This is a genomic window from Paraburkholderia sp. BL23I1N1 (assembly GCF_003610295.1).
Lineage (GTDB): Bacteria > Pseudomonadota > Gammaproteobacteria > Burkholderiales > Burkholderiaceae > Paraburkholderia.
This window is the reverse complement of record NZ_RAPV01000001.1, coordinates 1,206,479-1,321,821: the sequence shown is the minus strand read 5'-3', so window position 1 is coordinate 1,321,821 and position 115,343 is coordinate 1,206,479. Positions and strand designations below refer to the sequence as shown.

Annotated in this window: 88 protein-coding genes, 2 tRNA genes, 9 pseudogenes and 1 riboswitch (2 of these 100 running past the window's edge); of the genes and pseudogenes, 45 read left to right on the top strand and 54 right to left on the bottom strand. The window is 62.3% G+C overall.

Features of this window, described 5'->3' with window-relative positions; genetic code table 11:
* Both B0G76_RS06170 and folD read left to right on the top strand, forming a co-directional pair.
* Positions 1 to 715, top strand: the 3' portion of a protein-coding gene (locus B0G76_RS06170; protein WP_120290922.1) for a DUF2950 domain-containing protein. Its footprint begins 227 nt before the window's first position; only the last 715 of its 942 coding nucleotides appear in the window; the start codon falls outside the window, past its left edge; it ends in the stop codon at positions 713 to 715.
* Positions 716 to 973: 258 nt separating this feature from the next.
* Positions 974 to 1,834 (top strand): bifunctional methylenetetrahydrofolate dehydrogenase/methenyltetrahydrofolate cyclohydrolase FolD, encoded by an 861-nt coding sequence (folD, locus tag B0G76_RS06165; protein ID WP_120290920.1) that lies wholly within the window; start codon positions 974 to 976, stop codon positions 1,832 to 1,834.
* An 85-nt stretch (positions 1,835 to 1,919) separates the two neighbouring features.
* Here folD and B0G76_RS06160 read toward each other — a convergent pair.
* Positions 1,920 to 3,036: pseudogene (locus tag B0G76_RS06160) on the bottom strand (acyltransferase family protein).
* 296 nt (positions 3,037 to 3,332) lie between these two features.
* Here B0G76_RS06160 and B0G76_RS06155 point away from each other — a divergent pair.
* Complete coding sequence (locus B0G76_RS06155; RefSeq protein ID WP_120290918.1) at positions 3,333 to 5,441, top strand: M3 family metallopeptidase; 2,109 nt, start codon at positions 3,333 to 3,335, stop codon at positions 5,439 to 5,441.
* 121 nt (positions 5,442 to 5,562) lie between these two features.
* Here B0G76_RS06155 and B0G76_RS06150 read toward each other — a convergent pair whose 3' ends face one another.
* Positions 5,563 to 6,855 (bottom strand): amidohydrolase family protein, encoded by a 1,293-nt coding sequence (locus tag B0G76_RS06150; RefSeq protein WP_120290916.1) that lies wholly within the window; start codon positions 6,853 to 6,855, stop codon positions 5,563 to 5,565.
* Positions 6,856 to 7,073: 218 nt separating this feature from the next.
* Between B0G76_RS06150 and B0G76_RS06145 the strand changes: the two genes are divergently transcribed.
* On the top strand, positions 7,074 to 7,772 hold the full coding sequence (locus B0G76_RS06145) for an aspartate/glutamate racemase family protein (protein WP_120290914.1): 699 nt from the start codon (positions 7,074 to 7,076) through the stop codon (positions 7,770 to 7,772).
* A 97-nt stretch (positions 7,773 to 7,869) separates the two neighbouring features.
* On the opposite strand, the gene B0G76_RS06140 is transcribed toward B0G76_RS06145, so the two are convergent.
* A tRNA-Met gene (locus B0G76_RS06140) sits at positions 7,870 to 7,946 on the bottom strand.
* A gap of 126 nt (positions 7,947 to 8,072) precedes the next feature.
* Entirely contained in the window at positions 8,073 to 8,360 is a 288-nt protein-coding gene (locus B0G76_RS06135) for a hypothetical protein (protein ID WP_120290912.1), read from the bottom strand.
* Positions 8,361 to 8,617: 257 nt separating this feature from the next.
* Here B0G76_RS06135 and xth point away from each other — a divergent pair, with 257 nt between their 5' ends.
* Complete coding sequence (gene xth / locus B0G76_RS06130; protein ID WP_120290910.1) at positions 8,618 to 9,394, top strand: exodeoxyribonuclease III; 777 nt, start codon at positions 8,618 to 8,620, stop codon at positions 9,392 to 9,394.
* Between the two features lie 76 nt (positions 9,395 to 9,470).
* Here xth and B0G76_RS06125 read toward each other — a convergent pair whose 3' ends face one another.
* The 4 genes from B0G76_RS06125 to glnA all read right to left on the bottom strand — a co-directional run bounded on the left by B0G76_RS06125 (position 9,471) and on the right by glnA (position 16,104).
* Positions 9,471 to 11,666 (bottom strand): prolyl oligopeptidase family protein, encoded by a 2,196-nt coding sequence (locus tag B0G76_RS06125; RefSeq protein WP_120290908.1) that lies wholly within the window; start codon positions 11,664 to 11,666, stop codon positions 9,471 to 9,473.
* A gap of 102 nt (positions 11,667 to 11,768) precedes the next feature.
* A complete protein-coding gene (gene ntrC, locus B0G76_RS06120) occupies positions 11,769 to 13,286 on the bottom strand; it encodes a nitrogen regulation protein NR(I) (RefSeq protein ID WP_120290906.1) in 1,518 nt (505 codons plus the stop codon).
* Between the two features lie 35 nt (positions 13,287 to 13,321).
* Positions 13,322 to 14,464, bottom strand: coding sequence for a nitrogen regulation protein NR(II) (gene glnL, locus B0G76_RS06115; RefSeq protein ID WP_120290904.1), 1,143 nt, complete (start codon positions 14,462 to 14,464; stop codon positions 13,322 to 13,324).
* A 224-nt stretch (positions 14,465 to 14,688) separates the two neighbouring features.
* Positions 14,689 to 16,104 carry a type I glutamate--ammonia ligase gene (glnA, locus tag B0G76_RS06110; RefSeq protein ID WP_120290903.1) on the bottom strand — a complete coding sequence of 472 codons (1,416 nt, stop codon included), beginning with the start codon at positions 16,102 to 16,104 and terminating at the stop codon, positions 14,689 to 14,691.
* 452 nt (positions 16,105 to 16,556) lie between these two features.
* Between glnA and B0G76_RS06105 the strand changes: the two genes are divergently transcribed.
* Positions 16,557 to 17,021 carry a rhodanese-like domain-containing protein gene (locus tag B0G76_RS06105; protein ID WP_120290901.1) on the top strand — a complete coding sequence of 155 codons (465 nt, stop codon included), beginning with the start codon at positions 16,557 to 16,559 and terminating at the stop codon, positions 17,019 to 17,021.
* Between the two features lie 371 nt (positions 17,022 to 17,392).
* Here the strand turns inward: B0G76_RS06105 and B0G76_RS06100 are convergent.
* The 4 genes and pseudogenes from B0G76_RS06100 to B0G76_RS06085 form a co-directional block, all read right to left on the bottom strand.
* A pseudogene (locus tag B0G76_RS06100) lies at positions 17,393 to 18,224 on the bottom strand (competence/damage-inducible protein A).
* A gap of 30 nt (positions 18,225 to 18,254) precedes the next feature.
* Complete coding sequence (locus tag B0G76_RS06095) at positions 18,255 to 19,085, bottom strand: EI24 domain-containing protein (RefSeq protein WP_120290899.1); 831 nt, start codon at positions 19,083 to 19,085, stop codon at positions 18,255 to 18,257.
* 147 nt (positions 19,086 to 19,232) lie between these two features.
* Entirely contained in the window at positions 19,233 to 20,231 is a 999-nt protein-coding gene (locus tag B0G76_RS06090) for a sterol desaturase family protein (RefSeq protein ID WP_120290897.1), read from the bottom strand.
* A gap of 80 nt (positions 20,232 to 20,311) precedes the next feature.
* Positions 20,312 to 21,331 (bottom strand): beta-propeller fold lactonase family protein, encoded by a 1,020-nt coding sequence (locus B0G76_RS06085; protein WP_120290895.1) that lies wholly within the window; start codon positions 21,329 to 21,331, stop codon positions 20,312 to 20,314.
* A 617-nt stretch (positions 21,332 to 21,948) separates the two neighbouring features.
* Between B0G76_RS06085 and B0G76_RS44520 the strand changes: the two genes are divergently transcribed.
* Together B0G76_RS44520 and B0G76_RS06075 are read left to right on the top strand one after the other, a co-directional pair.
* The gene (locus tag B0G76_RS44520) at positions 21,949 to 22,269 is read left to right on the top strand and encodes an ESPR domain-containing protein (protein WP_120290893.1); all 321 of its coding nucleotides are present in this window, start codon (positions 21,949 to 21,951) and stop codon (positions 22,267 to 22,269) included.
* A pseudogene (locus B0G76_RS06075) lies at positions 22,166 to 24,564 on the top strand (YadA family autotransporter adhesin). The gene B0G76_RS44520 and the pseudogene B0G76_RS06075 overlap by 104 nt, the downstream one beginning before the upstream one ends.
* A 213-nt stretch (positions 24,565 to 24,777) precedes the next feature.
* Here the strand turns inward: B0G76_RS06075 and hrpA are convergent.
* Positions 24,778 to 29,340: an ATP-dependent RNA helicase HrpA gene (hrpA, locus tag B0G76_RS06070; protein ID WP_120290891.1), complete on the bottom strand. Its 4,563-nt coding sequence runs from the start codon at positions 29,338 to 29,340 to the stop codon at positions 24,778 to 24,780.
* 23 nt (positions 29,341 to 29,363) lie between these two features.
* Between hrpA and argA the strand changes: the two are divergent.
* The 3 genes and pseudogenes from argA to proP all read left to right on the top strand — a co-directional run bounded on the left by argA (position 29,364) and on the right by proP (position 33,363).
* Positions 29,364 to 30,753 (top strand): annotated as a pseudogene (gene argA, locus B0G76_RS06065) (amino-acid N-acetyltransferase).
* Positions 30,754 to 30,808: 55 nt separating this feature from the next.
* Positions 30,809 to 31,084, top strand: a complete 276-nt coding sequence (locus tag B0G76_RS06060; protein WP_074282891.1) for an oxidative damage protection protein — start codon at positions 30,809 to 30,811, stop codon at positions 31,082 to 31,084.
* A gap of 776 nt (positions 31,085 to 31,860) precedes the next feature.
* Positions 31,861 to 33,363: a glycine betaine/L-proline transporter ProP gene (gene proP / locus B0G76_RS06055; RefSeq protein ID WP_259460517.1), complete on the top strand. Its 1,503-nt coding sequence runs from the start codon at positions 31,861 to 31,863 to the stop codon at positions 33,361 to 33,363.
* A 142-nt stretch (positions 33,364 to 33,505) separates the two neighbouring features.
* On the opposite strand, the gene B0G76_RS06050 is transcribed toward proP, so the two are convergent.
* The 10 genes and pseudogenes from B0G76_RS06050 to B0G76_RS06005 form a co-directional block, all read right to left on the bottom strand.
* A complete protein-coding gene (locus B0G76_RS06050; RefSeq protein WP_120290889.1) occupies positions 33,506 to 33,994 on the bottom strand; it encodes a metallophosphoesterase family protein in 489 nt (162 codons plus the stop codon).
* A 24-nt stretch (positions 33,995 to 34,018) separates the two neighbouring features.
* Positions 34,019 to 34,822, bottom strand: coding sequence for a hypothetical protein (locus B0G76_RS06045; protein ID WP_183082001.1), 804 nt, complete (start codon positions 34,820 to 34,822; stop codon positions 34,019 to 34,021).
* A gap of 2 nt (positions 34,823 to 34,824) precedes the next feature.
* A complete protein-coding gene (locus B0G76_RS06040; RefSeq protein WP_120290887.1) occupies positions 34,825 to 35,400 on the bottom strand; it encodes a TMEM175 family protein in 576 nt (191 codons plus the stop codon).
* Positions 35,401 to 35,571: 171 nt separating this feature from the next.
* Positions 35,572 to 35,958: a DUF488 domain-containing protein gene (locus B0G76_RS06035; protein WP_120290885.1), complete on the bottom strand. Its 387-nt coding sequence runs from the start codon at positions 35,956 to 35,958 to the stop codon at positions 35,572 to 35,574.
* Positions 35,959 to 36,044: 86 nt separating this feature from the next.
* Positions 36,045 to 36,371, bottom strand: a complete 327-nt coding sequence (locus B0G76_RS06030) for a hypothetical protein (protein WP_120290883.1) — start codon at positions 36,369 to 36,371, stop codon at positions 36,045 to 36,047.
* A 138-nt stretch (positions 36,372 to 36,509) separates the two neighbouring features.
* Complete coding sequence (locus B0G76_RS06025; protein WP_120296234.1) at positions 36,510 to 36,857, bottom strand: cupin domain-containing protein; 348 nt, start codon at positions 36,855 to 36,857, stop codon at positions 36,510 to 36,512.
* A gap of 108 nt (positions 36,858 to 36,965) precedes the next feature.
* Positions 36,966 to 38,366, bottom strand: a complete 1,401-nt coding sequence (locus tag B0G76_RS06020) for an FAD-containing oxidoreductase (RefSeq protein ID WP_120290881.1) — start codon at positions 38,364 to 38,366, stop codon at positions 36,966 to 36,968.
* 184 nt (positions 38,367 to 38,550) lie between these two features.
* Positions 38,551 to 38,751 carry a hypothetical protein gene (locus B0G76_RS06015; RefSeq protein ID WP_183082000.1) on the bottom strand — a complete coding sequence of 67 codons (201 nt, stop codon included), beginning with the start codon at positions 38,749 to 38,751 and terminating at the stop codon, positions 38,551 to 38,553.
* A gap of 240 nt (positions 38,752 to 38,991) precedes the next feature.
* A pseudogene (locus B0G76_RS06010) lies at positions 38,992 to 41,302 on the bottom strand (putative bifunctional diguanylate cyclase/phosphodiesterase).
* 259 nt (positions 41,303 to 41,561) lie between these two features.
* Positions 41,562 to 42,260, bottom strand: a complete 699-nt coding sequence (locus tag B0G76_RS06005; RefSeq protein WP_120290879.1) for an SH3 domain-containing protein — start codon at positions 42,258 to 42,260, stop codon at positions 41,562 to 41,564.
* A 170-nt stretch (positions 42,261 to 42,430) separates the two neighbouring features.
* Between B0G76_RS06005 and B0G76_RS06000 the strand changes: the two genes are divergently transcribed.
* Entirely contained in the window at positions 42,431 to 42,994 is a 564-nt protein-coding gene (locus B0G76_RS06000) for a lysozyme inhibitor LprI family protein (protein WP_120290877.1), read from the top strand.
* A 2-nt stretch (positions 42,995 to 42,996) separates the two neighbouring features.
* Here the strand turns inward: B0G76_RS06000 and B0G76_RS05995 are convergent, their stop codons facing one another.
* Together B0G76_RS05995 and B0G76_RS05990 are read right to left on the bottom strand one after the other, a co-directional pair.
* Positions 42,997 to 43,545, bottom strand: a complete 549-nt coding sequence (locus tag B0G76_RS05995; protein WP_120290875.1) for a nucleoside deaminase — start codon at positions 43,543 to 43,545, stop codon at positions 42,997 to 42,999.
* A 49-nt stretch (positions 43,546 to 43,594) separates the two neighbouring features.
* Positions 43,595 to 44,725, bottom strand: coding sequence for a BMP family ABC transporter substrate-binding protein (locus B0G76_RS05990; RefSeq protein WP_120290873.1), 1,131 nt, complete (start codon positions 44,723 to 44,725; stop codon positions 43,595 to 43,597).
* A 268-nt stretch (positions 44,726 to 44,993) separates the two neighbouring features.
* Between B0G76_RS05990 and B0G76_RS05985 the strand changes: the two genes are divergently transcribed.
* Positions 44,994 to 45,743: an SDR family oxidoreductase gene (locus B0G76_RS05985; RefSeq protein WP_120290871.1), complete on the top strand. Its 750-nt coding sequence runs from the start codon at positions 44,994 to 44,996 to the stop codon at positions 45,741 to 45,743.
* Between the two features lie 108 nt (positions 45,744 to 45,851).
* On the opposite strand, the gene B0G76_RS05980 is transcribed toward B0G76_RS05985, so the two are convergent.
* On the bottom strand, positions 45,852 to 46,160 hold the full coding sequence (locus B0G76_RS05980) for a helix-turn-helix domain-containing protein (protein WP_120290869.1): 309 nt from the start codon (positions 46,158 to 46,160) through the stop codon (positions 45,852 to 45,854).
* A gap of 59 nt (positions 46,161 to 46,219) precedes the next feature.
* On the bottom strand, positions 46,220 to 47,659 hold the full coding sequence (locus B0G76_RS05975) for a PLP-dependent aminotransferase family protein (protein WP_120290867.1): 1,440 nt from the start codon (positions 47,657 to 47,659) through the stop codon (positions 46,220 to 46,222).
* A gap of 179 nt (positions 47,660 to 47,838) precedes the next feature.
* Between B0G76_RS05975 and B0G76_RS05970 the strand changes: the two genes are divergently transcribed.
* Complete coding sequence (locus B0G76_RS05970) at positions 47,839 to 50,157, top strand: FdhF/YdeP family oxidoreductase (RefSeq protein WP_120290865.1); 2,319 nt, start codon at positions 47,839 to 47,841, stop codon at positions 50,155 to 50,157.
* Positions 50,158 to 50,214: 57 nt separating this feature from the next.
* Here the strand turns inward: B0G76_RS05970 and B0G76_RS05965 are convergent, their stop codons facing one another.
* Positions 50,215 to 50,718 carry a M48 family metallopeptidase gene (locus B0G76_RS05965; protein ID WP_120296233.1) on the bottom strand — a complete coding sequence of 168 codons (504 nt, stop codon included), beginning with the start codon at positions 50,716 to 50,718 and terminating at the stop codon, positions 50,215 to 50,217.
* Positions 50,719 to 50,943: 225 nt separating this feature from the next.
* Between B0G76_RS05965 and B0G76_RS05960 the strand changes: the two genes are divergently transcribed.
* Entirely contained in the window at positions 50,944 to 51,381 is a 438-nt protein-coding gene (locus B0G76_RS05960) for a MarR family winged helix-turn-helix transcriptional regulator (protein WP_120290863.1), read from the top strand.
* A gap of 159 nt (positions 51,382 to 51,540) precedes the next feature.
* On the opposite strand, the pseudogene B0G76_RS05955 reads toward B0G76_RS05960, so the two are convergent.
* A pseudogene (locus tag B0G76_RS05955) lies at positions 51,541 to 52,245 on the bottom strand (ATP-binding cassette domain-containing protein); the annotation flags it as partial.
* On the opposite strand from B0G76_RS05955, the gene B0G76_RS05950 reads away from it, so the two are divergent.
* The gene (locus B0G76_RS05950; RefSeq protein ID WP_147394008.1) at positions 52,243 to 54,006 is read left to right on the top strand and encodes a hypothetical protein; all 1,764 of its coding nucleotides are present in this window, start codon (positions 52,243 to 52,245) and stop codon (positions 54,004 to 54,006) included. The pseudogene B0G76_RS05955 and the gene B0G76_RS05950 overlap by 3 nt on opposite strands.
* Before the next feature lie 469 nt (positions 54,007 to 54,475).
* Here B0G76_RS05950 and B0G76_RS43510 read toward each other — a convergent pair whose 3' ends face one another.
* Complete coding sequence (locus B0G76_RS43510) at positions 54,476 to 54,628, bottom strand: hypothetical protein (RefSeq protein ID WP_259460516.1); 153 nt, start codon at positions 54,626 to 54,628, stop codon at positions 54,476 to 54,478.
* Here B0G76_RS43510 and B0G76_RS43505 point away from each other — a divergent pair.
* Positions 54,627 to 54,944, top strand: coding sequence for a YSC84-related protein (locus B0G76_RS43505; protein ID WP_259460515.1), 318 nt, complete (start codon positions 54,627 to 54,629; stop codon positions 54,942 to 54,944). The genes B0G76_RS43510 and B0G76_RS43505 overlap by 2 nt on opposite strands.
* A gap of 134 nt (positions 54,945 to 55,078) precedes the next feature.
* Here the strand turns inward: B0G76_RS43505 and B0G76_RS05940 are convergent.
* Positions 55,079 to 55,163: transfer RNA gene (locus B0G76_RS05940), tRNA-Leu, on the bottom strand.
* A 182-nt stretch (positions 55,164 to 55,345) separates the two neighbouring features.
* Here B0G76_RS05940 and B0G76_RS05935 point away from each other — a divergent pair.
* The 6 genes from B0G76_RS05935 to B0G76_RS05910 all read left to right on the top strand — a co-directional run bounded on the left by B0G76_RS05935 (position 55,346) and on the right by B0G76_RS05910 (position 61,244).
* Positions 55,346 to 56,416, top strand: coding sequence for a LacI family DNA-binding transcriptional regulator (locus B0G76_RS05935; RefSeq protein WP_120290859.1), 1,071 nt, complete (start codon positions 55,346 to 55,348; stop codon positions 56,414 to 56,416).
* A gap of 66 nt (positions 56,417 to 56,482) precedes the next feature.
* Complete coding sequence (locus tag B0G76_RS05930; RefSeq protein WP_120290857.1) at positions 56,483 to 57,562, top strand: ABC transporter substrate-binding protein; 1,080 nt, start codon at positions 56,483 to 56,485, stop codon at positions 57,560 to 57,562.
* A complete protein-coding gene (locus tag B0G76_RS05925; RefSeq protein WP_120290855.1) occupies positions 57,559 to 58,383 on the top strand; it encodes an ABC transporter permease in 825 nt (274 codons plus the stop codon). Before B0G76_RS05930 ends, B0G76_RS05925 begins: the two co-directional genes overlap by 4 nt.
* 32 nt (positions 58,384 to 58,415) lie before the next feature.
* Positions 58,416 to 59,330 (top strand): ABC transporter permease, encoded by a 915-nt coding sequence (locus B0G76_RS05920; RefSeq protein WP_120296232.1) that lies wholly within the window; start codon positions 58,416 to 58,418, stop codon positions 59,328 to 59,330.
* The gene (locus B0G76_RS05915; RefSeq protein WP_120290853.1) at positions 59,327 to 60,373 is read left to right on the top strand and encodes an ABC transporter ATP-binding protein; all 1,047 of its coding nucleotides are present in this window, start codon (positions 59,327 to 59,329) and stop codon (positions 60,371 to 60,373) included. The genes B0G76_RS05920 and B0G76_RS05915 overlap by 4 nt, the downstream gene beginning before the upstream one ends.
* A 46-nt stretch (positions 60,374 to 60,419) precedes the next feature.
* Positions 60,420 to 61,244 carry a phosphodiesterase gene (locus tag B0G76_RS05910; RefSeq protein ID WP_120290851.1) on the top strand — a complete coding sequence of 275 codons (825 nt, stop codon included), beginning with the start codon at positions 60,420 to 60,422 and terminating at the stop codon, positions 61,242 to 61,244.
* Positions 61,245 to 61,262: 18 nt separating this feature from the next.
* Here B0G76_RS05910 and B0G76_RS05905 read toward each other — a convergent pair whose 3' ends face one another.
* Entirely contained in the window at positions 61,263 to 61,748 is a 486-nt protein-coding gene (locus tag B0G76_RS05905; RefSeq protein ID WP_120296231.1) for a DUF2569 domain-containing protein, read from the bottom strand.
* A gap of 194 nt (positions 61,749 to 61,942) precedes the next feature.
* Here B0G76_RS05905 and B0G76_RS05900 point away from each other — a divergent pair, with 194 nt between their 5' ends.
* The 3 genes from B0G76_RS05900 to B0G76_RS05890 all read left to right on the top strand — a co-directional run bounded on the left by B0G76_RS05900 (position 61,943) and on the right by B0G76_RS05890 (position 66,387).
* Complete coding sequence (locus tag B0G76_RS05900) at positions 61,943 to 63,142, top strand: MFS transporter (protein ID WP_120290849.1); 1,200 nt, start codon at positions 61,943 to 61,945, stop codon at positions 63,140 to 63,142.
* A 113-nt stretch (positions 63,143 to 63,255) separates the two neighbouring features.
* A complete protein-coding gene (locus B0G76_RS05895; protein WP_120290847.1) occupies positions 63,256 to 64,068 on the top strand; it encodes an IS5 family transposase in 813 nt (270 codons plus the stop codon).
* Between the two features lie 255 nt (positions 64,069 to 64,323).
* The gene (locus tag B0G76_RS05890) at positions 64,324 to 66,387 is read left to right on the top strand and encodes an NADPH-dependent 2,4-dienoyl-CoA reductase (RefSeq protein WP_120290845.1); all 2,064 of its coding nucleotides are present in this window, start codon (positions 64,324 to 64,326) and stop codon (positions 66,385 to 66,387) included.
* A gap of 161 nt (positions 66,388 to 66,548) precedes the next feature.
* Here B0G76_RS05890 and B0G76_RS05885 read toward each other — a convergent pair whose 3' ends face one another.
* From B0G76_RS05885 to B0G76_RS05860, 6 genes are all read right to left on the bottom strand, one after another.
* Positions 66,549 to 67,478: an EamA family transporter gene (locus B0G76_RS05885; RefSeq protein ID WP_120290843.1), complete on the bottom strand. Its 930-nt coding sequence runs from the start codon at positions 67,476 to 67,478 to the stop codon at positions 66,549 to 66,551.
* A gap of 367 nt (positions 67,479 to 67,845) precedes the next feature.
* Positions 67,846 to 68,094: a pentapeptide MXKDX repeat protein gene (locus B0G76_RS05880; RefSeq protein WP_120290841.1), complete on the bottom strand. Its 249-nt coding sequence runs from the start codon at positions 68,092 to 68,094 to the stop codon at positions 67,846 to 67,848.
* Between the two features lie 121 nt (positions 68,095 to 68,215).
* Positions 68,216 to 68,965 carry a molybdopterin-dependent oxidoreductase gene (locus tag B0G76_RS05875; protein ID WP_120290839.1) on the bottom strand — a complete coding sequence of 250 codons (750 nt, stop codon included), beginning with the start codon at positions 68,963 to 68,965 and terminating at the stop codon, positions 68,216 to 68,218.
* Between the two features lie 108 nt (positions 68,966 to 69,073).
* Positions 69,074 to 69,712 carry a cytochrome b/b6 domain-containing protein gene (locus tag B0G76_RS05870; protein ID WP_120290837.1) on the bottom strand — a complete coding sequence of 213 codons (639 nt, stop codon included), beginning with the start codon at positions 69,710 to 69,712 and terminating at the stop codon, positions 69,074 to 69,076.
* Between the two features lie 45 nt (positions 69,713 to 69,757).
* Complete coding sequence (locus B0G76_RS05865; RefSeq protein WP_120296230.1) at positions 69,758 to 70,588, bottom strand: thioredoxin family protein; 831 nt, start codon at positions 70,586 to 70,588, stop codon at positions 69,758 to 69,760.
* Positions 70,589 to 70,789: 201 nt separating this feature from the next.
* Positions 70,790 to 71,254, bottom strand: coding sequence for a hypothetical protein (locus tag B0G76_RS05860; protein ID WP_120290835.1), 465 nt, complete (start codon positions 71,252 to 71,254; stop codon positions 70,790 to 70,792).
* Between the two features lie 539 nt (positions 71,255 to 71,793).
* On the opposite strand from B0G76_RS05860, the gene B0G76_RS05855 reads away from it, so the two are divergent.
* The 6 genes and pseudogenes from B0G76_RS05855 (at position 71,794) to B0G76_RS05830 (ending at position 78,945) form a co-directional block, all read left to right on the top strand.
* The gene (locus B0G76_RS05855; protein ID WP_120290833.1) at positions 71,794 to 72,204 is read left to right on the top strand and encodes a GreA/GreB family elongation factor; all 411 of its coding nucleotides are present in this window, start codon (positions 71,794 to 71,796) and stop codon (positions 72,202 to 72,204) included.
* A 154-nt stretch (positions 72,205 to 72,358) separates the two neighbouring features.
* Positions 72,359 to 72,477: riboswitch (TPP riboswitch) on the top strand.
* A gap of 90 nt (positions 72,478 to 72,567) precedes the next feature.
* A pseudogene (thiC, locus tag B0G76_RS05850) lies at positions 72,568 to 74,500 on the top strand (phosphomethylpyrimidine synthase ThiC).
* 282 nt (positions 74,501 to 74,782) lie between these two features.
* Positions 74,783 to 74,995 carry a glycine zipper 2TM domain-containing protein gene (locus tag B0G76_RS05845; protein ID WP_120290831.1) on the top strand — a complete coding sequence of 71 codons (213 nt, stop codon included), beginning with the start codon at positions 74,783 to 74,785 and terminating at the stop codon, positions 74,993 to 74,995.
* A 152-nt stretch (positions 74,996 to 75,147) separates the two neighbouring features.
* Positions 75,148 to 75,651, top strand: a complete 504-nt coding sequence (locus B0G76_RS05840) for a hypothetical protein (RefSeq protein ID WP_120290829.1) — start codon at positions 75,148 to 75,150, stop codon at positions 75,649 to 75,651.
* 386 nt (positions 75,652 to 76,037) lie between these two features.
* Positions 76,038 to 77,636: an L-lactate permease gene (locus B0G76_RS05835; RefSeq protein WP_120290827.1), complete on the top strand. Its 1,599-nt coding sequence runs from the start codon at positions 76,038 to 76,040 to the stop codon at positions 77,634 to 77,636.
* Positions 77,637 to 78,018: 382 nt separating this feature from the next.
* Positions 78,019 to 78,945 (top strand): DMT family transporter, encoded by a 927-nt coding sequence (locus B0G76_RS05830; RefSeq protein WP_120296229.1) that lies wholly within the window; start codon positions 78,019 to 78,021, stop codon positions 78,943 to 78,945.
* Between the two features lie 501 nt (positions 78,946 to 79,446).
* Here B0G76_RS05830 and B0G76_RS42765 read toward each other — a convergent pair.
* The gene (locus B0G76_RS42765) at positions 79,447 to 79,590 is read right to left on the bottom strand and encodes a hypothetical protein (RefSeq protein WP_183081999.1); all 144 of its coding nucleotides are present in this window, start codon (positions 79,588 to 79,590) and stop codon (positions 79,447 to 79,449) included.
* 183 nt (positions 79,591 to 79,773) lie between these two features.
* Complete coding sequence (gene bamC, locus B0G76_RS05820) at positions 79,774 to 81,039, bottom strand: outer membrane protein assembly factor BamC (protein ID WP_120290823.1); 1,266 nt, start codon at positions 81,037 to 81,039, stop codon at positions 79,774 to 79,776.
* A 467-nt stretch (positions 81,040 to 81,506) separates the two neighbouring features.
* On the opposite strand from bamC, the gene B0G76_RS05815 reads away from it, so the two are divergent.
* From B0G76_RS05815 to B0G76_RS05805, 3 genes and pseudogenes are all read left to right on the top strand, one after another.
* Positions 81,507 to 81,971 (top strand): DUF2844 domain-containing protein, encoded by a 465-nt coding sequence (locus B0G76_RS05815; protein ID WP_120290821.1) that lies wholly within the window; start codon positions 81,507 to 81,509, stop codon positions 81,969 to 81,971.
* 66 nt (positions 81,972 to 82,037) lie between these two features.
* Positions 82,038 to 83,312, top strand: a complete 1,275-nt coding sequence (locus B0G76_RS05810) for a DUF3443 domain-containing protein (protein ID WP_120290820.1) — start codon at positions 82,038 to 82,040, stop codon at positions 83,310 to 83,312.
* 276 nt (positions 83,313 to 83,588) lie between these two features.
* A pseudogene (locus tag B0G76_RS05805) lies at positions 83,589 to 85,462 on the top strand (glycosyl transferase family 1).
* 99 nt (positions 85,463 to 85,561) lie between these two features.
* On the opposite strand, the gene B0G76_RS05800 reads toward B0G76_RS05805, so the two are convergent.
* Complete coding sequence (locus B0G76_RS05800) at positions 85,562 to 86,134, bottom strand: hypothetical protein (RefSeq protein WP_120290818.1); 573 nt, start codon at positions 86,132 to 86,134, stop codon at positions 85,562 to 85,564.
* Between the two features lie 337 nt (positions 86,135 to 86,471).
* Here B0G76_RS05800 and B0G76_RS05795 point away from each other — a divergent pair, with 337 nt between their 5' ends.
* The 5 genes from B0G76_RS05795 to B0G76_RS05775 all read left to right on the top strand — a co-directional run bounded on the left by B0G76_RS05795 (position 86,472) and on the right by B0G76_RS05775 (position 93,141).
* Positions 86,472 to 87,107, top strand: a complete 636-nt coding sequence (locus B0G76_RS05795; RefSeq protein ID WP_120290816.1) for a cadmium resistance transporter — start codon at positions 86,472 to 86,474, stop codon at positions 87,105 to 87,107.
* Between the two features lie 193 nt (positions 87,108 to 87,300).
* A complete protein-coding gene (locus tag B0G76_RS05790; protein WP_120289662.1) occupies positions 87,301 to 88,623 on the top strand; it encodes an IS1182 family transposase in 1,323 nt (440 codons plus the stop codon).
* Positions 88,624 to 88,845: 222 nt separating this feature from the next.
* Positions 88,846 to 89,724: a class I SAM-dependent methyltransferase gene (locus B0G76_RS05785; RefSeq protein ID WP_120290814.1), complete on the top strand. Its 879-nt coding sequence runs from the start codon at positions 88,846 to 88,848 to the stop codon at positions 89,722 to 89,724.
* Between the two features lie 306 nt (positions 89,725 to 90,030).
* Positions 90,031 to 91,746 carry a 2-isopropylmalate synthase gene (gene leuA, locus B0G76_RS05780; protein WP_120296228.1) on the top strand — a complete coding sequence of 572 codons (1,716 nt, stop codon included), beginning with the start codon at positions 90,031 to 90,033 and terminating at the stop codon, positions 91,744 to 91,746.
* 156 nt (positions 91,747 to 91,902) lie between these two features.
* Entirely contained in the window at positions 91,903 to 93,141 is a 1,239-nt protein-coding gene (locus tag B0G76_RS05775) for an IS4 family transposase (RefSeq protein ID WP_310793959.1), read from the top strand.
* 354 nt (positions 93,142 to 93,495) lie between these two features.
* Here the strand turns inward: B0G76_RS05775 and B0G76_RS05770 are convergent, their stop codons facing one another.
* The 8 genes and pseudogenes from B0G76_RS05770 to B0G76_RS05735 form a co-directional block, all read right to left on the bottom strand.
* Positions 93,496 to 94,269, bottom strand: a complete 774-nt coding sequence (locus tag B0G76_RS05770) for an amino acid ABC transporter ATP-binding protein (RefSeq protein WP_120290809.1) — start codon at positions 94,267 to 94,269, stop codon at positions 93,496 to 93,498.
* Positions 94,269 to 94,947 (bottom strand): annotated as a pseudogene (locus B0G76_RS05765) (amino acid ABC transporter permease). Before B0G76_RS05765 ends, B0G76_RS05770 begins: the two are co-directional and overlap by 1 nt.
* A gap of 22 nt (positions 94,948 to 94,969) precedes the next feature.
* Complete coding sequence (locus tag B0G76_RS05760; RefSeq protein WP_120290807.1) at positions 94,970 to 95,752, bottom strand: amino acid ABC transporter substrate-binding protein; 783 nt, start codon at positions 95,750 to 95,752, stop codon at positions 94,970 to 94,972.
* A gap of 353 nt (positions 95,753 to 96,105) precedes the next feature.
* Entirely contained in the window at positions 96,106 to 97,557 is a 1,452-nt protein-coding gene (hydA, locus tag B0G76_RS05755) for a dihydropyrimidinase (RefSeq protein ID WP_120290805.1), read from the bottom strand.
* A gap of 63 nt (positions 97,558 to 97,620) precedes the next feature.
* Positions 97,621 to 99,132, bottom strand: coding sequence for an NCS1 family nucleobase:cation symporter-1 (locus tag B0G76_RS05750; protein WP_120290798.1), 1,512 nt, complete (start codon positions 99,130 to 99,132; stop codon positions 97,621 to 97,623).
* Between the two features lie 128 nt (positions 99,133 to 99,260).
* Entirely contained in the window at positions 99,261 to 100,589 is a 1,329-nt protein-coding gene (gene preA, locus B0G76_RS05745) for an NAD-dependent dihydropyrimidine dehydrogenase subunit PreA (RefSeq protein WP_120290796.1), read from the bottom strand.
* Positions 100,590 to 100,656: 67 nt separating this feature from the next.
* Positions 100,657 to 102,006, bottom strand: a complete 1,350-nt coding sequence (locus B0G76_RS05740) for an NAD(P)-dependent oxidoreductase (protein ID WP_120290794.1) — start codon at positions 102,004 to 102,006, stop codon at positions 100,657 to 100,659.
* A 97-nt stretch (positions 102,007 to 102,103) separates the two neighbouring features.
* Positions 102,104 to 103,384 (bottom strand): Zn-dependent hydrolase, encoded by a 1,281-nt coding sequence (locus B0G76_RS05735; protein ID WP_120290792.1) that lies wholly within the window; start codon positions 103,382 to 103,384, stop codon positions 102,104 to 102,106.
* Positions 103,385 to 103,686: 302 nt separating this feature from the next.
* On the opposite strand from B0G76_RS05735, the gene B0G76_RS05730 reads away from it, so the two are divergent.
* Positions 103,687 to 104,451: a TetR/AcrR family transcriptional regulator gene (locus B0G76_RS05730; RefSeq protein ID WP_183081998.1), complete on the top strand. Its 765-nt coding sequence runs from the start codon at positions 103,687 to 103,689 to the stop codon at positions 104,449 to 104,451.
* An 82-nt stretch (positions 104,452 to 104,533) separates the two neighbouring features.
* Here B0G76_RS05730 and boxA read toward each other — a convergent pair whose 3' ends face one another.
* From boxA to B0G76_RS05710, 4 genes are all read right to left on the bottom strand, one after another.
* Positions 104,534 to 105,772 carry a benzoyl-CoA 2,3-epoxidase subunit BoxA gene (boxA, locus tag B0G76_RS05725; RefSeq protein ID WP_120290790.1) on the bottom strand — a complete coding sequence of 413 codons (1,239 nt, stop codon included), beginning with the start codon at positions 105,770 to 105,772 and terminating at the stop codon, positions 104,534 to 104,536.
* A 65-nt stretch (positions 105,773 to 105,837) separates the two neighbouring features.
* The gene (gene boxB / locus B0G76_RS05720; protein ID WP_120290788.1) at positions 105,838 to 107,265 is read right to left on the bottom strand and encodes a benzoyl-CoA 2,3-epoxidase subunit BoxB; all 1,428 of its coding nucleotides are present in this window, start codon (positions 107,263 to 107,265) and stop codon (positions 105,838 to 105,840) included.
* A 99-nt stretch (positions 107,266 to 107,364) separates the two neighbouring features.
* On the bottom strand, positions 107,365 to 109,035 hold the full coding sequence (gene boxC / locus B0G76_RS05715; protein ID WP_120290786.1) for a 2,3-epoxybenzoyl-CoA dihydrolase: 1,671 nt from the start codon (positions 109,033 to 109,035) through the stop codon (positions 107,365 to 107,367).
* Positions 109,036 to 109,158: 123 nt separating this feature from the next.
* A complete protein-coding gene (locus B0G76_RS05710) occupies positions 109,159 to 110,166 on the bottom strand; it encodes a helix-turn-helix transcriptional regulator (protein ID WP_120290784.1) in 1,008 nt (335 codons plus the stop codon).
* 184 nt (positions 110,167 to 110,350) lie between these two features.
* Here B0G76_RS05710 and B0G76_RS05705 point away from each other — a divergent pair, with 184 nt between their 5' ends.
* From B0G76_RS05705 to B0G76_RS05690, 4 genes are all read left to right on the top strand, one after another.
* The gene (locus tag B0G76_RS05705; protein ID WP_120290782.1) at positions 110,351 to 110,830 is read left to right on the top strand and encodes a DUF4863 family protein; all 480 of its coding nucleotides are present in this window, start codon (positions 110,351 to 110,353) and stop codon (positions 110,828 to 110,830) included.
* 8 nt (positions 110,831 to 110,838) lie between these two features.
* Entirely contained in the window at positions 110,839 to 112,437 is a 1,599-nt protein-coding gene (locus tag B0G76_RS05700) for a 3,4-dehydroadipyl-CoA semialdehyde dehydrogenase (protein WP_120290780.1), read from the top strand.
* Between the two features lie 97 nt (positions 112,438 to 112,534).
* A complete protein-coding gene (locus B0G76_RS05695) occupies positions 112,535 to 114,127 on the top strand; it encodes a benzoate-CoA ligase family protein (RefSeq protein ID WP_120290778.1) in 1,593 nt (530 codons plus the stop codon).
* An 8-nt stretch (positions 114,128 to 114,135) separates the two neighbouring features.
* Entirely contained in the window at positions 114,136 to 114,966 is an 831-nt protein-coding gene (locus tag B0G76_RS05690) for an alpha/beta fold hydrolase (RefSeq protein ID WP_120290776.1), read from the top strand.
* A 147-nt stretch (positions 114,967 to 115,113) separates the two neighbouring features.
* On the opposite strand, the gene B0G76_RS05685 is transcribed toward B0G76_RS05690, so the two are convergent.
* Positions 115,114 to 115,343 carry the end of a gluconate:H+ symporter gene (locus tag B0G76_RS05685; protein ID WP_120290774.1) on the bottom strand. It continues 1,141 nt past the right edge of the window, so the window shows 230 of its 1,371 coding nt (coding positions 1,142–1,371); the start codon falls outside the window, past its right edge; the stop codon is at positions 115,114 to 115,116.

Genomic DNA, 115,343 nt, shown 5'->3' with positions numbered 1-115,343 from the left:
TCATCGCTTCATTCCTTCCGAGGGAATCGGCGAGGACGACATTTACCAGTTCCTCGGCGCATGGTCGAAAGGGCATCAGATCGTCGACGATCCCGTGAAAGGCAACGGGCGCGCCACCGCGCATCTGGCGGTCGGCGACAGTGGCTGGACGTTGCCGATTCCGCTCGTGCAGGCCGCGCATGGCTGGCGCTTCGATCCGCCCGCCGCGCAGGACGAGATGCTGACGCGCCGCATCGGCCGCAACGAACACGCTGCGATCCTGACCTCGCTTGCCTACCTCGACGCGCAAAACGACTATCGCAATCTGACCCAGCACTACGCACAGCGCTTCGTCAGTACGCAAGGCCAGCATGACGGCCTGTATTGGGCAACAGCGCCCGGCGAAACGGAAAGCCCGCTCGGACCGCTCGCCGCCACCATGCCCAACGGCACCTTGCCGAAAGAGGCCTATCACGGCTATCACTACCGGATCCTGACGGCGCAGGGGCCGCACGCGAAGGGCGGCGCGCAGAACTACGTCGAAAACGGCGTGCTGACCAAAGGCTTCGGTCTGATCGCCTCGCCTGCCGAGTACGGCAAGACCGGCGTGATGAGCTTTATCGTCAATCAGGACGGCCAGGTCTATCAGAAGAATCTCGGCCCGCAGACCTCGCGTGCCGCGGCCGCCGTTAAATCGTTCGACCCGGACGATAGCTGGCAGCCCGTGCAGCAGTAGAGATTGAAGGGTGCTCGATCGGCCGCGGCGGCGCGCATGCCCGTCCGCGGCCGATTTATTTTTGGGTCTACGCGAGTGGCGTGTCGCGCCATGCCGGGCCGGTATAATGTCGGACTTTGCAGCGCTGCTTATCCCTGATTCGCGCCGCGCGCTTTTCCTGTGCCGCCCCGTTTCTGGTGAAAAGCGCCATCGCACGTGCCGCACAACACGCGCGCTTGCGCCCTGCCCCGCTTTCCAAACTGCCCATCTCGACCGACCATGACTGCCAAACTGATCGACGGCCTAGCCCTTTCCAAGACCCTGCGCGCCGAAGTCGCCACGCGTGCCGCCGCCCTCACCGCTCGCGGCCATCAGCCGGGTCTCGCCGTGGTGCTGGTCGGCGACAATCCGGCCAGCGAGGTCTATGTGCGCAACAAGGTCAAGGCGTGCAACGACAACGGCCTCGGTTCGTCGTTCGACCGCTATCCGGCCGATCTGCCGGAAGCCGAACTGCTGGCGCGCGTCGACGAACTGAATCGCGATCCGCGCATCCACGGCATTCTGGTGCAACTGCCGCTGCCGCCGCATATCGACAGCCACAAGGTGATCGAGGCGATCGCCCCGGAAAAGGACGTGGACGGTTTTCACGTCGCCAATGCCGGCGCGCTGATGACCGGCCGGCCGCTGTTCCGTCCGTGTACGCCGTACGGGGTGATGAAGATGCTGGCGGCCTACGAGATTGCGCTGCAAGGCGCGAACGCGGTGGTGATCGGCCGCTCGAACATCGTCGGCAAGCCGATGGCGCTGCTGCTGCTTGAAGCCGGCGCAACCGTCACGATCTGCCATAGCAAGACGTGCGATCTGGCCGCCCACACGCGCAACGCCGACGTGGTGGTCGCTGCCACCGGCCTGCGCAACATTCTCACGGCGGACATGGTGAAACCGGGCGCAGCCGTGATCGACGTCGGCATGAATCGCGACGAAGCGGGCAAGCTGTGCGGCGATGTCGATTTCGCGGGTGTCAAGGAAGTGGCCGGCTACATCACGCCGGTGCCGGGCGGCGTCGGTCCGATGACCATTACCATGCTGCTCGTCAACACGATCGAAGCCGCCGAGCGCGAAGCGCCAGCAAACGCTTAACGATGCAAGCGCATGCCGGCGAAGCGGTTTCGCCGGCATGCAAGACTACGATGCTCGTTGGCACGCTCAGCGCCAACAAGCTCTCTCAGCGCACCGCCTGATCCCCAGTCGCCACACCCGCGCCAAGCGGCGTCGACCGACGCGCAAGGCGCCCCCGGCACCACATCAGCACGGGGCGCTCCACAACATGCCATGACAGCGCCGCGCACAGCAGAATAAACGGCGCGGCGACCAACACCGCCGTCACATGGCCCAACTGCGGCGCGATGTTCGCAACGCATTGCTGCACCATGAAGCCGTACAGATAAATCCCATACGAGTAATCGTGGCGCGGCACGAAGCGCCGCAAGAGCGGCGTCGTGCCCACCCACAGCACGCCGTAAACAAAAGCCACGTAGAACAACGGCTGAGCGCCGGCTGTGTCGCGGAACACCAGAAACACCATCACCAGCGCGAACGCCGTCAGGCCGTTGATATCGATCCGTTCGCGCCAGCCGTACAGCAGCATCCCCAGCATGAAAAAACGGTGCCGGCCAGAACGAAAAGCCGCCGGGCGTTTCGCTGAAATCACGCAACCCGATTTGCAGATGCGGCAGATGCACGCGCAGCATGAACGCGGCACACCCGAGCGCCGCCGCCAATGCCACGCCGCGCGCATTGGACAACAGCCCCACCATGCCGGTCACCATGACGATCAGATAGCAGCGCACTTCGAGCGGCAGCGTCCACAGCGACCCGCCGACGCCGCCCGGAATACGGTTGTGCTCGAATACGCCAGGCAGCGTCCAGCCGGCGTTGAGCACGATCGTGGAGAAGTTATCGAGGCCGGCCCGCGTCATTCCGGAGGCGAAATAGTCGCGCAGCGGCAGTGTCGTCGAAAACGGTCCGAGGACAAACACCGCCACCAGGGAAGCGCCCGCCACCGCCGGCCACAGCCGTGCGATACGCAACACGGCAAACCGAGGCACCGAGCGTTGCCGGTCGAAACTGGCGGTCACCAGCATGCCGCTCAACAGAAAAAATGCATAGACGGCGAGTGCGCCGAAACTGTCAAAGCCGAGCGCGTTCTGGACCCAATCCGCCGTGCCGTCAGGTGCTTGCAGCAGATACGAGTGGCCATATACGACGGCAATGGCGGCAAGCAGCCGCACAAGGTCGAAGTTATTGCCGTTGCGCGATAGAGCGTGCGAAAGCGGGTTCATTCCTACCTCTTGCAGAAAGCGCCGCCGACGCGTAGCGACACGCCAGAATGCGGCATGGCAGCAATTCCCACCGTTCGCTTTCGCACAGAGTCCAGCGGCGCATTCCCGCCGCCTGAACCGCGTGCGGCGTTCGCGCCCCGCGCACGGTCACGCGACATCTGATAATTTGTCTGCCGACGGATTGGAATCGGCGCGCCCTGCCCCAATAATGTCCTTATGGAGTGTCATTGGGGCGTTGCCGCGCGCGCCCGTCGATGCACCAATTACCCGTTCACCCGCGTCAGACAGGAAGCCTTATGTCCACTACCCCCTCGCATCAAGACAATCCGCTCCTCGATTTCTCCGACCTGCCGCGCTTTGGCGAAATCCGCCCCGAACACGTCACGCCCGCCCTCGATGTCCTGCTCGCCGACGCGGCTGCCGCCGTCGAGCGCGCCGCCCAGCCTATTACGCCCGCTTCGTGGGCCGACGTGGTCGAACCGGTCGAGCGCGCCACCGAGCCGCTGTCGCGTGCCTGGAGCGTAGTCGGCCATCTGAACGCCGTGGCCGATACGCCAGAACTGCGCGCCGTGTACGGCGAGAATCTGCCGCGCGTCACCGAATTCTGGTCGAGCGTCGGCCAGAATCTCGCGCTGTACGAGAAGTACAAGGCGATACACGCCAGCAGCGATTTCTCGTCGCTGACCGGCGAGCGCAAGAAGATTCTCGGCAATGCGCTGCGCGATTTCCGCCTGTCGGGCGCGGAATTGCCGGAAGACCAGAAGCCGCATTTCGCCGAATTGCAGGAAAAGCAGGCAGGGCTGTCGAAAGCGTTTTCGGACCACGTGCTCGATGCGACGAACGCGTACGCCTATATCGTCGAAGCCGGCGATGAGGCGCAACTGGCCGGCCTGCCGGAAGACGTGATCGAAGGCGCGAAGGAAGCGGCCGAACGCGAAGGCAAGACCGGCTACAAATTCTCGCTGCACTTCCCGTCGTATTTCCCGGTCATGCAGTACTCGGAAAACCGCGCGATGCGCGAAACGATGTACCGCGCGTATGTAACGCGCGCGTCCGAACTCGGTCCGCAGTATGGCAACGGCAAGGCGGAATGGGACAACACGGCAGTACTCGCCGATCAACTGAACCTGCGCGCGGAAGAAGCGCACATGCTGGGCTACAACAACTTCGCCGAAGTCTCGCTCGCGCCGAAGATGGCCGAGTCGCCGGCGCAAGTCATGGCCTTCCTCGAAGACCTCGCCACGCGCGCGCGGCCGCACGCTGAACAGGACTGGAAAGAACTGCGCGAATTTGCCGCGAGCGAACTCGGCATGGCCGAGCTGCAGCCGTGGGACATGACGTTCGCCGCCGAACGTCTGCGCCAGAAGCGCTATTCGTTCTCCGAGAACGAAGTCAAACAGTACTTCCCGGAAGACGTCGTATTCAAGGGCCTCTTCAAGGTCACCGAAACGTTGTTCGGTGTACGCATCCGCCGCGACGAAGCGGCCATCTGGCATCCGGACGTGCGCTTTTTCCGCGTCGAGAATCGGGACGGCGGCCTCGTCGCCCAGTTCTATCTCGATCTGTACGCACGCGAAGGCAAACGCGGCGGCGCATGGATGGACGATGCGCGTGGCCGTCACAAGCACACGCACGGCAGCGTGCAAACGCCGGTCGCGTATCTGACGTGCAACTTCTCGGCACCGGTCGGCGGCAAGCCCGCCTGCTTCACGCATGATGAAGTAATCACGCTGTTCCACGAGTTCGGCCACGGTCTGCATCACATGCTCACGCGTGTCGATGAACTCGGCGTGTCGGGCATCAACGGCGTCGAGTGGGATGCGGTCGAATTGCCGTCGCAATTCATGGAGAACTTCTGCTGGGAATGGGACGTGTTGAGCGACATGACCTCGCACGTCGACACCGCGAAGCCGCTGCCGCGCGATCTGTTCGACAAGATGCTCGCCGCGAAGAATTTCCAGAGCGGTCTTGGCACGTTGCGCCAGATTGTGTTTTCGATGTTCGATATGCAACTGCACACCGGTTTCGATGCGTCCGGCACGAAGAACGCGACCGAACTCGCGAGCGAGATCAACGAGCGTTTCCACGTGGTGCCGCAAGCGCCGTTCTCGCGTTGGCCGAATACGTTCAGCCATATTTTCGCGGGTGGTTACGCGGCGGGTTACTACAGCTACAAGTGGGCTGAAGTGCTGTCCGCCGATGCGTATGCCGCGTTCGAAGAAGCCGCGCAGGCCGCGAGCGGCAGCGTGCTCGATCAGGCAACCGGCCTGCGTTATCGCAAGGAGATTCTGGAAGTGGGCGGCAGCCGTCCCGCAATGGAATCGTTCAAGGCGTTCCGCGGCCGCGAGCCGAATATCGATGCCCTGTTGCGGCACAACGGCATGGCGCCTGCCGCCGCGCATTGAGCTTGCGTTGAGGCATTGGCCGGCGTTGTAGATCACGCCGGCATCGATAAAAAGCCGGTGGCTTGCGTGAGCAAGCACCGGCTTTTTTCATTCACGCGTCAGTACGCCGCGCGCGCGGCGGCTAACCGCGATGCAGCTTGAAATCCACCTGCGCGGGACGCCCTTCCAGCGACAAGGCCGCACTCGCAGCGGGCGCACGGCTCACCACCTTGCCGCGACTCACCACCGCGAGCCGCGCGGCGCGCAGACGGATCGCTTCGACCGGATCGCGCGCGTCGAGCAGCACGAGATTGGCGGCGCAACCCGGCGTGATGCCGTAGTCTTCCAGACCGAGAATGCGCGCGGCGTTCACCGTGACCGAGTCGAAGCACGCCTGCATGCCGTCGACGCCCGTCATCTGCGCAACATGCAAGCCCATGTGCGCGACTTCGAGCATGTCGCCCGAACCGAGGCTGTACCAAGGGTCCATCACGCAATCGTGGCCGAACGCGACGGTGATGCCCGCCGCCATCATCTCCGGCACGCGCGTCATGCCACGCCGTTTCGGATACGTGTCGCTGCGGCCTTGGAGCGTGATGTTGATCAACGGATTGGCAATCGCCGCGACGCCCGACTCGCGCATCAGCGGCAAGAGCTTGCTGACGTAGTAGTTGTCCATCGAATGCATCGAGGTCAGGTGCGAACCGGCGACGCGCCCATGCAAGCCGAGCCGGTGCGTTTCGGCCGCGAGCGTTTCGATATGGCGCGACATCGGATCGTCCGATTCGTCGCAATGCATGTCGACGCGCAAGCCCTGCTCCGCCGCGAACTCGCACAACATGCGCACGGACTGCGCGCCGTCGGCCATCGTGCGTTCGAAATGTGGAATGCCGCCGACCACGTCGACGCCCATCGCAATCGCCCGCTTGAGATTCTCGAATGCGCCGGCACTGCGCAAGACGCCGTCCTGCGGAAACGCGACGAGTTGCAGGTCGAGATACGGTGCGACGCGGCGCTTCACTTCAACCAGCGCCTCGACCGCGAGCAAGCGCGGATCGCATACGTCCACGTGACTGCGAATGGCCAGCAGACCGCGCGCGACCGCCCAATCGCAGTACTGCAGCGCGCGCTCGATCAGCGCCTCCTGCGTCAGATGCGGTTTCAGTTCACCCCACAGCGCGATGCCTTCCAGCAAGGTGCCCGACGCATTCACCCGCGGCAGACCGTACGACAGCGTCGCGTCCATGTGGAAATGCGGATCGACGAATGGCGGTGTAACGAGCGAACCGGCGGCGTCGATTTCTTCGCGAGCGGCCGCGGCAAGATTTGCTTCGACGGCGACGATGCGGCCTGCTTCGATGCCGATGTCAACCGGCTGCCCGTGCTGCGGCGCGACGCCCGGCGGCAGCATCGCGCGGCGGATAATCAGATCCATGGTTCGCTCCCTGTTGACCGGTCTTTGAGTGACTACGATTCTATCGGCGTCAGAAAGGGCGTGCCGGCGTTTTGTTTTAACAGGAAGCCGTACCGGCAGGCAGAGGAAAATCCGTACCGGCTGCGAGCCCGGGCGCCCGCCTATACTCGACGTTCCACACGTTCGATGCTTGGGCGTTCTGCGTTGGCGTTGGCATCATCCACTCACGGAGCAAGACCATGAAGACCATCGGCGTGATCGGCGGAATGAGTTGGGAGTCATCTACCGAGTACTACAAGCTCCTGAACCGTCACGCCAAGGCGCGCCTCGGCGGCCATCACAACGCGCGCAGCCTGATGCTGACGCTCGACTTCGCGCCGATCGAGGCCAACCAGCGCGCCGGCGACTGGACCGCGCTCGGCAAACAACTGGCCGATGCCGCACGCCATCTCGAACGAGGCGGCGCCGATCTCGTGATACTGGCTACCAACACGATGCATCGTGTGGTTGAATCGATCGAACAGGCGATCGACGTACCGTTCCTGCACATCGCCGATCCGACCGGCAGCGCACTGCGCGCGGCGGGAATCGAGCGGGTGGGCTTGCTGGGTACGCGCTATACGATGGAGCAGACTTTCTACACGGGGCGCTTACGCGAGCGCTACGACCTCGAGACACTGGTTCCCGATGAAGCCGAACGCGCGGAAGTGCATCGCATCATCTACGAGGAGCTGTGCCACGGCAACGTGAATGACGCCTCGCGTGCAGTGTATCAACGTGTGATCGAAGGACTCGCGGCGCGCGGTGCGCAGGCGGTGATTCTCGGCTGTACGGAAATCACCTTGCTGATCAAGCCGGAAGATTCGGTGTTACCTGTGTTCGACACAACCGCGTTGCATGCGCAAGCGGCGGTGGAATGGGCGATCGAGTCGGACTGAATGCAAGCGCGCGTGCCGCATGCGTGAGGAGACGGAAAGCAGGCGCCAGAAGTTAAAAAGCCCGCGTAGCTTGCGCTAGCGGGCTTTCAACAATACTTGGTTGCGGGGGTAGGATTTGAACCTACGACCTTCGGGTTATGAGCCCGACGAGCTGCCAGACTGCTCCACCCCGCGTCAGAGAAAAAGGATTGTATAGGGACGCTCGCAAGACGTCAAACTATCGGGTGAAATAGTTTCAGACGAGGCGCAGCGCAGGTCCGCATTCATGCAGCAAGCAAATGCCGTCAATGAGCGAGCAGCTCAGAGATCTTCGACCGTTGCGCCTTCCACTTTGCCGTCGATGATGTCCGCGCCGTACTGACTCGCTCTGCGTTTCGCGACGCCGAAATCGGAAAACGTGGCCGGCAGTTCGAGACGAAATACGCGGCTTGCCTTCGAGCCGCTGATGGCGCCCGGCCGGCAGACGCGTACCGCAACGTCGTAACCTTCGGCATGACGCTTGTGACCGTCGAACTTGTCGAACTCCCGCGAAAACACCAGCGGATGCACTTCGAAGTCCTTATAAAGGGCTGGATAAACTTGAGCCATGATGAATCCCCAATGCGCGTCAATGTGAACCCACTATACGCCGGGGCACGGCCGGATCGCGCTTTTATTTTTCGCCGCCGACAAGGCAATTTTCACCGTCGCTCGTCTCGCGCGATAAGATGCGGGACTATCGGAATCAAGCCGGTGCTGCCAAACCGAATCCGGGTCGCCAGATGGGTAGCCGCCGCGGCGGAACAAAGTAAAAACGCGGGGTCCGCACCCCACAAAGCCTTGCCCAGCAAGAATGTGAGAACGCCATGAAAATCGCCACCTGGAACGTCAACTCCCTGAAAGTCCGTCTGCAGCACGTCATCGACTGGCTCGACACCAGCCACGCGGATGTGCTGTGCCTGCAGGAACTGAAGCTGACCGACGACAAATTCCCCCGCGCCGAACTCGAAGCGAAAGGCTACCGGAGCTGGTTCGCGGGCCAGAAGACCTATAACGGCGTCGGCATCCTGGTGCGCGAAGGCCTGAACGTCGACGAAAGCAGCGTCGTGCGCAATATCCCCGGTTTTGAAGACCCGCAGCAACGCGTGGTCGCCGCGACTGTCGAGGACGTACGCATCATCTCCGCGTACTTCCCGAACGGCCAGGCGCCGGGCACCGACAAATTCGCCTACAAGCTGCGCTGGCTCGCCGCACTGCACGACTGGATCGCGAGCGAAATGGCGCTGTATCCGAAGCTCGCGCTGCTCGGCGATTACAACATCGCGCCGGAAGATCGCGACGTGCACGATCCGAAAGCATGGGAGGGCCAGAATCTGGTGTCGCCCGAAGAGCGCGCCGAATTCGTGAGGCTGATCGAACTCGGTCTCCTCGATGCGTTCCGCCAGTTCGAGCAGCCCGAGAAGATCTACTCGTGGTGGGACTACCGGATGATGGCGTTCCGCCGCAATGCGGGGATGCGCATCGACCACATTCTGCTGTCGAAAGCGCTCGCCGAACTTTGCTCGTCGTGCGATATCGACAGGGTGCCGCGCAAATGGGATCAGCCGTCGGACCACACACCGGTGGTCGCGCAGATCGGCTGAACAGCAGCGCACGCGTGGCCTCAGGCGAGGCCTCAGCAAGGCCCGGGCGGAGCGGCGGCCGACCTGTTTCAATAGCCTACGCCGGCCCGTTCAAACAGCGCCACAAGAACTCGAACACCATTGCATCATGCTCGGCCTGCTCCAGCTCATCGGAGCCGCCGTGGCCCCCTTCCGTGTTCTCTCGATACCAGACCCTGTCCGCGCCCAGCGCCTGCATGCGCGCGGCCATCTTGCGCGCGTGTCCGGGATGCACGCGGTCGTCCGCAGTCGATGTGGTGAATAGCACGGGAGGATAGGCCACATCCGCACTCACTCGGTGATAAGGCGAGTAAGCCGCCAGCATGCGTGCTTCGTCGGGCTCGTCGGGGTCGCCGTATTCATCGATCCATGACGCGCCCGCGTGCAGCAAGTGATAGCGGCTCATGTCGAGCAACGGCACCTCGCACACCACGGCGCCGAATAGCTCGGGCCGCTGCACCATGCACGCCGCGACCAGCAGGCCGCCATTGCTGCCACCCTGAATGCCGAGTTGCGCGGCACTGGTTACGCCTGTGCGAATGAGCGCCTCGGCCACCGCGATGAAGTCGTCGAACGCGCGCTGCCGGTGCTCGCCCTGCGCCGCCATATGCCACGCTGTGCCGAACTCGCCGCCGCCGCGAATATGCGCCACAACGTACACGCCGCCCCGCGCCAGCCAGCCGATGCCCTGCCCGGTCAGATAACCCGGCAGCAGCGGAATCGCGAAGCCGCCGTAACCGTTGAGCAGGCAGGGGCGCGCCGGCTCGTGGGCTAGCTCGGGCGTATGCGTATGCGCGTGCTCATGCGTCTGCTTGCACCCTTGACCGCGCGTCTGCTGCACCGTCTGCCCTTGCTCCATCTGTTGCACAACCCGCGGTCCGATCACGGTGTACGGCACCCGCGTGCCGTCCGTGGACACTGCGTGCCCACGCGTCACCGCGAACGGCGCCGCGTCGAACTGAGTCGGCCAACGGTCGAGCAGCGCCCAATCGCTCAGGTTGTTCTGGGCAAGATCGGTGAGCCAGTACGCAGGCGGCTGCAAATAATCGTCGGTGTCGACGAACACTTCGTCGTTCAGCGTCGGTTCGACGGGCGAAACGTCGGCTTGCACGTCGTCACGCGATGGAAAGAGGCGTTGATGCCAGTGCCAGGTCTGATCGTCCGCCTGCGACGGTATCCACAGCGAGGTCCTGCTCTGCACGTTCTCCAGATACGACACGATCAGGACATTGCGCGTATGCGTCCACTCGCAAGCGGAGGTTTGCGAGGTCGGCATGAAAAGCGGCGTCACGTCGTGCTCGCCACGCAAGAACGCGCCTTCGCGGATCGCCAGCAGCGCGCCGCCCGGATAGCACACACCGTTGCAGTCCCAATCGAGGCGCGGTTCGAGCAGCAGCCAGCCCTGCCAACCGCCGACCGCGACGTGCGACGGCACGTCGTACTGCTGCCAGGCATCGGCACTGTCTGCGGTGCCCGCGACACCATCGAGGTAATACGTATGCGAATCGAAGAAATCGACGCTGCTCACCATCGTGTGGCGCTGTTCAACCGGATCGTAATGCGCCTCCACGCCGATGTCGCCGAATGCACCTTTGAAAACCACCGGCGCATCGGCCAGCGCACTGCCCCGCGTCCAGCGTCGCACTTCGCGCGGATAGCCGGAGCGCGTCAGCGTCTTGCGGCCGTTGTCCCAGCCGACGTAAAGCGTATTCCGGTCGATCCACGAAGCCGTGTGCTTGCCGGCCTTCGCAATCACGAAACCGTCGTCGACAAAACGTTGCGCGTCGATGTCGAACTCGCGCACAACCAGCGCATCCGAACCGCCCGGCGACAGCGTGATCAGCGCGCGATCGCCGTCCGGATAGAGAATGTCGAGTTCGGCGCAGACCCACGGCGTGCCTTCGGCCGCACCGAGCGCGTCGAAGTCGAGCAGGTTCTGCCAGACGGGCGCGCCGCTGCGCCAGGCCGCCCATGTCGTGCGTCGCCAGATGCCTTTGGGATTGCGTTCGTCCTGCCACAGATCGTAGGCCCAATCTTTCCAGCGATCGGGAATGACCGGACGCTCGCGCGGCAGATAAGCGTCGGCAAGCCGCCGTTGGAGCGACTCGAATTCCGCGCCGCGGCACCATGCGGTGCGCGTGCGGGCGTTCTGCGTTTCGACCCACGCGAGCGCGCCGGGGTCGTCGAGCGCCTCGAGCGACAGAAAGGGATCGGGGGAAAGCGGCCAGGAGAAAGAGGCGGGAGGAGCGGGCATCGTCGGCTGTCGAATGAAAACAGCGTCGATTATGCCTTGCGTGAGCGCGGGAGCCTTTGTGAGGCTTGATGCCGGGACGGCTGGCACGCCGCCCCAGCTATCTCAGGGTTCGAGATTGAGTTCCTGAATCTTGCGCGTGATCGTATTGCGGCCAATGCCCAAGCGCTCCGCGGCCTCCACCTTGCGTCCGCGCGTGAAATCCAGCGCCTCGCGAATCACCGCCGCTTCGAAACGGCGTGCGAGTTCGTCCATGACGTCGGCCGCATTCTCGCGCAACATCCGCGCGACTTCGGTGCGCAAGCCGCCTTCCCAGGCGCTCACGGTGGTCGCTGCCGGCATGCCGGCAGCAGAAGCCGGATGCGTGGCCGCGCCGATGCCATTGATCGGCGCGCCGCCGGCGAGGCCTGATTCACCCGCGCCGATCACGCCGCTGCCACCGCCCGCGAGATCGGTTACGCCTGCTTGCGCGGGCCCCAGATCGGGCGGCAAGTCCTTGATCTCGATGGTCTGCGCCGGCGCCATCACCGTGAGCCAGTTGGCGAGATTCTCCAGTTGACGCACATTGCCCGGAAACGGCAGCGAGGCCAGATAAGCAAGCGCATCTTCTGACACGCGCTTCGGCTCCACGCCCAGATCGCGCGCACTCTTTTGCAGGAAGTGACGAGTGAGCAGCGGAATGTCTTCGCTGCGCTCGCGCAACGCCGGCAAGCGCAAGCGGATCACATTGAGCCGGTGATACAAGTCCTCGCGGAACAGGCCCTGACGCACGCGCGATTCGAGGTTCTGGTGCGTCGCCGCAATCACGCGCACGTTGGCGCGCAACGGATTGTGACCACCGACGCGATAGAACTGCCCGTCCGAGAGCACACGCAACAGGCGTGTCTGCAAATCGAACGGCATGTCGCCGATTTCGTCGAGAAACAGCGTGCCGTTCTCGGCCTGCTCGAAGCGCCCCTGGCGCATGGCCTGCGCACCGGTGAACGCACCGCGCTCGTGACCAAACAGTTCGGACTCCAGCAGATCCTTCGGAATTGCCGCCGTATTCAGCGCGATGAAGGGACCGTTCGCGCGTGGGCTATGTCGGTGCAACGCGCGCGCGACCAGTTCCTTTCCGGTGCCTGATTCGCCGGTAATGAGCACGGTGGCCGCGGAATGCGACAGCCGGCCGATCGCGCGAAACATGTCCTGCATCGCCGGCGCCTGCCCGAGCATCTCCGGTGCTTCGGCGACGCGGTCATCCCACGTCTGTTCGCCGCGCATGCTTTCGTCGACCGCGCGGCGGATCAACTCGACCGCCTTGTCGACGTCGAACGGTTTGGCGAGGTATTCGAAAGCACCGCCCTGGAATGCGGCGACCGCGCTATCCAGGTCCGAGAACGCCGTCATGATGATGACGGGCAGGCCCGGCACCTTGTCACGGACGGTTTGCAGCAATTCGAGGCCGGAGCCGCCAGGCATCCGAATGTCGGACACCAGCACCTGGGGGCTGTCGTGATCGAGCGCCGCCGAAGCCTCGCGCACGTTCGCGAAGCTACGTGTCGCGAAGTTTTCGCGAGCGAGCGCTTTTTCGAGCACCCAGCGAATCGATTGATCGTCGTCTACTATCCAGATCGGCTTCATATAGGTCGGTCAGAAGTCTTCAGTTACTTTCGGTGTTAGCAGTCGAGCGGCAGCAGAATCTGAAACTCGGTATGGCCCGGCCGGCTGTCCACTTCGATCAGCCCGTCGTGTTGCTGCACGAAGGTCTGCGCGAGCGTCAGGCCGAGACCGCTACCGTCCTCGCGCCCCGACACGAGCGGATAGAAAATGCGGTCACGGATTTCCTCGGGAATGCCTGGGCCGTTGTCAGTGATATGCAAGTCCAGTGCCAGCTTACATAAGCGTTTCGACACGGTGATCTTGCGCGCAATGCGCGTGCGCAATTCGATGCGCGCGTCGCCTTGCGAGATGCGTTCACGCAACGCTTCGGCAGCATTACGCACGATGTTCAGAAGCGCCTGGATCAGTTGCTCCTTGTCGCCGCGCAGGTCCGGCACGCTCACATCGTAATCGCGCTCGATCGTCAGTCCGCGCGGAAACTCCGCGAGAATCACCTGGCGCACGCGCTCACATACCTCGTGAATATTCACGTCGCCGACGATATGCGGATGACGGTGCGGCTCCAGCAAGCGATCGACCAGCGTTTGCAACCGGTCCGATTCCTTGATGATGACCTGCGTGTACTCGCGCAACTCGTCGCGCTGACGCTCGCCGAGTTCAAACTCGAGCAGTTGCGCCGCGCCGCGAATCCCCCCGAGCGGGTTCTTGATCTCATGCGCGAGATTGCGGATCAGTTGTTTGTTGACGGCCGTGAGGTCATTGATGCGCTCCTCGCGGTCCGAGCGCAAATGCCGCTCGTTCTCGAATAGTTCGAGCAGCACGTAGTCTTGCGCGCTCTCCAGAAAGCCGACGATCGCATGTACATGCAGCGGCTCGTGGCCCGGGCGCTCGAGTACGGCGTCGAGATGCGTCGCGTGAAAACGGTGAGCAGCGATCGCGGAGATGGTTGCGACCAGTTCGTCGGCATTCGAGAAAATGTCCTGCCATGCCATCTGCGTCAATTGCTTGCGCGAAAGCTCAAGCATCGATTCCGCCGACGGGTTCGCAAACACCACACGCAGCGCGCGCTTGTCGAGCACCAGCACAACCGTCGGCAATGCCTCGAAGCCCGGCAGCAAACCGGAACTCACCAGCTGAGCGTCATTCGACAGCGTCTGCTCGTGTCCTTTCCTTGCCTTCATCAGATTCTTCAGAACCATCTTGCAGTCTGGCCGATAGGAGATGGTGATAAATCAGGTGTACAGCTTATTGTCCTGCTCATTGCCCTGCCTACTGCCCTGCTTCCTTGCCCATACACCGCACAGCTTGCGAGTGGACGCATTCGGGCCTAACAGAAAAGGGACGGCGCCGCCGTCCCTTCGTGACCGATCGCGAGCGTCGGGCAAGGCGCTTCGCCGTTTGAAGGGCGAAGCGCCATGGCCGCTTACAGCGAGTAGTACATTTCGAATTCGATCGGGTGCACCGACTGACGATAGCGTTGCAGCTCGCCCGTCTTCAGTTCGATGTACGCGTCGAGCATCGAATCCGTGAACACGCCACCGCGCGTCAGGAACTCGCGGTCCGCGTCGAGTGCGTCCAGCGCCTGGTCGAGGCCAGCACACACGGTCGGGATCTTTGCATCCTCTTCCGGCGGCAGGTCGTACAGGTTCTTGTCGGCCGCTTCGCCCGGGTGAATCTTGTTCTGCACGCCGTCCAGACCCGCCATCATCAGCGCGGAGAAGCACAGGTACGGATTCGCCATCGGATCCGGGAAACGCGTTTCGATACGGCGGCCCTTCGGGTTCGACACGTGCGGAATGCGGATCGATGCCGAGCGGTTACGAGCCGAGTAAGCCAGCTTCACCGGTGCTTCGAAGTGCGGCACGAGGCGCTTGTACGAGTTCGTCGACGGGTTCGTGATCGCGTTCAGCGCGCGAGCATGCTTGATGATGCCGCCGATGTAGAACAGCGCGAATTCCGACAGACCTGCGTAACCGTTGCCCGCGAACAGGTTCGCGCCGTCTTTCCAGATCGACTGGTGAACGTGCATGCCCGAACCGTTATCGCCAACCACCGGCTTCGGCATGAACGTCGCCGTCTTGCCGTACGTGTGCGCGACGTTGTGGATGATGTACTTCATTTGCTGCAGCCAGTCGGCGCGTTGCACCAGCGTCGAGAACTTCGTGCCGATTTCGTTCTGGCCCTGGCCCGCGACTTCGTGGTGATGCACTTCGACCGGGATGCCGATCTGTTCGAGCAGCAGGCACATTTCCGAACGGATGTCCTGGAACGTGTCGACCGGAGCGACCGGGAAGTAGCCGCCCTTCGTGCCCGGACGGTGGCCGGTGTTGCCGCCTTCGAAGTCCATCGCTGACGACCACGGTGCTTCTTCCGAACCGATCTTGACGAACGTGCCCGACTGGTCCGTGCCCCACTTGACCGAATCGAAAATGAAGAATTCCGGTTCCGGACCGAAGAAGGCCGTGTCGCCGAGGCCCGTGCTCTTCAGGTAGGCTTCAGCGCGCTTGGCGAGCGAACGCGGGTCGCGCTCGTAGCCCTTGCCGTCAGCCGGTTCGACGACGTCGCAGGTCAAGACGAGGGTGGATTCTTCGTAGAACGGGTCGATGAAAGCAGTGTTCGCGTCCGGGATCAGCAACATGTCCGATGCTTCGATGCCCTTCCAGCCGGCAATCGACGAACCGTCAAACGCATGGCCGCTTTCGAACTTGTCTTCATCGAATGCCGACACCGGCACCGAAACGTGTTGCTCTTTGCCGCGCGTGTCGGTGAAACGGAAGTCGACAAACTTGACGTCTTCGTCTTTGACGAGTTGAACGACGTCGGCCACGGATTTACTCATAACCTATCTCCTGATTAACGAATTCGGCGGATTCAGCCGCCGCCCAATCTAGCTGACCCGTCCCGGCGCGTCCACCCCTCTATCGTTGAGGACGAACATAAAAGCCTGCTGGAACAAATCGATCGGCACCAATAAAGCAGCTTCTGTGCCACGTATGCGCCAACCCGGCGCAAAGCCACACTGCGCGCGCGTTTGCGGGGAATGAGCGCACCGAACCGCATGCAGCCCCGAAAACTTTGCGCCCCATCACGCACCGACTCGGTGCATTCACAAAATCAGCAACGACGGGCATCTCTATTTTGGTGCATGCGTGAAAATATGCACCATCGTCGAGCGCGCGCTCTCCTGCTTTTTCCTGCGCTCTCCTGTCTCGCGTTCACGGGACGCCACCGCTGAACCGCATTCGCGCCGCGCGCTAGAATGGTCATTTGGTCCGAAGGAGGTTTGCGCTCATGAGCACGCTCGAACAGTTGTACGCCCAGGCGGACAAGCGCCGCACCGAAAACCAGTTGCCCTATGCGGGCGCGGTATCGCCCGCCGAAGCGTTCGAACTGCTGCAACTCGATCCGCGCACGCGCCTCGTCGACGTGCGCACCCGTGCCGAACTCGATTGGGTCGGCCGGCCGGTTATCGGCGACGGGCAATACGTGCATGTGGAATGGACGCGCTACCCGGGCGCCGTGCCGAACCAGGAATTCCTTCAGCAACTGAGCCAGGCTGCCTCGCCCGATACGCCGGTGCTGTTTTTGTGTCGCAGCGCCGCGCGCTCGAAGCTGGCTGCGATCGCCGCCACCCAGGCGGGCTACTCCAAGGCGTACGACCTGCTGGAAGGCTTCGAAGGCGATAAGGATGGCCAAGGGCATCGGAAGACTGTGACGGGCTGGTGCTTTCGCGGGTTGCCGTGGATCGGCGCCTGATTGCTGGCCGGTTGCCGAGTTGGCCATCTTGTTGGCCGCTCGATCGGCAGCCTGATTGGCTGCCTGGTCGCTGCTGGCCGCATCAGCGGCGCTTGCGTCACGGGACCCGCACGGTGCGACAAGTGGCCGCTTGCCAGCCGCGCGTGCAAGCCGATGCGAACCACTTGATGGTGCTTCCGCAGGTTAGACGGGACAATTAGACGCATCGTCGGCGCTGCATGTGACAGGCCGATGATGCGTTGATTCTTAAGTCAGTTGGTTAAGTCAGGCATAGGCGCGAACGCGCCCGAACAACGTTTGACGTGTGCGGCGGCCGAACCGCGGCCCCGCCAAAGCTCACAATCAAGGCTCAAGCAAGATTCAATCAAGGTTCAACTGCGCGGCTTAGCCGCAGCCGCCTCAGGCTCGACAATATCGCCGCCTAACAGATGCACCCCTTCGCGCAGCTTCACAAACGCCGCCGCGACGGCTTCCGGTTCGCCCTTCACGCCGAGATCGATGTGATGCCGCGCATACACGCCGCCGCGCTCCGCATCCCCCACGCTCGGCAGGCTGAACACCCTCACGCCCGGAAAATCGCGTTCGATTTTTTCCATCAACGGCGTCACGCGCGACTCCGGCAGCTCGAACACCAGCAATGACTTTTCCGCATGCGGCATCGCGTGATGCAAAATGCGCGTACTGCGTATCCAGCACCCACTCGATCATCGGCCACGCCATCACCGGGAAGCCCGGTACGAAGTGATGCTGATTGATTGAGAAGCCCGGAATCTTGTTGTAGCCGTTGGGAATGATCGACGCGCCCTGCGGGTACGTGCCCATATTCAGACGATGCCGGTTCTCGGGCGAGTCCAGATCGAGCGGCGCAGCCAAGTTCGCCGGATACATATCGCGGATCCGCTCCTGAATCAGCTTCGCGGCCTCGGGATGCAGTTCGAGCGGCACACCGAGCGCGGCCGCCGCGCACTGACGGGTGTGGTCATCCGGCGTGGCGCCGATGCCGCCCGTGGAAAACACAATGTCGCCCGACGCGAACGTGCGTCGAAGCGTTGCCGTGATCCGCGCCGGTTCGTCGCCGATATATTCCGCCCAACCGAGCGACAGCCCACGCGCGCCCAGCAATTCGATGACCTTCGGCAGATGCTTGTCGACGCGTCTGCCCGACAGGATTTCGTCGCCGATGATGATGACGCCAAATGCCATTGCCGCCTCTTTCGCTTAGTCAATAATTCATCAGTAAGGAACCGGTGCCGCGTGCCGCGGACCGTGCTCTTCCGCGCGCATGCGTTGCAGCGCGCGCAGACAGTAGTAGCCGAACCACAGCGCCGAAAACACAAGGATGAACGCGTAGATCCAGATGGTCACCGCGGTGATCACCGGGAACAGCACGATCAGCCAGACCGACGACGCCCACAACAGCGTAGGCAGCGACCCCAGCAGTCCGCTCGCGATGCCGATCAGCAGCAGCGGCAACCGGAAGCGCTTCACCAGCGCGCGCCGCTCGTCACGCGTGGCATGCAGCGCGAGCGCGTCGTAGCTCATCACGCGATACGTCAGCCAGCCCCACAGGAGCGGCGGAATCAGCGCGAAGAACGGCGGCACGAGCCATAGGGGCAAGGTGACGATCAGCAACACGAGACAGACCAGCGTGGTCCACAACGCCTGACCGAGGCTACCGTACCACGTTCCGCCGTGACGCATTTCGAGGCCGGGAAATTGCCGCGCCGACAAGAAACGGATCACTGCCGGCATCGACAGCGTGGCGATCAGCAGCAATACCGTGACGACAATCAAGGGAATCGCCATCGCAATCACGATGAACGGCGCGATCGCCGTGTGCAGCGCCGAAAAGCCAAGCCAGTCGAACAGACGATACAGCGTGACCGTGAACGACCAGCTTTCGAGCCACGTGCGGGTGGCGCCGATCAGCGTCTGCCAGGAAAACCAGAGAATCACGCCCCACCCGACCGTTGCCGCCAGAAACGGCAGGAAGGTCAGCCAGAGCATGCGCGGGTGGAGCGCGCTTGCGAGCGCGCGCCCAAACGAGCGCAACAGATCATTCATGCGAGCCAGTGCCGGTGAACGAAACGATGGAAAAAGGCGGATGGCGCAACGCACCGGCCATGAGGCCAAGGTTGTACGCGCAAACGTGAACAGGATAAACCACGTGACACGCCGCCGGGAAAACCGGCGGCGTGAGAGGAAGAATGCTCAAACCGGAGCGGCGTCGCGGCCCTCGGTACGACGCTTCGGCGAAAGGCGCCCGGCGATGCGCACGAAGGCGAGCCAGTGCTGCGCCCAGAAACCGTCCCCGTAACGCCGGCTTTCGAGCTGGTCGCGGATACCAGTCGGCTCCATTTCGCGGTTCCACGACACACTGCGAAACAGCATGTCCCACCACGGGAACAGTACGCCGAAATTGCAACCGTACTTCAGGCCTTCGTGGCCGTAGCCGATCGCATGGTGACGGCGGTGGAAAGTCGGACTGACCAGCAGGCGCTCGCCGAACCAGCCGAAGTACAGACGGATGTTCGCGTGCTGCACGCTCTGCGCGAGGTTCGTGATTGCCACCAGCACGACGAACTGCGACGGCGGCACGCCGATCACCAGCGCGATCACCGCGAAGAACGACGCCTGCAACAGATTGTCGAGCAGATGGTTACGGTCGTCGGTCCACAGCGACATCTGCTGCTGACTATGATGCACCGCGTGCAATTCCCACCAGACGCCGATCCGATGCTCCCAGCGGTGGTACCAGTAACCGGCGAAATCGAGCACGAGCAGATACATCACGAACGTGACGAGCGGCTGCGTGGTGACACCCGGCCACAAATTGTCGAAATCGATATTCGCGATGTTGTGCAAGCGCAGCCAGGCCTGCACGGTGTCGAAGAACGGCTGCAGCGCGAAAAAGAAGAACAGGTTGAGGAAGCCGAGCTTGGCGATCCCCGTGTAAATCACGTCGACCCGCACGGCCTTGCGGTTTTCCCACTGCTCCACCGGGCGAAGCGCCTCGAGCGGGCGCAGGATCGCGTACATCGCCAGCACCTCGAAGACGCCGACGAGCACCCAATACAGGCTGTCGTAAGTGTCTTCGTCATAGTCCATCAGGTCGAAGTGGAACAGCAGCGGCTGCACCACGTCGATGTACAGCAGCGTCTGCACGGCTGAGACGAAGCTGTCGAGAGAAGAAAAAATCAGATGGAACATGGTTCTGGCCTGTTACTTCATTCCTGACGGTTCGCTGATTGCCGCCGCCTGTTACACGCTTATTACACGCTTATTACTCATTACGCGCCGTTCGGCGCCGTAACCGGCGCGCGATTGAAGAAATAGATACCGTGCGGCGAACGGCCGACTGCAATCGTCTGGATCAGCTTACGCGTGTTCAGGTCGATGATGCCGACATGCTTCGCGAAGCGGAAGGTAACCCACAGATAGCGTTTGTCGGCGGACAGTTCCATGTCGTCCGGCCCGGGCATCAAGCCGGCAATGTCGCCGACGTTCGTGAGCGTGTCTTCGTCGATGATGCTGATCGTGCTCGCGACGCGGTTCGACACCACCACATGCTTGCCGTCAGCCAGCGAGCGGAAATTGTGTGCGCCCTTGCCCGTCTGAATCGTCTTGACGATTTTCTGATTGCGCCAATCGACCACCGCAACGTAATCCGCGCCGGTCATGCCGATCAGCAGGTACTTCTCGCCCGGGGTCATCCACAGACCGGCCGGCACCTTGCCGACTTTCATCTTCCACTTCACGGTTTGCGTGGCCAGATCGATCGCGGCCAGTTCGCCCGAGACCTGCAGCGTGACGAATACCGTCTTGCTGTCATTGGTGAACGCCATGTGGCTCGGCATCACCGCGAGCGGCAGACGCGAGGCCAGCGTCATCTGGTTCTTCTGGCTGTCGTAGTGATAGATGTCGAGGCGGTCCAGACGCAGCCCGGTAGTGACGAGCCACTTGCGGTCCGGCGAAAAACCGATCTGATACGGATCCTCAATGTTCTCGACCCAGCGCTGGACCTGCCCCGATTTCGGATCGACGAACATCAGGTTGTTCGACACCGAATTCGCGACGATCAGCGACGAGTTGTCCGGCGTCGCCATCAAATGGTGCGGTTCCTTGCCCGTGGGTACCGTGCCGACGACCTGGCGGGTCGTTTCGTCGATCAGGCTCAGCGTGGCTTCGCCGGAATTAAGCACAATCACGTTGTTGGCGTGGGCCGCCGGAGAAAAAAAGCCTGCGGCGGCGACCAGCGCTGCGCCCGCGGCGAACGTGGCAGTCAAGCCGGGAAGAAAAAATTTACGCATGAAAACTCACTTCGGAGAACAACCGCCATTGTAGAACGTTTGCCCGGGCCAGAGGTTGAGCTAGATGCGGGTGCGAAGTGCGGAAAAGCGGAAACCAGGCGGGATGCAAGCAAGGCGCTGTCGGCGAATTTCGCTGCACTGCCGACATAACGACGGTTCCACGTAGGAAAAACCTTATCCGATTTACACAATGTCATTATTTTAATCAAAAAGACGGATTATTACATTCTTATATCTTCAACATAAACATAAGACAAACCAAGACGGTTATTTATTTTTATTTACTTTATACATTTTAAACACAATTAATAAAAATAAATGACGATTAATTATTTATTTTCAATCGTTTAGTAATTGGCTTATTCCACCCTTCCCACACCACACCTGACAATCCCGCCGATCATCGTTCATGCACTTAATCCTGTGGACTTAAGAGCGTAAAGCAGGTGTTTCGGACGCGCGAAAAATTCAGCAGGACACGGAAAACGGATAACGGAGAAACCGCGGTCTATATGTTTTTATTTTGTGCGCGACATATCAGGGCGATGACGCCTTATCCGAATCCGCTTACTTTCACGCGCCGTCCACACTCGTAATTCCGCGGAGTTTCAGAAAATATGAATAAGATTTACAAATCGGTTTGGTGTGAAGCGACGGGAACGTGGGTAGCCACGTCGGAAACGGCACGGTCGAAGACGAAGCGGGGCGGGGCGGGGCGGGGCAGGAAAATTGGCGGTAGCGCAGGCGGTATTGGCCGCGGCAACGCTGATGGGCGGAGCGTCGACGGCTTTGGCAGCTGGCAACGCAGCCACAAACTATTTCGATGCCAGTGGAGTGGACCCTACTGTCGACCGCAATGCGTCGGCTGCTGGCAACGCGGCGGTTGCCGCAGGCGCAAATGCGCTGGCAACTTCCACCGGCTCCACCGCCATTGGTAACGCGGCGTGGTCTTTGAACCAATACGGTACGGCGGTCGGCGACAAGTCCACAGCGTCTGCAGACGGTGCCACGTCTATAGGCGCTGCTACAACCGCCACCGGTAACAATTCAGTCGCGATCGGCTATAGCGCGGCCGCGACGTCGGACAACAGTGTCGCACTTGGCGCCAACTCGACCACTACCGCGGATCTGACTACAACCGCTTACGCGCCAGTTGGCGCCGGTGCAACGGCAATTGCAGCGCCCACCGCAACTGGCGAAGTTTCCGTTGGTTCGAAGAACAATGAACGGCGTGTCACCAATGTCGCCGCTGGCGCTGCAGACACCGATGCGGTCAACGTCAGCCAGCTCAGTGCCGTCGACGACAAGATCGCCGCGGCCACCGCCAATAGCGTCCAGTACGACGCAACGCCCGCGGACAAGAGCAGCGTCACGCTTGCCGGTCCGGCATCCTCGGACGGTGGCATAACGGGCGGCACAACGAATACGAACCTGCATCAAGGCGTGGTTTCAGCTACCAGCACCGACGCCGTGAACGGCGCGCAGCTTTACGCCGTCGCCGGAGACACCAGCAGCGCCTACACTGACAAGAACGGCACCGGCGTGAAATACGTGCGCACCAACGATACCGGGCTGCAGCCGGACGATTCACACGCCACAGGTAAAGGATCGTCGGCAATCGGTTACAACGCACAAGCCAGTGGCGACTACTCGTTGGCATTCGGCAACAAGGCTCAGGCTGAAGGTATCAATTCGGTTGCAATCGGCAATATGGCATACGCCGGAGGCATGACAGCGGTGGCGATTGGCACCGGATCGAATGCATCCGACTACGGTTCAGTTGCATTCGGCGCCTATTCGGCCGCAGGCATTCAGGGCACCGCTATCGGCACGTATTCGACCGCGACCGGTGTCAACTCCGTTGCGCTGGGAGAAAGCTCCCTGGCCGATCGCGACAACACCGTATCGGTTGGCGCCACCGGCAGCGAACGCCAGATCACCAACGTCGCAGCCGGCATCGAAGCCACCGACGCGGTCAACGTCAGCCAGTTGCAGGCCGCCACGGCCAGCGCATCGCGCTACTTCAAGGCAACCGGCATCGACGGCAGCGGAGACGATGCAATCGCGAGCGGCGACCATTCAGTCGCTATCGGCAGCGGTTCGATTGCCGAGGGTGACAAATCCTTCGCCGCCGGCTCAAGCTCATGGGCGCAAGGTAATGTCAGCACAGCCGTCGGCACCCTCGTCACGGCCGAGGGCGACAACTCGACCGCACTCGGCTTCAACGCGAACGCAATTGCGTCCAACTCGGTTGCACTCGGCCAAGGTTCCGTCGCCGACCGGGCGGGCACCGTCTCGGTGGGCTCAGCAGGCGCAGAACGCCAGATCACCAACGTCGCAGCCGGCACAGCGGACACCGACGCCGTCAACGTCGCCCAACTGAAGGCAGCAAGCGCGCAAACCGATGCCAAGCTCAACGGTGCAGTGATGTACGACACGAACGCCGACGGCAGCGTCAACAGGAACAGCGTCACGCTAGGCGGCGATGCAGGCACCGCGATCCACAACGTCGCCAACGGCGTAGATGCAAGCGACGCTGTCAACGTCGGCCAACTGAATGCGGCCATCGACGGAGTGGCGAACAACGCAGTGGTGAACGCAGCGAATCCGTTCTTCAGCGCTGACGGCGATCGCAATACGGAAGGCGCGGTGTCCTCGGGCACGCACTCGATTGCTTCGGGCGCAAACGCTCAGGCCACCGGCACCAACGCTGTCGCTATCGGCGCGAATTCGGTCGCTAGAGCGGCAACAACGCCACCGCACTCGGCGCCGCGGCGAACGCCAGCGCCGACAACTCGGTCGCGCTGGGCCAAGGTTCGGTTGCAGACAGAGCGAATACGGTGTCGGTGGGCGCAGCAGGTCAGGAGCGCCAGATCATCAACGTCGCAGCCGGTGTGCAAGGTACGGACGCGGTCAACGTCAATCAGATGCAGCAGAGCATGAACGGCGCGGTCGGTCAGGCCAAGAGCTACACCGACGACCAGATCCGTTCGGCGCGTCGCGATTCGTACGGTGGCACCGCTTCGGCGCTCGCGGCCGCAGGTTTGCCGCAAGCGGTCCTTCCGGGTCACGGCATGGTCGCCCTTGCCGGTGGCACGTACGGCGGTCAATCTGCCATGGCAATTGGCGTGTCGCAGCTGTCGGAAACCGGCAAGTGGGTCTACAAGGTGCAAGGCACCTCTGACTCGCGTGGCCAGTTCGGCGCATCGGTCGGCGCCGGCATGCACTGGTAAGCCGCGTGAGCCACTCGTCAAGATGGCTGTAGCAACGTTGTAAAAGCAGCGAGCGGGCGCGGGTCCTGAAGACCCGCGCCCTTTACGCGTGATGTCATTCTCAAAAGGCGTGGCGTCGCGCGTTTTTTTATGCACACTGCAAAAGCGTTGCGCCTCGCAGTCCGCACCGCACGCCTGGAGCAGACGCGCGCAGCGCGCCACTCCACTCAACATTCAGCGCTGCATCGATTCCCACACCTTGTAAAGACGCTTGACCGAAACCGGCATCGGCGTACGAAGCTCCTGCGCGAACAGCGAAATGCGCAGTTCCTCGAGCAGCCAGCGGAATTCCGACAGGCGCGTGTCCAGTACGCCGCCGCGTTGCGCGAGTGCACGCTGGTAGTGCTGCAAGAGCGGCTGGAATTCGGCGAACTGCCGTGCGTCGCGCGCGGAGTCCGCCTTCAGCTTGTCAATACGCAGCGCAATGCCCTTCAGATAGCGCGGAAAGTGCGCCAACTGCGCATACGGCGTATCGACCACAAAGCGTTTGCCGATCAGGCCATCCAGTTGATTCTGCATGTCCGCGTGCGCCGCCGTGAACGCCTTCGCCTGCACCAGTTTTTTCGTGACCGTCGCGTATTCGCTGAGAATCTGCCCGACGAGGCGCGCAATTTCCTGAGCCAGTAAAGTCAGACGGCTGCGGCCTTCGTCGCGGCGCGTGTGGAAACTGACGTCGTCGGCCGGTAGCGGGTCCTGCAGGCAGGCGCGGTCAAGCGCGGTGTCGATCAGTTGATCGCGCAGCTCTTCCTGAGTGCCGCGCGGCATGAACTGCATCGCCATTTCGCGCAAACCCGGCAGGTTCTTTTCCAGATACTTGATCGGCTCCTTCAACTGCAACCCGAAGAGTCGCCGCAATCCCGCGCGATGGATACGCGCGGCTTCGTCCGGAGAATCGAATACTTCGACGTCGCAGTGCGTGCCGCGATCCACCAACGCCGGATAGCCGAACAAGGTCTGGCCGCCGCGGCGAATTTCGAGCAACTCGGGGAGCTTGCCGAAATTCCACGTGGTGAGTTTCTCGTAAAGCGCGGTACCCGGTGCTGCGCCGCCTTGCGATGCCGTTTGCGGACCGGACGCAGCGGCGCCCTTGCCTCGCGACGCCACGCCGCTTGCCGTGCCTGCCGAGCCCGCCGCGTGCGAAGGAGCCGCCACGCTACCGCCGCCCGCATCCGCGAGCGCTGCCCCTGCCGCGCCCGATGCGATCTTCTGAAAATGCTGCTGCGCCTGCCCGCCCAGTTCAGCACGCAGTTGCGACAGATTGCGGCCCATTGCGAGCTGCCGCCCATGCTCGTCGACGACCTTGAAATTCATGAACAGGTGTGGCGTCAGCGTCTCGAGCTTGAAGTCCGATTGCTTCATGGCGACCTGAGTCTGCTCGCGAATGTCGGCGATCAGCGCTTCGAGCAAACCGCCCGCGCCGAAGTGCGGACCGCCGTGCCGTTCGACGAAACCCGCCGCGAACTCCGGCAGCGGCACGCAATGGCGCCGCAGCTTCTGCGGTAAGGATTTCAGCAGAAGCTGCGTTTTCTCTTTCAGCATGCCAGGCACAAGCCATTCGCAGCGCCGTGCGTCGACCTGATTGAGCGCATAGAGCGGCACCGCGAGCGTCACGCCGTCGCGCGGCGAACCGGGTTCGAAGTGATACGTGAGCGCCATCTCGACGCCCGCCATCGTCATCCGCTTCGGGAACAGGTCGGTCGTCACGCCGGCCGCTTCGTGCCGCATCAGATCGTCGCGCGACAGATACAGCAGGCGCAGCTTGTCTTCCGGCTGGCCGCTCCTCTTCACCTCGTCGCGATACCAGCGCTCGAACGCAGCGCCCGTGTAAATACCTTGCGGCAAAGCCTGATCGTAGAAGCCGAAAATCAGTTCGTCGTCGACCAGCACGTCCTGGCGGCGCGACTTGTGTTCCAGTTGCTCGATGTCGGCGAGCAGCTTGCGGTTGTGCGCGAAGAACGCCAGCTTCGTATCGAATTCGCCCTCCACCAACGCGCCACGAATGAACAACTCACGCGCGCGCGCCGGGTCCTGCTTGCCGAAGCTCACGCGCCGCCGGTGATAGATCGGCAGGCCGTACAGCATCGCGCGCTCGAACGCCGACACCTGCGCCGCGCGCTTTTCCCAATGCGGCTCGGACAATGACTTCTGCAGCAGATGCTCGCCGATCTTCTCGATCCATTCCGGCTCGATCTTCGCGATGCAGCGCGCGTACAGACGGCTCGTCTCGACCAGTTCCGCGGCCATCACCCACTTACCGGCCTTCTTCACCAGCGCCGAACCCGGCCAGAGGTAAAACTTGATGCTGCGCGCACCGAGGAAATACGGTTCGTCGTCGGCTTTCAGGCCGATGTTGCCCAGCAAGCCCGTGAGCAGCGCCAGATGGATCTGCTCGAAAGTCGCTTCCGCCTCGTTCAGACGCCAGCCGTGCTCGCGCACCACGGTCAACAATTGCGAATGCACGTCGCGCCATTCACGCAGACGCAGTTGCGACAGGAAGTTCTTGCGGCACTCGTCCTGCAGTTGCCGGTTCGACTTCTTGTGCGCGATCGCTTCTTCGAACCAGTTCCAGATCTTCAGCCATTGCAGGAACTCGGAGCGCTCGTCGGCGAACCGGCGATGCGCCTGGTCGGCTTGCTCCTGCGCTTCGATCGGCCGGTCGCGCGGGTCCTGCACGGACAGCGCGCTGGCGATGATCAGCACTTCCTTCAACGCCTGCTGATCGCGCGCGGCGAGAATCATCCGGCCGACGCGCGGGTCGAGCGGCAAGCGCGCGAGTTCGCGGCCGAGCGGCGTGAGCTGGTTGTCGTCGTCGACGGCGCCCAGTTCGTTGAGCAACTGATAGCCGTCGGCGATGGCGCGGCCCGGCGGCGGCTCGATGAACGGGAAGGTTTCGATCGCCGTCAGATGCAGCGACTTCATGCGCAGAATCACCGACGCCAGCGACGAACGCAAAATCTCCGGCTCGGTGAAGCGCACGCGGCCCTGGAAGTCGCTTTCCTCATACAGACGGATACACACACCATCGGCAACACGGCCGCAACGCCCTGCCCGCTGATTCGCGGCGGCCTGCGAAATCGACTCGACCTGCAGCTGCTCGACCTTGTTGCGGTACGAGTACCGTTTCACACGCGCCAGGCCCGTATCGACCACGTAGCGAATCCCCGGCACGGTCAGCGAGGTTTCGGCGACGTTGGTCGCGAGCACGATGCGGCGCGCGTTCGAGGTGCGGAACACGCGCTCCTGTTCGGCCGCGGAGAGCCGCGCGAACAGCGGCAAGATTTCCGTATGCGGCGGATGATGCTTGCGCAGCGCCTCGGCGGCATCGCGAATCTCGCGTTCGCCGGGCAGGAACACCAGCACGTCGCCCGGGCCTTCGCGACACAGTTCGTCGACGGCGTCGACGATCGCCTCCATCAGATCGCGATCGGTTTCGCGCTGAGTCTTCGGCCGTTCACGCGACGACGCGGACGAAGAAGAACCTTCGGCCGCTTTAATCGCCGGGCTGTCCTCCGCGACCGGGCGATACCGCACCTCGACCGGATAGAGACGCCCGCTCACTTCGATCACCGGCGCGGGCTTGTCGTCACGGCCGAAATGGCGTGCGAAACGGTCCGCGTCGATCGTCGCCGAGGTCACGATCAGCTTCAGATCGGGCCGCTTGACGAGGATTTCTTTCAGATAGCCCAGCAGAAAATCGATGTTCAGGCTGCGCTCGTGCGCTTCGTCGATGATCAGCGTGTCGTAGGCTTTGAGCAGCGGATCGGTCTGAGTTTCGGCGAGCAGAATGCCGTCGGTCATGAGTTTGACCGACGCGCCCGGCGACAGATTGTCGGTAAAACGCACCTTGTAGCCGACCACTTCGCCGAACGGCGTGCCGAGTTCTTCGGCGATGCGGCGGCCCGTCGCCGATGCCGCAATCCGGCGCGGCTGCGTGTGACCGATCAGACCAGTGCCGCCCGCGCCGAGACCGCGCCCGAGTTCGAGGCAGATTTTCGGCAGCTGAGTCGTCTTGCCCGAACCGGTCTCGCCGCAGACGATCACGACCTGATTTTGCGCGATGGCGCGCGCGATCTCTTCGCGGCGGCCTGAGACCGGCAGCGCTTCGGGGAACGTGATCGGCGGAATCGGGTTCGGCTCGACGACGCGTTGAGCGCGTGGCGGACGTGGTTCACGACGTGGCTGGCCGCTTTGTGCATCGCCTGCTTGCTGCGATTTCTGCGCGGGCGCGCCGGATTCGCGGTTAGGCTCGCCGCCTTGAGCCCGTGCGCGGCCGTGCTGATTAGTGTGGCTAGTGTGGTCATCGCCGCGCTTCGACTGATTTGGCTGATTCGGCACACTCGCACTGGCAGACTGCCCGCGCCGCTCATCGCCTTGCTGCGGACGTTGGCCGCGAGACGCGTTTTGCGCGTGCCCTTCATCACGGCGCGCCGGCTGCGCCGCGCCACCGGCATTCGGTGGCCTGCGCGAAGCTTCGCCTTGCGGCAACTGTTTGCGCCCCTCATGAGCCGCTTTCGGCATCTGCGCGCCCACTTCACGACGCGCGCCCTGTGGCTGGTTTTTTTTCTGCGCAGACACATCCGCGCCTTCTGCGGCACGTCGTGACTCGCGCGCCGTTTCCGGCGTGTTGCGGTTGGCGTCCTGCGCATTACGACGCGAGGCGTCGCCGGCGTTCACCTGATCGGCGGCCGGCGCCACATTCTCGTTCGCCGTAGCGGGACTTTTGGGTACATTCGACATGGGGGCGCATTATAATCCCCGGCATGAATTCCCAAACCGACCTCGTCCCCGCGCCCGCGAGCGTTCCGGCCCCCGCCGGAGCAACGGAAGATCTCGCCCAGCACGCGCAATTTGTCGACTGGATGCGCTCAGTCGCCCCTTACATCCATGCGTTCCGAAACAAGACGTTCGTCGTCGGTTTCGGCGGCGAGGTGGTGCATCAGGGGCTCCTGAATGCGCTCGTGTCCGATATCGCGCTGCTTCAGGCCATGGGCATTCAGATCGTGCTGGTGCACGGCTCGCGACCGCAGGTCGAAGAGCAGATGAGCCTGCACGGCGTGGAATCCGAGTTCTCGCACGGCATGCGCATTACCGACGCGCGCGCGTTGGAGTCGGCGAAAGAAGCGGCCGGCGAAGTGCGTCTGGATATCGAGGCGGCGATCAGCCAGGGCTTGCCGAAACACGCCGATGGCGCACGCGCACATCAGCGTGGTGTCCGGCAACTTCGTAACGGCGCGCCCGGTCGGCATTCTGGACGGCGTCGATTTCGCCCACACCGGCGTGGTGCGCAAGATCGACGCGGATTCGATCCGCCATTCGCTCGCAAGCCGCAAACTGGTGCTGCTGTCGCCGCTCGGCTTCTCGCCCACCGGCGAGGCCTTCAATCTGTCGATGGAAGATGTCGCCTCGGCGGCGGCCATCGCGTTGCGCGCCGACAAGATTGTGTTCCTGACCGAAACGCCGGGTCTGATGGAAGCCGGCGAAGAAGGTCCCGAACTGCTCCGCGAACTGTCGCTCGACGACGCCTACAAGCTGCATGAAAGCGGCGAAGTCACCGGCGACGCCGCTTTCTACCTGAAGCATTCGATCCGCGCCTGCCGCGGCGGCGTGGCACGGGCGCACATCATCCCCTACGCGCTCGACGGCAGCCTGCTGCTCGAACTGTTCCTGCACGACGGCGTGGGCACGATGATCTCGTACGAGAACCTCGAAAGCCTGCGCGAAGCCACACCGGACGACGTCGGCGGCATTCTCTCGCTGATCGAGCCGCTCGAATCGGACGGCACGCTGGTGCGGCGCGGCCGCCACCAGATCGAACGCGACATCGACCATTTCTCGGTGATCGAGCACGATGGCGTGCTGTTCGGCTGCGCGGCGCTGTATCCGTATCCGCAGGAGCGCATCGGCGAAATGGCATGCCTCACGGTCGCGCCCGAAGCGCAAGGCACCGGCGACGGCGAGCGCCTGCTCAAGCGCATCGAGCAACGCGCCCGCGCACGCGGCCTCACGCGGATTTTCGTGCTCACCACGCGTACCGAACACTGGTTCCTCAAGCGCGGCTTCGTCAAGGTCACCGTCGACGATCTGCCGGAAGACCGCCGCCGACTCTATAACTGGCAGCGCAAGTCGCTCGTGCTGATGAAACAGCTCTGAGCGTCCCTATAAAAAGCGACTGCCGCCCCCACATTGATTACAGGAGAAGCACAGCATGACTCGTATGGTTCAATGCGCAAAGCTCGGCAAGGAAGCCGAAGGCCTCGATTTTCCGCCGCTGCCGGGCGAACTCGGCAAGCGGATCTACGAAGGCATTTCGAAGGAAGCCTGGCAAGCCTGGTTGAAGCAACAAACCATGCTCATCAACGAAAACCGCCTGAACATGGCAGACCCGCGCGCGCGTCAATATCTGATGAAGCAGACCGAAAAGTTCTTCTTCGGCGAAGGCGCGGATACGGCGCAGGGTTACGTGCCACCGGCAGCGGAATAACTATTTTCGTCCCAGCGTTCACAGCCTCGATCGCCAAGCAAAGTCACACGAAAATCCGCGCCGCGTGCGCGGATTTTTTTTGTCCGATTTCTGGTCCGACTTTTCGTCCGATATCTGGTCCGCTTTTTCGTTTCCAGCGCCTTCTTCAGAGCACCGCCGGCCTCACCAACCGGTACATTTCAGGTCGTTTTTAAGCCTTCTTTCCATACCGCCGCAATCCGCGCTATCCCCCACCCCGCAAGGGATTCAGCGCCTTCCCCAAGCCTCCTGCCGCCCCTCGGGTTTGCACGATCCTCTGTCATCGTGCTAACATGTGCATCGTTCCAACAGCAATTCACCTGCATTTCATCCGCGCATCATCCGCAGTCGCGTTCTTTTCAAACTGGCTCACCGTGCCTTTCCGGTACGCCGCCACGCTGAATCGGACAGTTTTTATACAAGAAGGCTTGTCGGTCGTTTCTCCGCTCCATGTGACACCGTGAGCGGCGAATGAAGCAACCGGCCTTTTTCGTTTCAAGCCTTCCAGCGGCGCATGGGCCAGCTTCCAGCCACCCCAGCGTCCTCATGCATCTGCCCCCCTTCCACGGCCACGCAGATGCAACAGTCAGCACAATCTAGACGAGTGTTTTTTCGCGAATCGTTCGCGAGGCACGGGCGTTCTGTTTTCTTTTTTACGCCCATTTCCTCTATCGCCTCCGGGTGAGAGAGGCGCCATCGCTCTGCTCGCGAAACTGCACTTCCCCAGCACCCGTGGCGGAACGTTCATGCGCGTTTTCATGAGTTTCGTCGCAGTCATTGGAGTTTTCACCTTGACCGCTTCCAGCAACGGCTTCTGGCGACACCACAAAGAAGAACAACGCCTCTCACTCGACGACATCACCGTCGTCGACAAATCCCTCCTCAAGCGGGCCGTCGGCGCCATGGCGCTCGGCAACGCGATGGAATGGTTCGATTTCGGCGTGTACAGCTACATTGCTGTCACGCTCGGCAAAGTGTTCTTCCCGTCGTCGAGTCCGTCCGCCCAGTTGATCGCCACCTTCGGCACATTTGCCGCGGCGTTCCTCGTGCGGCCGCTCGGCGGCATGGTGTTCGGGCCGCTGGGCGACCGCATCGGCCGTCAGCGTGTGCTGGCCATGACGATGATCATGATGGCAGTCGGCACCTTCGCAATCGGCCTGATTCCGAGCTACGCGACGATCGGCATTCTCGCGCCGGCGTTGCTGCTGGTCGCGCGTCTGGTGCAAGGCTTCTCGACGGGTGGGGAATACGGCGGCGCCGCCACCTTCATCGCCGAATTCTCGACGGACAAGCGCCGCGGCTTCATGGGCAGCTTCCTCGAGTTCGGCACGCTGATCGGCTATGTGCTCGGCGCGGGCACGGTCGTGGTTCTGACGGCCACCCTCTCGAACGACGCGCTGCTCTCGTGGGGCTGGCGTGTGCCGTTCCTGATCGCGGGCCCGCTGGGTCTGGTCGGTCTGTACATCCGGATGAAGCTCGAAGAAACGCCCGCGTTCAAGAAGCAGGCCGAGCAACGCGAAGCCGAAGACAAAGCGGTCCCGAAGCAATCTTTCCGCGAATTGCTCATGCAGCAATGGAAGCCGCTTCTGCTGTGCGTCGGCCTCGTGCTGATCTTCAACGTCACCGATTACATGGCGCTCTCGTATCTGCCGAGCTATCTGTCGGCCACGCTGCACTTCAACGAAACGCACGGCCTTTTCCTCGTGCTGCTCGTGATGGTCCTGATGATGCCGATGACGCTGGCGGCCGGGCACCTGTCCGACAAGATCGGCCGCAAGCCGGTGATGCTGTTCGGTTGCGTGGGTCTGTTGCTGCTGTCGATCCCCGCGTTGCTGCTGATCCGCATGGGCACGGTGCTGCCGGTGTTCGGCGGGCTGATGATCCTCGGCGTGCTGCTGTCGTGCTTCACCGGCGTGATGCCGTCGGCGCTGCCGGCGCTGTTCCCGACGAAGATCCGCTATGGTGCGCTCGCCATCGGCTTCAACATTTCGGTGTCGCTGTTCGGCGGGACGACGCCGCTCGTCGCGGCATGGCTGGTCGACAGCACCGGCAATCTGATGATGCCCGCGTACTACCTGATGGGTGCATCGTTGATCGGTATCGTGTCGGTGCTCGCGCTGCGCGAAACGGCCCGCAAGCCGTTGCTCGGCTCGGGTCCTTGTGTCGCGACGCGAGCGGAAGCGCATGCGGTGCTGCGCGGCGAGCGTGAGGCAGCCGAGATGGATGAAAGCTACGCTGCCGCGGCTACGGCGCGTGCCTGAACCTGGGTTGCGCGGTAGTGGGCGGTAGTCAGTTGCCGAAGTAACACGCGTATCGCCCACCGTAGCGCGCAGTGGCGTGGAACCGCGCCAATTCGAGTTAGCGTGTCCAAAAACGGGCCGGCAAAATTTTGCCGGCCCGTTTTTATGTCAGCAGGGAATCGAACGTTGCGCTTGCGTGCGCGCCTTCAATAATCAGCATGCCGGCGGAAATCGGCAACTTGAAACGCCTCGGTCCGGCACTGCCTGGATTGACGAACAGCACCCCGTCGCGCTCGCTGATCGCAGGCTTATGCGAGTGCCCCGTCACGACTACATTGATGCCTTCACGACGCGGATCGTTGCCCACGTCGGCGATATCGTGCACAACGAGGATCGTCACCTGTTGCACGGTCAGCTTGACGTGAGTCGGCAGCGAGGCGACCGGCTCGCTGATATCGTTGTTGCCGCGCACGGCGGTGACCGGCGCGATCTTCGCAAGTGCATCGAGCACCGCCTGATTGCAGATATCGCCCGCGTGGATAATCGCATCGCACCCGTTGAGGTACTGCAGGGCCTCAGGACGCACGAGGTTGTGCGTATCGGAGATCAGGCCGATTCGGGTGGCTAGTGAGTTTTGCGTACGCGCAGTCATGACGTGAGTATCGGCCAAACGGCCTCATTCTGCCGGCTGCTGTTCTGCGAATTCCCGCGCCAACACCTGCGGCTTCGCGCGAAGCAGCCGTTTGGTTGCCCCCTGCACCACCATCGACACCACCGCCGCGCACCCAAAACTCAGCCACACTCCATAGTGCGGCAGCATCGTCGCGGTCACGGCGAAAAACGCCGCAAACGAGCCGCGGCCAATCACCATGCCACGCATCAACAACGCGACGAAATCCGCGCCATGCGCGCGCTGGGCCGACACCGCGAGCACGATACCGAGCAGTGGAAACACCGACAGCAGCCCGCTCCACGTCGCGCCCATCGATGCGGAAAGTGTGGTCACCGCCACCGTCAGCAACGCGCCGGCGAGCATGCGCAACACAAGGTCGCCGAGCCCGAGGCGCACCGCCGGCACGTGGCCCGCGACACGGGGCAAGCCGCTTTGCGAAATGGCGACGGCGACACAGCCCGCGGCCACCGCCCACATCAGTCCACCCGGCAGATGCGTGAGCAGCATCGCAACACCGACCCAGCCGAGCATGCCAGCCACCAGCGCCAACGGCCACGCCGAACGCCGGCAAGTCCATGCATATGCAAAATTGAACGCCTCGGAGGCGGCAACCGCCGCGATCGACGCCGCCGACGCCTGCGCCGCGAACGCCGGCCCACGCTCCAGCGCGAGCAGCAACACGATCGGCCCGGCCACCACCGGCAGCCCCGCCAGCCATCCCGCCACGGACGGCCCCCACACCTGTCCCGCCACGGTCAGCGCGGCGAGAAACGCGGGCACCAGCGCGAGCTTGAGCATAAGCAACATGCTTACGCTTCCATCAGATGTTCGATACGCCTGTCGGGCACCAGCCACCACGCCGCGGCCAGCGTGTAGAGCGCAGCGGAGAGCCACGGCTGAACGAATGCGAGCGCCATGCCCGCCAGATAGATGACGACCGAAACCTTGCCCTTGAAGTCGTTGCCCACGGCTTTCGCGATCGTCGACTCCGTGCCGTGCTCGCGGATCAGCACGCGGGTCAGAATGAAATACGCAATCGCCGACATGAACAGCACCGCGCCGTACATCGCCGTCGGCCAGGCGGCGAGATGATTTGCGCCGACCCAATGCGTGACGGCCGGCAACAGCGACAGCCAGAACAAGAGATGGAGATTGGCCCACAGCACCGAGCCGTTGACCTTCTGCACGGCATGGAACAAGTGGTGATGATTGTTCCAGTAGATGCCGACATAAATGAAACTCAGCACATACGCGCAGAATACCGGGATCATGGGGCGCAGCGCGGCGAGATCGTAGCCGTCCGGCACCTTCAACTCAAGCACCATGATTGTGATGATGATGGCGATCACGCCATCGCTGAAGGCTTCGACGCGTCCCTTGCCCATCGGTCGGTTTCCTGGTTGTTTTATCGTGGTTGTGAAGAGATGCGCTTGCCGGCATGGCGCACGGCAATTGCCCGCCGGACTCGCAGGCAAACCCAGGCAGGCGCGCACGCCGCCGATTATCGGCGATGACAACGGCAGTTGTCGAATACCGGCTGGCCGCGTCGGCACGCGTCACCGTATCAGCGCGCCCCGCTCGCTTAGCAACTGACGAAGAATGCTGCGGTGACACCGGTTTTCGTCCTCGCAGTAACAACCGACGGAAAAGTTCGTCGTCTTTGACAATGCAGCAAGCAGGTCCAACACCTTGCTGTTATCGCTAGCATTCATCTCCGTCCGGAATTTTTTCGCGAACGCGGCCCAATCAACATCGCTGGTGATCGCCTTTGCTTCTTTGATCAATTCCGCATCCGGCGACAGACTGGGCAGCCACACATCGTAATAGTCGCGCGTGGCGAATTCCGTCTTGGGTACGCCGCGTGGCGGCCGCCGAACGGTGCCGATTCGCAGCCCTTCGTCGTCTGCCCTCGGAGACCCGAGCTGGACAATGCTGATGCTCATGTTTTGTTTTCCTGATTCGTGGCGAACTCGCGGCCGTCCCCGCCGGGTCGATAGACGCCACTCGCCGGTGGCTCTGCGTTGCAAGCTCAGCGTCTCAAGCCCTTCATCGCCTCGATTTCCATGGCTGCGTTGCGCTCTTCGCTCGCTTCGATCGGGTCCATCGCCTCGTCGATCGAAGACGCCGCGCGTTCCGCGGCTGCTTTCGTTTCGTCGAAATCGGGATCGAATTCTGCGTCTTCTGAGTCGTCATCGCCCGGGGGTTCCAGCATGTCTCGCAGCATGGACGCCAGTTCAGGCGTGTCCCACTCGGCGCCCTGTTGCTTCTGTTTTTTTATGTAGTGTCTGACTTCCGCGTCCTGTTCCGGGGTCAACGGAAGACCGCGAAAAGTGCTTTTAGGGTCGGCATCAGTCATGATCTTGCTCCAGGATACGTGCCAGTTCGAGTTTAATCCCGTTATGGCACCGTGATCTCAGCTATCGGTCATTGGCAATCAAGTTGTCTGGCGGCAGACGATGCTATTTGAGGCCGCCCGACGCCGTTTGGTCATCAGTCAGTGGCGAACACCAGGGTAGTAAACCGCCAGCCACACGCTCGGCTCCGTATCGCGTGTCCACGCCACCCGATGCCGGCAATGTGCTTCGATCAGCACGTGGTCGCCCGGCTTCATCGGATGCAGGTCGCGTTCACCTTCGAATTCGAGAGTCGCCGCGCCGCTCAGCAGCACAACCCACTCGGCGCGCGGACTGTCGTACCAGAAGCCTGGCGGGCTTGCGTGCCCTCGCGAGACGATCCGCTCGATGCTTACGCCGGCGTCTTCCAGGAGGGCGTCGACTTGCTCGTCAGGGCTCGCCGCCGTACCTGGATCGAAGAGATTGCCGCTACCGCTTATGCGTTTCATCGCTCGTGCTCCGGCTATGTCCGTCACCTGCGTTCGCTGCGCGCTTTCGTCCATCACGCCCGTCGCGCCCGCCGCGCCCGCCACCCGGCTCGTTGCCGGGCGCACTGCTTATTTCATCGGTTTGAGCCCATCGAGCAAGGTCGGCACCAGTTCGCTGATGGTCGGATGAATGTGCATGGCGTACTGCAAGGTCGGATAAGGCGCGCCGGCCGTCATGATGTCGATAAAGGTGTGCAGCGCTTCGTCGCCTTCGATGCCATGGATCGCCGCGCCAAGAATCTGTTTGCTGCCCGCGTCCACCAGCACCTTCATGAAGCCGTCAGTCTCGCCGCGTTCGCGGGCGCGACCCACCCGCGTCATCGGCATGGTGGCGATCAGCACGTCGCGGCCGTCCTTGCGCACGTCGGCCTCCGAGAGTCCGACGCGTGCGAGTGGCGGGTCGACGAACACCGCATACGCCATGATTCGCGTGTCGACGCTGCGCGTGCCGCCGTCGAGCAGATTCGCCGCGACGATCTGGAAATCATCGTAGGACGTGTGGGTAAAGGCGCCGCGCCCATTGACGTCGCCGATCGCCCAGATGCCTGGCACGTTGGTGCGCAACTGGCCGTCGACGGGAATCGTGCCGTGCCTGTCCGTCGCGATGCCGGCGGCGGCGAGGCCGAGGTCGTCGGTATTCGGCTCGCGGCCAGTGGCGAACAGCAAGTGCGATGCTTCGAGGGCGGGAATGTTCTGCTCAAAGCCAATGCACACCTCGTTGTCGCGATGCGGATGCGGCTCGACCCGCGAAGGCTGCACGCCGAAGACAAACTCGACGCCTTCACGCGCCAGCACCTTCTGCACAGAGCTGGCGAAGTCGGCATCCTCGCGCGTGAGCACGCGCTCGCCGCGCACCAGCACCGTCACGCGGCTGCCGAAGCGGCGAAAAATCTGCGCGAATTCGAGCGCGATATAGCTGCTGCCGACAATCGCCAGATGGTCCGGCAATTCCGTCAGTTCGAGCAGGTTGGAGTTGGTGTAGTAGCGAATTCGCTCGAGCCCTTCGAGCGGCGGCACGACCGCGCGCGTACCGGTATTGATGAAGATTTCGTCGGCGCTGAGTTCAATTGGCGCCGCGCCGTCCGAGCCGCTGATGGTAAGCGCATGCGCGCCGGTGAAGCGTGCGTGGCCATTGAAGACGGTGACGTTATCCGTGCCGCGCAGCCATTTCTCGACGCCGTCGCGCGACTGGCCGATGATCCGATCCTTGCGCGCCTTGACCGCGGCCAGATCGACGCTGACCGCGCCGCTCACCTGCACGCCGAGATCCGCCGCGTGGCGCGCCACGTGGGCTGCTCGGGCGCTCGCCACATAAGACTTGGTGGGCGTGCAGCCGACATTTACACAGGTTCCGCCAAACGCCCCACGTTCAATGACCGCAGTTTTACGGCCGCTTTGACCGAGACGGACAGCGAGCGGCGCACCGCCCTGTCCCGTGCCGATCACAACTGCGTCGAAGTGCTGTGGCATGGCAGATCTCCCGAGGCTGGGGTGCAGGTCGTAGCATCTTACCCTCACTGCCTCGCGTTGCCGTGATCGCCTTTTCTGATGGTTTCTGTTGCGCGCTGCAAGCGGGCGCTCCGGCTCGCAATTTTTATTCACCCCGCCGCGGGGCCGGCGCTACCCGATTGGCGTGGATTGCGCGTGGTGGTGTTCAGGCGTGGCAGTGCACGGCGCAGATCAATTCGCGCGAACGTTGCAACGCGGCCTGGGCGCCGCGCGCCGCGACGACCCAGCCGACCTGTCCGAGGTTGAAATCCTGCGACACCATCACCTGCATGAGGGCGACCATCGGCAGGACCACCGATGGCCGATAAAGCTGGTTTCTGATCAAGGCTGGTATAACGGGTCCCATCGCGGCTCCCATTGCGCAGGGCCGCTTCGGCACAGCGCGGAATTACATTCGATGGGAGGATTTTAGGGAGATCAGGGATCCGGATAAATACCAGGAACGCGAAGGCAGTTGTTCGTCAAACTGAACAATCGAATCTGGCCTCTTGCGGCGGGAAGGTCCGATTGACGTGAATGCCGTATTAGCCCGCCTGGCAATGTGGGTTTGCGGCGCCGCTGGCCATGGCCGGCGGCGCCAGGACAGTCAGGACGCGCCGGCCAGCCCCATCTGCGCGTCATGCAAGCAACGCGCATACGCACTCGCCCCCACGGGCCGGCTATAAAAATACCCCTGCTGCTTGTCGCAAGCAATTTTGCGCAAAAAACGCCGCCTGTTCGGCAGTCTCCACACCCTCAGCAGTGACATTCATGCCGAGCGAATGGGCCATCGCCACCACCGCCTGCGTGATCGCAATCGAATCGCGATGATCCGGCAATCCAGCGACGAAAGACCGATCGATCTTCAGGTTATGCAGCGGAAACCGCTTCAAATACGACAGCGACGAATAACCGGTGCCGAAATCGTCGACGGAAATCCGCACGCCCATCGCGTTCAACGCCGTGAGCATCGGCAAAACGGCGTCGCTGTCGCTCATCAACAGGCGCTCGGTAATCTCCAGTTCCAGCGCCTCCGGTTCGAGTCCGGACTGCTCGAGACAGCGCTCGATCCGCTCCACCAGGCCGCCTTTGAACTGGCGGGGCGACAGGTTCACCGCGACGATCAAATCCGGCGCCAGCGTGCGCCGCCATAGCGCGACCTGCTCGCAGGCCCGCGCCAGCACCCAGGCGCCGATCTCGACGATCAGCCCGGCGTCTTCGGCGACGGGGATGAATTCCACGGGCGAGACATTCCCCAACTCGGGGTTGTACCAGCGCAGCAGCGCTTCGGCGCCAATCGTGCGGCCGCATTTGCTGTCGACGATCGGCTGATACACGAGGCTCAGTTCGTCGCTGGCGAGCGCGCGCCGCAAGGCCTGCTCGATCATGAAGCGGCGTTGCAGATGCTGATTCAGCTCGACCGTGAAGAACTGAAAATTGTTGCGGCCGCATTGTTTCGCGTGGTACATCGCCGAGTCGGCGTTGCGCATCAGCGTGGCCACGTCCTGGCCGTCTTCGGGAAACAGACTGATGCCGATCGACGCGCCCATGTAGTACTCGTTGTCCGCCACCAGAAACGGCACCGCGATCGTGTCGAGAATGCGCTGGGCGAGCGCGATCAGATGGCCCGTGTTTTCATAAGCGCTGACCGCGATCACGAACTCGTCGCCGCCCACGCGCGCGAGCGTGTCGCCCTGAGCGACACATGCCGACAGACGCTCCGCCACGCTGCACAGAAGTGCGTCGCCCGCCTCGTGACCGGCGGTGTCGTTGACCTTCTTGAAACCGTCCAGATCGACGAACAGCACGGCGACCCGCGCCAGCTCGCCCGTCCCGGCCACGCCGCCTGGCTCGAACAGATCGCCCATTCGCTCGGCCAGGTAGGCGCGATTGTAGAGACCGGTGAGCGGATCGCGGGTGGCCAGAAACTTGAGCTGCCGTTGCGCCTCGCGCACCGGTCCGATGTCGGTAAACGAGATCAGCACCGAACTGGGTTCACTGTCGCCCGTTTTGATGATCGGCACGACATTCTCAGTAATCCAGACGACATCGCCGTCGATCAGCTCCAGACCGATCGTGATACCGAGCAGCGGTTTGCCGGTCTCCAGCACCTGAGTGGTCGGGCGATCGGCATCGGTGACGATGGAACCGTCTTCGTGATACGCGCGCACCATCACCGTCAGAATATCGTGGCCGGTCAGGTCGGCGCCCGCGCGCAGAATGCGTTGCGCACTCGGATTGCAAGCCAGCACCACGCCCTCGCGCGACTGCACGACTATGCCTTCGTTCAGATGATTCACCACCAGCCGGTGGTGCTCCTCGCTGTGCGCGAGGCGTTGCGCCATGGCGTCCTGATGAACGGCAAGACCGACACTGTGGCCGATGTCATAGAGCATCGCCGCTTCTTCGGCACTCGGCCGGCGCGACGTGCGGTGATAGACCGCGAACGCGCCCAGCACCGTGCCGGCATCGTTTTCAAACGGCACCGACCAGCACGCGCGCAAACCGAGCGGCAACGCGAGGTGGCGGAAATCGGCCCACAGCGGATCGGTTTCGATATCTTCGACGGCGACCATGCGCCGCTCGTACATCGCGGTGCCGCAGGATCCGGCCCGTGGGCCGATCGCGACGCCGTCGATCGCGGCGCTGAAGTCTGCCGGCAGCGATGGCGCGCCGCCCACGCGCGCGCGGATGCCGTCCGCGTCCAGAAGCAGGATCGAACAGGTCGCGCCTTCGCCGAGCAGCGCTTCCGCGCGGCGGCATACTTCGTCGAGCAATTCCGGCAGCGGGGTGTTGCGCGTGATCAGCCGCAACACCGTACGCTCCGACGCCAGCACCCCTTCGGCCACATTCGGCCCGTAGCGGGTGCCCTCAGGCGTTGCTCCCATCGTGTAATCCGACGTCGCTTCGCGTTTCATCTGTGCGCCCCCTAACCCCCACATCGGCAAGTTAGTGTACGCGGCACACCGGGGTTTACGCGAGACCGGCGTACTTTAATCGTGATGCATAGCGCACAAAGCGCATGATCCGGCCGACCATCCGGTCAACTAATGAAGCGGCAACATCATTAACACGGCGGATTCGGTGGTCGCGGTGGTCGCGGCGAGACCCGCCATGAGAGCGGTTATTTCCGCCGCGTTGCCGACCTTCCGGTGGATGACCACCGGCATTGCCCGGCTACTGCCCGCCTGATGGACGACCGCTCGTGTTCCCCGGTGGTCGACTGCCCCCATTGCCGGGTGGACGTCCACCCGGATTACCTGGCTGCTGGCCGCCTGGTGGGCGCCCGCCTGCATTGCCCGGCGGCCGGCCGCCCGGATTACCCGGTCGCTGGCTACCTGGTGGACGCCCGCCTGGATTACCCGGCTGCTGACCGCCCGGTGGCCGACCGCCCACGTTCCCCGGCGGCGGCCCTCCTGGCGGACGGCCCTCTGGTGGCCGTCCGGCACCGGGTCTCGGCGGCGGCGGCCGATGATGATGCGCCCAGCGGGATTGCTGGCTGTACCACGGCCGTCCCCGATAGTAGTTGCCCCAGTAAGTGCCAATCGAAAACGTCACAATCGGCAGCCCGATCACCGTGCCGTAGTTCATCACCGGCACATTGCTGCCTTGATAGGGATAGCTGAGCCGCGCCGCATAGACCCAACCGCGCAGGTTCGGAGCGGCAACGTCACACCATTGGTAATTGCTGATGCAACCCATCACCGTAAGCGGGACGCCACCCGGCAACTGCGTCACGATCGGGTAATCCGGAGCCGGCCCGGCGCGTACGTTGACCGAGCTGTTCGTGTAAGCCTGCGACTGCGCAGAAGCCACTGCCGGCAGCGCCAGCAAACCGGCCGCCGCGTAAAGCCATGGCACGAGGTGTTGTTTCATTCGTTCTCCCGTTTTCACGTTCCGCCTGGGTGCCCACTCCTTTCCGCGGCCCGCGCAAGGCAAGATTTCGTAATCACCTACCCGAATTCACGCTGTTCTCGGGCGTCTGTTTTCCGGTGACTCGGCCGATCATCCCTTGCATGAAAAATCCATGCACTGCCGGGACCACCATGAAAAATTTCCGCCCAATCTTTGCCGCCGCACTGATGCTGACGCATCTGTCCGCTCACGCTACCAGCTTCGATTGCAACAGGGGACGCTCGCTCACCGAACGGATGATCTGCAACGACCCCGCGCTTTCGAAGCTCGATGACACGCTGGGGCAACTGTACTGGAAAGCACGGCGGCGAGTCATCAACCGTCGCGCTTTCCTCACCGACAGTGACAGCAAGTGGGCGTGGCGGGAAGCGAATTGCCGCGATGCGGCGTGTCTGGGGACGTGGTATGCGACGCGGATCGAAGAACTGCAACGGTTGATCGAAAGCATGCGAACGGGAACCGTGGAGAGGCCGGATGGACGCGCCGAACCGGACCCGCAGCGTAAGGCGGTGATGCCCGCGCTACAACAGACCGAGACCGCGATGCTTCGATGCACCCCGGCGAATCCCGGGATCGTGATGAATGACCAGTGTTCGACAGTGCTCAAGGAGAACGCGGGTCGGTGGAAATATCAGCCACACGGCGGCGACTGGTTTTGCGGACTGGCTATGCTCGCGCCGGCGGAAACGCAATAGCGTTACCTGCCACTCCAGAACCGCCGCTGTACTGCCATCACCTCCTCTTCCACCTCGACCACCGGGCCGATGACCTCGACGGGCTTCTGGCAGTGGTCGAACACGTACCGGCAATCCACGCTCATGGTCGGATTCTCGGCATGATCGCCGGTCGCCTCCAGCAGGCGCTTCTCGGTCATGCCAAACACGACACGGCCGATGTTGGCCCAATGCATCGTGCCGGCACACATGCAGCAAGGCTCGACCGATGTGTACAACGTGCAACTCCACAAGTACTCGGGCGTGAAATTCAACGCCGCCACGCGCGCCAGCACCGACTCGGCGTGATTGACCGTGTCGACGTTGCCCTGCTCCATCAACACGGTCTCCTGATCCGGACCGATCAGCACCGCGCCGAACGGATGGTGCCCCAGCAGGGTCGCCCGTTCGGCCACCCTGCTCGAATGCCGCAGATGCCGTACGATCTGCTCCGGCGTCGGCGATAAACCCTGCGGCGGATAGCTTGCCGCCGCGCCTGCAGCGCCGGCATTGTTCGGGACGGTAAGACTCACGGGCGATCTCCTTTAACTTTAATAATAGCTAGGCAAACCAGGCAATTCGTTACTTCGGCAGCGAACCATCCACGCCTTGCACGAACCAGTTCAAACGCAGCAGTTCCACGTCGCTCAACGACTTGCCCGCGGCGACCTTCACCACGCCGGACTGATCCGCGATCGGACCGGCAAACGGATTGAACTTGCCCGAGATGATGTCGTCACGCTTCTGGTTCAACGCCTTTTGCGCCGCCGGCGACACCGCGTCCGTGTTGATGTCGGCCAGATCGATCGCTTTCTCTTTCAGCCCCCACCACACCGGCGAATTGCTCCAGGTACCCGCCATCACCTGCTCCACCAGATGCGTGTAATACACGCCCCAGTTGCTCACACATGCGCCGAGCTGCGCGTTCGGCCCGAACTTCTTCATGTCGGAGTCCCAACCGAATGCATGCACTTTCTTCTGCTCGGCCGTCTGCATCGTCGCCGTCGAATCGGTGTTCTGGATCAGCACGTCGGCGCCCTGGCCGATCAGCGTCTCGGCGGCCTGCTTTTCGCGGCCCGGATCGAACCAGCTGTTGATCCACACCACCTTCACGCGCGCGTTCGGGTTGACCGAGCGCGCGCCCATCGTGAACGCGTTGATGTTGCGCACCACCTCCGGCACCGGCACCGAGCCGACAAAGCCGAGCGTGTTGGACTTCGTCGTATAACCGGCGACCAGCCCGGCCAGGTAGGCGCTCTGGTAGGTCCGCACGTCATAGGTGGCGAAGTTGGCGGCCTTCTTGTAGCCGGTTGCATGTTCGAACACGGCGTCCGGGAAGTCTTTGGCGACCTTCAGTTCGAAATCCTGGAAGCCGAAGCTCGAGCCGACCACGATCTTGTTGCCTTTGGACGCCAGATCGCGAAACACGCGCTCCGAATCCGCCGACTCCGGCACGTTCTCGACGCGCGTCACCTTGATCTTGTCGCCGAATTTCGCCTCGACCTCTTTCACGCCCTGCTCGTGGGCGTAGGTCCAGCCGGCGTCGCCCGGATTACCGAGGTAGACGAAGGCGATGCCGAGCGGCTGCGTGCTCGCGGCGGCCGCCGCTCCGGCGGCAAACGCGAGGGACGCGCCAAGCGCTGCGGCGAGAAGGGTCCGCACGGTTTTGATGCGCAATGAGTGATGCCGCACTCGCGCCAGCGTTGCTTTCATGAATTCTCCGAAGTTGGTTTCCAGGTGCCGGCCACAACGCCCGGGACTGCCCCGGGCGAAGCTCCAGCATAGGGGGCCATATTCGAAGGTCAATTTCAGCGGAAAAATTATTTTCAGTTATCTCGCCCATAACGAAATACTTATTTTGGTACCCATAAAACATGTTCGATACTATCGAACATGTACATCGACAAAGTGGTACGGCAAGCGCTCAGCGCAAGCGCAATATCACTTACACCAACCCGTAACACTCTTTCGGAGAAACAAAATGACTCGCTTCCAAGGTAAATCGGTTCTCGTCACCGGCGGCAGCAGCGGTATCGGCTTTGCAACCGCGAAGGCGTTTGCCGACGAAGGCGCCCGTGTCGTCATTACCGGCCGCGACGCTGACGCGCTCGAAACCGCGAAGGCGGCACTCGGCGCCAACGCTATCGCCGTGCGTAACGACGCCGGCTCGATCGCTTCGGCGCGCGAACTGGCGGCAGCAATCAGCGCCGCCGGTATCCGGCTCGATGCGGTGTTTGTGAACGCCGGCACCGCGAAGTTCGCCGCCTTCCCGGATGTCGACGAAGCCTTCTGGGACGCGATGTTCAACACGAATGTCAAAGGCGCCTACTTCCAGATCCAGTCGCTGCTGCCCTTGCTCAATCGTGGCGCTTCGATCGTCATCAACGGTTCGATCAACGCGCGTATCGGCATGCCGGCCTCCTCGGTCTATGCCGCGAGCAAGGCGGCGGTGATCTCGCTGGCCAGGACGTTGTCGTCGGAATTGCTGCCCCTGGGTGTGCGCGTCAACGTCGTGAGTCCGGGACCGGTGCAAACGCCGCTGTACGGCAAGCTCGGTCTCGACGCCGCTACGCTCGAAGCAACCGCCGCGCAGATTCTCAGCCAGATTCCGGCCGGGCGCTTCGGCACGCCGGAGGAGATCGCCTCGACGGTGCTGCACCTGGCGGCGCCGGAGTCGGCCTTTATCGTCGGCACGGAAATCATCGCCGATGGCGGTATGAGCCAGCTTTAAGACCACAGGCGGAGCGGTCGCGGCAGAGGCATGACGCGGCCGCCGGCCGCCGGGAAACACGCGAGGGGGCAACGGTCGCCCTCGCGCCGGACTCAGCCGCAACGCAATTCAGTGAACCTGTGGCGGCGGGTCCGCCTGCTCATCGTCGGGCGGACCGTCTTCGCCGAACAATTCCGCACACAAGCCCAGGCCGATCTCGCTTAAGCGCGCCGTGCCCGTGCCTTCCTCGTTGAAGGTGGTATCCACCAGGCCGCCGTCGACCAGCGCCGTCAACTGCCGCCGCAGGCCGCTCATCGGCACGTTCGCCTGCTTGGAAAGCTTGGCGAGCGACCACGCGCCGCCAGGCGTTTCCTGATACGCGCGCCACAACTGCGCCAGCACGGCCACGAGCACCGGATCGAGATCGTCGTCTTCCATCGTGAATGTCTCCTCGCTCTTGTCGCTCTTTTTGCTTTCGTCGCTTTCCCAAGGACCTATCAAGCCATCTGCGCCACCAGTTCACCCAGCGTCTTCAAGGCCGCCTCGGTCTGCGCCGTCCACGGATAGCTGTAATTGAGCCGGATGAAATGGCGAAAATCGTCGCGCATCGAAAACATCATGCCCGGCCCGATTGTGATGCTGCGCGCGAGCGCCGCCTGATAGAGCCGCATCGAATCGACCCGTTCGGGTAATTCCACCCACAGCACGTACCCGCCTTGCGGCGTCGACATGCGCGTGCCTGCCGGAAAGAACCGCTGCACCATCGCCATCATGATGCTCGCCTGCTGCCGGTAGAGCTTGCGCACATGCCGCAGATGCCGGTCGTAGCCGTCCTGCCGAAGATAATCGGCAACGGCGACTTGCGGCACCGAAGGCGTAGTCAGCGTATTGAGAAACTTCAACTTCTCGACCTGCGCGCGGTAGCGCCCCGGCATCGCCCAACCGATCCGGTACGACGCGGTCAGGCTTTTCGAAAACGACGCGCAATGCAGCACCAGCCCCTTGGCATCGAAGTTCTTCAACGTCGACGGCCGCACCTCGCCGAAGTACAGCTCCTGATAGACATCGTTCTCGATAGCGGGAATCTCGTGCGCGGCGAGCAGTTCGACCAGTTGCCGCTTGCGCGCGTCCGGCATCTGGAAGCCGAGCGGATTCTGGAAGTTCGGCATCACCATGCACGCGGCGATCTTCTGCCGGGCGATGATCTCAGCCAACGCTTCGATATCGATGCCGTGGACCGGATGCGTCGCCACTTCGATGGCGCGCATGCCGAGACGCTCGATGGCGTGCAGCATCGCGTAGTAAGTGGGCGATTCGACGGCGACCGTATCGCCCGGCTTGGCGACTGCCTGCAAGCTGAGGTTGATCGCCTCGGTCGCGCCGAGCGTGATGACGATTTCGTCCGGATCGACCGGCACGCCGTTTTCGGCATAGCGCCGCGCGATCTGTCGGATCAGCTCGGGATTGCCGGGCGGCAGGTCGTCGATCAGATTCCAGCTCGCGTGGCGCCGGGCGATCGCGTTCGCGTACTGGTTGATGCGCCGCCATGGGAACAGTGACGGATCGGGGTACGGCGAGCCGAGCGGCACGGCGTCGTGCGCGCGGATGCTGCGCAGGGTCGACAGCACGAGCCGGCTCACGTCGACCGCGGCGGCCACCGGCGGTGTTTGGGCCGCCGGCTGGCGGCTCAGACGCGGCTCATTGAGTGCGGCCGCCGTCGCCGCCACCACGTCACCACGCACGAAATAGCCCGACTGCGGACGGGTCTCGACTATCCCCCGGCTTTCCAGCAATGCGTACGCGTGCAGCACGGTCTTGATGCTAACGCCATGCTGCTGGCTCGCCTGCCGTACCGACGGAATCCGCTCGCCCGCCGCGAATACGCCGCGGCGCACGGCTTCGGTCATTTCATCGGCGAGTTTTTCGTACAGTGTCAAGGACCGGGCTCGAACAAACGCGTGGGCGGGAACACCAGTCTATGACAAATATCCCGCAACTGTATCCCTTCCCTTTCCGATTTTCTGTATGCTGCGCTGCTTTTGGAACACAGTAGGCTTCTGTGCATCGGCATAAAAGCCTCGCTCAAGTCACCCAAGCCACATCCCGCGGCAAGATCATGAAGAAACCCGAAGCTCGCATCGAACCGTATACGCATCCCGCCGCCGGCTGGGGCGCCCTCAAATACGTCGCCATCAACCTCCTCAAGGAAAAGGTGACAGGCGGCGACTACCGGATGCTGCTCAAGCAGAATCAGCCGGACGGCTTCGACTGCCCGGGGTGCGCATGGCCGGATCGCGAGCATGCGTCGACCTTCGAGTTCTGCGAGAACGGCGTCAAGGCGGTGGCCGCCGAGGCAACCAGCAAGCGCGTGACGCCGGCGTTCTTCGAGCAACACACGGTCGAAGAACTGATGGCGCAGTCGGATTTCGAACTGGAACAACACGGCCGCCTGACCGACCCGCTTGTCTACGACACCGTGCGCGACCGCTACGTGCCGATCGGCTGGGACGAAGCCTTCGACCTGATCGCCGCTCACCTGAAGCGGCTCGATAATCCCGACAGCGCCGCCTTCTACACGTCGGGCCGCGCCAGCAACGAAGCCGCCTTTCTGTACCAGTTGTTCGTGCGAATGTACGGCACCAACAATTTTCCCGATTGCTCGAACATGTGCCACGAAGCGACCAGCCGCGGCTTGCCGCACACGGTCGGCATCGGCAAGGGCACGGTCACGCTCGACGACTTCGAGCACGCCGACACGCTCCTGATCTTCGGCCAGAATCCGGCGACCAACCATCCACGGATGCTCGGCGAGCTACGCGAGTGCGCGAAGCGCGGCGCGACCATTGTGTCGATCAATCCGCTCAAGGAACGGGGACTCGAGCGCTTTGCCAGCCCGCAGCATCCGGTCGAGATGATCACGATGGGCAGCACGAAAATCAGCTCGGTATTCATCCGGCCGAAAGTCGGCGGCGATTTCGCGCTGATCAAGGGCGTCGCCAAGCGCGTGATCGAACTCGACGACGAAGCGTTGGCCTCCGGTCTCGCGCGTGTGCTCGACGTCGCGTTCATCGCCGAACACGCGGTCGGCTTCGACGCGTTCGCCGACGATTTGCGTGCCGAAAGCTGGGACGCCATCGTCGCCGAATCGGGCGTGCCGTTTGAAGACGTGCTGAAGCTTGCCGACATCTACGTGAAGGGCCGCGCGGTGATTTCGACGTGGGGCATGGGCCTCACGCAGCATAAGAACTCTGTGCCGACGGTGCAGATTCTGTCGAACCTGATGATGATGCGCGGCAATATCGGCCGTCGCGGCGCAGGTTTGTGCCCGGTGCGTGGACACTCGAATGTGCAGGGCGACCGCACGGTCGGCATTGAAGAACGGCCGACTCAGGCGTTCCTCGACCGGCTCGGTGAAGTCTACGATTTCGAGCCGCCGCGCGAGCATGGGCTCGACGTCGTCAACACGATCCAGGCGATGCTCGACGGCAAGGTGAAGGTGTTCATCGGCCTCGGCGGCAACTTCTCGATCGCGACGCCGGACACACCGCGTACGTGGGAAGCGATGCGTTCGTGCGATCTGACCGTGCACATCACGACCAAGCTGAACCGCAGCCACCTCGTACATGGCCGCGACGCACTGATTCTGCCGACGCTCGGGCGCACCGAAATCGATCTGCAAAACGGTGTGGCGCAAGGCGTAAGTGTCGAGGATTCGATGAGCATGGTGCACATCTCGTACGGCATGAACAAGCCGGCCTCGGAAAATCTGCTGTCGGAGATTGCGATCGTCGCGCGCATGGCGCACGCCACGCTCGGCAGCGGCAAGGTCGACTGGCTCGCCCAGGCCGCCGACTATGCGTTGATTCGCGACGGCATTGCGCAGGTGATCGAAGGTTTCCAGGACTACAACGAGCGGCTGAAGAACCCAGGCGGTTTTCACCTGGGTGTGGCTTCGCGCGAGCGGATCTGGAAAACGCCGAGCGGCAAGGCGCAATTCCTGGTGCACGCGATTGACGTCGACACGCCGATTCATCGGGCGCGCGCGGAGCACGGCGAGCGTCTGATGACCTTGATGACGACGCGTTCACATGATCAGTACAACACGACGATTTACGGCCTCGACGATCGTTATCGCGGCGTGTATGGACAGCGGCGCGTGCTGTTCGCCAACAAGGACGATCTTGCGATGCTGGGTTTCGCTGCGGGTCAGCGCGTGGATATCACAAGCGTATGGGCCGACGGGATCGAGCGTCACGCGGCCGGGTTCCTGCTGGTGGAGTACGACATTCCGCGCGGATGCCTCGGCGCTTACTACCCGGAAACCAATCCGTTGGTGCCGCTTTCTTCGGTGGCCGATGGCGCGGGCACGCCGACCTCGAAGTCGATTCCGGTGTTGTTGACGGAGTCGGCGGTGGTCGATGCGGTTGCTGCCTGAAGGTGTCGCTGCGGTGTCGCGTTGCAGTTGGCGAGCGCCACTCCTGGCGCTTGCCGCTCACGCCTGATTTTTCTTCAGATCGCGATACGTCAGATGTAAGCGCAGATCAAATTCAATCTGGTGGTAGCCCGGTTGCATGAACTCGCAAAGGCGGTAGAACGCCTTGTTGTGATCGCTCTCTTTCAGATGCGCGAGTTCATGCACGACGATCATCTTCAGAAATTCCGGCGCGGCGTCCTTGAATAGCGACGCAATGCGGATTTCCTTCTTCGCCTTCAGTTTGCCGCCCTGCACACGCGAAATGCTCGTGTGCAGGCCGAGCGCGTGGCGCACGACATCGAGCTTGCCGTCGTAGGCGACTTTATCGATTTGCGCACCGTTGCGAAGATGTTCGCGCTTCAGATCCGCGCAGTACTCGTACAGGGCCCGGTCTGTTTGCACCTCGTGCGTGTCGGGGTACCGCTTCGCCAGATAAGGACCCAGCTGCTCCTCGACTATCAGCTTTCTGACTTTTTCCTGCAGCGCCGGCGGGTAGCCGGTCAGGTATTTCAGGTGTTGCATGGTGGTGTTCTTTGCGATTGGCGACGGCACGGGTTGCGTGCCGCGCGGCAGAGGCGGTGCGACGCAATGACCTTGCTGCCGCTTTGCCGGGAACCAATTCATGTGCGTTGGAAGCTCGTTTGCGAGCGATCTTAATGCATACTTCGCGATTGTGCTGGTTGAATTTTTTGTTGCCAATATCTGACATATCAGTTACTGTGAACGTCAACACATCAAGGAACCGCCATGGACCACTACACGTCCAAAAATTTCACGCTCACGCAAAGCGTCGGTTTCACGCTGACCAAGGCGCGCAACCTGATCACCGGGGAAATGGACGCGGCGCTCAAGGACCTCGGCATCACCAGCCAGCAGATGGGCATCCTGCTTTCAATGCGACGCGGCGTGGCGTCCACACCGTTCGAACTGTCGAAGCTGCTCGGAATCGACACGGGCCTGATGACACGCATGCTGGACAAGCTGGAAACCAGCGGTTTGCTGGAACGCTCGCGCAGCGGCGACGATCGTCGCGTGGTCAATCTGACGCTGACGGCGAAGGGCGAAGAAATTGCGGCCCAGATTCCGGAAATCGCGCCGCAAGTGCTGAACGCCCGATTGAAGAAATTCACCAAGGCCGAGTTCGAGGAGTTGCGCCGCCTGCTTCGCAAATTCGTCGGCGACTGAGTCGCGCGGGGCGATTTTCGATCGAATACAAGAAACGATTCGGCGAATCCCGTCCGAAACGCTGGCGCGACGGATGTAGCGATTAGGACTGCCGGGGTATTTGAATTCAGGTATCGATGGAAGCGAAAAGCTTGCAGCGCCACCCCTGCTGTCAAACGGTCATGAAGACGGTGGCCGCGAATATGCCACTGTGTTCTCGCGAGTACTTGCGATATCAAGGGTCTCCTGGTGGAATCCGGCAAGCGACTTGCGGTGCGTGACACTGACAATCGCCGCTTCCGGCAGTCGTTCGGTCAACAGGCGATATAGATGCGCTTCGTTTTCCGTGTCGAGCGCACTCGTTGCTTCGTCGAGGAACACGTAGTCAGACTTGTGCATCAGCACGCGTGCAGCCGCTAGCCGCTGTTGCTCACCGGGAGAAAGAACGCGCCACCACGGGTGGGACTCGTTCAATCGGTCAATGTAGCCTTCAAGCCGGCACAGACGCAGCGCCTCGCAACATTCCTCGTCGCTGAAGCCGGCGGCCGCTGCGGGGTAAGTGAGCCCCGCCTTCAGGGTGCCCACCGGCAGGTAGCTCTGCTGCGGAACGAACATCATGCGCGCGCTCACAGGTGCGTCGATCGAGCCGTTTCCGAACGGCCACAGACCCGCCAGCGCGCGCAGCAGTGTGCTTTTGCCCGCGCCCGACGGCCCGCGCACGAGCCATCGCGAACCGGGCTCGACGACAATGTCGCGCACGCTCGCAAGTGTCTCGCCGTTGGGCAATGCAAGCGTGAGGTTGTGCGTGGCGAGTTGACTCTCGTCGACGTAATGCAGGTTGATGCCGCCATGCTCGGTGGCGGGCAACGCGGACTCTTTCAGATGAGGGTGTTCTATAGCGGCACGCCCGCTGATCTGATCAGCTTCGACGGTCAACCGGTCTACAGCACGATCCCTGGAACCGCGCTGGTATTCGCGAAGAACACGGACAGCGACGTATTCGTCTATACGCCGACAAAGACTCATTACTATCTGACCGCCGGCCGCTGGTTCTCAGCGTCCGCGCCCAGCGGTCCATGGACTTACGCGACCGACAAGCTGCCCGCCGATTTCGCCAAAATTCCCCGGGATAGCCCCGCTTCGCGCGTGCTCGCTTCGGTACCGGGCACCCCCGAGGCGAACGACGCGGTACTGCTCGCACAGATTCCAACGACCGTCGAGGTGAACCCTGTCGCAGCGGCGGCGGAGATCAAAGTCGCCTACAGCGGCGAGCCGCAATTCGCACCGATTGAAGGCACGCCGCTCGCCTATGCGACCAACACGCCCGACAAGATCATCAAGGTCCAGAATCACTATTACCTGTGTTCACGCGGCGTATGGTTCGACTCGCCATCGCCCAGCGGACCGTGGACGACCAGTACTTCTGTGCCGCAAGTGATTTATACGATCCCGCCGGCGTCGCCTGTCTATAACGTGACTTACGTGACCCAGCAGGTCGTGCCGGGCGGCACGGTTCAGGCGAGCTATACCGCCGGATATCTCGGCATGTTCATCGCCGGCGCCGCGATCGGTGCGATCGTGGCGCAAGGCAACGGTTATTACTATCCGCCTTATGTACGCATCGGCTACGGGCCGTATCCGGTCTACTATCCGCGTCCCGCGCCTTACGGGTATCCGGCTTATAACCCCTATACGGGTGCAAGCGGCGTACGTGGTGGCGTCTATGGTCCCGCTGGCAGCGCAAGATGGGGCGCTTCGTACAATCCTTATACGGGCACCTACGCACGCGGCGCGACGGCCTCGGGACGATACGGCAGCGCGAGCGTCGCCCAGGCCTATAACCCCTACACCGGCGCCTACGCGGCAACCCATCAGGGATCGAACGCCTACGGCCAATGGGGTAGCTCGATCGTGACGAAGGGCAATCAATGGGCCGCGGCGCAACACACCACCACCGCGAATGGCACGGTTGCGCGTTATCAGAATTCCGCAGGCGGCAACGCCGTCGCCGGCAGCACGGCGAACGGCCGCGCGGTCGCGGGTAAGACCGCTAACGGCGATCTGTATGCAGGACGGGACGGGAACGTCTACAAGAACACCAGCGGCAGTTGGCAGAAGTACGACAACGGCTCCTGGTCCACGGTGAACAAGCCGACTTCTCAATCGGTGTCCCAGGCAACTGCGCAAAAACCTGCAGGCACGCAAACACGGCAAACGGCAGGCACGGCGAACGCGCCCGCCCTTCAGCAGAACGCCCAGCCGAATCGCGCAACCAACACGCAATCCACCAACGCGGCAACCGCGGCGAAAAATACCCCGAACAATCAGCAGCCGCGTGCCGCTGCGGGCCAGCCCAATAACGTGCGGACGCCGCAGCAGACCACCCAGGCCAACCAGCAAGCGCGTTCTCCGGCGACGCCCACCGCTCAACCTCAAAGGTCCGCCGGTGGAATCAACCGGGCCAGTGCGCAACCCTCCTCCGCCGATCTTAATCAGGAGATGCAGAACCGGCAGCGAGGCGCCGCACAGACCCAACGCTACGCCCAATCCGCAGGCGCCGGTCGCGCCGCAGGCGGCGGCATGGGTGCGCGGGGTGGAGGATTTGGAGGTGGTGGAGGCGGTGGAGGCGGAGGTTTCCGCCGCTAGCAACGACGCCCGCCAGAAGCGCGCATGGCCTGTGGCAAACCAGGTGCCGCGACGAGATTGCGGCGGTGGCATGCCGCACCGTTGCACGTTGCTGAGAACGCCCCCAGGAACGTCGCAGTAAGTCTTCGCCGTGACATACACGGACGGCACGCACGGACAGCACGGCGCGATATTGGACCAAGGTCCAATTGTCTTTACGGGTCGTCAACACCACTATCTATTTCAATCGACGCGTCCTGCGACCGGTACCGACCGCACGATCACAGTCTTTTCACGCCGTGAACAATCCGGCGCGCGAACCACGTTCACACCGTGACGTCATTTCCCTGAATGGAGCACGAACATGTTCAAGTACCTTCGGCTTATCCTCGCAGTGCCGCTTCTGCTTGTGGCGGTCTCATGTTCGACACAGCAGACAGGATCGGCGCCGGGAACCGACCCGGAACTCGAAGCAAAGGCACGCGCCGCACTACAACAACTTGTCAGCGATGCGCCACGGACACAGCAACTTCAGCAACTGGCCAAAGCGGTTCTGGTATTCCCCGATATTCTGAAAGTGGGATTCATTGCCGGCGCGCAACGCGGCAAGGGGGGTGATGTTCGCCCCCGATGGAACAGTCATGGGCTACTACACCGCCCGAGCTGTCTCCTGGGGATTGCAGGCTGGCGGACAAACCTTTTCTGAAGCCGTGTTTCTGATGAGCGATTCAGCCATCAACTACCTCAACACGAGCGACGGATGGTCGGTCGGCGTCGGCCCGAGCGTCGTGGTCGTGGACGCGGGGATGGGTAAATCGATGACCACCACCACGTTGAAATCCGACGTCTATGCGTTCATCTACGGTCAGCAAGGATTGATGGCAGGCCTGGGTGTGCAAGGACAAAAATCACCAAATACACACCGTGACCCGGCGTGCGGCCCCTCTCGCGCAGCTTGAACGTTGCGCGTGAAGAGACTTGGTAACTATCGGCTGCACATCGACAACCCGGGAACACAAGGCAACAAAAAACCCGAAAATCCCTCTATGACGGCCATTTTGTGGATTTCACGGGAATTTGTCGGAAGGCTTCTTGGTGCCGGGGACCGGACTCGAACCGGCAAGCCGTGAAGCGGCGGATTTTAAGTCCGCTATGTTTACCAATTTCATCACCCCGGCAGGGGCTGAACCGCACGTGGACGCGAATTCTACCACTGCCCGGCGAGCGCACCAAACCGGCGCAATCCAGCCGCGGCCCACCCCCACCCCCGTCCTGCAAAGCCAAAAATTGGAGTCATCCGCAAGTCACAAACGTTCCTGATAATCCGCTCACGAAAACGTTTACATCTCGAGCGGAAACCATGATCCCAACGATCAAAGATGTCGCCGCCCACGCGGGCTTCTCCATCGCCACTGTCTCGCGCGCGATCAACGCGCCGCACACCGTGAACCCGGTCACGCTCGACAAAGTGCGTCAATCCATCGACGCCTTCAATTTCCGCCCCAGCCCGCTGGGCCGGCAGTTGCGCGGCGAGCGCACGCGCCTGATCGGCGTGATCCTGCCGACGATCGCCAACCCTGTTTTCGCCGAATGCTTGCAAGGCATCGACGAGCTCGCCGCGGCAGAAGGCTACCGGCTCATGCTGATGACCACCCAGTACGATGCCGACCGCGAACGCCACGCCATTGAAACGCTGCGCGAACATCGGGTGGAAGGCCTGATCCTGACCGTCGCCGATGCCGATACGCATCCGTTGCTCGACGAGCTCGACCGCGCCGGCCTGCTCTACGTGCTGATGCACAACGACACCGTGCGGCGTCCGTCGGTCTCGGTCGACAACCGCCTCGCCGCGTTCGATGGCGTGCGCATGCTGATCGCCCACGGCCATCGTCGCATCCTGATGCTCGCCGGCACGCTCGCCGCCTCGGACCGTGCCCGTCAACGGCATCTCGGCTACGCGCAGGCGATGCAGCAGGCCGGCCTCACCCCCGTGCCCGCGCTCGAAGTCGATTTCAACGCCGACGAACTGTCGCCGTCCGTGCTCGCTCATCTGACCAGCGGCCCGAATCGCCCCACCGCCCTCTTCTGCAGCAACGATCTGCTCGCCATGGTCGTGATGCGCGGCCTGCGCCGTGCGCGTCTGCAGATTCCGCGCGACATGTCTATTCTCGGCTTCGACGGGCTCGCGATGGGCGAATTGCTGTCGCCGCCGTTGGCAAGCGTCTGCGCGCCGAATCGGGAAATCGGCTGCGCCGCCTGGCGGCGTTTGCTGGCCCGCGTCACCGGCACGTACGAAACACTCGGGGAAACGTCGCCCACGCTGACCTTGCCGCACAGCTTGCGCGAAGGCGCCACCATCGCGGCGATTTCGAACCGCACCGACAATCCGCCAGCGCATGCTTCGACGTCGGCCGAAAAACCTTTTGCATAAAGCGTTGTGTCGTCCTCTACTTCGAACTCCGAACCACCCGCTCTCTTCCTCTCCAGGAGACCCGCAGTGATCCGCTCTTCAACACGCCTTGCTTCTTCGATTAAACCGCTCTGGCGCCGCCTCGCCCGCGCAGCGGCCGCCGCGCTCTCGGCAGGCATGATCGTCACCGCCGCGCTCGCCGCCCTCGCGCCGCAAGCGGCCCATGCCGACGAAACCGCGATCTGCTACAACTGCCCGCCCGAATGGGCTGACTGGGCAAGCCAGATCAAGGCGATCCAGCAAAAGACCGGCATTCGCGTGCCGTTCGACAACAAGAACTCCGGCCAATCGATTGCGCAACTGATGGCCGAGCAGAAGAGCCCGGTCGCGGACGTGGTGTATCTGGGCGTGTCGTCGGCGTTCCAGGCAAAAGACAAAGGCGTGATCCAACCATACAAGCCCGCGCACTGGGACGACATTCCGGCCAACATGAAGGACCCGCAAGGCTACTGGTTCACGATCCACTCGGGCACGCTGGGCTTTTTCGTCAACAAGGACGCGCTCGAAGGCAAGCCGGTCCCGCGTTCGTGGGCCGACCTCCTGAAGCCTGAGTACAAAGGCATGATTGGCTACCTCGATCCGTCCAGCGCGTTTGTCGGCTATGCGGGCGCGGTCGCGGTCAATCAAGCGCTCGGCGGCACGCTCGATAACTTCGAGCCGGGCCTCGACTGGTTCCGCAAGCTGAAGGCCAATGCGCCGATCGTGCCGAAGCAGACCGCCTACGCGCGCGTGATGTCCGGCGAGATCCCGATCCTGCTCGACTACGACTTCGACGCCTACCGCGCGAAGTACAAGGATCACGCCAACGTCGAATTCGTGATTCCGAAGGAAGGCACGATCTCGGTGCCGTACGTGATGAGTCTCGTAAAGGGCGCGCCGCATGAAGCGAACGGCAAGAAGGTGCTCGATTTCGTGCTGTCGGACGAAGGCCAGAAATTGTGGGCCGACGCTTATTTGCGTCCGGTACGCGCGAATGCAATGAGCCCGGAAACCGCCGCGAAATTCCTGCCTGCAAGCGACTATGCCCGTGCCAAACCGGTCGACTTCGGCAAGATGGCCGAGAAACAGTCGAGCTTCGGCGAGCGCTATCTCCAGGTGATGCATTGAACGACGTCACGTTCCCGCTGCGCTGGCGCATCGCATTGATCGCGCCGGCGCTGGCGGTTTTCATCGCATTCTGGCTGCTGCCGATGGGCACGCTCGCGCAAATCAGCGGCGACGGTCACGCGTTCTCGACCTATCGCGCGATGCTGACGAATCCGCGCTACATGTCGAGCCTCGGCGCGACCGTCGTATTGTCCGCGGCGGTCACGGCGGCAACCCTGGTGCTCTCGGTGATCGCCGGCTTGCTGCTGGCGCGCCGTGAGTTTGCGCTCAAGCGCACGCTGCTCGCGTTGCTGACATTTCCGTTGGCATTCCCAGGTGTCGTGGTCGGCTTCATGGTGATCATGCTGGCAGGACGCCAGGGTTTGATCGGTGCCTTGTCGTTGAAACTCACCGGCGACCGCTGGGTGTTCGCTTACTCGATGAGCGGCCTCTTCCTCGGCTACCTGTACTTCTCGATTCCCCGCGTGATCGTCACCGTGATGGCGTCGGCGACCAAGCTCGATGCCTCGCTCGAAGAAGCCGCGCGTTCGCTTGGCGCATCGCCGTGGCGTATCACGCGCGACATCGTGCTGCCCGCGTTGTCGCCGGGTCTGATCGCGGCGGGCGCGATCTGTTTCGCGACCGCGATGGGCGCCTTCGGCACTGCCTTCACACTGGCCACCGACCTCGACGTATTGCCGATGACCATCTATACCGAATTCACGCTGAACGCGAACATGGTGACCGCCGCCGGCCTGTCCATCGTGCTGGGTATCGTCACATGGGCCGTGCTGGCGTTCGCTCGCAGCGTGAGCGGCTCGGCTGTCGCGGCGAGCGCATGAGCAGCGTGTCCCAATCCGATGACAAGACTTCAATGAATTCCACCAGCGCTTCCCTTCAGCCGGCGGCTAACCCGCGCGCGCGGCGGCTCAGGCTACCCACGTCACGTACATGGCTGGCAGCCGGTCAGTGGTTCGTTACGCTGCTGTTGTGCGCGTTTCTGATCGTGCCGGTCGTGATGTCGATCATGGCCGGGCTCACTGTGAACTATTTCAAGGGCGTATCGAGCGGACTCACGCTGCGCTGGCTCGGCGAAGTGTGGACGCAGTATCACGACTCCGTGTTTCTCTCGCTCGAGGTAGCCGCGGCGACCTTGGTGATTACGCTCCTGACCGGCGTGCCCGCGGGCTACGTGCTTGCGCGCAGCAAGACGCGCCTCTCGCGCATCATCGAAGAGTTTCTGGTGCTGCCGATCGCCCTGCCCGGCCTCGCTTCCGCGCTTGCGCTGCTGGTGGTCTACGGCGGCTTCACGATGTTTCGCATGAGCGTGGCGTTTATCGTCGTCGGGCATGTGGTGTTCACGCTGCCGTTCATGGTGCGCGCAGTGGCTGCCGTGTGCGCGAGTAGCGATCTGCGCACGCTCGAAGAAGGCGCGGCGAGCCTCGGCGCGAGCTTCTTTCAACGCTTCATGACGATCGTGCTGCCGAATGCGCGGCCGGGAATCGTCGCCGGCGCGCTGGCGGTGCTGACGCTTTCGATCGGCGAATTCAATCTGACGTGGATGTTGCACACGCCCGACACCAAGACGCTGCCGGTCGGTCTCGCCGATACTTACGCGTCGTTACGCATCGAAATCGGCAGCGCCTACACGATTCTGTTTTTCATCATGACGATGCCGCTGCTCGTCGCGATGCAATGGCTCGGCGTCGATGCGACCGGCCAGCGCAGCGCGGCGAAAAAACGCATTGCTGCCTCCCGTTCGAAGCCTATACCGACGTCCACGCCATGAAACTCGACTCCGTCCCCATCACGCTCACGCAATGCGCGAAAACGTTTCGCGGCACGCGTGTGCTCGAGCCACTCGATCTGCACATCGGCGCCGGTGAGACGCTGGTCCTGCTTGGGCCCTCCGGTTGCGGCAAGACCACCACACTGCGCATGATCGCGGGCCTCGAAACACCCGACGCCGGCGGCCGCATCGCGTTCGGCGACGAGGACGTCACCGCGCTGCCGATCGAAAAACGCCAGGTCGGCATGGTGTTCCAGAGCTACGCGCTGTTTCCGAACCTGACCGTGCGCGGCAACATCGGCTACGGGCTGAAGATCAAACGGGTGTCGGGCGAAACCGCACGGCAGCGCGTCGACGAATTGCTCGCGATGATGCGTCTCGCCGCCCACGCCGACAAACCGATCGATCAGCTCTCGGGCGGCCAGCGTCAGCGCGTGGCCTTGGCGCGCGCACTCGCCGTGCAACCCCGCGTGCTGCTGCTCGACGAACCGCTCACCGCGCTCGACGCGCGTTTGCGCGACACCTTGCGCAGCGAGATGAATACGCTGCTGCGCGAGCTGGGCATCACGACCGTCTACGTCACGCACGATCAGGCCGAAGCGATGGAACTCGGTGACCGCATCGTCGTGATGAGCGCCGGGCGCATCGAGCAGATCGGTTCGCCGCGCGACATCTATTACCGTCCGGCGAATCGCACGGTCGCGCAATTTGTCGGCACGATCAACCGCCTGGCGGGCGAGCGGCGCGATGGTCTGCTGACGACAACCGGCGGCGCCGTCCCCCTGCCCGCAGACCCCACGCACGCAGGCACGTCGCACGAATTTTTCTTTCGACCCGAAGACGCCTACCTCGCCGACCCGGCCAACGCGCAATTACGCGGCCATATCGAAAGCACGGCATTTCTCGGCGAACGCACCCGGCTCACCATCGGCGGCGCTGCACCGGACGCCTTGCTGATCGACGTCGCGGGCCGGGTCGAACTCGCGCGAGGCACGCCGGTCGGGATTTCGATCGCGCAGGACACGCTGATTGCGCTATCGTAATAAGACAGCGCTGTGTTTTTAGCGCGCCATAAAACAGGACATCCCCATGCTGCTGGCTCAAATTAGCGACCTGCATATCAAGCGACCCGGCGCGCTGGCTTATCGCCGCGTCGACACCGGCCCCTATCTCGCGCGTACGGTCGCCGCGCTCAATGCTCTGGAGCCGCGTCCCGACGCTGTGATCATGACCGGCGACCTCGTCGATCAGGGCGATCCGGAACAGTACGAGCACCTCAAAACCCTGCTCGCGCCGCTCGATATCCCCTACTTTCTGATGGTGGGCAATCACGACGAGCGCACGGCATTGCGCGCGGCGTTTCCCGATCGCGCTGAATTGCACAGTGGCGGCGAATTCGTGCAATACGCGGTCGATGTCGGACCGCTGCGGTTGATCGCGCTCGATTCGATGGTGCCGGGCCAAAGCGCCGGCAATCTATGCGACGCGCGGCTCGCGTGGCTCGCGACGCAACTCGATGCGGCACGAGACAAGCCGGCGGTGGTGGCGTTGCACCATCCGCCGTTCGTTTGCGGCATCGGGCACATGGATGAATTACGGCTCGATCCCGCTGCCGCCGACAAGCTCGCCGCGTTGATCGCGCGTTATCCGAATGTCGAACGCGTGATCTGCGGCCATGTGCACCGGCCTATGTTCGTACGTTTTGGCGGCACGATTGCGTCGGCGGTGCCGGCGCCCGCGCATCAGGTCGGGCTCGATCTGCGCGAGGATGCGCCCTCTGCTTTCGTGATGGAGCCGCCCGCGTATGCGCTGCATCGCTACGATCCGGCGACGGGTATCGTCACACATCATGCGTACGTTGAAAAAGCCGATGGGCCGTATCCGTTTTACGATGAAGGCGAGTTGATCGATTGACGATGCCGCCTCGCCGCTTCACGCGGTGACGAACGTTTGCTGCACGCGCCGGGACAACCTGAAATACGGTATCCCGAGCGCAGCCGCAGCGACGGCCTGCACGAGGCCGTCGAATGGAATGGCGATCGCGATGCCAATGGTGTGGGTCATGTGATCGCCCGGCAGGTAAGCCATGGTTCGCATGACGACGATGGCCAGCAGCCACGCCTGCACCTGGACGGGAAACCGTGCCGATTTGCGCCGCACGAGCAGCGCGAGCCAGCCCGCGCCGGCAACAATGAACGCCCCGATGATCACGTCGCAGCCGACCATCGCCATCACGGTGCGATACCAGCCGTGCGTTTCAGGGCGCACGAATACTGCGAGCAGCTCCCATTCGAGCATGAGCTTGAGCGGATCGCGCAAGGCGACTGCGGTTGAAAATGCCCAGGCGGCGAGGCAGAGCAGGATGATGAGCAGCCAGCCGCTGATTCGGCGGGGTTCGGGTTTCGAGGTTGTGTTCATGAAATCGGTCACGTGATGGATCTTGTTGCGCGCGCAAATTCTACGAACGGAAACCGAACGACCATCTCATTTTGTCTGCAAGGCGTTTGGCGCCCGACGGAACCTGGGTGACCGCCAGCACGATCTTTCCTGCTCCGGTATGATCGGCACGCTTGAGGACTGCGCATGGGCCAGTCCGCCGATGGTCTCTTCTCATGTCCGCATCCGAAGCTTCTACTCCCGTTTCAGCCGACCGGTCGTTGCGCGGCTTGCTGCTTCTGCTCGCGACGATTGCCGGTGTGGCAGTCGCCAACATCTATTACAACCAGCCGCTGCTCGACAACTTGCGGCAGTCGTTTCCGAACAGCGCGTCGTGGGTCGGCGCAGTGCCTGCCGTGACGCAACTCGGTTACGCAGCCGGGATGTTGTTGCTGGCGCCGCTCGGCGACCGCTTCGATCGACGCCTCCTGATCCTGTTGCAGATCGCGGGTATGTGCGTTGCGCTGGTGCTGGCGTCCGCGGCGCCGACGCTGTCGGTGTTGATTGTCGCGAGCCTCGCGATTGGTGTGCTCGCTACCATCGCGCAGCAGGCCGTGCCATTCGCTGCTGAACTTGCGCCCGCATCCGAGCGTGGCCATGCTGTTGGCACGGTGATGAGCGGACTGTTGCTGGGGATTTTGCTGGCACGAACTGCGGCGGGCATTGTCGCCGAGTATTTCGGCTGGCGCGCGGTGTTCGGCGCTTCGGTTGTTGCGCTGCTGGTGCTGGCGGTGGTGATCATCATGCGTCTGCCGAAGAGCAAGCCGACGTCGACGTTGCCGTACGGCAAGTTGCTGGTCTCGATGTGGCACCTGGTGGTCGAGCACCGCGCGCTGCGTGAAGCCTCGTTGACCGGTGCGGCGATGTTCGCGGCGTTCAGTATTTTCTGGTCGGTGCTGGCGTTGTTGCTGGCGGGCGCGCCGTTTCATCTTGGGCCGCAGGCGGCTGGTTTATTCGGGATTGTTGGTGCGGCGGGGGCGATGGCTGCGCCGTTCGCGGGTAAGTTTTCCGATCGACGTGGGCCGCAGGCGATTATCACGGTGTCGATTGCGTTGGTGGCGGTTTCGTTTATGGTTTTTGCCTTGTCGGCGAAGAGTATTGCTGGTTTGGTGATTGGGGTAATCGTCCTCGATATTGGGGTGCAGGCTGCGCAGATTTCTAATCAATCGCGGATTTATGCGTTGAGGCCTGAGGCGCGGAGTCGCGTTAATACGGTTTATATGGTGGCTTATTTTATTGGTGGTGCTGTGGGGTCTGGGGTCGGCGCTTTGGTTTGGCCGACCTTTGGGTGGATGGGGGTTAGTGTTGCTGGGGTTGCTTTTGCCGGGCTGGCGGCTTGGAATCATTTGAGGCTTTCAGCCAAGGGGAAAAGTTAAGGTTTTTTTGCCTGTGGCGGCGGTTGTTTGTCTGTATTCCTAAGGTGTTGGCCTTTCCTTGTTTTCTTAGACGGTGTTAGGAACTTCCGGTCAAAACCTGGTACCCTGGAGGGATGACAAGAGAGAAACGTAAAGCGTACCCGACAGACGTGTCAGACGAAGAATGGAGCTTCGTAGCAGCGTATCTGACGTTGATGGATGAGAGTGCACCACAGCGTAAATACGAGTTGCGCGAGATGTTCAATGCGTTGCGCTGGATGGCTCGCGCTGGGGCTGCGTGGCGAATGCTGCCGACCAACTTCCCGCCGTGGGAACTCGTGTACCAGCAGACGCAACGATGGCTGGCGGCCGGCTGTTTCGAGTGCATGGTGAGTGATCTTCGTTCAATCATCCGTGTCGCGCAGGGGCGGCGGGGGCAGCCCAGCGCGGTGATCCTTGATGGCCGTACGACGCAATCCACATGTGAGAGCGGTCCACGCGCAGGCTATGACGGCTACAAGCGCAAGCGTGGCAGCAAGGTGCATATGGCGGTCGACACGCTGGGTCAGTTGCTCGCCGTACACGTGACGCCGGCCAACGAGCAGGAGCGCGCACAGGTGACAGAGCTGGCGCGCCAGGTGCAGCAGGCAACGGGAGAAACCGTGAAAGTGGCCTTTGCCGATCAGGGTTACACGGGCGAAGCTCCTGCGCAGGCCGCGCGCGCTCAGGGAATTGATCTCCAGGTGATCAAGCTCGATGAAGCGAAAAAGGGTTTTGTGCTGTTGCCACGTCGATGGGTAGTCGAGCGCAGCTTCGGATGGCTCAACCGCTTTCGACGCCTCGCTCGCGACTACGAACGCTTGCCCGAAACACTCGCAGGTCTGCATTTTGTCGTCTTCGCCATGCTTATGCTTGTCCATGCAATCCCAGTACTTCGAAGTTCCTAACACCGTCTAGAGGTGTCCAATGTCATTGGACCACTACAGTGCCGCCCCGCACAGGGGCAACGCTAATACACCACTAACAAAGCAAGGAAAGGCCAACCCCACAGGCAAACAGACAAACAACCACAACAGGACCCCCACCCCCCAAACAACATCCTGCGGAGCATCACATCCCCTGGATTAGAATTTTTCCTCGGAGAGTTGGACCGTCCCACAGTGTATTGTTCGCGCACAACCCACACTTACACGGTCCCCCGCATGTCTTATCAACACTTACTCGCCGAACTCGACCTCGGCTTTACCCGCTTGCGTAACCGCGTGGTGATGGGTTCGATGCACACGGGCATGGAGGACCGTTTCTGGAACTACCCGAAACTGGCCGCGTATTTCCGTGAGCGCGCCAAAGGCGGCGTCGGCCTGATCGTCACAGGCGGAATCTCGCCGAACCGGCAAGGCTGGCTGCTGCCCTTCGGCGGCACGTTGAACTCGGTGTTCGACCTGCGCAATCACCGCTTGCTGACGGAGGCCGTGCATGCCGAAGGCGGCAAGATCGCGTTGCAGATCCTGCACGCAGGCCGCTATGGGTACCAGCCGTTCGTCGTGTCGGCGTCGGCGCTCAAGTCGCCGATTTCAAAGTTCAAACCGCGCGCGCTTACCGAAGCCGGCATTGCGCGGACCGTACGCGACTATGCACGCTGTGCGCGCCTCGCCCAACAAGCCGGTTACGACGGCATCGAGATCATGGGCAGTGAAGGCTATCTGCTCAATCAATTCCTGTGTCCACGCACAAATCGGCGCACCGACCGCTACGGTGGCAGCATCGAGAACCGTATGCGGCTCGCGCGCGAGATTGTCGAACGCGTGCGCGCGGCGTGCGGCGAACGCTTTATCGTGGTGTACCGGCTCTCGCTGATCGACCTGGTCGAAGGCGGCAACACCTGGGAGGAAACCGTGCAGGTCGCCCAGGCACTCGAGGCCGCGGGCGTCACGATGTTCAACACGGGGATCGGCTGGCACGAAGCACGCGTGCCGACCATCGTGACCTCGGTGCCGCGTGCGGCTTTCGCCGAGCTGAGTGCGCAGTTGAAGGCGGCGGTCAAGGTGCCGGTGATCGTGTCGAACCGCATCAATACCCCCGAGGTCGCCGAAGCACTGCTCGCGCAGGGAGCGGGTGATCTGGTGTCGATGGCAAGGCCGCTGCTCGCCGATCCCGAGTTCGTGCTGAAGACCGCCGAAGGACGCGCGCACGAAATCAATACCTGTATCGCCTGCAATCAGGCCTGCCTCGACCACACGTTCAAGAACCAGCGCGCGACTTGCCTCGTGAATCCCCGTGCGGGACGCGAGACCGAGTTGATCTATCGGCCAGTCTCAGGCCCGCAGGCAGCGCGTTCGGTTGCGGTCGTCGGCGCGGGTCCGGCGGGACTTTCCGCGGCGACCGTTGCGGCGTCGCGCGGGCATCGCGTAACGTTATTCGATGCGAGCGCAACCATCGGTGGTCAGTTCAACCTGGCGATGCGTGTGCCGGGCAAGGAAGAGTTCAGCGAGACGATCCGCTATTTTCAGAGCCAGCTTCAGCGGCATCGCGTCGACGTTCGGCTCGATACGCGAGTCGATCCGGCGCTGCTCGCGGCAGGCGGCTACGACGATGTGATCGTCGCCACAGGCATCGTGCCGCGGAGTCCGGCGATTGCCGGCATCGACGGGGCTAACGTGCTGTCTTACGTGGACGTATTGCGGGGTGCGCCGGTGGGACGCCGCGTCGCGGTGATCGGCGCGGGCGGAATCGGCTTTGACGTCAGCGAGTTTCTGCTGCATCGCTCCGGCGATCCTCTGCCGATGCCGCGCGACACATGGCTCGACGAATGGGGTGTCGATCTCTCGGTGCGGGAACGCGGCGGTTTGAAAGCGCCGGCGCCGGTGCAGCCGGTCCGCGAGATCTGGTTGCTCCAGCGCAAGGCGGGCAAACTCGGTATGGGTCTCGGCAAAACCTCGGGCTGGGTGCATCGCGCGACGCTGGCAAGAAACGGGGTGAAGATGCTCGGCGGCGTGTTGTATCTGGAAATCAGCGAGCGCGGGTTGAAGATCGCTCGCGAAGGTGTTGAAGAATGGCTCGAAGTGGACACAGTCGTCGTGTGCGCAGGGCAGGAATCCCTGCGCAACCTGTATCCGGAGACGGCGGCACGAACCGCGGATCGGTCAAACGGCGCGAATGGTGCAAAGGGTCCGCGCTATCACGTGATCGGCGGCGCAAAGGTAGCAACCGAACTGGACGCGAAACGCGCGATTCGTGAGGGTGCGGAGGCGGCGGCGGCGCTCTGAAGCTGCGGTGATCGGAAATGCTCACCACGCGATGAAGCAGCGAAATGCAGCAATCGTCGCCACGCCATAGAGCAGCGGAAAGCAGAAACAAGGGACCGGAGAGCGGGTGGCGGGTGACGGGTGACAGCCAGCGGTCAACAGACAGCGGTCTGTCGCCCACCTCAAGCAAGCCCCTTCTTCCGATAATCAAACCAGAAAGACAGACCCACACTCGCCAGAATCACGATCGTCGCGATCACGGTCGAATGCGTGACGGGCTCGCCAAGCAACACCGCACCGAGCGCCACCGCAACCACCGGATTCACATACATGCAGCTACTGGCGATGATCGGACTCGTATGCCGGATCAGAAACCCGTAGGCGACGTAGGCGGTCATCGTCCCAATCAGCATCAGGTAGACAAAGGCCAGCAGCGGCAGAAAATGCACCTCCATCATCCGTTCGCCCGTTACCAGGGCGACCATCGTCGACATCGCGCCGCCCAGGCCGATCTGCAACGACGTCGATAGAAACAGGTCAGACGGCAGCTTCAGCCGCCCGGCCAGATGTGCACCGCCGGCCCAGAAAAGTGCGCCGCACAGGATCGCCAGACTGCCGCCCGCCGATCCCGGCGCGTTGTCGCCGTGACTCAGGATCGCGATGCCCACCAGCCCCAAGCCGACCGCGAACCACTCGCCTCGGCCGATCTTGCGCCCCGCCACCGCCGCGATCACCGTCGCGAACAGCGGCACGGTCGCGACCATCACGGCCGCGGTGCCGGTGCCGACAGTGCGCATGCCATAGGCCAGCATGCCGCTCGACAAGCCGACCAGCATCGTGCCGACCATGCCGGCATTGCGGATTTCAGCCGCGCTCGGCCAGACCGGATTGCGGCGCGCCGCGAAGATGAATAGCCCTATCCCGGCAAACAGATTGCGCATCCCGGAGAGCAGCAAGGGCGGAAACGAACCGAGAGCGACATGCACGGCAAGATAGGTCGAGCCCCACACGAGATAAACGACGGCGAGCGCGAGCGCGATCTGTCCGTTGCGGGATTGCGGCAAACGGATCGGAAAACCACGCGGAAAACGGCTTGGGAGTTGCGGCGACATGCGTTCAATCCGCCCGTGCCGTTCGAGGCGCCGCGTCCCCGCTGAAGACCCGGTGGCGGGATGGCGGACACCGCATCGGCGATGCGGTCTGACGGGCGAGGCTGGCGGACATGTCGGTGGAACGGAAGGACGAGAGTTGGCCAATGGGGCCACAATGCCGCGGCGCTCGAAAGGAATCGATCCACGGCTGACACGCGCCAAAACGTCTGACGCGACGCCGCATTATGCAGTAAGCGCCCACCGCGCCGGTTGAAAGAATCGTAACTTTTTTGTACGCACACAACAAAAAACCGGGGACGTATCCCCGGTTCTCGCCTTGCGTGTGAAACCGGCCCTCAGATTATGCAACCGGCATCGTCGGCAATGCTCAGTTGGCCATTGCGCCCGATGCTTCGTGCTTCATGCCCATCGCGTCGCCGCCCTTTTTCATCTTGTCGTGCTTCATGGTGTCCTTCTTCATGCTGTCCTTCGACATGGTGTCTTTGGACATCGAATCCTTCGACATCGTGTCCTTGGACATCGCATCGTTGGACATTGCGCCGCTTGCCTGAGCGAACGCGGCGCCGCCGCTGGTGAGAAGAGCGACGGCCACTGCTGCGATTGCGAACTTTTTCATGGGATGACTCCGTTTCATTGTGGATCAATTTAATCCGGCCTCTAACCGATGCCGGGGTACTTCCGAAGCTTCTGCCGCTCGGGGTCGAGCGTCCGTCACTGCACGCACCGACCCGCGCGCGTCAGGAGCCTCCGAACCAGTTGTAGCCCTGATCGACCCAATAGCCGCCAGGGAACGTGTTGGTGACGAACATCTCGACGATGTGTTTCGGATTCTTGTAGCCGAGCTTGGTCGGCATGCGCAGCTTCATCGGGAAGCCGTATTTCGCGGGCAAACGTTCGCCGTCGTACGAGAACGTGAGCAGCGTTTGCGCATGCAGCGCGGTCGGCATGTCGATGCTTTCGTAGTAGTCGTCGGCGCATTTGAAGCCGACGTACTTCGCGCTCGTGTCCGCGCCGATGCGCCGTAGAAACTCAGCAAACGGCGTGCCGCCCCAGCGGCCGATCGCGCTCCACCCTTCCACGCAGATATGGCGCGTGATCTGTTCGGCGTGCGGCAATGCGTACAACTCGGGCAAGGTCCAGACACGCTGACCGGTGACGAGGCCGCTGATCTTCAGCTTGTAGTCGGACGCGTCGACATCGGGGACGTCATCGATGCCGTAGAACGCGTTGAACGGGAACGGCCGCGTGATCTGTGCTTCGGTGTAGGTCGGCGCGAGTTGCTTCGGATCGAACAGTGCGGCCTGCGCGCGGTCGTTCAGACGCGACACGGCCTTGAGGAATGCGTTGACCGAATCGTTGTCGGTCAGCGAGCAGCCTGTCAGCATCGACAGGCCGCCGAGCGTCAGAAGCCGCTTGCCGAACAGGCGTCGTGACGGCATCGCAAGTTCGCGCCGTGCGTCGATCAGGATCGATTCGCGGTCGAGCATGTTGCCAGACGTAGCGGCGAGCTTTCGATCGGACTGTGTATCGAGTTGTGAGTCGGGTCGGGTCATGATTCGATATCCTTAAGCTTTGCGTATCCGTGGATCAGTCGCTTAGCGTCCGCGCAGCATCGCCAGCAGCGAACGCGGCACAAGAGCCACCATCACCAGATGCACGGCGATGAACGCAGCCATGAGCGACATGGCGCAGAAGTGGACGATGCGTGCGTTGTCGTAGCCGCCCATCAATTCGCGCAACAGTGGAAACTGCACGGACTTCCAGATCGCGAGGCCCGAGAGCACCAGCACGATCAGATCGCAGACGACAAACAGATAAGCGAATTTCTGCACCGCGTTGTAGACGCGCAGATCGGCGTGCGAGAGCTTGCCGGTCAGCGCGGCGATGAAGTCGTGCAGCACGGCGCGCGGCGAAATCGGCAGGAACTTGCGCACGAAGCGCCCGCTTGCCAGGTTCAAGGCGAGATACAGCAGGCCGTTGAAGACCAGCAGCCACATCGCCGCGAAGTGCCATTGCAACGCGCCGCCGAGCCAGCCGCCCAAGGTGATTCCCGTGGGAAACGTAAAACCTTTGAAGATCGGCGACGCGTCGTAAATGCGCCAGCCGGACAGCATCATCAGGATGGCTGCGAGCGCGTTGAGCCAATGCGTGACGCGCACCCATACCGGGTGAATCGTGCCGCTCTTCGGCGCGACAGGCGGAGCGGTTTCGCTGAGAGCATGAGGCGTTGCCATGTGAATCTCCGATGAAATGGGAAGCGCTGCGAGGTCGTCGCGCGATCAGTTGCAAACGGCCAGTTCGCCCACTTGCAACACGTCGCCGGTCACGGCGTTTTCGACAAAAGCGACGACGCCGAAGGCGTCAGCCGGCGCGTTGGCGTCGGCATCGTTGAGGCGAATATCGCGGCGGATTTGCGCGTTACCGGCAACGAGCGGCACCGGGCCGATCCATTGCCGCACAACGCGTTCGTGATGCAGCGTGGCGCCGCTGTTTTCCCCGGCTCTGACCTGCGAGTTCAATGCGTTCTGATACACCGCGACGTAGGCATTCAGCGGGCCCGTGGCGTTTGCCGCCTTGCTGGTGAATTGCGCATCGACGTTGAAGGCACCCTTCGTCTCAGGCTTCAGTTCAAGCGCCACGTTCGCCTGCGCCGGTTCGGCGACGACCTTGCCGATGCGGCTCTGAAAACTGTCACGTTGCGACCAGCTGCGCAGTTCGCGGCCGGATACGAAGATCTCGGGTGTATAGATGGTGCTGCCGCCCGCGAGGTCGGTGAGCGTCTGCTGACGTTCGGTAAAACGATGCTGCGAGAAGCGGTCGGTCCAGCCGAGGCTATTCCAGTAGTCCACATGCAGGGCCAACGGCACGATGCTTTGGGTTGCGCCGCTGTTTTTCCACTGGCTCAGCCAGCTGTCGGCTGGCGGGCAGCTGCTGCAGCCTTCGCTGCTGTAAAGCTCCACCAGCGCGACGCGGTGGGATGGGCTGTGCGACACGCATACTGCGCCGGCGGCGGTTGCGAGACCGCTGGCTGAGAGGGTCGTCAGCGCAACGGCTATCGCGATTGCGCGGGCGACAGTCCGATTGGCGTGGCGGGTTCGTGCGGTTTGCATGGCGTGCTCCATCAGGATCTGCACGTTTGTCGAACCACGAGACCACTTATGACAGCCGGTTCTGATTTTTATTTGGCTTGGGGTGGTTCGCCTGTGGCCGCGACCGTTCCAGGATGTTGACGTCCGCGGGGCGCGGCGTGTTTGTACGCTCGCAGGCGAACTGCCCCCAAAGCGCCCCGCGGCGGGTGCTTCAAGCGCACTTCAATCGTAGCTTACGACAACCGTTCCGCGGGTATCCTGCGTGGCTTGTTTCGGTGCAAGCGACAACACCCCGCCATCCCGGCCAACCCGGTAGTGCCCATCACTGGCGGCGCCAAACGCACGCCCTTTGCTATCGACAAAACGCTCGGCCAGCGCATTGCGAGCCGTTGCGCCGTTGTTCACCTGAAGCGCAACGTCGGCACCCGTCGCCACGCCCGGCACAGCGCTAAACGTCAGCGTGATCGCCGAACCCGTCTGCGCGAGCCGCCCGCCGGCCGCATCGACACGCGCGCCGGCCTGAGCGGGAGCCGGGGCCGCCGAAATCGCCAGTTGCGGCGCCACGATCGCGCCCGAAAAACTGATTGTTCCACCGCTCGCGGCCACCGCCGGCATCGACGCCGCAATCAGCGCCGCCGTCGCCGCTACCGTACCGAGTGCTCCAAACCGCCCCATTCCTGTTTTCATCAGCACTTCTCCTCGAGCCGTCTCAAATCGCACCGCGCTGTTGACGCGCCGCCCGCCGCCGGTCGCTCGACGGGACAACGGCCGCCCCTACAAGCGGATTAACGGCAGCGCCACGGCGGCCTTGAAGAACCTTGCGCGCCCCTGCGCAATCTGGACACATCGCACCGCGTACGCACGGCGTCTCCCGGCGGCGATTAAAGAGATACTGCGCCCGTGCTAACATCTACCTTTCGATTGCGGCGATTAAGCTTTCTTTCCGGCGCGCTCCCCAACACCTTTCGTTATCTGCCGGCTACCCGATGCGCTTTCCGCTCTCCCGTGTCCTCACCCGGTTGCGCTCCCGCCGCGCAACCGGTTGCGCACGCGTGGACATCGCAACGCATCACGCCGGCCAGCCGTCCCGAACGCTCCCGCTTCTCGCCGCCCGGCGCCCGATCTGACGCACTTCCCCTCCATTACCGGGGCCGCGTCGTCGGGCTCCGGGCCGGTCTCATCCGCACGCAGTCCCCTTAAATGCAGATCGAATTGGAGAACCCGTCATGAAAAAGACGAAAACCTGTTACCTCACCGAACTCGACGTCGCCCGTCTTGAAAAGCACGCGGCCGCGCCCGGCGCCGACGCCAAAATGCAAGACATGCTCGACGACGTCCTCGAACGCGCCGTGATCGTCGAATCGCGCGACATCCCCGCGAACGTCGTCACGATGAATTCGCAAGCCACGCTGGTCGACGAAACCAGCGGCGAGCAGATGACCTGGACGGTTGTCTACCCGCCCAACGCCGACTTCACGCAGGGCCGCCTGAACGTGTTTTCGCCGCTCGGCCTTGCACTGCTCGGCGCCAAACGCGGCGAACGCATCCGCTTCACGCCGCCGAGCGGCGCGGAAAAAGTGCTGAAGCTCGAAAAAATCCTGTTCCAGCCCGAAGCCGCCGACGATTTCACGCTGTAAGCAATGCGCATCCGCGACGCAGAACTGCTGCGCCGCATCATTCCCGGCAGCCCTATCACAATAAGAATAGTGCGTGGCTGGCCGGCGTTATCTCCGACATCTGACTTTTTCAAGACGGGTTGCCAAGCAACGCCCGGGCGGTGTATTGTGTGCGCTGCTAACGCGGGGGTCCTGCGTGGCACGGAGGTTGGAGGTCCGTGTTGCGTGGGTGAGAAATACCCTTTGAACCTGATCTGGATAATGCCAGCGCAGGGAAGCGTACGGATTTCGCACCTGGTCTACCGTTTCATCTCCCGCGATTTCCGACAACTTCCATCTCGTCTCCTGCTTAGCCGCCCCACATTGCTATGCACGGAGATATGCATGAACGCCAATCCGAAGTTCCTTTCCGCCGACGCCCATGTCGATGCCGCCGCTGTCGCGCCGCTGCCGAATTCACGCAAGGTCTACGTGACCGGCTCGCGACCCGATATTCGCGTGCCGATGCGCGAGATTTCCCAGGCCGACACGCCGGATAGCTTCGGCGGCGAGAAAAATCCGCCGGTCTTCGTCTACGACACATCGGGCCCCTACTCCGATCCGGAAGCCAAAATCGACATCCGCGCCGGTCTGCCCGCGCTGCGTCAAGCCTGGATCGAAGAGCGCGGCGACACCGAAGCGCTGACGGGCCTGTCGAGCGACTTCAGCCGCGAACGCGCCGCCGATACCGCCACCGCCGATCTGCGCTTCAAGGGCCTGCACCGCACGCCGCGCCGCGCCATCGCCGGCAAGAACGTCTCGCAGATGCACTACGCGCGTCGCGGCATCGTCACGCCGGAAATGGAATACATCGCGATTCGCGAGAACCAGCAACGCGCCGCGTATCTGGAAAGCCTGAAGACGAGCGGTCCGAACGGCGAAAAAGCTCGCCGCGATGATGGGCCGCCAGCATCCGGGCCAGGCATTCGGCGCGAGCGCATTCGGTCCCGACGGCCTGAAGGAAATCACCGCGGAATTCGTGCGCGAAGAAGTCGCCCGTGGCCGCGCGATCATCCCGAACAACATCAATCACCCGGAAAGCGAGCCGATGATCATCGGCCGTAACTTCCTCGTGAAGGTGAATGCGAACATCGGCAACTCGGCGGTGACTTCGTCGATCGGCGAAGAAGTCGACAAGATGACCTGGGCGATCCGCTGGGGCGGCGACACGGTGATGGATCTCTCCACCGGCAAGCACATTCACGAAACACGCGAGTGGATCATTCGCAACAGCCCGGTGCCGATCGGCACGGTGCCGATCTACCAGGCGCTCGAAAAGGTCAACGGCAAGGCGGAAGACCTGACGTGGGAAATCTTCCGCGACACGCTGATCGAACAGGCGGAACAAGGCGTCGACTACTTCACGATTCACGCGGGCGTGCGTCTGCAATACGTGCCGCTGACGGCCAAGCGCATGACGGGTATCGTCTCGCGCGGCGGCTCGATCATGGCGAAGTGGTGCCTGGCTCACCACAAGGAAAGCTTCCTGTACGAGCACTTCGAAGACATCTGCGAAATCATGAAGGCGTATGACGTGGCCTTCTCGCTCGGCGACGGCCTGCGTCCCGGCTCGATTTACGATGCCAACGACGAAGCGCAACTCGGCGAATTGAAGACGCTCGGCGAACTCACGCAGATCGCGTGGAAGCACGACGTGCAAACCATGATCGAAGGCCCTGGCCACGTGCCGATGCAGCTGATCAAGGAAAACATGGACCTGCAACTGGAATGGTGTGACGAAGCGCCGTTCTACACGCTGGGACCGTTGACAACCGATATCGCGCCGGGCTACGACCACATCACCTCGGGCATTGGCGCGGCGATGATCGGCTGGTTCGGCACGGCAATGCTCTGTTATGTCACGCCGAAGGAACACCTTGGTCTGCCGAACAAGGACGACGTCAAGACCGGCATCATCACGTACAAGCTCGCCGCGCACGCCGCCGATCTGGCGAAGGGCCATCCGGGCGCACAGGTGCGTGACAATGCGTTGTCGAAGGCGCGTTTCGAATTCCGTTGGGAAGACCAGTTCAATCTCGGTCTCGACCCGGACAAGGCACGCGAATTCCACGACGAAACCCTGCCGAAGGATTCGGCCAAGGTCGCGCACTTCTGTTCGATGTGCGGTCCGCACTTCTGCTCGATGAAGATCACGCAGGACGTGCGCGAATTCGCAGCGCAACAAGGCCTCTCCGACGACGATGCGCTGAAGAAAGGCATGGAAGTGAAGTCGATCGAGTTCATGAAGAAGGGCGCTGAGATTTATCAGCGGCAGTAAGGATCGGAAACGCGGGCGCCTGAGTACGTTGCCCGCCGTTCGAGCTTTCTGCGTCACTGCATTGCAGCACCGAAGCCCGCCACCGGCGGGCTTTTGCGTTTCTGCGCGGGCGGGCATGCGGCCTGCTGGCTCACGGGAAACATTTGATTACGAAACCGACAATTTGCTGACAAGCCCACACATCCTGATACGGGCTGCAGCGATAAGATCAAATGTAAGGACGGGGGTGATCTGTCCATTTCCACGCAAACATCTTCAGACACAACGAATGGAGTCAGCATCATGAAATCGATTCGACAACTCGGTACGCTCGCGGCGATCGTCGCGGTTGTCGCCAGTCTTTCCGCGTGTGACAACATGACCACGCGGCAACGCGATACGGTAATCGGCGCGGGTGTGGGCGGCGCCGCAGGTGGGCTGATCGGCGGCAATGCACTGTCGACGATTGGTGGTGCGGCGGCAGGCGGCATTATCGGTAATCAGGTCGGCAAGTAAGCGCCGGCGACGCGTTCCTGAGAAGGCGGCAACATTCTTTGCAATGACGTGAAATAAGCCGTTACGGTTTTGCAATCCTGCCGGGGCGGCGGGGGCGTAAGCTCAGGCCATACGCCCCGCATGGCGGCGTCCGATTCAAACAGGAGCGCGTCATGAAGTCCCGCATCATCAACACGGTTGGCACGATCGGCCAGTGGCTGCCGCGCCGCTTTGCACGTATTTCGCCTCGTATTTCACAAGCGGGGCTTGCGCTCACCGGCGCTGTCTGCGTGCTGACGCTGTCCGGTTGTTACTACCCGTACGGTTACTATCCCGGCGGCTACTATCCGTATTACGCCACGGTCCCCGCGGGCGCCACGCAACAAGACGTGCAAGTCGGGCCGCCCGATCCACAGGCGGTACAGCAGGCACAGCAATCTTCCGCGCAGCGGGCCCAGAACGCGCAGCAGAACCCGCCGCCCGCGTATACGGTGGCAGCCGCCCCGCCCGTCTACCTTGCGCCCGCGTATCCTGCCTACTATCCGCCACCGGTGTATCCCGCTTATTACGGCTACCCGGGCTGGTATGGGCCATCGGTCTCGATCGGCGTCGGGTTTGGCGGTTACTGGGGTGGCGGCCATGGCGGCTCCTGGGGTGGCCACGGTCACTGGCACTGAATCTCGCAACTGAATCTCGCTGACCTGCTTTGACCGTCCCGTGCCCGCAGCAACCTGGACACTGGACGGATCCTGGCTTCACAACCTGCGCACCCCGCTGCCCGCCAGCACGCGCCATGACGCGCCGGACTGGCCCTCACGTGCATCACACCGCGACGATCCCTGCACGCAAGACGCAGCGCTCCCTCCTCTCCTTCGCCCGTACTTTCCCTTCTTGACGCGCCCCAACCTGGCCCTATGCTTGGGAAAGCCACACGCAGTACCTGTTTAAATAAGCGACCCGGCACGTCTTCGACGCGCCGCCGACGCCCATCCGTCCTAGCCAAGCGACGCGCCCCGTAGTGCGTAGTCCCGCGTCGATTTCGAACAGCAACGAAGGAGACGTGATGTTTCACCAACTACTCACTCCAGTCGGCAATTCGCTATTGCCGTCATTCCTCGTCGCCGCCTTGCCGATCATTGTCGTGTTGCTGCTGCTCGGCTGGGCGCGTCGGCCGGCCTGGCAGGCATCGCTTGCGGGGCTGATCGTCGGGCTGATCGTGGCGATCTTCGTCTGGCAGTTCCCGGTCGGACTCGCGGCCGCTTCGGTCGCCAACGGTGCGGTGTTCGCCTGCTGGCCGGTGATGTGGATCGTGTTCACCGCGATCCTGCTCTACAACATCTCGCAGCGCTCGGGCCGCTTCGCGGCCTTTCGCATGTGGATGATCGATAACCTGCCGAACGACCGCCGCGTCGTGCTGGTCGTGATCGGTTTTTCTTTCGGCGCCTTATTCGAAGGGATTTCCGGCTTCGGCACGCCCGTCGCCATCACCAGTTCGCTCTTGTTCCTCCTCGGTTTCCCCACACTCGAAGCGCTCACCTTTACGCTGATCTTCAATACCGCACCGGTCGCGTTCGGCGCGCTGGGCGTGCCGATCACGGTGCTCGGCGCAGTCACGCACCTGCCGGCCGACACGCTCGCCAAAATGGTCGGACGGCAGCTGCCGTTTTTCGCCTTGTTGCTGCCGTTCTACGTGATCGGCGTCTATGCGGGCTTTCGTAACATGCTGCGCGTGTGGCCGGTGCTGCTGGTGTCGGGCGCCAGCTTCGCGCTGACCCAGTTCGTCACGGCGAATTACGTCAACTACAGTTTGACCGACGTGTTGTCCTCACTGGTCTCTCTGATCCTGACGATCGCGTTCCTGCGTGTATGGAAGCCCGCCGCTGATCCGAAGTTCGCGATCAACATCGATCACGTGGGCGAAGTACGCGGCAAGATCAGCGGCACCCAGGGCTGGTATCCGTGGATCATCGTCTCGGCCGTGGTGATCGTCTGGACCATCGCCAAAATCTTCCTGATCGGCGACGTCAAGGTGCCGTGGCCGGGCCTCGACAAGGCCGTGTACATCACCCTGTACAACACGCCGTACGGCGCGGTGTGGGACTTCCAGCCGCTCGCCACCGGCACGGCGATTCTGGTGGCCGCCCTCATCACGTCTGTTGTGACGGGTCTCGGCGCGCGCGAATTTGGCAAGGCCGTTGTCGACACCTGGGTCCAGACGCGCATCGCCATTCTGACGGTGGCGACCATCGTCGCGCTTGCCTATCTGATGAACTACTCGGGCCTCACCTACACGCTCGGGCTCGGTGCCGCGTCGGTCGGACCGTTCTTTCCGCTGGTGTCGGCGTTCCTCGGCTGGGTCGCGGTGTTCCTGTCCGGCAGCGACACCTCGGGCAACGCGTTGTTCGGCAACCTGCAGGTGGTGGCGGCCCATCAGCTGAACCTGAACCCGATCCTGATGGCGGCGACCAATTCGTCGGGCGGCGTGATGGGCAAGATGATCTCGCCGCAAAACATCTCGACCGGCGTGGCGACGACCGAACTCAAAGGCAAGGAAGGCGTGGTGTTCGCCAAGACCTTCAAGCATTCGATTCTGTTGACGGTGATCCTCGGCGTGCTGGTATGGCTGCAGCAGAACGCCCTGCAAGGGATGATTCCGCACTGAGGTGTCCTTCCGCCCGTCGACGTCACTGCATGCGCTCTGGCGCTTCCTGGAAGCGGCAGAGCGCGCGATGGGCCAGTTCAGATGGTGAGCATCCGTATCGGTGAATCGGCGGGCGCGCTGCCGCAAAATAATTCACGCCCTATGCACGCGCCCTCCGCCAGGCCTGCCGCCGCATCTCCAACGCGCCAACCTCATCGCAATTTCTCTCACATCAGCGTGAGAATTGCTCGTTTTGCAGCGGGCCCGCCTGCGCTTACGATGGCGACAGTCAGACGCCCTTCCCCCTGAATCTTGCCGTTTCACTCCAACCTGAAACGTTTCGGACGCTCGCGCTGCTACGATGCGCGTGCGTCTCGACTCAACCGCGCGCGACGCCACGACAATGAATGCCAAAAACCTCCTGCAGTTGCTGATCCTGGCCGCCCTATGGGGCGCCTCGTTTCTGTTTATCCGCGTCGGCGTGACCGACTTCGGCGTTGCGCCGCTGATGGCGTTGCGCGTCGGTATCGGCGCGCTCTTCCTCGCCATCGTGCTGATTGCGCGGCGGCCGGTACGCCAGTCCGCAGCGATCCTGCGCACGCGCGCCTTTCCGCTGCTCGTGGTCGGCATTCTGAATTCGGCGGCGCCGTTCTGTCTGTTCGCGTATGCCGAGCTGACGCTGTCGGCGGGCGTGACATCCGTGATCAATGCGAGCACGCCGCTGTGGGGCGCACTCGTCGGCTTTCTATGGCTGCGCGACCGCCTGAGCGCGCTGCGCACGCTCGGTCTCGTGATCGGTTTCCTCGGCGTCCTGATGCTGGTGTGGGATCAGATCGCCGCGCCTAACGGCTCGACCGCCACGCCGTTGAGCACCGCGCTCGCCGCCGCTGCCGCGCTCGGCGCCACGCTGCTTTACGGCATCGCCGCCAATTACACGAAGCGCCATCTGACGGGCGTCGACGCCTTGACCGTTGCGACCGGCACGATGACCGGCGCCACCATCGTGCTGCTGCCCCTCGCCGTCATCTACTGGCCGGCTGCGCCGATCTCGCTGCACTCGTGGGGCGCGGTCATCGCGCTGGGTGTGGCATGTACCGGCGTTGCCTACATGCTGTTCTTCCATCTGATCGCAGTGGTCGGGCCGGCGCGCGCGATTACGGTGACCTTTGTGATTCCGATCTTCGGCATCCTTTGGGGGGCGTTGTTTCTCGGCGAAACCGTGTCGCCGGGCATGCTGGAAGGCTGCGGTGTGATTCTCGTCGGCACCGCGCTTGCCACCGGCGTGATCAAACGCCTGCCGTGGTTCGGACCGCGCCGCGCCGACACCTGAAAACCGCCTCCACCGCTGGCCGCGTCCACACCAGGCAGTCCAGCCTCGCAACCCATTCCGGACACCCCAAAAAATAGCCCGCACTCCGTTGGAGTGCGGGCGAAACCGTCGCCCTACGAGGATAGGCGACGGGGCCACCGAGGCCGCGCGCCACGCGCGCCGGCCATCATCGGGCTAAGCACCGGTTCGTTCGCCGGTGCTGAAAGGGTCTGGGAATCGCCGATCTGAAACTCGCCGCAAACTCACGTCGGATGTTACGAATCCGGCCCCATGAGTCTATAAAAGCAGCTTGCGTGCCAGTTATGTAATTCCACGAGAATTTGTTCGCAAGCTATTGATTGTTATTGAAGTTTTTTGAGAAGAAAGGGTATTGACAGGATTGGCGGAAGGGGTTTTGCGAGTTACGTCACCGGGGTAACGTCACGTTACATGCGGCCGCACAAGGGCGGCCGCGCGGTCCCGCTTCATGCGTTTGAAGCGAGTCGGACATCAGGGCACCGATCATTTCGTGCGCTGCGAAGCCGTATGCCTGACCCGCAGACCCGTTGGCCGCCGCGCCTCGCGCGGCTCCAGGGCCGCGCCGCATACGAGCGCCAGGACGAGCAAGCTCGCCGCCCACATCCAGTAAGGAATCACCTCAAACATAGCCATCTCCCCGTTGAGCGCCGGTTCATACCGGTGTTTCAGACAGAAAGCAAAACACGTGCGCGCCATCACAACGATCTAAAGGCCTATGCCGCGATAGATAAAACGTGGGCGTAAAAAAACCCGCCCGGCTGCGTGCCGGGCGGGTTTTCTGACAGCATTCGCTGCTGGCTACACCTTACTTCAGTGCAACTGGTCGACCATCAGACTCATGATCTGCTTGGCTTGCGGGCTCTGATCGATCGCGCCCTTGTCGTCAACCACGGCCACACGGGTCTGGTCAGGCGTTACGGCGCGGACGTTCACCAGATACTGCTTGGCGACCTTTTCCTTCTTGCCGTGGAACACCTGGCTCCAGAAGCCCTGCTCCGCCGACGTCAGGTCCTTCGGATCGACGTAGCGCACGAAGTACAAACCGCGGCTCGCGTCGCGATCGTCAACGGTGAAGTTGCTGCGGTCGAGCGCCAAGCCCACACGCAGCCACGCGCGGTCATACGGCTCGCCGAGCGTCAGCTCGGTGGACGAGAACTGCGCCGCCGTGCTGTTCGCCGAGTCGTCAGGCATAGGCGATTGCGCCGACAGCGCGACGTTTTGCGCCGCCGTGGCCGCAGCCGCCGACTTCGCACCCGCCGTAGCCGCGTTCGGCGCCGTTTGCGCACCCGCCGTAGCCGCGTTCGGCGCCGTTTGCGCACCCGCCGGTGAAAGCGCGGCACTTTGCGTATCGCCCGACCTCGTGCGCGAATCGGCCAGCGCCAGCGCTGCCATCAAGCGCTTCAGGTATTCCTGCTCGAGGCCCGGATCGTTCGGCTTGGCTTCCCACTTGGTCGATTCGTTGTTCGTGCCGGTGACGGCCTCACGCATGCCCTTCTGGCTGACGAACACATAGGTGCCGCCGTTCGGCGCCGTTTCGAGACGCGTGCGGTACTTGTTGCGCTCGGAACTCACGTAGCTATTGCCCATGGCTTTGGACAGCGTGTCGCGGATCAGGCCGTCGTTGATCTGCGCGTGCGTTTCGTTCCAGTCGGTTTCCATCACGCCCTTGTCGCGCTGATCAACCACCAGCAGGAAACCCTGTTCCTGCCAGAAACGGCGGATTTGCGCCCATGCCTGGTCGGGCGCCTTATTGTCGATCACGAGCCAGCTTTCCGTACCGTCGCGCTGGATGTGCATGCCGTTCACCTGCGGCACCACCGTCGGCGTGTTGGCGGCGGGCGCCTGCGCCTGGACCTGCTTCAGCGTGGACAGCGAGGTTTCGCCGCCTTGCGGGGGCAACGAACGCTGATCGGCCGTCTCATCGATCATGTTCGGCGGTACAGCAAGTGACACCTGCTTCGATTTCGAGTCGCTTTTGTAGTCGATTTTGGTCGGCGACGAAGTGCCACAGCCGGCGACCAGACCGCCTGCCATCAGCATTACTGCAAACCGCTTGGTAAGACGAAGATCAGTCATGTTCGGGGAATCCTTCCGCTACGCCACGGCAAGTTTCCGTGGATCAACCCAACATTTTACCGATCCCGGGGGGACATGTGCAAAAACCGGGGTTTGCCCATGAATTGAGCAGCGCGCCGCAGGCCAAATGCGCGCCGCGGCGACGGATATGGACACACAAGAATCGCCGCGCGGCGCGCGCCGCCCATCGCAGAAAAGCGCCCCGCTTCAGGGCGGCCACCCTCTCCCCCAGGTGGCAAATTTAACAGTTCACAACACTTCCTAAACACCCGTCGGACATGTCCTGCTTCATTGTCAGATCATTGTTTAAAAGACACTTTCCCGCCCCGTCACACGCTATTTTCGAGATTGGCTGAGGTGCCGCGCGCCGCGCCTGACAACGATCAGGAAACCTGAGTGTTACCTTGAATTGGACTTCTCAAAAAAGCCTGAGCGTTCTGGGTTTTCCAATAGCGAGACAGGTGGCCATGCCAAATCTTTCCTTTTCACCGGCCTTTGCCGCCTCGATCATGGTGGTTGCCGTGCTGTGCGCCAGCACCGACGCGCGCGCCGAATTGGGCGGCACGATGCCCAGCCAGGCGAATTCGACGGCCGCGGCGCCGCAAATCCTCCTGAACGGCGCCTTACGCCTGCGCACGATGACCGATGCGGGCAATACCACCGTCAACGAATACGCGACCAATACCGGCGAGATCATCGCTTACACCAGGCAAGGCCCGACCATGCCGGATCTGCGCGCGCTGCTAGGACCGTACGCCGACTCCTACCGCACGGGCGCCGCCTCGTCCGCGCCGGACGGCAACCTGCACGCCTCGCGGGTGATTCGCCCGGATGTGATCGTGGAATCCGGCGGTCCGATGCGTGGCTACGTCGGACGCGCGTGGCTGCCGGCGGCCTTACCGCCCGGCGTCACGGCCGGCGATTTCCACTGAGTTGCCGCTAACACCGCGCGCACGCCACTCGCACAACGCCTCGACGATCCGATTGCCGACAAGCTCATGAAAAATCCTCCTCGTCTTCAGGCGCTGCTCCTTCTCTGCGCAGCACTCGCCGCTTGTGGCGGCGGCAGCGGCAGCAACACCGCCTCGTCACAGGCAGGGGCAGCCAGCCCGGCCAGCAGTCCGAGTGCCGCGAGTTCACCCGGCGCCAACGCGCCATCCGGGGACGCCGGCACAGCCGTGTCCGTGCCGCAATCGACCATCCCTAACGTGCAGCCGATCGCGGTCAGCACCGCGCCCGGCCTGACCCGCAACATGCTGACGACCAGCGTCACCGTCTGCCAGCCCGGCACCGGCAATTGCGCGACGATCGACAATATTCAGGTCGACACCGGCTCGCACGGCCTGCGGATCCTCGCGTCCGCACTGCCGGCCAGTCTCCCGCTCGCGGCCGTGAGTTCAGGCAGCGGCGTGACCGGCGAGTGCGCGGTATTCGGCGGCGGCTATGCGTGGGGCGCGATCCGCAACGCGGACGTGCGGATGGCCGGCCAACTGGCTGCCTCGATTCCGATCCAGCTGATTGCCGACCCCACGCTGCCCAACGTGCCCAGCGATTGCGCCGGCTCCGGCCCGTCGATGCTTAGCGTCGCGACCCTGCGCGCCAACGGCATTCTCGGCGTCGGCCTGTTCGCAGCCGACTGCGGCAGCGGTTGCGTCAATAGCGCCTTGCCCCGCTGGTATTACGGTTGCGACGTCAGCGGCGCCTGCCTCGCGAGTACGCAGGCGCTTGCGCAGCAGGTCGCCAATCCCGTCAGCCGGTTCGCGCTGGACAACAACGGCGTGGTGATAGACCTGCCGGCAATCGCTGATGCGGGCGCGGCCAGCGCGTCAGGCTCGTTGATCTTTGGCATCGGCACGCAGGCGAATAACACACTTGGCGGCGCAAGCGTGGTCAAGGCGAATCAGGCTACCGGGTATGTGGTCACCAGCAGCGCCGGCCAGACATACACGCTGAGCTACCTCGACAGCGGCTCGAACGCGCTCTTCTTCAACAGCAGTCAGCTGCCGCAATGCGGGTACTGGTACTGTCCGAGCTCGACGCAAACGGCAAGCGCTTCGATCGTGGGGACCGATGGCGCATCGAACACGGTGTCGTTTGACATCGGCAATTCGCGCGCGCTGTTCGCGTCGTCGAATAACGCATTCGACAATCTGGCCGGGATTGCCACCAATAGCTTCGGCTGGGGCCTGCCGTTCTTTTTCGGACGGCGGGTCTATACGGCGATCGCGTCGCGCGCAACCTCGGCCGGGCCGGGTCCGTATTACGCGTTCTGAGTGATCAATGCCGGGAATCCGCCTTGTGCTGACAGCGGCATTGGACGGATTCGATTGATTGCCTACATTGAGCGCCTGAACATCCCCCGCCTATCAAGTCTCGAACTCCCGCGCCGAATCAGAACAAATCCTGCAAGCCGATCGGATTTTCCTGCGCGGAAAATTCCCAAATTCTCATCCCGGGCTTATTTGATACGCCCCGACTGCAATAATCGTCGGTTCCGGCTAGCGTCATCTCGATATCGTTAGTCCTGCATATCTAACAATAGTCAAACGATGGAAACCCTCTTTTCGCTCGACCACTTCGAGCAACTCGTTTATACGCGACAGCATGTTCAGGCCTCGGCCCAGCTCAGCGTCGCACTCGCACGCCTCCAGCAAACGCGCGGCGAGCTGGACACGACCTTCCAGGCTTCGTGCATGACCGGCCTGTCTGCCGAAGAGCAACGCCAGCGTTTCTGCACGCGTCTGACGAGCGCGGTGTCCACGTTGTTCGCCGACCCGGATTTCCGGCTGCCCCCCCCGAGCACTACCGATTGTTTCTCACGCTGCGTGAATGGATCGGCATGCTGTTCTCGGCCACCGCGTCAGGCAACGCGGACCACGTCATCCGTTACCTGAATCCCCGTGGCCCCGCGAATACACAGTTTCTGCCCGGAGACAGCTTCGTCGAGAAGCTATGTGTGCTCTATTCGACCGAGTCCGAGCTGGAAATCGACTTTGCCGCGCTCTGCGCGTACGACAAAACCATCGCGGCCTGTCTCGCCCTCGTTTTACTGTCGCCGAGCTTCAAGGGCTCGCCGAGCGCGCAGCTCAAGCTCGAGGCGCTGCTGGAGTGGCTGCCCGGCAAGCTGCAGCACATTGACGACCTCGACGATCTGCCGTCGGCCGTGCTGCACAACGCCTATATGTTCTGCAGCTATGCCGATACGCCGCGGCGGCATGCGATCAAGCAGGACATCAATGTGCTGGTACGCCGCAAGCTCGCGCAACTCGGCCTGACCGGCCTGCCCGCACCCAGGCGTATGCCTGCCAAAGGCAACCCGCGGCGTGGCAAGAAGCCTTTGATGGTGGTTGTGCTGGAGTGGTTCACCGGCGCCCATTCGATCTACCGCACGCACTCGCGCACGCTCGAAGCCGCGCGGGAACATTTCGAGGTGGTGGGCTTCGGCTTCGGTTACGCCGCCGACGAAGTGGGACGGAACGTATTCGACCGCTTCATCGAACTGGAGCAGCTGGACTACATCGGCGAGTGCCTGAAGACGATTCGCGACTTCGCCGAGGCCGAGCAGCCGGACGTGCTGTATATGCCGAGCGTCGGCATGTTCGTGCTGACGGTGTTCATGTCCAACCTGCGCATCGCGCCGCTGCAGATCGCGGCGCTCGGCCATCCCGCCACCACGCATTCCGACAAGATCGACTACATCAGCGTCGAAGAAGATTATGTCGGCGATCCGGCCTGCTTCAGCGAACAACTCATGAAGCTGCCGAAAGACGGGCAACCGTACCGCCCGTCGCTCGCGCTGCCGGACATCGTCGCGGAGATTCCTCCGTTGCGCGAGGCGCTGCAGATCGTCGTCACCGCTAGCGCGATGAAACTCAATCCCGGCTTTCTCGATGCATGCCGCGCAATCGGCGAGCGCGCCACGGCACCCGTTGAGTTTCACTTCATGGGCGGCGTGCCGTCAGGTCTGCCGTTCGACCGTCTGCACGATGTCATCACGCGTGCGGTGCCGGGCGCGGTCGTGCATGATTTTCACGACTACGCCGCCTATCTGGCGCGCGTCAATCAATCCGACCTGTTCCTCAGCCCGTTTCCGTTCGGCAATACCAACGGCATCGTCGATGCATTGACGCTCGGTTTGCCCGGTGTATGCAAACGCGGGCCGGAAGTGTTCGAGCAGATCGACGGCGCGCTGTCCGAACGTATGGGCGTGCCGTTGTGGACCACCACGCACAGCGTCGAGACATACATTGCCGCAGCGGTGCGCATGATCGACCAGCACGACGAGCGCACCGCGTTGCGGCAGCACCTGATCGACACGCAGGCGGTGCAACGCTGCTTCGAAGGGCGGCCGCAGGCGTTCGGCGAAAGTGTGCTGAAACTGCTGCGCGAAAACAAAAGCCGCCTCGCGAACGGGGCGGCTTGAGATTCGTCTTGCGTTAGCCGGAACATGCCGTGTTCGTTGAGCACGGCATGAAGCACTTGAGGGGCGTCAACCGCGCCCCAGCAGGTGCAACAGAAATTGCTACTCGGTGGCTTCGGCCGCTTCATCTGCCGGCTTGGCGAGCTTTGCCGGCGCCAACCAGCTGAACACGCTCAGCGCCGAGCCGTGGAACGTGCACTCGGCGGCAGCCGCTGTGACGGTCTTCTCCGGCTTGGCCGATTTGTGCGCGGTTGCGTCGGCTCCCGACGCAGCAAGGCTCGCCGAAGCAGCTGTCGCACCCGAGGCCGCGCCGGCCGTCACGCCGGAGGCAGCCGCAGCGTCCGAGGCTGCGGCTGCCTCCGACACTGCGGACGCCTCACGCACGCCCGACGCCCCGCGTGGCGCAGCATTCGCCGCGTGCGCGGCGGAAGCCGCCGAGGCGGCCGCAACCTCCGAAGCCGTCACGACATGCTCGATCGATCCTTCGACGACCACCCGCGATCCGTCGATGCCGGCGCCCGTATGGCTGATCTTCAGCGTATCCGGCGACGATTCCGCCAGCTTGCTTCGCATCAACTGCTCGCATGCATCCGAGTTCTTGTAGACGGCCGTGCAGGCCGCCAGCAACGCGGCAGCGGTCGTTATGCAGGCGATAGAGAGAATCCGAATCTTCATTGATGTTCCGTTTTTCAAGCCGTCGGCAATTGTAGCTTACGGGGTGACGGACCGGCATTGCGCTGGCCACGTGCATGGTACGGACACAGGCAGAGGCAGAGGCACAGAACCGCACCGCCCACAAACGTACCGAACCGCAGGCCGCACACATCACGCAAGACAACAACACAGCTTAACGGCGACACCTTGCCAAAGAGACAGCTTGACCGCAACGCCTTGCATCGGCATCGTGTTGACCGGCCGCCATGCCTCCACCGCGCCGCCGCCTGTTCGGCTCGACCGGCTTCATCGGTGCAGATCCGTTTTTTTTCCACTTTGCATTGACCGGCTTTCCCGCATGTTCAGCCTTGCCCTGCTCGCCGTCGCCGCTTACGCGGCCACCAATATCGACAACCTTTTTGTGCTGCTTGCCTTCCTCGCGGAAACGGGCGGCAACCGGCGTCGCGTGATCGCCGGGCAGTTTGCCGGCTCGGTGGTCCTGATCGTGGGGGCGATTCTGCTCGCCGCATTGTTGACGCAGTTGCCCACTGGCTATGTCGGTCTGCTCGGCATCTTGCCGGTCGGCGTGGGTCTGGGCAAAGCGTGGACACGCTTTCGCCCGGGCAACGCAGATCTAGAAAAGGCAGCGCAGGCCGCGGCGCACGTGCAAGCACCAGCAACCCCGACAACGACCGGCGCAGGCTCGTCATGGTCGACTGTCGCGTGCGTGGCGGTCGCCAATGGCTCAGACAATCTCGCCGTCTATGTGCCCTTGTATGCGAGTCATTCGCGCAGCGAAGGCGTGTTCGTCTCGCTGGTGTTCGTCGCCATGATCGGTATATGGTGCGCAGGCGCGGTGTGGCTGGTGGAGCATCCGTTGCTGGGCGCGCCGATCCGCCGTTACGGCACCGCGCTGCTGCCGCTGATCCTGCTGGTCATTGGCGTCTCTGTCATTGTGCAGAACGATACGTTGCGGATCGTGTTCGGACTCTAGTACAGGCGGGTCAACACGCGGCAGGCGCTGATCACAGCCTTTATACGCACCACGCCGTCGTTCGGATTCGCCTCTTTCTGCTCCGCCGCTGCAGACCGCCGACCTGGCGCACACACCGTGCAGACCGAAGCTAGGAGCGTGCGCGGCAGAAGTCTGATGTCATCCGGTCGGGCAGGGTAAACGTTGTTAGCAGATGACAACAAGCTATCTCCCCTACGAGCCGCAGCAGCAGATGTTGCTGCCCCACGCGCTGCAAGACTGGCTGCCCGAAGGGCACCTTGCCTACTACATCAGCGACACGGTGGACTCACTCGACCTCTCCGCTTTCCATGCGCGGTATGCCGGCGGTGGTCAGCGCAACCAGCCCTTTCATCCGGCGATGATGGTGAAGGTGCTCGTGTACGGCTATGCGACCGGCGTGTTCTCGTCGCGCAAGCTGGCCAGGAAGCTGCATGAGGATGTCGCGTTCCGGGTCCTGGCGGCGGGCAACTATCCGGCGCACCGGACGCTGTGCGACTTCCGCGCCTTTCACCTCAAAGAACTGTCGGACCTGTTTGTGCAGGTGGTGAAACTGGCCAGGGAGTGCGGACTGATCAGGCTCGGGACGATTGCCGTTGACGGCACGAAGATCAAGGCCAATGCCTCGCGCCACAAGGCGATGAGCTACGACCGGATGAAGAAAGCCGAGCTTGAACTGAAAGAACAGATCGATGCGCTGCTGGCAAAAGCGAAAGTGGCCGATGACGCTGAGAAGAACGAGCCTGAACTCGATATTCCGGCCGAGATCACGCGGCGCGAGGACCGGCTTGCGGTCATCCGTGCTGCGCGTGCGCGTCTGGAAGAGCGCCAGCGCCAGGCCGATATCGCGCGTGGTCGTAGCGACGACGACACGCCGCCGGACGGCGGCGACAAGCCGAAAAAGAAGTCGCGCTTCAAGTACAGGTTCGGCGAGCCCAAGCCCGACGCCCAGGAGAATTTTACTGACCCGGAAAGCCGGATCATGAAGCACGCCGGCGGCGGCTTCGACTATTCCTACAATGCCCAGGCTGCCGTCGACGACACGGCCCACATCATCGTCGCGGCCGAACTGGGTAACAGTGCCGCCGACAGCGGCCAGTTGCCAGGCGTTCTTGCTGCCGTGCTGCGTGACGCTGGCGCCAATCCCAGGCAAGTCCTTGCCGACGCGGGCTACCGGTCGGAAGCGACGTTCGAGCAATTGCGCGAGCATCCCGCCGAGCTGATCGTGGCGCCCGGACGCGAGGGCAAGAAAGATGTGAGGGTCGATGCCCTGAAGCGCCCGCTGTGCGCCGCGATGGCAGAAAAGTTTACTTCTGCGCAAACTCAGGCGGCCTATCGAAAGCGCAAATGGCTGTCCGAACCGCCGAATGCCTGGGTAAAAAGCGTTCTCGGATTTCGACAATTCAGCATGCGCGGACTGGCCAAGGCTCAGGCCGAGTGGAAGCTCGTCTGCGTGGCGCTGAACCTGCGCAGAATGTCGAAAATGAAACTTGCGTAAGCCCGGAAGGGGGCAAGTTTGCCTGATTTCGCCCCCGGGCAAACCATTTTTGCGCGCACTGGCGGGCAAAACTGCAATCGCAGTTGACGCCGCCCGATCTGGCGTCAACTCCGGAGGCTCAAATTCTGTCTGCCGCGCGGACTCCTAGGGCCACAGCAAATACCGCAGCCGCATATCGTTATGCCGATTGACGATTTCTTTCCAGACGGATCCCGTCCGATAATGGCTGCCATGAGCCCTCACCCCACTCCCCAAACCCGCGCGCTGCGTGCCACGCTCGCGGCCCTGAGCGCGGCGCTGCTATTGGCCGCGTGTGCCACCCCCTCGGCGTCGACGTCTCCCACGGTGGCGGATTCGGCGTCGCTCGATGCCGCAATATCCGGCCCCCAGCGCAGCGACAAGAACCGCGGACGCGATATCTATCGCCATCCAAAGGAAACGTTGCAATTCTTCGGCGTGGCGTCGTCGCAAACCGTGCTGGAGATCGCGCCGGGTGGCGGCTGGTACACGGAAATACTCGCGCCCTATTTGCGTGACCACGGCAAACTGTACGAGGCGCAATACGACAGCCCGGACGCCGCGTTGGCGGCGGAGGAGCAAGCAGGCCGGGCCTCATTCGCGCGCAAGCTGGCGGCCACGCCGGCTGTCTACGGCAATGTGGTGGTCGGCACGTTGCAAGCGGGCCGGTTCAGCGGCTTTCCGGCCGACGGCAGCGTCGACCAGGTACTGACCTTCCGCAATATCCACAACTGGATCAAAGACGGCGAGGTCGACGCCAATCTGCGCGCCTTCTATGCGGCGTTGAAACCGGGCGGCATCCTCGGTGTCGAGGAACATCGCGCGGCGCCCGGTACTTCGCTGCAGCAGACCATCGACACCGGCTATGTGACCGAAGCCTACGTGATCGAACACGCGCGCGCGGCAGGCTTCGAATTGGCCGCCCAAAGCGAGGTGAACGGCAATCCGCGCGACACGAAAATTTATCCGAACGGCGTGTGGTCGCTGCCGCCCACGTATGAAGGTCACGACGTCGATCGGGCGAAATACGCGGCGATCGGCGAATCGGATCGCATGACCTTGCGTTTCGTGAAACCCAGGTGACCGGCGGGACGGGCCGGGATTGCAACGCGCGCCGGCCGCGATAAGCCGCCGTCGGTCGGCGCGCGCTTGACGCGATCCCAATAATATGTTCCTATTGCGCACTATGTACCGCGCCCAGACCACCCTATCGCTACTACTAGCCCGCTCTACCGGGCTAGGTCTGCTGCTGCGCGCTTCCGTCTGATACACCCGAAGCACCGCTCAATTCCCCAGTAACTGACCCAGCCCCGGTTTCCGACCGGCGGCCATGCTTTGCTTTTCGTCGTCCGGTCGACACCAGGTTGATCGATCCCAAGGATGATGAAAATGTTGAAGAACCCGGCAACCAAGTATCACTCGTTCAAGCCCATCAATTTGACGGACCGCCAGTGGCCGTCGCGCACCATCACGCGCGCGCCGATCTGGATGAGCACCGACCTGCGTGACGGCAATCAGGCGCTGTTCGAGCCGATGAACGCGCAACGCAAGATGCGCATGTTCAAGACGCTGGTGCAGATCGGCTTCAAGGAAATCGAAGTCGCCTTTCCGTCCGCCTCGCAAACCGATTTCAATTTCGTACGCGAGTTGATCGAAGGCGGCCATATCCCCGACGACGTCACAATCGAAGTATTGACGCAAGCCCGCGACGATCTGATCGAGCGCACCTTCGAGTCCTTGCGTGGCGTGCCGCGCGCGATCGTCCACTTGTACAACGCCACCGCGCCGGAATTTCGCCGCATCGTGTTCGGCCTTGAAAAAAGCGGCGTGAAAGAACTCGCGCAAAACGCCGCGCGCACCGTGAAGCGTCTCGCCGACGCCGCGCCGGAAACCCACTTCACGCTCCAATACAGCCCGGAAGTGTTCAGCGGCACGGAACTCGAATTCGCCAAGGAAGTGTGCGACGCCGTGTTCGATATCTGGCAGCCGACGCCCGATCACAAAGCGATCGTCAACCTGCCCGCTACCGTGGAAATGGCCACGCCGAACGTCTACGCCGACCAGATCGAATGGATGCATCGCAACCTCGCGCGTCGCGATTCGTTGATTGTTTCGGTACATCCGCATAACGATCGGGGCACTGCGGTGGCTGCCGCGGAACTGGCGGTGATGGCCGGAGCGGATCGTATCGAAGGGTGTTTGTTCGGCAACGGCGAACGTACCGGCAATGTCGACCTCGTGACGCTTGCGTTGAATCTGTACACGCAGGGTGTCGATCCTGAGCTCGACTTTTCGAATATCAATGAAGTCGCGCGCACTGCTGAGGAATGTACTCAGTTGCCGGTGCATCCGCGTCATCCTTATGTCGGCGATCTGGTGTTCACCGCATTCTCCGGTTCGCATCAGGATGCGATCAAGAAGGGTTTTGCCGTGCAGAAGCCGGATGCGGTTTGGGAAGTGCCATATATGCCGATTGATCCGAGCGATCTTGGGCGTACCTATGATTCGGTTATTCGTGTGAATAGTCAGTCTGGCAAGGGTGGGATTGCTTATCTGCTCGAGCAGGGTTATGGGGTTGTTTTGCCGCGCCGGTTGCAGGTCGATTTTAGTTCTGCCGTGCAGCGATATACCGATGACAGCGGGCAGGAAGTGACGCCTTCGCAGATCTGGGAATTGTTCCAGAAGGAGTATGTGGAGAGTGCTGCGCCGATTCGATATGTTGGGCATAGTTTGTCTGAATCCGACGGGCGTGAGCATATCAAGCTGACTGTCGAGATTGATGGCTCGCGGCGCGTATTGACCGGTGAAGGGAATGGGCCGCTTGATGCGTTGATGCATGCGATTGGTGTGCCGGTGCGGATTCAGCACTATGAGGAGAGGGCTTTGGCACAAGGCGCCGATGCGCGCGCTGTGGCTGTGGCCGAGATGGCCGGGGTTGATGTGGCTGGGAGTGCGTTTGGGGTTGGTATCGATGCTAATTTGGTGACTGCTTCTATTCGGGCTGTTATTAGTGGGGTTAATCGTGCTTACGCACGGGTTAGTCTTGATGCTCAAGGGCGGTTTTTTGATGTTGCTCTGAAGGATGATGAGCGGGTGGCGATTTGATGTTTTTGGCCTTGCCTTGAAATGTTAGCGGTTTATTAGCGTTGCCCCTGTGCGGGGCAATGCTCTCAACTTAAGCCTCGAAGGGCTTGTAAACGAGGCATGGCTCCGGTAAACTCGATCGCATAACTCACTGATAAATCAACGATATGAACTCAAATACCAGCGTCCTCAAGGCTTCTGGCTGAGTTCTCCGAATTCCTGTTCGATCCGGCGCTCGCCGATCGCGTGCGTCGTTCTCCCACCGCCTTTACCCGCAATCGCACACTGACCTTGCCGCGCATGGCCGCGCTGATGATGTCGGGCATGTGCGCCAGTGTGCAGGCCGAACTTGACGCGCTATTCGGCGCACTGGGAAGCCGCGGCGGGCGCACCCGCGCTGTCAGCGCACAGGCCTTCAGCAAGGCGCGACGGGGCGTGTCTGCCGAACTGTTCGAGCTGGCCCGCGCCCGCCTGATCTCGCTGGCCCAACCCCATATCGATTCGATGCGCTGGCACGGCCTGAGGCTGGTCGCCGCTGATGGCAGCCGCCTGCGTGTGGGCACGCGTCGCGGCCATGAACTGCGCGCCGATCACTACGCGTTTGCGCTATTCCTGCCGGGTTCCGAACTGACCCTGCACGCTGCACTTCATCCCGCCGACGGCGGCGAGCGGCAGATGCTGTTCGAAGCCCTCGATGTGCTGCAACCGCATACCGACCTGCTGCTGCTCGATCGCGGCTATATCGGCAACGCGATGGTGGCCGCGCTCGCACAGCGCGAAATCCCGTTCTGCATGCGCGTCGATGCGCGTAACTGGAAATGCGTCAGCGCCTTTGCCCGCAGCGGTAAAGCCGAGCGTGTGGTGACACTGGACGCGCCCGGCGAACTGGATGCCCGCGACTATGAACTGGCGCGTACGCCCACCACTGTTCGCCTGATCCGCGACGTCACGCCGGGCGGTCGCGTGCGGGTGCTGATGACCTCGCTGCTCGATGGCGGGCGTTATCCGGCGGCATCGTTCGGCGCGCTCTATCACCAGCGCTGGCGGGTCGAGGAAGCGTTCAAACGACTCAAGCACCGGCTGCGGCTGGAAGCCGTCACAGGCCTCGATTACCTGGCGTTACAGCAGGACTTCGGCGCAAAAATCCTCGCCGACAACCTGTTCACCCTGCTCAGCGATCTCGATGCGCCGCACGACGACAGACATGCCAGCCGTCCTAACCGGGTGTATGCACTGGGCGCACTCAAGCCCATCCTCGGCGCGTGTCTTCTGCGCATCCAGCGCTGCCTGGACGGCCTCGCCGGTGTGCTGGAAATGATCCGCCAGACCCGATGCCGGATACAGCCCTCACGCTCCTATCCAAGACCACCCCGAAAAGCCAAGCCCCACTTCCATCTCGCGTACAAACTTGCTTGATGCAGCGGAGCTTAAGTTGAGAGCATTGCTGTGCGGGGCGGCACCTACTTTTCTTTGCCTGCCGCAAAGAAAAGTAGGCAAAAGAAAGCGGCACAAACCGCTAACTCTTAAGCGGGTCCCCCGCGCAGCTGCGGTAGTGGTGCATCTGGAATCGGTGTTCTCGCTCATTCAGCGCGAGTGACAAAGCACTCATACCTCCCGTCTCGCACTACGTGCTCGTCGGCAGGGTCTGCTGGCAAACCAGTAGTCTATTTGTTGTCTGTCGTGATTTTTTTGAGGGGTGCTTCGGCACCTCTCTTTTTTACGCCAGTGGTTATCGATAGACTGTTTTCTGTTTCTGCCTTTCTCTCTCGGTCAGCTCTTCGCTGTCCAAGCGTCCGGTAAGCTGTGCGTCAGTGTCGATACGAAGCGCTCTGTTTCCGCCTTGCGCGGTTGCATGAAAACGTCGCGCGATGGGCCCGCCTCTACGATCACGCCGTTATTCAAAAACACCACGTCTCGTGCAATCGTCGCAGCTAGACGCAAATCATGCGTCGCCATCAACATCGTCATGCCCTCCGTGGCAAGCTGCTTGAGGACGTCCACCACCTCCGCCGCTAATCCGGGATCCAGTGCCGATGTGGGCTCGTCGCACAACAACACCTCCGGCGATGGCGCCAGCGCCCGTGCAATCGCTACGCGTTGCTGCTGCCCGCCGGACAGCGTTGAGGGCCATGCGTCCGCTTTATGGGCGATGCCAACCTTCTCAAGCAATTCGTCCGCGCGCACGCGCGCTTTTTCTCTGTCCCATTTCAGTACGGTTAGCAATCCTTCCATTACGTTCTGGCGTACCGTCAGGTGCGGAAACAACTGGAAATTCTGGAACACCATGCCGGTGCGGCGGCGGATCGTCAGCACGGCCTCGCGCGATGGCTTGTGATCGCGGCTGAATTCAAGGCGCTCGCTGCCCACTTCAAGTGATCCGGCCTCCGGGATTTCCAGCAGATTCACACAACGTAAAAGCGTACTCTTGCCGCTGCCAGACGGGCCAATCAGCGCAGTGACGTTGCCCGGCGCGAGTTGCAAGTCCACCGAAGTCAACACCCGGTTCTCGCCGAAGTACTTGTCGATTTTTTCCAGTCGAATCATCAGTTGCCCGCCTGGAAAAGTGCGTGACGGCCAAACTTGCGCTCAAGCCGAACTTGCGCCGACGACAACACCGAACTGAATACCAGATATACCAGCGCCGCTTCCGTGTACAGAATCAACGGCTCATACGTCACCGAGGCGATCCGCTGTGCCGCCTGGAACACCTCGGGCACCGTCAGCACCGCAGCGAGCGAGGTGTCCTTCACCAACGCAATGAACGAGTTCGACAGCGGCGGCAGCGCAACGCGCGCCGCCTGCGGCAAGATCGCGCGGCGCAACGCCTGTTCACGCGTCATGCCCATCGAGTACGCCGCTTCCCATTGCCCCTTCGGAATCGACTCGATCACGCCGCGTATCACCTCCGAGTTATACGCACCGACATTCAGCGAAAAACCAATGATCGCCGCCGTCAACGGATCAAGCACAATGCCCACGTTCGGTAGTCCGTAGAAAATCACGAACAGTTGCACTAGTAACGGCGAACCGCGAAACAGCCACACGTAGAACCGCACACACGTGACCGCCCACCGCGGCCCGAACAGGCGGACCAGCGCGACGATAAACGCCACCACGATCCCAATCGCGAACGAGGCCAGCGTGAGCGGCACGGTAAAAAACAAGCCCCGCGTACAGGAGGGGCCACAGCGAATGCGCCATCAAATGCAACCATGCCGGCATGATTCAGACTCGCACGTGACGCTTATTGGGAAACGTCTTTGCCAAAGTACTTCTGCGAAATCTTCAAGTACGTGCCGTCTTTTCGCATGTCGGCGAGTGCCTTGTTGATCGCGGCCTGCAACTCAGGACTGCCTTTGCGAATCAGCACCGCGGACTTGTCGCTGCTGTCCGCCGACGTGTCGATCGCGGCAATCTTCACCTTCGCGTCCGGCTTGTGCTTCTTGAAGTCGAGGAACGACAGCGAGTCGTTCACGGTCGCGTCGACGCGGCCTGCGGTCAACAGGTCGACCGATTCGTTGAAGCCCTGCACGGGAATCACCTCCGCACCATGCGCGGCCGCGATCTTGCCGAAGTTGCTGGTCAAGGTATTCGCCGACTTCTTGCCCTTCAGGTCGTCGAAGGTCTTGATCGTAGTGTTGTCCGAACGCACGATCAGCGCCGCGTGCGAAGTGATGTACGGATCCGAGAAATCGTATTTGGCTTTGCGCGCGTCGGTGACAGCGACTTCATTGATCACCGCGTCATAGCGGTTCACGTCGAGACCGGCAATCAGGCCGTCCCATTTACCTTCGACGAATTGCGGCTTGACGCCAAGGCGTTGCGCGATCGCCGTGCCGATCTCGACGTCGAAGCCGGTCAGCTTGCCGGATTCATCGTGGTACGTGAACGGTGCGTACGTGCCCTCGGTGCCGATCTTGAACACGCCCGCAGATTTGATCTGCGCGAGCTCGTCAGCAGCGAATGCCGGGCTCAAGGTCACCGCTTGCAGCAGCGCGATCAGCAGAATGGAACGAATCGACTTCATCAGGTGGCTCCGGAAAGTTGGCTACGTCAGTTGCATGGTTTTGTGTGCGGCATTCCGCCGACGGTCGGGCCCGGCAGAGTGGGCGGACTGTAGCAAACGGTCTAGGTTTTTACAAAGGATCAGGTTTCCGATCAATATGCGCTTGCGTGCTAAGCGGACGGCCAGGACATCTCATACAACGTTGAATTCGACTCTACAGCAGATATGGCAGACGCGGCATGCATCGCACCACGGAACACATGCTGGGCGCCATCGGGGAAAACGCGAGAGGGGGATCGCCGCGGCGAATGCGCGGCGTTGAAAAAGGTGGGCACGGGCGGCACTGCGAGGCCGCCCGTCAGATTGCAATCGGCTTACCGTTCCACCGGATGTGGCTCCTTGCGCTTGTTGGCGACCCGGATCGCGTCGAAGTAAGCAGGATTCGGCGGACGCTTCAGATAACGCCCGGCGCCCCGCACCGCCCGCAGTTCGCCATCGGTCCAGGCCAGCGCGCCGCGCATGAGCGTGTGCATCGCCACGCCCTGCACCGTCATCCCTTCGAACACGTTGAAGTCGACATTCTGATGATGCGTCTTCACCGAAATCGTTTTGCTTGCCTGCGGATCCCACGCGACCAGGTCGGCGTCCGCGCCCACCTGGACCGCACCTTTGCGCGGATACAGATTGAAAATCTGCGCGGCATTGGTCGACGTGATACGCACGAACTCGTTCGGCGTGAGACGCCCCGAATTCACGCCGTGATGCCAAAGCACCGCCATGCGATCTTCAACGCCGCCACAGCCGTTAGGGATCTTTGTAAAGTCCTCCCGACCCATGGCCTTCTGCGACGCGCAGAACACGCAGTGATCGGTCGCGGTTGTGTGCAACTGACCCGCTTGCAGCCCCCGCCACAATGCCTCGCGATGCTCCGCGGAACGGAACGGCGGGCTCATGACGTGCGCCGCCGCGCGGGTCCAGTCGGGATCGCGATACACCGCTTCATCGATCACCAGATGGCCCGGCAGCACCTCGCCGAACACGCGAAGGCCTTCGCTGCGGGCGCGCGCTATCGCGTCCACCGCATCTTTCGAGGACACGTGGACGATATACACTGGCACACCCAGCACCTGGGCAATGCGGATCGCCCGATTGGCGGCCTCGCCCTCCACTTCCGGCGGCCGTGACAACGGATGCGCCTCCGGCCCGGTAAAACCCTTTGCAAGCAACTGGCGCTGCAACTGAAACACCAGTTCACCGTTTTCCGCATGCACGGTGGGCAGCGCGCCGAGTTCGAGCGAACGCGAGAAACTGTTCACCAGCACTTCGTCGTCGGCCATGATTGCGTTTTTATACGCCATAAAGTGCTTGAAACTCGATACGCCGTGTTCGTGCACCAGCGTGCCCATGTCGCGATAGACCGAATCGTCCCACCATGTCACCGCAACATGAAAGCCATAGTCCGCCGAAGCCTTTTCCGCCCAGCCGCGCCATGCCTTGAAGGCTTCCATCAACGATTGCTTCGGACTCGGAATCACAAAGTCGATGATGCTGGTCGTGCCGCCGGATAAACCCGCGGCCGTGCCGGTATAGAAATCGTCGCTGGCCGTAGTGCCCATGAACGGCAATTCCATATGCGTGTGCGGATCGATGCCACCGGGCATCACATACTGCCCACCCGCATCGACGATCGTCGCGCCCGCCGGCGCCGCCAGGTCTGCTCCGATCTGCAGGATCGTACCGCCGTCCTGCGGGTCCGCACACAACACGTCCGCACGATACGTGTTCTCCGCGTCGATAATCGTGCCGCCGCGAATCAGGGTCGTCACCGTTTCGTCTCCTAATGAACTGCCAGTTTCGGTGCTACGTACTTCGCTCGCTTCGCGGGTGGTTTATGCACTCGCCACGCGCGCGCTCGGTCCCTTGCTCAGCTTCATCCATGCGCTATATACGATCGACGCCAGCGCGAGTCCGACAAACCAGGCGTACGTATAGAGCGTGTTGAAAATAGCCGGCACATTCGGGAACGACGCCGGAAACGCCGTATGCAGAAAGCCCGGCAGATTCGGCAGCACGCCGATCAAAAGCGCCACCACCGCGCCGATATTCCAGCCGCCGGTGTAGCTGTATTCGCCATGCTCGTCGAATAGTTCACGCGGGTCCAGCCGTGTGCCGCGAATCAGGAAATAGTCGACCATCAGAATGCCCGCCACCGGACCGAGCAAAGCCGAGTAGCCGACCAGCCACGTGAAGATATAGCCCTGCGTGGTGGCGAGAATCTTCCACGGCATCATCACAATGGCGATCGTCGCGGTAATCATGCCGCCGGCGCGATAAGAAATACCCTTGGGCCACAGGCTCGAAAAGTCATAGGCCGGGCCGACGAGATTCGCCGCCAGATTGCAGCACATCGTATCCAGCGTCAGGATGATCAGCGCAAGCCCGACGCCGATGCCGGTCATGCGGCTCGTCAGGTCGATCGGGTCCCAGATCGCCTTGCCGTAGATCACCACGGTCGCCGACGTCACCACCACGGAAATCACCGAGAGCAACGCCATCGGAATCGGCAAACCCACCGACTGACCGATGATCTGATCACGCTGCGTTTTGGCAAAGCGGGTGAAATCGGGGATATTCAGCGCGAGCGTCGCCCAGAAACCCACCATCGCCGTGAGGCCGGGCCAGAAGGTCGCCCAGAACAGCCCTTCCTTCTTGCCGCCCGCCACGAACTGCGAAGGCGCCGACAGCATCGAGCCGATTCCGCCCGCCTTCGAAGTCGCCCACCACACCAGCGCGATACACATCACGATCTTGATCGGCGCGGACCAGCTTTCGAGCCAGCGAATCGAATCGGTACCGTGAACAATGAAGTAGATCTGCAGCGCCCAGAACACGAGAAAACACGCGAGCTGCGCGAGCGAGATGTCGAGGAACGGCAAGGCCGCGCCGTGTAGCGCATTGCCGGTCAGAATATTCAGCAGGGTGTAGATCGCGCTGCCGCCAAGCCAGGTCTGAATGCCGTACCAGCCACACGCGACGATCGCACGCAGCATGGCCGGCAATTTCGCGCCTTGCGTGCCGAAGGAAGAACGCACCAGCACCGCGTAGGGAATACCGTGCTTCGCGCCGGCATGCCCGATCAACAGCATCGGCACCAGTACTATCAGATTGCCGAGCAGCACGGTCGCAACCGCCTGCCATGGCGACATGCCCTCCTCCGTCAATCCGGCCGCGAGCATGTACGACGCGATGTTCATCACCATTCCGACCCAGAGCGCGGCGAAGTGATACCACCTCCACGTGCGCTGTGCGATGCCGGTGGGCGCAAGGTCGTCGTTATAAAGACTGCTGCCCTGCGCGCCGGCCGCGAACTGCGGATCGACGGGTTGCGCTGTCTGCTTCATCGAAAGATCTCCACTGATCGTTGAGGCCTGCGCGGCTTCTGGCGGCGCGTCAGGCCATGGGGGAAACTACAGGTTCAGTACAAGCGCTTCGCTTCGTTTCGTTTCGTTTGCTACAGATTGCTCACGTTTCAGGCTGCTTTTGCGGCGTGCGCATGCTCGGCGGTTTCAGCTGCATCTGACTTGTCGCTTTCACCCGCATCCACTCGAGCGGGGTTGTTCGGATGCGTGGTCCAGTTCGCGTACTCGCCGCTGTCCACGCGCTCCATCGTGATGCACTGCTCGACCGGGCACACATGCATGCACAGATTACAGCCGACACATTCGGAGTCCAACACTTCAAAATGCCGGACGCCATCTTTTTCTTTCATGATCGCCTGGTGAGCCGTGTCTTCGCACGCGATATGACAGAGGCCGCACTGAATGCACTTGTCCTGATCGATGCGCGCCTTGATGTCGTATTTGAGGTTGAGGTACTTCCAGTCGGTGACGTTCGGCACCGCGCGGCCGCGAAAGTCGTCGAGCGTTGTGTAGCCCTTTTCGTCCATCCAGTTCGAGAGGCCGTCCGCGAGGTCGGAGACGATACGGAATCCATAGTGCATCGCGGCCGTGCAGACCTGCACGCTGCCCGCACCAAGCACCATGAATTCGGCCGCGTCGCGCCACGTCGAAATGCCGCCGATGCCGGAGATCGGCAGATTCGGTGTTTCCACGTCGCGCGCAATTTCAGCCACCATGTTCAGCGCGATTGGCTTCACCGCCGGGCCGCAGTAGCCGCCGTGCGTGCCCTTGCCGTCGACCATCGGCAACGGCGACATCGCGTCGAGGTCGACCGCGACGATCGAGTTGATCGTATTGATCAGCGACACGCCGTCCGCGCCGCCCTTATAGGCAGCCCGCGAACCGAGGCGGATGTCGCTGATATTCGGTGTGAGTTTGACAAGGCACGGCAGCTTCGTGCCTTCCTTGACCCAACGCGTGACCATCTCGATGTACTCGGGCACCTGGCCGACCGCCGCACCCATGCCACGCTCGCTCATGCCGTGCGGGCAGCCAAAATTCAGTTCGACCGCATCGGCGCCGGTGTCTTCGACGAGCGGCAAAATCCACTTCCAGTCGCGCTCGTTGCACGGCACCATCAGCGAGACGATCATTGCGCGGTCCGGCCAGTCGCGTTTGACCTGAGTGATTTCCTTAAGGTTGATGTCGAGCGGTCGATCGGTGATCAGTTCGATGTTGTTCAGGCCCGCGATGCGCTGACCGTTCCATTGCACCGCGCCATAGCGCGAGCTGACGTTCACCACATGCGGGTCGAGGCCCAACGTCTTCCACACCACTCCGCCCCAGCCCGCCTCGAACGCGCGGTTCACGTTATAGGCTTTGTCGGTCGGCGGCGCGGAAGCGAGCCAGAAAGGATTCGGCGAAGTAATGCCGGCAATCGTACAGCGCAGATCGGCCATGTTCGGCTCCTTGGGGACGGCTGTTTTGTCTTGGTGTGATGCGTGAATTAAGCGTCTTTACGCAGTCTTATGCGGCTTTCACGGCTGTGCGGGCGAACTGGGCGTCAATCGAGGCAGCGGCGATCTTGCCGTCCTGCACCGCTTGTACCGTCAGATCGATCCCACCCGTCGCCGCGCAATCGCCACCTGCCCACACGTCTGGCAACGAAGTTTGTCCGTTTGCATCGACCGCAATTCGGCTGCCGTCCAGGGTCAACAATTCGCGCTCGATACCGACAGGCACCAGCGTCTGCCCAATTGCCTTGAGCACCATGTCGACTTCGACCACGAAGCGCTCCCGAGTGCCGTCGCCTGATGTGCGTTCGAATTCGACACTCGTGACCACGCCGTCTTTTCCGATCAAACGCACCGGCCTTGCGTGCGTGACAAGCGTGACGCCGTTGGTCTGCGCGAAATCGCGCTCGGCCCAGGTCGCCGTCATTGACTCGACGCCGCGCCGATACACCATCGTCACCGAGGTCGCGCCGAGCTTGCGGCTTTGCACAGCGGCATCCACTGCCGTATTGCCGCCGCCGATCACTACGACCCGGCGGCCCACCGGTACCGTGCCGAAGTCATTCGCGGCGCGAACCTGTTCAATGAAATCCACTGCATTCATTACGCCGCTCAGGTCCTCGCCTTCCATTGCCAATGCGCGCACGCCCGTGAGGCCGATCGCGAGGAAGACCGCATCATGCAGCTTGCGCAGCGCGTCGAGATCCACGTCGCGTCCCAGCGCAACGCTGTGTTTAATCTCGATGCCACCGACCGAGCACAACCACTCCACTTCGCGCTGCGCAAAATCGTCGACGGTTTTATAGGCCGCGATACCGTATTCGTTCAGACCGCCCGCTTTCTCGTGGGCGTCATAAATGGTCACGTTATGGCCCGCCAATGCAAGCCGATGCGCGCACGCCAGTCCGGCCGGTCCCGCGCCGACCACGGCGACGTGCCGCCCCGTTTCGCCAGCGCGCTTGAACAGCGCTTCGCCGCGCGCCATCGCCCAATCGGTCGCGTGACGTTGCAGCGCGCCGATCGTCACCGGCTTCGCATCCTGATGGTTGCGCACGCAAGCTCCCTCGCACAGAATCTCGGTCGGGCACACTCGCGAACACATGCCGCCCAGCGGATTCGCCGACAGAATGTCGACGGCCGCGCCCTTCAGATTGCCGTTGCTGATCTTGCGAATGAAACTGGGAATGTCGATCTGCGTCGGACACGCGTTCACACACGGCGCGTCGTAACAGTAATGACAGCGGCTCGCCGCGGCGGCCGCGGCACTCGCGTCGAGCAAGGGCGCGATGTCGGAGAACTCGCACGAGAGTTGCTCGGCCGATAGGCGCTGAGGCGCAATATCGCCGGTTTGCTTGATGACCATACACGTTCCTTCGTCAATGTGAGGACGTAGCCGTTCCTGCCGGCTGCGCTGAAGCGGAGCCGGGACGGCATGTTTTATGGGCACTACCGCTAAAACGTTATGAAACCGGCTCGCACGCTCGTTCGAGCATGGCGTGCAGCAAGACGTTGGCGCCCGCTTCGATCCATTCGAAGGTGGCGTCCTCGATCTCGTTGTGACTGATCCCGTCGACGCACGGCACGAACACCATCGAAGTCGGCGCGACTTGCGACAGATAACAGGCGTCGTGCCCCGCACCCGACACCATGTTGCGATGCGAATAGCCAAAGCGTTCGGCCGCGGCGCGCACGGACTTCACGCAGGCCTCGTCGAAAGCGACTGGCGCGTAGTAGAAGATCTGCTCGAGTTCGGTTTCCAGACCGATACCGTTTGCAATCTCCGCCACGCCTTGCCGCAACGCGGCATCCATCTTCGCGAGGACGGCATCGTCCGGATGACGGAAATCGACGGTGAAGAACACGCGGCCCGGAATGACATTGCGCGAGTTCGGATAGACCTGCATCATGCCGACCGTCGCGCAGCCGAACGGCGCGTTGTCCAACCCGATGCGATTGACCAGATCGACCACGCGCGCGGCGCCGAGCAAAGCATCGCGACGACGCGGCATCGGCGTCGGACCCGCATGCGCCTCTTGCCCCGTCAGCGTGATTTCGTACCAGCGCTGACCTTGTGCATCGGTCACCACGCCAATGGTTTTTTGCTCGGCTTCGAGAATCGGCCCTTGTTCGATATGCAATTCGAACGCGGCATGCAAGGGGTGGCCGCCGCAAGGAAGATCGCCCGCATAGCCGATGCGCTTGAGTTCCTCGCCGATGGTCTTGCCGTCCACGTCTTTGCGCGAGAGGCCGTAATCCAGCGTGAAGACGCCGGCGAACACACCCGAGGCAACCATTGCGGGTGCGAAGCGCGAGCCTTCCTCGTTGGTCCAGATCACCACTTCAACCGGATGCTCGGTCTCGATGCCGTGATCGTTCAGACTACGAATCACTTCGAGTCCGCCGAGCACGCCGTAGATGCCGTCGAAACGGCCGCCGGTCGGCTGCGAATCCGCGTGCGAACCGGTCACGACCGGCAACGCGTCGGGATTGCGCCCGGCGCGGCGCATGAAGACATTGCCCATCTGATCGACACTGACGGTGCAACCCGCTTCTTTCGCCCAACTGACGATCAGGTCGCGCCCCTGTTTGTCGAGGTCGGTCAGCGCCAGCCGGCAGACGCCGCCTTTGGGCGTCGCACCGATCTTCGCCATCGTCATCAGGCTGTCCCACAGCCGCTTGCCGTCGACCCTGATCGACGTAGCGGGCTCTGAGTGTTTCAGCGCTTCGGATACCGCGTTCATTCGTCTCGCTCCTTTCGGTGAACCGACATGAAACTGGTGCATGGGCGGCGGTTTTTGGGGCGTGGCCGCACGGCGGCGGTGCACATTCGATGCCTTCGATTGCCTCTTCGTCAGAGGGCAAACCCTGGGGCATCGCCCGCTCTCTCAATCCTGTCCAGTTGGACAGGTTGTAGACGATTAAGCCCGCCAAATCAATCTCTTTCGTACGGTGGGAAACATAGCGAGAAGCGTGCCATTGCACCGCAACACGTATTTTTCAACGGCAGAGATTGCACGTGTCCATCTGCGTTCAAACGACTAGAATGAAGCGCGACGCGGCACACATGCAGACGAAGGCCAACATGAGAGACCACAACGTGGCTGCCGACATCACGGAAAACGGCGAGACAAAGGAAGAAACGCGCGCACCTTTGCGGCGGCGCAAGGCGCACATTCGCGAGTCGAATGAAGCGCATTTATTGGCGTGCGCCGAAGCGGTTTTCGCCGAGCGAGGACTCGACGGAACCAGCACGGCGATGATCGCGGAACGTGCAGGCTTACCGAAAGCTAACCTGCATTACTACTTCCCGACAAAACTCGCGCTGTACCGTCGCGTGCTGGAAGACCTGTTCGAAGACTGGCACCGTGCGGCGGATACGTTCGAATGCAGCGATGATCCGGTCGAAGCGATCGGCGGATACGTACGCGCAAAAATGGAGTTATCGCGCCGCCGGCCATTGGGTTCGAAGGTATGGGCGAGCGAGATCATCCACGGCGCGGAGCATATGGAGGACATCCTCACCGGGCGCGTCAAGCCGTGGCTCGACAGCCGGGTGAAGGTGATCGATGGCTGGATCGCACGCGGTCTCCTGGCGCCCGTGAATGCGCAGACGCTGATGTACATGATCTGGGCCACCACCCAGCATTACGCCGACTTCGACGCGCAGATTCGCGCGATTAAAGGCAAGCGCGCGCTAACGCAGAAAGCGTTTGAGGCAACGACAGAGGAAGTCGTGCAGTTGGTGATCCGGGCGTGTGGCGCGGTGTCGCCGGCGCAGCGTGAGGAAGGAGCGGATCCATCAAGATAAAAAAGCAAAAGCCCGGCTGCGTTTTTTAATAACAGCCGGGCCTTTGCACTATTGCGTAAAACCTCTCTCGAGGCTTAGCCGTTCAATACGTCTCCAGATGCAGCCGCCCTTCCCGCTTCAGCTTCATCCACAACGCTTCCCAATCGAGCTGGTGCTGCTCACCGATTTCCTTGAGCACCTGCAGCACGCCGTCTTCCATACCCTTCAACCCGCACACGTAGATATGCGTGTTGTCGTCCTTGAGCATGTGCGCCACGTCGACCGCGCGCTCGCGCATCGCGTCCTGCACGTAGCGCTTCGGTTGACCCGGCGTGCGTGAAAACGCCAGATTCGTGTCGATGAAATCTTTTGGCAGATTCGTCAGCGGTCCGAAGTACGGCAATTCTTCTTTCGTCCGCGCGCCGAAGAACAACATCAGCTTGCCGGTCGCACCTTTCAGGCGACGACGCCTGCGATACTCGGTCATGGCGCGCATCGGCGCCGAGCCGGTGCCCGTGCAAATCATCAGCAAATGCGAGTTTGGATGATTCGGCATCAGGAAGGTGCCGCCGAATGGGCCGATCACGCTCACCACGTCGCCCTTCTTCAGGTCGCACAAATAGTTCGAGCAGATCCCATCGAGCGCGTCGCCGTGCTGTTGTGAAACGCGCTTCACGGTAAGCGAAACGTTGTTATAGCCGGGCCGTTCGCCGTCGCGCGGGCTCGCAATCGAATACTGCCGCGCGTGATGCGTGCGGCCATCCGCGCTCTCGCCCGGCGGCAGGATACCAATCGACTGGCCCTCCAGGACAGGGAAAGGCATCGAACCGAAATCGAGCACGATGTGATGGATGTCGCTATCGGTCGAGCCGTCGGTGAGCCGGTAGTTGCCGACCACCGTCGCGGTAGTCGGCGCCTTGTGCGTGTAGAGGTTCACGTACGGCTTCGCAGCAGACCACGGCGGCACGACCGAGCCGCGCACGGTATCGACTTCAATCCCGCTCGCGTCGGCCGGCGTATCGCCTGACGATCCCGCCGCCTCGTCGGCAACCGCCGGCACGGCCATCGTGTTCTGCTCCGGCAGCACGTCCCATTTGAACTGCTCTTCGATGGGATAGGCATCGGCCTTCAGCACCGTGCGCCAGTTATCGATCGCGCCGGTCGGACACGGCGGCACGCATGCCATGCAGCCGTTGCAGACATCCGCCTTGACCACGTAATTGTTCTCGTCGTGCGTGATCGCATCGACCGGGCAAGTCTCTTCGCACGTATTGCAGCGAATGCAGATTTCCGGATCGATCAGATGCTGCCTGAGAACTTCGATCGATACTGGGCCGTTCATGACTTCCTCCACCCTATATTCGTGCGAATACGACGCCGCACGCCGCACGTTTTTAATCGCCGTACTCAGTTAAAGCGCACGTACTCGAAATCGACCGGCTGACGGTTCACGCCCATAGCCGGCGGCGCAATCCAGTTCGCGAACTTGCCGGGTTCGGTGACGCGGCCCATCAGCGAAGCGACATACGCGCGGTCTTCCGGCGTGGCGAGCCACTTCGCTTCATTGGCGGCCCATTCGGTTTCGCTGATCACACGGCCGTCCGGTGACACACGGGTACTCGCAAACGTGCCGATCTGGCGATTGAACGCTTTATGCGGCACCGTCATGCGGGCATCGATGCCGGCCTTTTCGAGCACCTTGTTCCAACGGCCGACGCCCGCCACCGAATCTTTAATATAGTCGTCGCGCAGCACTTCATTCATGGCGTTGAGCATCGGCACTTCGCGCTCGACCAGCTTGCCGTCCTGCACGTCGAGCAGCTTGTAGCTTTGACCATTCAATTGATGATCGTCGTCGCGCTTGTTCTCTTCGTAGCGGCCCTTCAGGCCCGAGCTATAGAACGTGGCAGCATTCGAAGAATGATCGGCACCGAACAAGTCGATCGTCACCGAGTAATGGAAGTTCAGATAGCGCTGGATCGTCGGCAGATCGATCACGCCGGCCGCGCGAATCTTCGCGACGTCGTCCGTGCCCAATTCGTTCATCACCTGCGCGGTGCGCTGAATCACGCGCGACACACCCGATTCGCCGACGAACATGTGATGCGCTTCTTCAGTCAGCATGAACTTGGTGGTGCGTGCGAGCGGATCGAAACCCGACTCGGCGAGCGCCGACAACTGGAACTTGCCGTCGCGGTCGGTAAAGTACGTGAACATGAAGAACGCAAGCCAGTCCGGCGTTTTCTCGTTGAACGCGCCGAGAATGCGCGGATTGTCTTCGTCACCCGAACGGCGGCCGAGCAATGCTTCGGCTTCCTCACGGCCATCGCGGCCGAAGTGACGGTGCAGCAGGTACACCATTGCCCACAGGTGGCGGCCTTCTTCCACGTTCACCTGAAACAGGTTGCGCAAGTCGTACATCGAAGGTGCGGTCAAACCCAGATGCCGTTGCTGCTCGACAGAAGCCGGTTCGGTATCGCCTTGCGTCACGATGATGCGGCGCAGATTCGCGCGATGTTCGCCGGGCACGTCCTGCCACGCGGCCTCACCCTTGTGCTCGCCGAAACGAATCTTGCGGTCCTGCTCGCCGGGCGTGAGGAAAATGCCCCAGCGATAGTCCGGCATCTTCACGTGATCGAAATGCGCCCAGCCGCCGGCGTCGACGCTCACCGCCGTGCGTAGATACACGTCATAGCCATGCGAGCCTTCCGGGCCCATATCGCCCCACCACGCCAGAAAATTCGGCTGCCATTGTTCGAGCGCGCGTTGCAATGTTCGGTCGTCGGCGAGATTGACGTTGTTCGGAATCTTTTCGCTGTAGTTGATCGTTGACATGGTCGGTTCCTTGGTCGGAATACAGAGCTTGCGGATGAGAGGCACGTATCGGGCAGGCGGCGCTGCTTTCAGCTATTTAGCGCGCCGCGTCGAGAAGAATCAAACACGCGAGACGTCGAATTGCGCCTTGCTGCCCTTGCCGTACACCTTGAGCGCGCCCTTCTCGCCCACTGCGTTCGGCCGGTTGAAAATCCAGTTCTGCCAGGCAGTGAGACGCCCGAAAATCCGCGTCTCCATCGTTTCAGGGCCGTTGAAACGCAGATTCGCTTCCAGTCCGGTCAATGCATCCGGCGACATGGCCGCGCGTTCTTCGAGCGCGATGCGGATTTCGTCGGCCCAATCTATATCGTCGGGCGACGCGGTCACGAGACCCAGGCGCTCTGCTTCAACAGGCTTGATCGCCTGGCCGATTTTCGAGCGCACCGCGTCGAGCGGTTCGGCTTCTTCATAGAAGCGGCGAGCGAGGCGCGATTGATGCGTCACCATCGGATAGAGGCCGAAGTTGACTTCCGACGGCGTGATCGCCGGCTCTTCGTCTTCGTTGCTCGGCAGTGCCGCCATATAGCTACGGTCAGCAGCGAACGCGAGTTCCGCAAAGGTGCCGGCAAAGCACGAGCCCGGCTCGATCAGCGCGAACAGCGAACGCGACGACACGTCGATACGCGCCAACGTGCGACGCAAGAGGCCAATGGTCTCGCGCACGAACCAGTGATCCTTGTGCTGCATCAGCGTAGCGTCGGCGGCGAGCAGGTTGCGGGCGTCGCCTTCGGTCTTGAAGACCCAAGTGCCGACGTCGAGCTCGTTGGTCCGCATCGACAGAATCGCGTCGTCGAGTTCGCGGGCGAACTGCAGCGGCCACCAGTTCGTGCCGGCGGCGACGATCGCGTCGATCTCCATGGGTTGTCCCGCTTGCGGCGCTTTCGCGGTGAAGGTGGCGATGCGCTTCGCACGATCGATCGTGACGTCGAGCGTTTTATAGGTCAGGCCGTCTTCGCGATTGGTGCGTTCGATACGCGTGAGCATCACGCCTTGCGCATCCGACGGACGATCGCTTTGCTCGGCAAGTTCGAGCGCGCGTGCCTGAATCGTCTGATCGAACTGATTCGGCTTCACGACTTCATCCACGAGACGCCATGCTTTCGCCCGCTCGCCACGAACGCCTTCCACCACCGTGCAGAAGATGTCGGCGCGATCGTGACGCACCTTGCGCTTATCGGTAACGCGCGTGAGGCCGCCGGTACCCGGCAGCACGCCCAGCAGCGGCACTTCCGGCAGCGATACCGACGACGAGCGATCATCCACCAGATAGATTTCGTCGCAAGCGAGCGCGAGTTCGTAACCGCCGCCGGCGCACGCGCCGTTCACGGCAGCGAGAAACTTCAGCCCTGAATGACGCGACGAGTCTTCGAGACCGTTGCGCGTTTCATTAGTGAACTTGCAGAAGTTGACCTTCCACGCATGCGTGGACAGGCCCAGCATGAAGATGTTCGCGCCCGAGCAGAACACGCGGTCCTTCAGGCTCGTCAGCACCACGGTTTTGACTTCGGGATGCTCGAAGCGAATGCGCTGTATCGCGTCGTGCAATTCGATGTCGACGCCAAGGTCGTACGAATTCAGCTTCAGCTTGTAGCCGTCACGGATGCCGCCGTCCTCGGCGATATCGATGCCGAGGGTCGCAACAGGACCGTTGAAACTCAGCTTCCAATGCTTGTACTGCGAGGGATCGGTGCGGTAATCGACCGGCGCGACTGCGATTTCTGCTGTGGACATGGGGCGTCTCCTGACTGGACCTGGACGATGCAAAAATTGTTTTTTGAACAATAGTGCATCGTCACCACGGTGTAAAGCACTTTAATGCATGTTTTATAGTAAACCCTGAGCCCGCCCTGCAGTTCAGCTCACTCTTGCGTCGTCCGGCGATTCGGCCGCGAGCCTTGCGGCAAGCCGGTCACGCAGCTGCAAGTAGGCGTCGGCCAAGGTTTTTTCGCTGGTGTCGAAGGTCATATCGGCGCGGCCGTATAGCTCGCTGCGCCCCGCCAGGATGCGCTTGAGGTCGTCCATCGCTTCCTTGTTGCCGGACATCGGCCGCAAGTCGCCTTGCGCGACGACACGGCGCATATGCTCCTCCGGCGTGGCTTGCAGCCATACGGTAAAGCAGTGCGACAGCAGCGCGTTAAAGGTGCCCGACTCCGACACCAGCCCGCCCGGCGAGGCAATCACGGCGCGCTCGTGCTCCTGAATCACCGCCTCGAGCGCCCGGTGTTCATAGCGCCGGTACGCGCTCGCGCCGTAGAGGGAATGAATCTCCGACGGCGGGCAGCCGGCGAGTTGTTCGATGACGCGCGTGAGTTCGACGAACGGCACTTTGCGCTCCTGCGCCAGCATCCGTCCAAAGGTCGACTTGCCGGCTCCGCGCAAGCCGATCAGCGCGATCCGGTCCTTGCGATGCGGGTCGCGCGGCGCTTGCGCGAACATTTCGGCGAGCGCCACACGGGCGCGCTGCAGCGCCGCCTGGTCGCGCCCTTGCAGCAGTTCGCGGATCAGCAGCCACTCGGCGGACGCGGTGGTTTCGTCGCCGATCACTTCAGCCAGCGAGCAATTCAGCGTTGCCGCGATCTGCCGCAGCACCAGCACCGACGCATTGCCCACACCCGATTCCAGATTGGCCAGATGACGCTCCGACAAACCGGTTTCAGTCGCCAGCGTCTTGCGCGTCATGCCCCGACGCGCACGCAACAGACGCACGCGATCGCCCATCGCCGTCAGAAACGGATCGCGCTCCTCGCGCTCGCCGCCGCGCTCCGCCGCACGGTCGGCTCCGCTATCAGCCCGGCCCGCGGCGCGGCTTGCGTCCTCGTCGGCAGGATCGTCCAGAGGCGTGGAAGTGTAATTTCGGTTCATGTTTAACTGCCTCTCGAATACGTTACATGTACTATAGTGCTTGACAGGTACAGAGTGAACGGTTAATTTTCGCCAAATATTGGTCCAATAACAAACGCTGTCGAGGTTTTTCGGCAGCGTTACGGAAATGGTGCGGCGACACGCATGAACTAACGTGCGTGCGCGTGCCGATAAGGAGGCTCGCATGTCCCCACATGACTTTCAACGCCTGATTGCGGGCGTGACCGAGCAACTCGCCGGGCGGCCGCTCGACGGCACGCTGGCCACGTGGCTCAACGACACCTATCCCGCCGATAGCGCTACCTTCCGCGATCTGACGGATGCCTGCCGCACGGGCGTAGCCGAAGGCTGGCTGTGCAACCGTGAAGGCGGCGGCATTCGTTATGGCCGCATCTTCAAGGCATTGCCGGATACCCACGGTTTTTCCGTCGACGTGGTCGATATGAAGGATATTGCCGGTCCGCATCACGTTCACCCGAACGGCGAAATCGATCTGATCATGCCGCTCACCGAAGGCGCCACCTTCGACGGTCATCCGGCCGGCTGGTGCGTGTACGGTCCCGGCAGCGCGCATCGCCCAACCGTCGCGAATGGGCAGGCGCTCGTGCTGTATCTCCTGCCGCAAGGCGCGATCGAATTCACCGCCACCCCACCTTCCGCCTGAGACTCGCCATGACCGAACTATTGAAAAACTACGTTGCAGGCCAGTGGGTCGCGGGCGGCGGTGAAGGCGTGACGCTCACCGACCCGATCACTGGCGAAGCGCTCGTGCGCGTGTCGAGCCAGGGCCTCGATCTCGCCCACGCATTTGGCTTCGCTCGAGAAGAAGGCGGCGCTGCCTTGCGCGCGCTGACCTACGCACAGCGCGCCGCCCGTCTTGCCGAGATCGTCAAACTGCTGCACGCGAAACGCGAGGACTACTACGCGATCTCGACCGCGAACTCGGGCACCACGCGCAATGATTCGGCGGTCGACATCGACGGGGGAATTTTCACGCTCTCGTACTACGCGAAACTCGGCGCGTCGCTCGGCGACGTGCATGCGCTGCGCGACGGCAACGCCGTATCGTTGAGCAAGGATCAATCGTTCAACGTGCAGCACGTGCTCACGCCGACACGCGGTGTCGCGCTCTTCATCAACGCTTTCAATTTTCCGTCGTGGGGCTTGTGGGAGAAAGCCGCGCCCGCGCTGTTATCCGGCGTGCCCGTCATCATCAAGCCCGCCACGGCCACGGCGTGGCTTACGCAACGCATGGTTGCCGATGTAGTCGACGCAGGCATGCTTCCGGCCGGTGCCTTGTCCGTCATCTGCGGCAGTTCCGCGGGTCTGCTCGATCAGATTCAGACATTCGACGTGGTGTCGTTCACCGGCTCCGCGCAAACCGCCTCGACATTGCGTGCGCATCCGGCTTTCGTCGAGCGCGGCGCGCGTCTGAATGTCGAAGCCGACAGTCTCAACAGCGCCATTCTCTGTGCCGACGCGACACCCGATACCCCCGCCTTCGACCTGTTTATCAAGGAGGTGGTGCGCGAAATGACCGTGAAGTCCGGTCAGAAATGCACGGCGATCCGCCGCGCGTTCGTGCCGGAAGCATCGCTCGAAGCGGTGCTGGAAGCACTGAAAGCGAGGCTCGCGAAGATAACCGTCGGCAATCCGCGCAACGAGAGTGTGCGGATGGGTTCGCTCGTGAGCCGAGAGCAGTACGAGAACGTGCAGGCCGGCATCGCCGCGTTGCGCGAGGAAGCGGCGCTCGCGTACGACGGCTCGGCGGCGCCGCTTATCGATGCGGACGCAACGATTGCGGCTTGCATCGCGCCGCATCTGTTCGTGGTCAACGATCCCGATAGCGCGACGCTGCTGCACGACGTGGAAGTGTTTGGGCCGGTGGCAACGGTAGCGCCGTATCGCGTCTCGGCTTCAACAAACGACACCCTTCCCGAAGCGCATGCAATTGCACTCGCACGACGCAGCCAGGGCTCGCTCGTCGCGTCGATCTATTCGAACGACGAGGCGCATCTCGGCAAGCTCGCGCTGGAACTCGCCGATTCGCATGGACGTGTCCACGCGATCTCACCTTCCGTGCAGCAGAGTCAGACCGGCCACGGCAACGTGATGCCGATGTCGCTGCATGGCGGGCCCGGCCGCGCGGGTGGCGGCGAAGAACTCGGCGGCCTGCGTGCACTGGGTTTCTATCACAGGCGCTCGGCCGTTCAGGCATCGAGCGCCGCAATCGACGCATTGACGCAAAACACGTATTTGCCCGCAGGGTAACGGCACAAGACAGGCAGCAAGCAAACGAAGACAGTAAGCATCGAGCGGATCATGAGCACATAACCGCCGGACCGCCCCCACCCGATGGAGGAGACATATGGAAGCCCTGCTGGAACCGGCTGCGAGTCAGCCCGCCGCGACGGTCGAACCGCCGCCCGCGGTATTCAATTTCGCGGCGTACCTGTTTCACCTGAATGAGTCGCGCGCCGGCAAAACCGCCTATATCGACGACACCGGCAGCACCACTTACGGCGAACTCGAAGACCGCGCCCGGCGCTTCGCGAGCGCATTGCGCACACTCGGCGTGCATCCGGAAGAGCGCGTGCTACTGGTGATGCTCGATACCGTCGAGTTGCCCGTCGCCTTTCTTGGCGCGCTCCATGCGGGCGTCGTGCCGGTCGTCGCGAACACGCTGCTCACCGCTGCCGACTACGTGTACATGCTCACGCACAGCCACGCGCGCGCCGTGATCGCATCGGGCGCATTGCTGCCGAATGTCACGCAGGCGATGGATAGCGCCGAACACGACGGTTGCCAATTGATCGTTTCGCAGCCACCTGAAGGCGAGCCTTCGACGGCGCCGTTGCTTAAAGATCTGATCGATGCGGCCACGCCGGCCGTCAAGGCGCAAACAACAGGTTGCGACGATATCGCGTTCTGGCTGTATTCGTCAGGTTCGACCGGCAAGCCGAAAGGCACGGTCCACACGCACGCGAATCTCTACTGGACTGCCGAGTTGTACGCGAAGCCGGTTCTTGGCATCGTCGAAAGCGATGTGGTGTTCTCGGCGGCCAAATTGTTCTTTGCCTATGGTCTGGGCAATGGTCTGACCTTCCCGCTTTCAGTCGGCGCTACGGCCGTGTTGATGGCAGAGCGTCCCACCGCCGACGCCATTTTCACGCGCCTCGTGCGGCATCGCCCGACCATTTTCTACGGCGTGCCGACGCTTTACGCGAGCATGCTCGTTTCACCCAACCTGCCCACGCGCGCTGATGTCGCGATGCGCGTGTGCACGTCGGCGGGCGAAGCGCTGCCGCGCGAAATCGGCGAGCGCTTTACTGCGCACTTCGGTTGCGAGATTCTCGACGGCATCGGCTCGACCGAGATGCTGCATATCTTCCTGTCGAATCGCGCGGGCGCGGTCGAATACGGCACCACGGGTCGCCCCGTACCCGGCTATGAGGTCGAACTGCGCGACGAAGCGGGCCACACGGTGCCCGACGATGAAGTGGGCGATCTGTATATCAAAGGACCGAGCGCGGCACTCATGTACTGGAGCAATCGCGAGAAATCGCGCGCGACGTTCCTCGGCGAATGGATTCGCAGCGGCGACAAATACCGCCGTCTCGCGAACGGCTGCTACGTGTATGCGGGTCGCAGCGACGACATGCTGAAAGTGAGCGGCCAGTACGTATCGCCTGTCGAAGTGGAAATGGTTCTGGTGCAGCACGAGGCGGTGCTGGAAGCGGCGGTGGTCGGTGTCGATCACGGCGGTCTCGTCAAGACCCGTGCGTTCGTAGTGCTGAAGCGTGAAGTCGCGCCGTCTGAGATACTCGCGGAGGAGCTGAAGGCTTTCGTCAAGGAACGGCTCGCGCCGCATAAGTATCCACGCGACATCCTGTTCGTCGACGATTTGCCGAAAACCGCTACCGGCAAAATTCAACGCTTCAAACTGCGCGAACAGTCATAAGGTGATCCATGCAGAATCCCATAGCCACGGCCGTTGTTAGCAACTTTGCAGAACTGCCCGCAACGGCATCGCATGGGCCGTTGCGTATCGAATATCGTTGGGTCAACGAAGCGGCGGCCAATGCACCGATCGCCGTGTTCCTGCATGAAGGACTCGGATCGATTGCAATGTGGCGCGACTGGCCGCAGGTTTTGTGCGAGCGTCTTGGCATGCGTGGTCTCGTCTATTCCCGACCTGGTTACGGACTCTCCACACCGCGTGAGCACGAGGTCAAATGGCCAGTCGATTTCTTGACCGCACAAGCGCGCGATATCCTGCCCGCTTTGTTCGACGCGCTCGGTATCGGCGTGCAGGAACGCAGGCGCATGTGGGTGATCGGCCATAGCGACGGTGGCTCAATCACACTCCTCTACGCGGCGCTGTATCCGGATGAATTGGCGGGTGCGGTTGCAATCGCGCCGCATGTCTTCGTCGAAGATATCTCGGTGGATAGCATCGCGCAGACCAAAGTGCTCTACGAAACCACGGATCTGCGCAGTAAGCTCGCCCGCTATCATGCCGACGTCGATTCCGCGTTCTATGGCTGGAACGATATCTGGTTGAATCCGGCATTCCGGGAATCGCGCATCGTCGATGAACTGGCGGCCATCAAGCAACCTCTGCTCGCGGTGCAAGGCCACGACGACAACTACGGCACGATGGCGCAGATCGATACGATCGGTGAACGTGTGAAGCATGCGCAGTTGGTGAAGCTCGATGCGTGTGGACACTCGCCGCATCGCGATGCGCCAGATGCGTTGAACGAGGCAATTGCGGCGTTTATCTCGCAGCCGCGTTGAACCTCATCAAGACAACGCTTGCGCTTCGGCGTGCGCAGATTATCGCGCCTTCTATAGCCGGAGGATCGCGGCGATAGTCGCGCGAATACCTGCGCAATGCAAAATCGCGGCGCGTCCTCAAGACACGCCGCGACAAAACTTCCCCGCTCAAATCACGGTCGAAAGCCCCAACGTCAACACCAGCGCAGTCACCGAAATAATCGTTTCGCAAACGGTCCACGTCTTGAAGGTTTGCGGCACCGTCATACCGAAGTACTCCTTCACCAGCCAGAAGCCGCCGTCGTTCACATGCGACAGAATGAGCGAACCCGCGCCGGTGGCCAGCACCAGCAATTCGGGCCGCACTCCGCCCACCGTGCCTACTGCCGCTGCGGCGA

Coding starts and splice junctions, on each gene's coding strand:
- B0G76_RS05860 (WP_120290835.1), bottom strand. CDS start 71,254: ATGAAAACAGGAATGGGGCGGTTTGGAGCACTCGGTACGGTAGCGGCG.
- ntrC (WP_120290906.1), bottom strand. CDS start 13,286: ATGAAGCCGATCTGGATAGTAGACGACGATCAATCGATTCGCTGGGTG.
- B0G76_RS06035 (WP_120290885.1), bottom strand. CDS start 35,958: ATGAGCATCAGCATTGTCCAGCTCGGGTCTCCGAGGGCAGACGACGAA.
- B0G76_RS05790 (WP_120289662.1), top strand. CDS start 87,301: ATGACAACAAGCTATCTCCCCTACGAGCCGCAGCAGCAGATGTTGCTG.
- hrpA (WP_120290891.1), bottom strand. CDS start 29,340: ATGTCGAATGTACCCAAAAGTCCCGCTACGGCGAACGAGAATGTGGCG.
- B0G76_RS05810 (WP_120290820.1), top strand. CDS start 82,038: ATGAAAAATCCTCCTCGTCTTCAGGCGCTGCTCCTTCTCTGCGCAGCA.
- leuA (WP_120296228.1), top strand. CDS start 90,031: ATGTTGAAGAACCCGGCAACCAAGTATCACTCGTTCAAGCCCATCAAT.
- B0G76_RS05865 (WP_120296230.1), bottom strand. CDS start 70,588: ATGCAAACCGCACGAACCCGCCACGCCAATCGGACTGTCGCCCGCGCA.
- B0G76_RS05870 (WP_120290837.1), bottom strand. CDS start 69,712: ATGGCAACGCCTCATGCTCTCAGCGAAACCGCTCCGCCTGTCGCGCCG.
- folD (WP_120290920.1), top strand. CDS start 974: ATGACTGCCAAACTGATCGACGGCCTAGCCCTTTCCAAGACCCTGCGC.
- B0G76_RS06125 (WP_120290908.1), bottom strand. CDS start 11,666: ATGCCCGCTCCTCCCGCCTCTTTCTCCTGGCCGCTTTCCCCCGATCCC.
- B0G76_RS05985 (WP_120290871.1), top strand. CDS start 44,994: ATGACTCGCTTCCAAGGTAAATCGGTTCTCGTCACCGGCGGCAGCAGC.
- B0G76_RS06020 (WP_120290881.1), bottom strand. CDS start 38,366: ATGCCACAGCACTTCGACGCAGTTGTGATCGGCACGGGACAGGGCGGT.
- B0G76_RS05900 (WP_120290849.1), top strand. CDS start 61,943: ATGTCCGCATCCGAAGCTTCTACTCCCGTTTCAGCCGACCGGTCGTTG.
- B0G76_RS05835 (WP_120290827.1), top strand. CDS start 76,038: ATGTTTCACCAACTACTCACTCCAGTCGGCAATTCGCTATTGCCGTCA.
- B0G76_RS06000 (WP_120290877.1), top strand. CDS start 42,431: ATGAAAAATTTCCGCCCAATCTTTGCCGCCGCACTGATGCTGACGCAT.
- B0G76_RS06155 (WP_120290918.1), top strand. CDS start 3,333: ATGTCCACTACCCCCTCGCATCAAGACAATCCGCTCCTCGATTTCTCC.
- B0G76_RS05920 (WP_120296232.1), top strand. CDS start 58,416: ATGAATTCCACCAGCGCTTCCCTTCAGCCGGCGGCTAACCCGCGCGCG.
- B0G76_RS06045 (WP_183082001.1), bottom strand. CDS start 34,822: ATGTTGCTTATGCTCAAGCTCGCGCTGGTGCCCGCGTTTCTCGCCGCG.
- B0G76_RS05895 (WP_120290847.1), top strand. CDS start 63,256: ATGACAAGAGAGAAACGTAAAGCGTACCCGACAGACGTGTCAGACGAA.
- B0G76_RS05885 (WP_120290843.1), bottom strand. CDS start 67,478: ATGTCGCCGCAACTCCCAAGCCGTTTTCCGCGTGGTTTTCCGATCCGT.
- B0G76_RS05740 (WP_120290794.1), bottom strand. CDS start 102,006: ATGGTCATCAAGCAAACCGGCGATATTGCGCCTCAGCGCCTATCGGCC.
- B0G76_RS06005 (WP_120290879.1), bottom strand. CDS start 42,260: ATGAAACAACACCTCGTGCCATGGCTTTACGCGGCGGCCGGTTTGCTG.
- B0G76_RS06085 (WP_120290895.1), bottom strand. CDS start 21,331: ATGCGTAAATTTTTTCTTCCCGGCTTGACTGCCACGTTCGCCGCGGGC.
- B0G76_RS05770 (WP_120290809.1), bottom strand. CDS start 94,269: ATGATTCGACTGGAAAAAATCGACAAGTACTTCGGCGAGAACCGGGTG.
- B0G76_RS05690 (WP_120290776.1), top strand. CDS start 114,136: ATGCAGAATCCCATAGCCACGGCCGTTGTTAGCAACTTTGCAGAACTG.
- B0G76_RS05830 (WP_120296229.1), top strand. CDS start 78,019: ATGAATGCCAAAAACCTCCTGCAGTTGCTGATCCTGGCCGCCCTATGG.
- glnA (WP_120290903.1), bottom strand. CDS start 16,104: ATGAGTAAATCCGTGGCCGACGTCGTTCAACTCGTCAAAGACGAAGAC.
- B0G76_RS05855 (WP_120290833.1), top strand. CDS start 71,794: ATGAAAAAGACGAAAACCTGTTACCTCACCGAACTCGACGTCGCCCGT.
- B0G76_RS43505 (WP_259460515.1), top strand. CDS start 54,627: ATGGGCTACTACACCGCCCGAGCTGTCTCCTGGGGATTGCAGGCTGGC.
- B0G76_RS43510 (WP_259460516.1), bottom strand. CDS start 54,628: ATGACTGTTCCATCGGGGGCGAACATCACCCCCCTTGCCGCGTTGCGC.
- B0G76_RS05910 (WP_120290851.1), top strand. CDS start 60,420: ATGCTGCTGGCTCAAATTAGCGACCTGCATATCAAGCGACCCGGCGCG.
- B0G76_RS06150 (WP_120290916.1), bottom strand. CDS start 6,855: ATGGATCTGATTATCCGCCGCGCGATGCTGCCGCCGGGCGTCGCGCCG.
- B0G76_RS06015 (WP_183082000.1), bottom strand. CDS start 38,751: ATGGGACCCGTTATACCAGCCTTGATCAGAAACCAGCTTTATCGGCCA.
- glnL (WP_120290904.1), bottom strand. CDS start 14,464: ATGGTTCTGAAGAATCTGATGAAGGCAAGGAAAGGACACGAGCAGACG.
- B0G76_RS05735 (WP_120290792.1), bottom strand. CDS start 103,384: ATGAACGCGGTATCCGAAGCGCTGAAACACTCAGAGCCCGCTACGTCG.
- B0G76_RS05935 (WP_120290859.1), top strand. CDS start 55,346: ATGATCCCAACGATCAAAGATGTCGCCGCCCACGCGGGCTTCTCCATC.
- B0G76_RS06145 (WP_120290914.1), top strand. CDS start 7,074: ATGAAGACCATCGGCGTGATCGGCGGAATGAGTTGGGAGTCATCTACC.
- B0G76_RS05970 (WP_120290865.1), top strand. CDS start 47,839: ATGAAGAAACCCGAAGCTCGCATCGAACCGTATACGCATCCCGCCGCC.
- B0G76_RS05710 (WP_120290784.1), bottom strand. CDS start 110,166: ATGAACCGAAATTACACTTCCACGCCTCTGGACGATCCTGCCGACGAG.
- B0G76_RS05880 (WP_120290841.1), bottom strand. CDS start 68,094: ATGAAAAAGTTCGCAATCGCAGCAGTGGCCGTCGCTCTTCTCACCAGC.
- B0G76_RS06105 (WP_120290901.1), top strand. CDS start 16,557: ATGAGCACGCTCGAACAGTTGTACGCCCAGGCGGACAAGCGCCGCACC.
- boxC (WP_120290786.1), bottom strand. CDS start 109,035: ATGTCCACAGCAGAAATCGCAGTCGCGCCGGTCGATTACCGCACCGAT.
- B0G76_RS05950 (WP_147394008.1), top strand. CDS start 52,243: ATGAGGGTGTTCTATAGCGGCACGCCCGCTGATCTGATCAGCTTCGAC.
- B0G76_RS06025 (WP_120296234.1), bottom strand. CDS start 36,857: ATGAAACGCATAAGCGGTAGCGGCAATCTCTTCGATCCAGGTACGGCG.
- B0G76_RS06095 (WP_120290899.1), bottom strand. CDS start 19,085: ATGAATGATCTGTTGCGCTCGTTTGGGCGCGCGCTCGCAAGCGCGCTC.
- B0G76_RS05705 (WP_120290782.1), top strand. CDS start 110,351: ATGTCCCCACATGACTTTCAACGCCTGATTGCGGGCGTGACCGAGCAA.
- B0G76_RS05785 (WP_120290814.1), top strand. CDS start 88,846: ATGGCTGCCATGAGCCCTCACCCCACTCCCCAAACCCGCGCGCTGCGT.
- B0G76_RS05795 (WP_120290816.1), top strand. CDS start 86,472: ATGTTCAGCCTTGCCCTGCTCGCCGTCGCCGCTTACGCGGCCACCAAT.
- proP (WP_259460517.1), top strand. CDS start 31,861: ATGAGTTTCGTCGCAGTCATTGGAGTTTTCACCTTGACCGCTTCCAGC.
- B0G76_RS05875 (WP_120290839.1), bottom strand. CDS start 68,965: ATGCTCGACCGCGAATCGATCCTGATCGACGCACGGCGCGAACTTGCG.
- B0G76_RS05840 (WP_120290829.1), top strand. CDS start 75,148: ATGAAGTCCCGCATCATCAACACGGTTGGCACGATCGGCCAGTGGCTG.
- xth (WP_120290910.1), top strand. CDS start 8,618: ATGAAAATCGCCACCTGGAACGTCAACTCCCTGAAAGTCCGTCTGCAG.
- B0G76_RS06060 (WP_074282891.1), top strand. CDS start 30,809: ATGACTCGTATGGTTCAATGCGCAAAGCTCGGCAAGGAAGCCGAAGGC.
- B0G76_RS05700 (WP_120290780.1), top strand. CDS start 110,839: ATGACCGAACTATTGAAAAACTACGTTGCAGGCCAGTGGGTCGCGGGC.
- B0G76_RS05845 (WP_120290831.1), top strand. CDS start 74,783: ATGAAATCGATTCGACAACTCGGTACGCTCGCGGCGATCGTCGCGGTT.
- B0G76_RS05730 (WP_183081998.1), top strand. CDS start 103,687: ATGAAGCGCGACGCGGCACACATGCAGACGAAGGCCAACATGAGAGAC.
- B0G76_RS05760 (WP_120290807.1), bottom strand. CDS start 95,752: ATGAAGTCGATTCGTTCCATTCTGCTGATCGCGCTGCTGCAAGCGGTG.
- B0G76_RS05815 (WP_120290821.1), top strand. CDS start 81,507: ATGCCAAATCTTTCCTTTTCACCGGCCTTTGCCGCCTCGATCATGGTG.
- bamC (WP_120290823.1), bottom strand. CDS start 81,039: ATGACTGATCTTCGTCTTACCAAGCGGTTTGCAGTAATGCTGATGGCA.
- B0G76_RS05750 (WP_120290798.1), bottom strand. CDS start 99,132: ATGAAGCAGACAGCGCAACCCGTCGATCCGCAGTTCGCGGCCGGCGCG.
- B0G76_RS42765 (WP_183081999.1), bottom strand. CDS start 79,590: ATGTTTGAGGTGATTCCTTACTGGATGTGGGCGGCGAGCTTGCTCGTC.
- B0G76_RS05905 (WP_120296231.1), bottom strand. CDS start 61,748: ATGAACACAACCTCGAAACCCGAACCCCGCCGAATCAGCGGCTGGCTG.
- B0G76_RS06135 (WP_120290912.1), bottom strand. CDS start 8,360: ATGGCTCAAGTTTATCCAGCCCTTTATAAGGACTTCGAAGTGCATCCG.
- B0G76_RS05915 (WP_120290853.1), top strand. CDS start 59,327: ATGAAACTCGACTCCGTCCCCATCACGCTCACGCAATGCGCGAAAACG.
- B0G76_RS05965 (WP_120296233.1), bottom strand. CDS start 50,718: ATGCAACACCTGAAATACCTGACCGGCTACCCGCCGGCGCTGCAGGAA.
- B0G76_RS05960 (WP_120290863.1), top strand. CDS start 50,944: ATGGACCACTACACGTCCAAAAATTTCACGCTCACGCAAAGCGTCGGT.
- B0G76_RS44520 (WP_120290893.1), top strand. CDS start 21,949: ATGAATAAGATTTACAAATCGGTTTGGTGTGAAGCGACGGGAACGTGG.
- B0G76_RS05980 (WP_120290869.1), bottom strand. CDS start 46,160: ATGGAAGACGACGATCTCGATCCGGTGCTCGTGGCCGTGCTGGCGCAG.
- B0G76_RS05890 (WP_120290845.1), top strand. CDS start 64,324: ATGTCTTATCAACACTTACTCGCCGAACTCGACCTCGGCTTTACCCGC.
- B0G76_RS05695 (WP_120290778.1), top strand. CDS start 112,535: ATGGAAGCCCTGCTGGAACCGGCTGCGAGTCAGCCCGCCGCGACGGTC.
- B0G76_RS05800 (WP_120290818.1), bottom strand. CDS start 86,134: ATGAAGATTCGGATTCTCTCTATCGCCTGCATAACGACCGCTGCCGCG.
- B0G76_RS06040 (WP_120290887.1), bottom strand. CDS start 35,400: ATGGGCAAGGGACGCGTCGAAGCCTTCAGCGATGGCGTGATCGCCATC.
- preA (WP_120290796.1), bottom strand. CDS start 100,589: ATGGCCGATCTGCGCTGTACGATTGCCGGCATTACTTCGCCGAATCCT.
- B0G76_RS06090 (WP_120290897.1), bottom strand. CDS start 20,231: ATGTTCCATCTGATTTTTTCTTCTCTCGACAGCTTCGTCTCAGCCGTG.
- boxA (WP_120290790.1), bottom strand. CDS start 105,772: ATGAACGGCCCAGTATCGATCGAAGTTCTCAGGCAGCATCTGATCGAT.
- B0G76_RS05990 (WP_120290873.1), bottom strand. CDS start 44,725: ATGAAAGCAACGCTGGCGCGAGTGCGGCATCACTCATTGCGCATCAAA.
- B0G76_RS06050 (WP_120290889.1), bottom strand. CDS start 33,994: ATGACTGCGCGTACGCAAAACTCACTAGCCACCCGAATCGGCCTGATC.
- boxB (WP_120290788.1), bottom strand. CDS start 107,265: ATGTCAACGATCAACTACAGCGAAAAGATTCCGAACAACGTCAATCTC.
- B0G76_RS06030 (WP_120290883.1), bottom strand. CDS start 36,371: ATGACTGATGCCGACCCTAAAAGCACTTTTCGCGGTCTTCCGTTGACC.